Source organism: Mesorhizobium sp. CA12, from assembly GCF_020165255.1.
In the GTDB taxonomy this organism is placed as follows: domain Bacteria; phylum Pseudomonadota; class Alphaproteobacteria; order Rhizobiales; family Rhizobiaceae; genus Mesorhizobium.
On the sequence record NZ_JAIUHT010000019.1, the window covers coordinates 1 to 113,956 of the forward strand.

Here is a 113,956-nt window from a genome sequence, read left to right on the forward strand (position 1 = left end):
GATGCCGACGGCGACAGCGCCTCGACCGGCGCCATCGACATCGGCGGCGCGGTCACCTTCCTCGATGACGGCCCGACAGCAGTCTCGCCGGACTACGCGGTGCTGTCGAATAGCGCGGGCGCTCCGGTTACGTTTGCTCTGGATGTAGACCACTCGCTGTCCAACAACTACGGAGCGGATGGTGCCGGCACGGCGATTTTCGCGGCGTCTCTCGATGGCGCGGACAGCGGCCTGACTTCGGGCGGCGCCCACATCATCTACGATGTATCTGCGGACGGTCATACCCTGTACGGAAATGCTAACGGCCTGGCGGTGTTCACCGTCACCCTCGACCCCCAGAGTGCCAGCTATTCCGTTGACATGAATGGAACGGTCGACAGCCTGACGCAAGTGACGTTCTCTAACGGGACGTATGATTTCGACGGCGGTAACGGCGCCTGGGCCGGCTTCGTGCCCAATGGTCAGAAGAACTCCGGTGCCCCGGTCGACGATAATTCGCAGGACGTGCTTTTCACGCCTTTCGGCACCGGCACGACCATCAACGGGAACGCGAACTCCTTCGGCGTCGGCGGCGGCGCCGGCGGGCAGAACATCGGTGCGGGCGAAGGCATCCGGGTGGACTTTGTCCAGGATTTGACCGGCAACACGATGGGAGCCGGCGGATATGGCGTCCTCGCCAACCGCGACCACGTGTTCGATAACCACTATACCGCCAACGGCGCCACTTTCACCTTTGGCGACGGAAACACCAACACCGTTCTTCAAATCACGGCGAAGGACGACAACGCCACGACGGGTACCGACAACAACAAGGTCGTTGGGGATGGTGCGCTCGATTCGGTCACGTCGGTCGCGATCGCGTATGACGGGCAGACGCAGATCGTCGATTTCGCGACCATCGGCACCAACGCAACGACATACACGGTTGGCAGTCCGGGTGGGCTGACGGACAGAACCTACACGGTTCACTTCGTCGATGTGGATCCCACCGCCGCAGTTCATTATGCCGCTCAGATAACAGGTATAATGGACGACCATGTTTCCGTCTCAACGTTCACGGCCGACGGCTACAACAGTCTGGAATTGTTGAACACGAGCGGCGACGACTTCGCCATCACCGGGTTCGGCGCAGCCGTTCAGAGCACCAACCCCGTCAACTTCAATCTGCCGATCCAGATCGTGGACGCGGACGGTGACCTGGCGACAAGTCTGATCGGCGTGACGCTGAGCGGGAACCCGATTGCGGATCACTCGGCGGACGCCGCCGGCGCTTCGCATATCTACACGTCGACGGCGGCGGCGCCCGATATCATCGGGTCTGCTTTCGACGACACCATCACCGGCAACGATGTCGGGAACATGCTGTATGGTGGAGCCGGAGTCGACAATTTGAGTGGAGCGGGCGGCAACGACACGCTCGTCGGCGGCGCCGGCAACGATACGCTCAATGGCGGGTCCGGCAACGATCTCCTCGTCGGCGGCGCTGGCCAGGACGCGCTGACAGGCGGCACCGGCGCCGATACGTTCAGGCTCGACCACCTCGACATCAAGGATCTCATCACCGATTACAGTGGCGCCGAAGGCGACAAGATCGACTTGTCTTCGCTGTTCGAGACAGCACCGGGAGGCAACATCGCCGACTACGTGCATTATGACGCTGGCACAAAGACGCTGAGTGTCGACACCAACGGCACGGCCGGCGGCACCAACTTCGTAGATGTGGCCCAGCTGACGAACGGACCTGCCGCCGGAACGATCAACATCCTTTACGACGACACGAACCACGCACAGCACACGGCCACCATTTAGCACTTATGCGCTACCACGCTTCCATGTTAAGCATAAGCAAAGCATGAATTCGCAATTCGGAGAGGGGTTTACATGAAACATTCCGTAAGATTGCTGGCTTCGGCCGCGGCGCTGTTGTTGGCCGGGTCGACGGGGTTCGCCGCCGATATCATCGGCGAGCCGGCGGTGAATTATTGCCGCACTGTGGGCACGTCGGACTTGGTGCTGACCGACAACATGGTCGAGCTCAAGGAGCATGTGGTGAAGCTGATGGACGAATCGGTCGCCGTCGCCAACAGCCCGGAATGGATCAACTCGTCGCGTCCCGCCTTCGTCTGGGCTTCGGAAGCCAAGGTCGCCTGCGGCATGGCCTATGGCTACCTCAAGACGAACTACAAGGACGAAGACACGCTCAACAAATGCGAGTGCTTCCACGACCGCATGGTCGAGTACATGCACTGAGCTGACGGGCAAGCGGACGCCGGCTGGCTGCAATGGTGGCCGACGGAGAACCGGCGAAGGCGATCGCGCTGGACCGGTCCGCCGTTTCACCGAAACGGCGAAACGGTCCATCTCTTTGTCTTGACGCAAGTGCGAGCGGAAAACCGCTGCGCAGTGTTCTTGGAGTTGCCCTGGCGGTCGCCTTGCTCGGCCTGGGGCAAACACCTGTCCACGCCAACTGGCTGGAACGACCGCAACCGTCGGGGACGCAGCCTGTGCGCTGCGACGCGGCGCCCGAGCGGACGCGCGCGACATTCAAGGCATTCGCCACCTGCCATGCGTCGCTCTACGGCCTCGAGCCGGTGCTGGCGCATGCGGTGATGGAGATCGAAAGCGGCTTCGATCCCGGCGTGCGCGGCGCCGACGGCGAGGTCGGGCTGATGCAGGTCATGCCGACAACGGCGCGGATGCTCGGCTTTCGCGGCTCGCTCGACGAGCTTGGCGAGCCGGCCATCAACATCGCGCTCGGCGTCAGATATCTGGCGCAGGCAAACAGGCTCGCCGCGGGCGATCTTTGCACCACTGTGATGAAATACCGCGCCGGGCATGGGGAAACCCGCTTCTCGGTCCGCTCTGTCGACTACTGCCGGCGCGCACGCGCGATCCTGGCGCGGGAGGGGCTCGACGCGGCCGGGCCGCTGCCGGTGGCAACGATCGGATTTTCCGACGTCTCGACGATCGGCTTGTCCGCCGCCGGCGAGGAGAAACGCGTCTGCGTGCGACGATCGTTCGTGCCGGGGCCGCGCTACATGAAATGCGCCGACTATCGCAGCCCGGCGCAAGCAAGGACGATACAGGCGCTGAGAGCGCGGCTGTTCGACGGCTGAAGCCATGATGCAAGAATCGCGGGACGGCCGGGCAGGCAAACGTTAAGAGAAGTGAAGGCGGACCGGGGCGAATACTGGCGGCAGATGGATGGAAGCATCAAATGAAATGTGAGCGGCACGATCCGGACCTGAAGCGCGCCGCGCCGAAACGAATCGTTGCGGCGCGCTTCAGGTCTTTGTCAGATGCATGTCGTCTCCCCAAAACCGGGACCACTTTTGGGCGACATGCATTGGGGGCTCTCGCTCTCGGCCTCGTCGCGACGCTGTGCGCATGCCAGTCCAAGAGCGGCGCGTCGGACGTGCTCGATCCGTCAGCGATAGCGGCACCCGCCGGCCAGGCGGGCGCGCCCGCGGCGCCCGCCCAGCAGGCAAGCGGCCAGGCCTTAGGCAGTGCGGCCTTGGCCAGCGTGACCTCGGCCGGCCCGGCCTCGGCCGCCGCCGCCAAGGCCCAGCTGACGCTCGGCACGGGGCCGACCAAGGTGGCCATGTTGCTGCCGCTTTCGGCGCCCGGGAGCGCGGGCGAGAACGGCCGGAAAATGTATGACGGCGCGCGCCTCGCAATGGCCGATCTCGGCGACAAGCTGCTGACGCTGACGATCGAGGATACGCGCGGCGACAGCTCCTACGCCAAGGACCTCGCGGTGAAGGCGATCACCTCGGGCACGGCGAAGGCGATCATCGGGCCGGCCGAGCTTGCGGCCGCGCAGCACCTTGCCAAGCTCTCCGGCTCCAAGCGGCCGCCGGTGCTGGCGCTGGCCGACAATTTCGCCGGCGGCCCCGGCGTCTATTCCGTGCGGCTGGGCGAAGCCGACAGTGCTGCGGCGGGCGCGGCGGCGGTCGCCGCCAAGGGCGCCAGGAAATTCGTGCTGCTGGTGCCTTCGGGCGCGGACTCGAGCCCGATTGAATCCCGAGTGGCCAACGCGCTCAGCATCTATGGCGCCACGCTTGCCGTGACGCTGCCCTATTCGGCGAGCGACGGCGGCACCAAGGTGGTGTCGGACATGGGCTCGCTGGTCGAGGCGCCCGACGCCGTGGTCGTCGCCTGCGGCGACGGCAGCCCTGTCGCCGTGCTCGCGGCGCTGAAGGCCAAAGGCATTCCAGGCAAGGCGGTGACGCTGATCGGCACCGACCGCTGGCTCGAGCGCCCGATGGATCCGCTCTACGAAGGCGCCTATATCGCGACGCTCGACCAGAGCGAGACCGGCCCGATCGCCGACCGCTTCAAGGCGACCTACAACTACCAGCCGGACGTCAACGTGGCCTATGCCTACGACGTGGTGGCGCTGAGCGCGGGCATCGCGAGCTCCGCCGGCCCCGACGGCTTCAGCAAGCAGGTGCTGGAAAACGCCAGCGGCTTCCGCGGCTCAACCGGCCTGTTCCGCTTCCGCGCCGACGGCTCGAGCCAAAGGTCGATGCCGTTCTTCAAGGTGGAGAAGGGTAAGCTTAAGCTGGTGGAGAAGTCGACGTCGGGGTTTTGAATTTCACTGAGTGAGGGCCGTTGGATCTTCTTAGAAAGCTTCTTATCCTAGCCGTCGCTGGCGCCGTGGCAGCGGGTGCCGTCGCGCTCATCGAACAGCTGATATTTGAGGCGCCAAGACCGGCCGTGTCCGACGAGCCGTCGTCTGTGCCTGTCATCAAGAAGAAGCCGGTGCGGCAATGGAACCGGCACCTGACATAGCTGCCAAATGAGCCGGCAGTCAGCCGTCGAAGCTTTTTGCCTTTCCGCCGCAGGAGCGCAGATCGTCAACCTTTGGTTAGTGGAAAAACTGCCGGAGCGGCAAGGGCCTCCCCACGATCATAAGAGGCGATCGTCCTGACGACAACAATGGAAGCAACGGCAACCACTGCACCGGCAATCACATCGATTAGGTGATGTCCGCCTTCCGGAAGTGTGCTGACAATCATTACGGCATTCAGGCACCCTACAGACCAGAATAACCAGCGGTAGTCTCGAAGCGCGTAGACGACCATGATGCCGAGTGCGGTGTGATAAGACGGGAAAGTGACGAGACCTTCGGACCTCGTCACGAGTAGATTAAATGGCTCTCCCGATCGTAGCCTCATTAGCTCGGTGAAGTGCCACATTCCCGCTCGTACCGTGAAATTGCTGAAGTCGATTGGTCTCGGTTGGAAATACGCATAGGCTCCGGCCGCCGGCACAAGCGACATCAAGATAGCGGTTACCGCCGATGAAACCGCCAGCAGGGCGATGAACTCAGTAAGACGAAGACGCTTTGCAAAGGCCAGCAAAAGGAACAGAAGCGGTAGCTGCCGCGCGAGCGCGTGGTAAGCGAAAACAAGCATTCCTGCCACCAACGGCTGCTTGTTCGTGAGATCGAGAAAGGCGCGCCAGTCGAACCCTATCGCTGCATCTAGCGCTGCCAATGTTTGGTCCATCAGCGGCCTGTCAGTAGCGGAAGCTAGATACATGAACCAGACCGACGCAAAGCTCATTGGGACGAAAAGGCAGGCATTTTTGGCAAGCGAGCGGACGGCAATGGCACTGGCCGCGATTAATCGCCCCGTCCGCGACCTGTCTTTATCAATTCGCCATTCCACGAGCATCATCGCGACAATGATTGCCGCGAGCACCATCATAACATTGGCCACTTCGAACCAATTGTCCGAATCGAGAATGACGCTGGAGCGTCGGAAAAAGAAAAAGTCCACAACAAAGAAGGCCAGCGTAACAGTTGCTATCGTTGCAGCCAGTCTGAACTCGCTACTGCGCACCGCGACGCCTCAGCCTTGTCAGTTGAGTTGCTCAAGTATTCCGGAACTGGTTGCAACCACCACAGCGTGATACATCTGCAAAACCATCGCACAGATCGCCGCCATCGAAATTGGCACGCCGAACGGCACGACGCCCTTGCGGTCCATATGCTGCACGTAGTGGCGAAACATCCCCGCCGGCAATAGGAAAGGATTCTTGACCAAAGCAGCCGTGGCGACCGCGAACACCAGCAGGAACACGGAAAACACCGCGAGATTGCTCCCGCCCACCAAAAACGGAGTTACACTCATCAGCTTGACGTCGCCGGCGCCAATCTTGCGCAAAAGCCAGAACGGAAAAAGCGCAAGAAATAGCGCGGCGCCGCCGAAGGCGCTAATTCCCATTTCCAGCCATGAATGAGTTTGCAACGCCTGGAATTGCAAAGCTCCTAGGCCGAGGCAAAGCAGCAGCAGCACGTCACGGTTGGATATCCGCTGCGTGGTGAAATCCGTCCAGGCAATTCTTGCCAGCAGCAGGATCGCCAACGCCTTGAACACAAGTGACGCGGTCAGCAAAACGGTCATGACCGCTCTATGTTCCTGACGCTGGATGACAGCAGCTTGAGATTGTTGGCCACGGTCGGATCGTTCGGCGCCAGTTCATAGGCTTTGAGGAAGTTGCTGCGCGCGTCCTGCAGCTTGCCGCGCAGCAGATAGGAATAGCCGAGATTGTTGTAATATTCCGGCGTCGCGCCGAGCAGCCGGTAGGCTCGTCCATAGGCCATGTCGGCCAGGTCGAAACGGCGGATGCGATCGCAGGAGGCGGCGAGGCCAAGCCAGGCGACGCCATCGTTGGGGGCCAGCCTGGTTGCCTTGTAGAACAGAGCGCCGGCATTGCCGTAGTTCTCGGAACGGAACTGGGTCTTGGCCTCGGTGACCGCCTGGTCGGAGGCGTAGTAGTCAACATCGCTTATCGTCTTCAGCCCGTCGAAGGTATCGCCGAAGGCCGTGTAGTCGCCTTTGGCCGGCTCGTTGGTGCGGACCACCCCGCCGGTGGTGTCGTGCGTCTGGCATCCGGCCAGGAAGATCAGCAGCAGGCTGGTCGCGACTGCGAGGCGCTTTGTCATTGAGTGTCCCACGAGTCCCCGACTCTGTTTTAGAATCTAATCATATGACGCACTAGAAGAAAATGCCCTTCATGCGAATGATAACCGGCAGCATAATGATCATCAGCACCACGGGGAAGATGCAGAGGCCAAGCGGGATCGTCATCTTGACGGGCAAGGAGTTGGCACGTTCTTCCGCTTGCAGGATCCGCTGATCGCGCATCTCGGCGCTGTAAACGCGCAGGGCGTCGGTGAGACTGGTGCCGAGCTCTTCCGATTGCCGGAACAGCACAGCCAGCGCCTTCGCTTCATCCAGCCCGATACGATCGGCGAGCTCACGCAATGCCTCGCGCAACGGCTTACCCGCCCGCAATTGGAGATTCATGATCGTAAGTTGGATGCCCAGCCATTTGTGCGTGCCCGCCAGTTCCTGGCTCACCCGTTCGACCGCGGCCTCCAGGCTCATGCCGGCATCGGCACAGGTGATCATCATATCCATAAAATCGGGAAAGGCGCGGCGATAGATTTGCTTCTGCTTTCTCTCGAAGCGATCGAGCATGATGCTCGGGATGACGATGCAGCCGAGGCCGATCAGACCCGCGCCCGCAAAGGCGAAGATGCCGGGCAAACGCGCCGGAAGTACCTTCGACAGAAGGGCATACATAAGCAGAAAACCTATGGCGACCGCCCCCAGCCGGCAAAGCGTGTAGATAAGCGGTGCGCTCGCGCCATAAAAACCGGCGCGAAAAAGCTTGGCTTCGAGAGCATCGGGCTCATTGCGCTCCTTCTCCATGGATCTGAAGTAGGCATCGACCGGTTTTTGCGCCGCGGCCCGGACGAGATGGTCCTGTCCCAGGATCGAGCGGCGATCCACGGACCCCTCACCGACGAGACTGTCCGTCACCAGCCTGCGCGTCTGCATCGCGGGCAGGAAAACCAGCGCGGCAAACAGGAACAAGGTCACCGCCGCCACGAAGACGGCGAGGGACACCAGAAAGGTCAGGTCGTTCGTGTTCGAAAGCAGGTTCATGGCCGTTCCTAGAAATCGAAAGTGACCATGCGATACATGATGTACGTGCCAAGCAGCGCCCAGCTCCCGAATGACAAGAATACCGGCAGGATCATCGGGTTACCCCAGATCTTGCCATAATAGGACGGCGCCACGAGCATCAGAATCAGGAACATAAAGGGAGGAAACAGCGAGATGATCCATGCCGATACCCTCCCCTCGGCCGAGAGCGCTCTGATCTTCAATCCAAGTTTCCGCCTTTCGCGCAGGACGGATGACAGGTTCGCGAGGATCTCGGTGAGATTACCGCCCGTCTTGGCCTGAATCGAAAGCGACACCGACAGCAGGTGCAAACCCTCGAAGCCGACTCGCTCCGATAGTTTCCGCACCGCCTGCTCCATGCTAAGTCCGAAGGTGATTTCGTCGGCGACGATGCCGAATTCCGTCCCAAGCGGATCGGGCATTTCGCGTGCGACGAGACCGATTGCGACCGAAGCGGGGTGGCCGGCGCGGAGCGAACGAACGATCATGTCAAGCGCATCGGGCAATTGCCCGGCGAACTTCAGGATCCGCTTTTTGCAGGCTCGCCGCAGGAAAAGCAGCGGCAATGCGAATCCCACCCCCAAGAAGATGAGGAAAGCTGCCGGCGCCGAGACACCAAACAGAAACCAGACAAGCAGTGCCAGCCCTAAACCGGCGAGAAGGAACGACACCGCGAAAGTCATCGGGTTTCCGGTTATGCCGGACCGGGTGTACAGCCGGTTCAACCAGATAAAGCTGGACGCGAAGTCTCCCGAACCAGTCAGGCCGCGTTCGCGCAGCAGGCTTTGCAGAGTCTGCTCCGCGGGCGCCTCGTCGGCGAGGCGGCGAAGCCGGTGATTGACGGCGAACCGCTGTGAGCGCCGGCGTGTGAGAGAGAGGTAGAATGCCTCGCCGGCTAGGATGACGGAGGCGGCCGCGACCACATAGATGAAATAGAGAAGCGTCTGTCCCGTTAGCATCACATCGCCACCTGCGGATTGAAGGCATCCTTGGCGAAATGAAGGCCAAGCGTAGCTGCCTCAGTGGCGAAGCGCGGGCGAACACCGGTGGCGCGGAACTCACCGACGATCGTGCCATCGGCAGCAACGTCGCGCCTGATAAAATGATAGATTTCCTGTAACTGGACGACATTTCCCTCCATGCCCGTGATCTCCGAGATCGAAATCACGCGCCGGCCGCCATCGGAAAGACGCTGCGTCTGCACGATGATGTCGAGGGCAGAGGCGATCTGCGCGCGGATGGAGTCGTGCGACATCGGCATTCCCGCCATGCCGACCATCTGCTCCAGGCGCGATATGGCGTCGCGCGGCGTGTTGGCGTGGATGGTAGTCATCGAGCCTTCGTGGCCGGTGTTCATGGCCTGCAGCATGTCGAAGGCCTCTTCGCCGCGAACCTCGCCGACGATGATGCGGTCGGGGCGCATGCGCAGCGCATTCTTCACCAGCTCGCGCTGACGGATCTCCCCCTTGCCCTCGACATTGGGAGGACGCGTTTCCAGCCGGCCGACATGCGGCTGCTGCAGTTGCAGTTCCGCCGCGTCCTCGATAGTGACCAGACGCTCCTTCGATGGGATGTAGCTCGACAGCGCGTTGAGCAGCGTCGTCTTGCCGCTACCGGTGCCGCCTGAAACCAGGATCGACTTTCGCGCCTGCACCGCGATCCGCAGAATATCGATCATGGGCTGGCGGATCGAGTTGAACGCCATCAGGCGTTCCAGCGAATAAGGATTCTTCGAGAATTTGCGGATCGAGACCAGCGGGCCGTCGATCGAAACGGGCCGCACGGCGATGTTGACGCGCGAGCCGTCGTCGAGGCGCGCGTCCGCCATCGGCGAGGATTCATCGACCCGACGGCCGATATTAGAGACGATCTTGTTGATGATCCGCAGCAGATGCGCCTCGTCGCGAAAGCGGATCGCAGTTTGCTCGATCATGCCGCGACGCTCTATGAACACGCGCTCATGGGTGTTGATCATGATATCGGTGATCGAGTCGTCCTTGAGCAGAGGCTCGATCGGACCGAGCCCCAGCATCTCGTCGGCGGTGTCGCCGGTCAGCTGATCCAGCTCGCGGGCATTCAAAGGGACGTTCCGGCCCCGCACGAATTCGCGCACGATCGGCCGAATCTCATTCAGGATCTCGTCCTTTGACGCGCTTTCCAACGCCGTCAAGTTGAAACGGTCAATGAGATGACGATGGAGCTCGACCTTGAGGGTCAGGAAATCGTTGCCCTGTGGCTCGGCTTCTACCGCGGGAGCAGCGGCCGTTCCATTCGGCGCAACGACGACCGGCGCCAGTATCTTCTGTTCGCTCGGCCCTTTGATGAAGCGACCCAACATGCCGCTTACCCCCCTTATATTTTCCCCAAATGGAAACTAAGCGTTAACCACGAGCGGCACAAGCGGCCTGCAGGCTACACAACGTATAATACTTGCGACATAGTTAAGAGATGGATATTCGGAAAATCGTTTTATTTTCTCCTGCGTTCCGTGCACCGACTAACGTCCTACGACCTTTGGCGGCACACGGCCGACATTGGTCGATAAACCGTTAGATATACTGAGATATGCATTATTTCTAATGTGGCAGCCGAGAGGTATGGCTGCGGCGGAATTGTGAACGAATGGTTAAGATCACTTGAAAAATGAGGCGAATCAAGCTGTTGTCAAAATTCAGAAAGCGTTTGAACGAGTATTGAAAGGTTAAGGGACTGTTAATCCGTTTGACTCGGCTTTTTTACGAGACCTAGGATTGAACGTGACGGGGGATGCTTGGGTATGGGGTTCATCCTTGGCTCTGTCTCGTCGGGTTCAAACCTCTCAAAGGGAGAAATTGGCGTGAAGAAGCTCATGACGATGGCCCGGCAGTTCCGCGACGACGATAACGGCGCTGCCATGGTCGAATATTCGATTCTGATCGGTATCATCACCGCAGCGGTGATCACGTTCATCATCGCCGTCGGCGTCTATGTCACCAATGCGTGGAGCACACTGTGCACCAATCTGGCGACCGACCCGAACAACGGCGTAGGCATGACCTGCTAACTGGAAATGGCCAAGCCCGGGGACGACCCTGAGGCCTGGCCAAACTGACATTGCAAACTCGGGCTTAGCCCGAGTTTGCAAGCGCCAAGGCGGGTCCAAGGGGTTTGGGAAATGCGCGCCAATACACTCATCATGGTTGTGCTTGCCGGTATATTCGGCGTTCTGGCGGTCGTGCTTGTCAACATCTGGCTAGCGGGGCAACGCAACGCTATGGCCAACGGCGTGCAGGCCAGCACGGTCGTGGTCGCGGCGGTGCCGCTGAAATTCGGGGACGCGCTGAGCGCCGACAAATTACGCGAAATTGCATGGCCGGCCGGAGCGATGCCGGCAGGCGCCTTCAAGACAGTCAAAGAAGCTATGGCCGGCAACGGTGCACGCCAGGCGCTGCAGTCCATCAGCGCCAATGAACCTGTTCTCGCTGCGAAGATCACTGGCCCGGGACAGCGGGCCACGCTTTCGGCGGTTCTAGACGAGGGCATGAAAGCCGTTTCCATCAGGGTCAATGACGTGCTCGGCGTCGCCGGTTTCGTCTTCCCCGGTGACCGCGTCGATGTCCTGCTGAGCCGAACGGTCCGCGACAATGACGGCGCCGATAAGAGTTTCGTTGATGTGTTGCTGCAGAGCGTCAAGGTGCTTGCCGTGGACCAGGTCGCCGATGCGACCAAGGACAATCCGACTGTCGTCAAAGCGGTAACTGTGGAAGTGAGCACGAAGGACGCCCAGAAGCTCACCTTGGCCGCGGGCGCCGGGCAGTTGTCCCTGGCCCTGCGCCAGGCTGCCGGCAGCAAGGGTGAGGCGAATCAAAGGATCACCCTGGCGGATCTAACCGCCGACACGCCTGAGGATGTCGCCAAGCGCCAGGCCGAGCTGGACAGGCAGGCTGCGGAGGAAGCGGCGCGCAAACAGGCCGACCAAAGGATTGACGGCCTCGCCAAGGCGGTGGAACGGGTCGGCAGTCAACTCGACCAGATGAGCAAGGCAAAGCCCGCGCCGGCGGTCGCCACGCCGCAACCGGTGAAGGAAGTAGTCAAATACGTGCAGCCGGAGCCGCCGAAGCTGGCGACGATCGGAGTGTTCCGGGGCGTCAAGCTCGAATCATACGAAGTGCCGCGACAAGACTGACGAGGGTCAGCGCGGCGGAGGCTGCCCTTGGGCAGCAAGCGGGGAGACGGGGAATGAAGGGGTTTTGGGTCAGGATAGCGGCGGCCGCGCTATCCGTGTTGGGCGTATCGGCGATCTCCGGCCATCCGGCTGCGGCGGCCGACCGCTTCATCGACGTGTCGAGCCCGTCGCTGCATCGCGTGTTCGTGCCCATTTCCCAATCCGCCACGATCCAGGTGAACGCTACCTTGGGCGACATCGTGGTTGGCGACGAGAAGATCGCCGATGCGCAACCGATGACGGACAAGACGCTCTACATCATCGGCAAGAGTGTCGGCACCACTACCGTCAATCTGTTTTCCGAGGACAAGCGCTCGCTGGGCGCCATCCAGATCGAGGTCGGCCAAGATGTCAGCGACATGGCGGTAGCCATTCGCCAGGTGGCACCGAAGGCCCGCATCGAGATCGGTTCGATCAACGGCAAAGTGCGCCTGAGCGGCCATGTCAAGGACGCCGCGACGCTGGCATCCATTGTGGAAGTCACGCAGCAATATGGCCCGGACTCCATAATCAACGCCGTGACGATCGACGACAGCGAACAGGTTAACCTGTCGGTGCGCATCCTGGAGGCCAAGCGCAACGCCGGCCGCGACCTCGGCGTGTCCTTCAGAAGTAGGAATAGCAGGGGCACTACGCGGGTCGGGACGGGCATTGGCACGGTAGATAAGGACGGAGCCGAACTGGGCGCGGGCGACCTGGTCTCGGGCCTTCTGTCCAATACCAACCCGTTCGCGGCACTGATCACACGCATCATCGACAGCAACATCAAAGTCGACCTGATTATCGAGGCGCTCGAGGCGAAGGGAGTGGTCCGCACGCTGGCCGAGCCCAACCTCACCACGGTTTCCGGCGAAACCGCCAGTTTCAATGCTGGCGGCGAAGTGCCGGTGCGCAGCGTCAATGCGCAAGGCGAAGTCGAGATCGTGTTCAAGCAATTCGGCGTCAATTTGAACTTCACACCGGTGGTGCTGGACGACGGCAAGATCCACATCAAGCTTGCGCCAGAAGTCAGCGACCTGACCGGCTTCACCGCTGCCGGCGATCCGATCTTCACCAACCGCAAGCTATCGACAGTGGTCGACCTGCGCGACGGCCAGAGCTTCGCGGTCGGCGGCCTGCTTTCCAGCAAGAACACCATACAGCAAGACCAGGTGCCGTGGCTCGGCCAGGTGCCGATCATCGGCGCGCTGTTCCACAATTCGAGCACGCAGAAGGAAGAGACGGAGCTGGTCGTCATCGTGACGCCGCATCTCGTGCGCCCCGTGAGGCCCGGCGAGCAACTGGCGACGCCTTTCGACAAGACCAAGCCGGCCAACGATCCGGAGCTCATGCTGCTCGGTCAGCTCGAAGTCAACAAGGACATGATCCGCATGTATGAGCACGGCGAAGGCGTCACCGGGCCCTATGGCCACATGCTGGATGTGAAATCGAAGGACAAGCTGGTCTATGTCAAGAAGTAAGCTCCTACTCGCGCTTCTCTGCACCGGCCTGCTCGCGGGCTGCGCGGCCGATTATCTGCACAATTACGACACGATGACGCTGGCTTCCGGCGACTCGCAGAAAGCCAATCAGCTGCTGCAGACGGTCGACCCGTACAACCCGGCTTCAAACAACACGAAGATCGAGGGCAACGGGGCGCGGTCCGTTGGGGTGGTTCAGAAATACAAGCTTCCGCCAGGTGGGTCCGCGCCGGCAACCAACATGACAGTCAATGTCGGCCCGTCGAGCGAGACCAGCGCAGCGAAGTAGAGGGATGCGGTTCGTCAGGCGAGCGAGGACGTCTGGCACGAATGGAACAGAGAGTAAGATCATGTTGAGGACCATTCGTGAATTCTGGAACGATCAGCGCGGCATAGCGATGATCCTCGTTTCCATCATGCTGCCGGTTCTGATCGGCTTTGCATTGCTGGCCATCGACATGAGCCGCGCCAACGGGCTGCACAGCGATCTGCAAAAAGGCGTCGACGCGCTTGCGCTGGCTGGCGCGGCGGAACTCGATGGCAGGGCGGATAGCATCACGCGCGCCAACAACGCCATCAACAATCTGGTCGCCAACACAACGCTCTTTTCAACGGCTGGCAGCCACCAGATAGCGCGCGCCGACATCAGTGTGGCGTATCTAACCGGGATACCCACCAGCGATAGCACGGCGCTTGGCGCCAACGGTGTCGACGCGAACGGCGTCAACTGGGCGAGCACCGATCCGACGGCTGTCAGTTTGGTCGTGGTGACGCTTAATGCCGCGGGTGCCGGGACCTTCGAAAGCGTCTTTCCTGTAAGCATGTCCAGCCGCAGCACGATGGATATCCGGCCGCAGGCCGTCGCGGGCTTCAAACAGTCGATATGTGAAACCGTGCCGCTCTTCATGTGCAACCCGTTCGAAACGACAACGCCGGGGACCAGCAAGACGATCCAGCAGGCCTTTGCCTCTGGCGATACCTATGGCCGCGAATTTCGCGTACTCAAGGTCGATTCTAACCCTGGCCCCGGCAATTTCGGCTTGATCGACAACAACCTGACATCCTTGCGCGATGCCATTGCAATGGGCACGGCTGGCACCTGCTATAGCCGGGACGCGCTGACCACGAAGACCGGCGTCACCCTCGGCCAGGTGAATACCGGGCTGAACACCCGGTTCGATCTCTACAGCGGCTCACTGAACAAGAACAACAAGGACTTCAACTATCGTCCAGCGAGCAATGTCCGCAAAGGCCAGAAGACCGGCTGCAGCAAATACGACCCGGTAGCCGACGGCACGGCGCTGCCTCTTCCTCCTGGAACGAACTACAACGATACAAAGGGCATGTCTGACCCAATCACAGCCCAAAGCTTCTGGAGCACCTACTGGTCTGTCAATCACGGAACGACCTATCCAAATGTCCCAAGCGCCACCAATCCGACCGGCTCCAAGACTGCTCCAGCATCGCGATATGACGTCTATAAATATGAGATAGCGCACGGACTCGTCGGTGATAAGTCGAAGGCGCCGACAAAGGAAAGCGGAACACCATCCTGCTTTAAGGGCAGCACACCGACGCCCGACCCTGATCGCCGTCTGCTAAACATGGCAATCGTGAACTGCATAGCGAACCAGGCAAAGATCAATGGCCATATCCAGTTAAGACCAGACGGCTACGTCAGCGTGTTCGTCAACACTCCGGTTCAGAAGCAGGACAATACGAAGGATCCCGAAGACCCATCAGCCGGCGAGAAACCGATCAGCCTGGAGATCGTCGATGTCGACGGCGCATTTGCCAACAACACTCTTGTTGACAAGGCGTTTCGGAACGAAGCGCAGCTTTACCGGTAGAGCCATGCTGACCGCGCTCAAACAAATCCTCCAGCGATTCAAGCGCGACGACGACGGGGCTGTCCTGGTCGAAATGACTCTTGTGACGCCTTTCGTGTTGCTGTTGTCGGCCGGCGTCTTCGAATTCGGGAACATCCTGAACACTCGTATGCTCCTCGATGCCGGCGTCAGGGACGCGGCTCGCTATATGGCGCGCTGCAGCAGCGATTGGGATACTTGCTCGGGATTGGCAAAAAACCTTGCCGTGAACGGCGCTGTGACCGGCGGCAGCGCAAGGGTTACCGGATGGACCGTAGGCGAGGTCACCATCATCAAGTCATTCTCCACTCAAGCGGTCGATCCCACAACCGGCACCGAATTCTATCTCAGCACCACGGCCAACGTCGATGTAGTGCAGGTCAGCACGACATTTCCGTACGCAAATCTCGGGCTGTGGTCCTATCTCGGCTTTCCTCAACTCAACCTGACCGTATTCCATCAGGAGCGCGTCCTCGGATGGTGATGCTGCGAAGCAGGTTCTGGCCAAGCGAATGCGGCGCGACGATGGTCGAAGCGGCCATAGCCATGCCGCTGCTGTTAACGCTTCTGCTTGGCTTCGTCGATTTCGGCTACGCCTTTTACCAATGGAATGCAGGGAACAAAGCGGTGCAAGCCGGCGCAAGGCTGGCGCAGATTTCTACACCTGTAGCACTCGGCCTTCCATCTGAGACGCTAACGCAGAGCGATGTAACCAAAGTCGGAACCGCAGTGCCAGCCGGCACGTATGATTATGTCTGCACTGCAAGCGCAGCAGGTGTCGCTTGCTGCAGTATCGGAGGAGGCGCGTGCCTACCCGCGAATGCCAGCCAAACCTCGTTCGACGCGATCTATGACGGCACCGCCAACCGTGCTGGAATGCATGACTTCCTGCCGATGCTGGAAAAGTCAGAGGTGCGGATCGAATACGCCGCCTCCGGCCTCGGTTACTGGACGCGGCCCAACGGTCCCGTCCCGACCATCACGGTCAGCATCGTCAATCATCAATTCCAGTTCTTCTTCCTGGCCGGTCTGCTCGGGTTCAACAACATCACCATGCCCTCGATGTTGAGCACGGTCACGGGCGAAGATTTGAAGAGTACCTTCCCATGAACGCCATCGACACCAGAGTCCTGCCCACCAAACGCAAGCAGGTGGCGCTGTTTTCGGGCGATGCGAATTTCAAACGCGACGTCACCACGCGGCTCGACGCGCTGGCGATCTATGACGTCAATGTCTCGGACGCGGCCGATTTCCTCAAAGGGCCGCCTGTCGACAGCCGGCCCGGCATCATCATTCTCGATCTGGCCAATGGCGAGCTGCTCGGCAATCCGGCAATCGTCGAGGCGCGCGCGGCCTGGGCGTCGGTGCCGCTGATCGCGATCTCCGACGAGCTCACCTCCGAGCAGACGCGCGTCCTGGTGCGAATGAACGCGTCCGACTGGCTGCACAAGCCGCTCGACGCCAAGGAGCTGCTCAACGCCGTCACCTTCCACGACACCGGCAGCCAGGGCACCAAGAGCCGCATCATCACCTTCATTGCCGCCAGCGGCGGCGCGGGCGCCACCACGCTGGCGATCTCGGCGGCCGAGTATCTCGCTTCGAAATCGGCTGAGCGCGCGGCCTCGACCTGCCTCGTCGATCTCGACTTCCAGAGCGCCAATTGCGGCGCCTATCTCAACCAGTTCAACCAGTTCGACCTCTCCGGCATCATCGGCCAGCCGGACCGGCTCGACGTCGAGCTGATGGACGTCATCAAATTGTCGCGGCCCTCCGGCCTCACGCTCTATTCCTTCGAGCGGCCGCAACTGCCGTTCGAGCCGCGCGGTTCCGACTTCGTCTTCAGGCTGCTCGATCTCGTCGCCTACCGCTTCGACGACATCGTCATCGACCTGCCCAACATCGAGACGCCGTGGCACGATTCGGTGCTGCGCACGAGCGACGAAATCTTCATCGTCTTCGAGCTCAACGTCGCTTCGCTGAGACAAGGCAAGCGGCTCTACAAGAAGATCCGCGAGTTGCGCGGCAACAAGGTCAGCATCACGCTGGTCGCCAACAAGCACAAGCGCAAATGGTTCGGCAACCACTTCTCGCGCAGCGAGCTGGAGAAGATCTTCAAGGCGCCGCATATCAAGTCGCTGGCGCTGGACAACGCGCTTCTGGCCGACGCGCTGAACCGCGCCATCCTGCCTTCCGAGGTGGACGGACGCGCGCGCTTCAACAAGGACCTCAAGCGCATGTTCAAGGAACGGCTGGACAATGCCCAGCGCTAGACTTCGCATCGTCGGGCGTCTTGCCGCGGCCGGCCTGATCGGCATCGCGCTGGCGTCGGCCTGCGGTTTGGCGCAAGCCGGATCGGGCCTGCCGCCGCTGCCGGCCATGGGCCCCAGCCTGCGCAAGGCGGTCGCCTTCGAGACCCGTGAGCAGCCCGGCACGATCGTCATCCGCAAAAACGAGAAGGCGCTCTATCTGGTGACCGCAGCGGGGCATGCGCTGCGCTACCAGATCAGCGTCGGCCGCGACGGCTTCGGCTGGACCGGAACGGTCAAGGTCGCTTCCAAGACCGAATGGCCGGAATGGCGCCCGCCCAGGGAAATGCGCGCGCGCCGGCCGGAGCTGCCGGCGATGGTGCCGGCCGGTCCCTACAATCCGCTCGGCGCCCGGGCGCTTTATCTGTCGCGCGACGGGCGCGACACGCTCTATCGCATTCATGGCACCAACGATCCCAAGGGCGTCGGTTTCGACGGCACGTCCGGATGCTTCCGGCTGACGAACACCGATGTGATCGATCTTTTCAAACGCGTCGCGGTGGGCGCAAAGGTGGTGGTTGAATGACGATGATCAGCGAGCCGGACGTCCCGGCAATCGAACTCGGTCACAGGGAAGCCGCTCCGGGAAAGCCCAGCCGGGCCAGGCTGATCGGCGTCGTGGCGGTGGGTGCGTTGCTCGTCACCGTCGTCAATGTGACGGCCGCGGTCTATCTCTATCGCGGCGTCAACGACCTCAAGACGATGGAGGCGCGGCTGGAACAGCTCGGCCAGTTCGAGCAGCGGATCGGCGCGCGCATCGACACCGTCAATAACGGTTTCCAGAGCCGGTTCGAGACGCTGGACCATCAGTTGCAGGCGAATTTCGGCCGGATCAACGGCAATATCGCCAAGCTTGAGCAAGGCCAGCCCGTCGCCGCCAGCGAGCCGGCGCCCGGCGCGGCCGAGCCGGCCCTGCTCGACAACACCACGGTGGCGGATGCGTCCGCGGCCGACGGAGACGCTGGCGCCGGAGACGGACAGCCCGCGTTCAAGCGCAAGGTCGCGCCTCCGGGGCCCAACCCGTCCTACCAGCGCATCCAGCAGCCCGACGGCAAGGTCTATTACAAGAAGATCAATTGAGCAGGCGGGTCTTCGCCGCCCGGACCGGCAGGTTACAGATCGCGCTGCAGCGCAAGCATGCGGACAGCGCGGGCTTCGGCACGCAACTTTGCCTCGCGCAGAAACGCGACATGGCAGTAGGCGCATGCCGCGAGACCAAGGCACAGCACCAGGCTGTTCTTCAAGCTGAAGTCGAGCATAAGCGAAAAGCGCCAGCCGTTCGGCACGGTGAAGGCGGCGATCGTGCTTGCCGTCTCGGCCTGGCTGCTCAGCGCCATCATCTTGCCTGCAAAGATCAGCGCGGCGTGATTGGCGAGGAAGAAGCCGGCAGACCTTTTTGCCTGGCAAATCATCCAGCAGGCGCCTGCCGCCAGGACGATAACGGCCGCATCGAGCGCCATCGATCCGCCGAGATAGACGTGCACCTGCTGCCAGAACATGGTCGAGAACGGCCGCAGCTCGAGCCAGGCGTGCCACGCAGCGGGGCTCGCCGGATAGAAGCCGAGAAGCAGCGCCGCCGCTCGCTCCGCCGCCAGCAAAATGAGCACCAGGGCCGGAAAGGCAAAAAGCAGTATCGGCTTGCGCATCATGTCATCCCCTCGACATCCGATGGCCGATTCTAGGCCGCATTGGTTGCGCGAGACTTAACGCAACGCCTTGCTTTTCAAGGAATGTCGCTCACATCTAATGTATGGTCCGATTCAGCGGTCGGGGTGGCGCCATGTCGACAGGAGCTAACGGGTCGGGCTCGGGCCGCACCGCCGGCTATCGGCACGATCCCGCGAGGGTCCACGCGTGAACCAGGTGAGCCCGTCCGGCCGCCCGCTGCTGGCATCTGCGCTCGGCGGTCTCGGCCTGATCGCAGGCATGGTGCTGATCGTCGAGGGTGGCCGCCTGCTGCCGCCCACTTCGATCGCACCGGCTCAGGACCCCGGCGACCTGAAGCCGGCCTTCCATGGCCCGATCCATGACGCGCGGCCAGGCCGGCCGGCGCGCAAGATCGCCGAGGACCTCATCGCGCCGCCGCCGCTCGACCCATCCGGGATCGAGCGCATCGAACCGCGTCCTCCGCTTAGCGAGCTCGGACTTGCGCAGCGGCCGCAGACGCCTATGCCGCAGGATTGGCGCGAGACGCTGCTTTTCCGTCCCGTCGCGACCTCCTCGGCGGTCGTCGAAGCCATGGGACGCACCGTCGCCATCAGCGGGACGGTCGACATAAGCCCCGACAGGACCTGCATATTCGACGGCACCGCCTGGCCCTGCGGCCAGCGGGCGCAGGCCGCCTTCAACGCCTGGCTGCGCGGGCGGGCGCTGAAATGCCTCCTGCCGCCGGACGTCGACCGTTTTGCCATCGCCGCGCCCTGCGCGCTCGGCACGCAGGATGTCGGCGCCTGGCTGGTTTCGAACGGCTGGGCGATGGCCGCTCGCAGCGGCATTTACGGCAAGGCGGAGGTGGTGGCGAGGACCGCCCGGATGGGCATTTTCGGCCCACCGCAATAGTGCTGCCGCGGGAAAGCCGGTGGCCGCTCCCCTCGCGCACTTGCGTGAAAGCAGAATGGTCAGGGCGGTTCAGCACTTCTAAAACCGGGACTGGGCCGACGACCTGGCAGGTCGTCAGCCACCGACCGCGGCCGCCGGTGTGCCGGATCCGGCGCTTGCCATGGAGAACATGCCGACTTGCATCAAATTGTACGTTTCCCTGACACCGAAATCGTAACGGACCTCCTGTATGCCATGCGTCGAACAGGAGATTGGCCCTTGACTGCGAAAACACCGACCGCGCCGGTTCAAACGTGGAAGCACCTCATCTTGCTGGCCGCGCTTGGCACCGCCGCCTGCGTCGCGCTTTCGCTCGGGTTGAACTACCTGCTGCTTTTCAGCGACAGCCTCACGCCATTCGGCCGCGGGGCAATTACGGCAATCATCGTGCCGATCGTCATCGGTCTGCCGTTGTTTGCCCTGCTCGGCTGGCAACAGGTGGAGATCCGCCGCTACCGGCAGGAACTCACCAGATCCGGCACCTACGACCAGCTGACCGGCTGCCTGAACGGCAAGGTGTTCACCTCGATGGTCGACCGGAGGGCGCAGAGACCGGCCGGTCCGCGCTCCGGCGCCTTTCTGGTCATCCATCCGGAACATCTGGCATCGATCAACCTGCGTTTCGGTCTCGAATGGGGCGACGAGGCCTTGCGGCTGATCGCATCGGCCATCCGATCCGCGGTGCGCAAGGACGATCTGATTGGCCGGATCGGAACCTCGATGTTCGGCGTCTTCCTGCCGGGCGCGAGCGAAGAGGACGCCAAGGACGTCGGCGAGCGCATTCGCGGCACAGTCGGCGAGATCTACTTCGCGCCGAAAGGCGACAAGGACGTGCTTGCGATCAAAGTCGGCGGCGTCATTTTCGAGCGGGAGCTGGATTTCGAGGACATGTTCCGCTTCGCGGAGGAAGGCATGGCCGAGATCCCGGACGAAGCCGGCCTGCGGCTGTCGCATGTCACCAACTGAGCCGGCGCGATCGCCCGACACGCCCACCAGATGTTTCGGAAAGCCGGTGCTGCGTGAGGATTGAACTTCCGCTAATTCAATAAAAACAATACTTTACACTATATTTTCTAGCATTGTGACGACCGACCAAGGTGACCCTGCTGGACAATTGTCTTGCGGGCAAACCCCAGCAAATCACCCCTCGACCTTGCTTGGATTTCCGCTAGCATGGCCGCGAATTAGCTGTTCCTGAAGAAATCGAATTTCGCTGAAGGGGGCGAAAATTCATGGAGATGCAGCAGGTCCGCTATTTCTTGGCCCTGTCCAACACGTTGAACTTCACCAGAGCGGCCGAGGAATGCAACGTCACTCAGCCGGCGCTTACGCGCGCGATCAAGACGCTTGAAGAAGAACTCGGTGGCGAGCTCCTCCGGCGAGAGCGTCAGCACTCGCACCTGACGGAACTTGGACGGCGGATGCTGCCCTTGCTGCAACAATGCTATGACGCGGCCACTTCCGCCAAGTCATTGGCCAAGGCTGTGCAAAGCAGCGATGTTGCGCCGCTCAATGTGACCATTTCGAACAGCATCAACATTGCGCTGCTGGTTTCGCCGTTCACCGAGCTCTTTCGGGCCTATCCCGGTGTGCATCTCAAAATCCACCGTGGCTCGCCGGCGGCTGTGATCGAGGCGCTAAAGGGCGGTGAAGTAGAGTTGGCGATTGCCGGCCCCCTTGGACAGGCTTGGGACCGCCTGGACGTATGGCCTCTGTTCCAGGAAGGGATCGAACTCGCGGTAAATTCAGATCACCCGCTCGCCCGGCGAAATGAGGCTGATGTCGCGCTGGCTCAGCTCGCCGCCGAACCTGTGCTCAGCCGGATCGATTGGGAGACGAGCGAGGAACTAGCGCGTTGTCTTTCCGCTAAAGGGTATACTCCCCGGACCGCGCATGAAGTCGAGACCGATCAGGATCTCCTTGCGCTGCTTGAGGCCAATGCCGGAGTTGGCTTTGTCTCGCTTACTGCACCGCGATCCTCGAACATCCGCCGGCTCAAGCTTCGCGATCTGGACGTCTCGCGGATCGTTTCGGTTTATGCGGTCGCCGGCAGGCAGCGCGCACCTGTCGCGACGACGCTGCTCAATCTCTTGCGAGCGGCCGACTGGTCATCCTTTGGCGTCAGCGAGCCCGCCTGAGCGCCGCGATCAGGTCGTCGATGTCCATGCGACGGCGGTAGTCCGGATCGACGAAGCGGTCGGTGATGATCCCGTCAGTTCCGACGACGAATGTGGCCGGGATCGGCAGGAACCAGCTGGAGTTGCCCTGGTAGCTTGGGAGGTCATAGGCAACGCCCATCAACCGCTCCATCTCGGTTCCGATCCATATTGCCAGGTTAAGAGACAGGGCGTAGCCATTGTCCATATCGGTCAGGAAGGGGAAGCTTGCGCCAACCGCGGCCTTCATCGCCCTGGCGAATTTGCCTCGCTCGGGCATGATCGCCACGATTTGCCCGGCCAATGCCGCGATCTCCTGCTGCGCTTCGACGATGCCGATCGCGTTCAAACGGCAGTAAGGGCACCAATGCCCGCGCTGGAAGGTGATCACAGCGGGCCCTTGGAGCAGGATGTCGGCCAGGCCAACCAGCCTGCCTTCGTCGTCAGGCAGCAGGAATGGCGGCATGACATCGCCGGGCTTTGGCGCCGCCGCTCCGGCACCCTGCTTCTCCAGGCGTTCCACCAGTCGATCTACAGCGTCCGCAAACTCCGAGTTTAGGCGGCGGACCGCCGCGGCAACCACCGCCAGCCGTTCATTGAGAGGCGCATCAAGCTCGATGGCTGCCTGCACGGACTGCTCGAATGTCATTCCCTGGTCGTCGGCGGCCATGTCTGCACTTTCATACCTCGCACACAGCCTATCACCGTAACCCCTCGGCAGTTGCCATGTTTTTCCTGCATGGATTTGATGCCCCACCTGCATCGACACATGCCAGATCTGTGTCTTCTTCGCTGACCCGAGGCGACGCGTTACATCATGTTCCTGATATCCGCCGTGAAGGTCGGGAAAGCGCAGACCATCTCAGACAGCTCTCGTGCCGTGATGCCGTGCCTCGTCGCGAGCGCAAATATGTGGATCAGCTCTTCGCCGGCATGGCCGACCAGGTGAGCCCCAAGGATCCTGTCTGTCGTTTCCTCGACGATGATCTTCGACCATGCTACCGGCTCGGCGTAAGTCCTGGCCGAAAGCCAGCCTTGCATGTCGTTCGAGCGGACTTTGATGATGAAGCCGCGTTCCCTCGCCTTGGCCTCGGTCAAACCGACGGTTGCCACGGCCGGAATGCTGTAGAGCGAGGCAGGTATGTGACTGTAGTCGGGCCGATGTTTCGGGCCGTCGACGATATTGCGGCCGACGATGCCGCCCTCGTAGGTCGCTATCGGCGAAAGCTGCGGAGAATTCCAGACCGCGTCGCCGCAGACATAGACGTCCGGGTTGGAACGGGACCTCAGATGATCGTCGATCTCGATGCGGCCTTCGCGATGCACGGTGACGCCGGCGCCGAGATCGAGGCCCTCGACATTGGCAACGCGCCCGGCGCAATTGACGGCCCGATCTGCGTCCACCCGGTATTCGGCGCCATCCTTCGCGAAGCTCACCCGCAGTCGCCCGTCGACCTCCTCGATCTTCTTGACCCAGGCCTTGGTATGGATGCTGATACCCAGGCGCTCGCTCTCGCCAAGGAGCTGAGCAACGGCATCCACGTCGAAGCTTCCCAGAAGCTGCGGCAGCGCCTCTAGGATCGTGACTTCGACGCCGGCGCGCGCATAGACGTGACCCAGCTCGAAAGCGATAACGCCACCGCCAATGAACACCATGGCGCGAGGCAGCGTCGGATCGCTCAGCACATCGTCGGATGTCGTCAAGAATTCCGAGCCCGGAATCGGCATAGGGCGCGGCTTCGAGCCGGTGGCGATGACGATGTTCCTGGCCTCGAATTCTCGACTGCCGACGCGGATGACGTTGCTGGCGACAAATGCGGCCTCGCCGTAGATGACGTCGACGCCTCGCTTGGCCATCAAACCGGACAATCGGGACGGGATATCCCTGATGATGTCCTTTTCCCGCTCGATCAAGCCTCGCCAATCCAGCCGCGGCGGTTCGATCCTTATTGCATGATCGCCGGCCCTCGCGATCTCGTCGAGCGCGTGGGCTGCCGCGACCAGCACCTTCTTCGGAGTGCAGCCGCGATTGGACAGGTGCCGCCAAGATCGCGAGCCTCTACCATGGCGACGGAAAGTCCGGCGGCGCGCGTCGCCACCGTCACGCCCATTCCGGCATTGCCGCCGCCCGGGATCACGACATCATACTTTTCCATCGCATCGCCTCCGCCGCTCTAATGAAGCTTGATGCGCGGTCTGGCGCGCCTGACGATCATCTCGCCGATCGAAGCCAGCGTTGTCTGCGCCAGGCCGTGCACCGCCTTGAGATGCATCTTGTGCAGCGTGCGGTAGACGAGCCTTGCAATGAGACCTTCGATCTTCAGTCCCCCGATCAGGCTGCCGAACGCACCGTAGTCGGCGAGTGAGACGAGGGAACCATAGTCGCGGTAGCGATACGCCGGCGGGGCCCGCCCCGCGAGACGCGCCGCAATCACCTTGGCCATGTAGTGAGCCTGCTGATGGGCTGTCTGGGCGCGCGGCGGCAAGGCGTTTTCTTCGCCCGGGAGAACGCAGTTCGCGCAGTCGCCAATCGCGAACACATTCTCGTCTGCGACCGTGCGCAAGGTTTCATCGACGATCAGGCGGTTGATGCGATCGGTTTCGAGACCTTCGAGACCCTTCAGGAAATCCGGCGCCTTGATACCGGCGGCCCAGACGACCAGTTCGGCAGGCACAAAGAGCTTGTCGCCGAGCCGTATACCGTCTTCGGTCACTTCAGTGACCTTGATCCCGCAGCGTATCTGCACACCCAACTTGATCAGCAAGCGTGCCGTGGCGCGCGCCATCTGCTCAGGCAGCGCAGGCAGGATCCTCGGTCCGGCTTCGACGATGGTGATGCGGATCAGCCTTTCGAAATCGATGTTGTCGAGATTATGCGACGCAATCTCGCGCATCGACTTGTGAAGTTCCGCTGCCAGCTCGACGCCGGTGGCGCCGGCACCGACAATGACGCAATGGAGCTGACCGGGTGAAAGCTGCTCATACTGCGCATTGGCGCGCAGGCAGGCATCGATCATGCGCTTGTTGAAGCGGGCCGCCTGTTCCGCGGTATCGAGCGAAATGGCATGGCGCGCGGCGCCCGGCGTGCCGAAGTCATTGGTCACGCTGCCAACGGCCATGACCAGCGTGTCGTAGCCCAGAACGCGCGGCGGGATGATCTGGCGACCGTCATCGTCGAAGCTGGGCGCAACGAAAACCTGGCGTTTGGCACGATCGATGCCGACGACCTCGCCAATGCGGTATCGGTAGCCGTGGCGGCTGGCATGGGCGATGTATTCGACCGCATCGTGTGATGCGCTCAAGGCGCCGGATGCCACCTCATGCAACAGCGGCTTCCAGATATGGGTGCGGTTTCGGTCGACAAGCGTGACGGAAAGCCGCCGGTTGCCGAACTTGCGGCCGAGGCGCGTCGCCAGTTCCAGGCCGCCCGCGCCACCGCCTACAATGATCACGCGGTGCAATGACTTGTCCGCGTGCGAGGGAGTCTCCGGGATCGTGCGGAACAGCGCAGCATTGTTGGCGAGCACGGCTTCCGGGATCAACCGCATGCCGGGGGTGACAATCTGCATCGGTGGTCTCCGTATCTTGCTCGGCGCGGCACGTCACTCTTGGGATTCGTGGATCACGATGCCTTGCAGCATGTCGACCTCGCATTCCCAGGGCTTGTCAGCGAGGACGCGCTGCCCATGCTCGTATCCTGCCTGCCAGCGCGTGCGTATGCCCGAGCGGGTGAAGTCGATGTCCTTGGTGTGGTCCTCGCCGTCCAGTCGCGGCGAAAGCAGGCGAACGAGATGCATGACCGACGGGCAGCCATAGGAGGCGAGCTCCTTGAACATCGGATCCTCGCGACGCTCCTCCGGCACGAGCCTTCCCAGTTCGCGCACGACATGCCGCAACCGATGCAGTTGCTCCTGCCGTGCAACGTGGCTCCGGCCGCGGCTGGCATATTGAAGGTCCTTCTGTCGCCCCATGACCTGCCAGATCGATTTCGGCTCGTTGGCGCGGGGCTGCCACATGTTGACGGCAAAGATCAGCGCGTCGCGCCGAGGGCGCTCATCCAGCACGACCTCGATGGGCGTGTTCGAATAAATGCCGCCGTCCCAATAGGGCTCGCCGTCGATGCAGACTGCTGGAAACGCCGGCGGCAAGGCGCCCGACGCCATGACATGCGCCGCCGACAGGATCATCTCGCGCGTGTCGAAATATTTGAGCTCGCTGGTGTTGACGTTGACCGCGCCGACCGTCAGCCGCGTGTGGCGCCCGTTGAGATAGTCGAAGTCGATCAGATTGCTGAGCGTCCTCTTGAGCGGATCCGTGGTGTAATAGGATGCGTTCTCGACACCGACCTCGCGGTTGACTCCGAACATGGCGCTTGGATTCGGCTCGAAGAACCCCGGGATGCCGCGCATCACCGTGCCCATATTGGCAAAGATGTTGCTTGGAACCATCATCCGGAAAAACTCGTCGAACGGACTGCTGCGGCTGACGCTGTCCCAGAATTCCTGCAGCCTGGCGAGACGCTCGCCGGGCTGGTTTCCAGCAATCAGCGCGGCGTTGATGGCGCCGATGGACGTGCCGATGACCCAGTCCGGTTCGATGCCGCCCTCGACCAGCGCCTGGTAGACGCCGGCCTGGTAGGCGCCGAGCGCGCCGCCGCCTTGAAGGACAAGAACGGTCTGACGCTTGACTTCGCCCTGGTGGCCTATCGCCGGTCCTGCTTGCGGGGCGGACAGGTTTTGCGTGATCTTGTTCATCGCCTTCGCTCCTCGTGCGGGTCTAGTGAGCGGTCCAGCCGCCTTCGATCGGCATCACGGCGCCGGTGATCGAAGCCGCGTCGTCCGACGCCAGGAACAGGCAAAGCGCGGCAACCTGCTCGACCGTGACGAACTGCTTGGTCGGCTGCGCTGCCAGCAGAACATCCTTGATCACCTGCTGCTCGGTGATGCCGCGCGCCTTGGCGGTATCCGGTATCTGCTTCTCGACCAGCGGCGTGAGCACGTAGCCGGGGCAAACGGCGTTGACCGTGATGCCCTGTTCGGCAACCTCCAACGCGACGGCCTTGGTCAGGCCGGCGACACCGTGCTTGGCAGCGACATAGGCGGATTTATAGGGCGATGCGACGAGCGCGTGCGCCGAGGCCACGTTGATGATGCGGCCCCATTTGCGCGCCTTCATCGCCTGCAAGGCGCGCCGGATCGTATAGAATGAAGACATGAGATCGATCGCCACCACCGCTTCCCATTTCTCGATCGGGAAGTCGTCGATCGGCGCGACATGCTGAATGCCGGCGTTGTTGACCAGTATGTCGACGGCGCCGAACTCGGCGATGGCTTTGTCCATCATCGCCGTGATGGCGTCGCCTTTGCTCATGTCGGCATTGTCGTATCGAACGGCGGCCTGATGATCGGCCGCAAGCTTGGCCCGCAGGCGTTCGATCTCGGCGGCGTCGCCAAAGCCGTTCAGAACGATGTTGCAGCCCTTGGCCGCGAAGGCTTCGGCAATGCCTTGCCCGATGCCGCTGGTCGAACCGGTGATGAGCGCTGTCTTGCCTTTGAGCATCGTCTTGTCCTTCCGATTGCGCTACGAGCGACGGGGTGCGGCCGGCTCTGGATCTGACGATGAGTATGGTGAACCGCCGCAAGCTGCGGAAATGCCGTTGAGACATGGATTCGATAGCTGACGGTCAGATCGTCGGCTGTGGAGGTCGATCGACCGCTCGGGTTGTTTGACGTCAGGGCAGCTAGTAAGATTGCATGGCACCCGGGCCGTGCCGTATGCACGTCCAGTGAGGGAGCGTGCAGTGGAGATCAGCCAGGTCCGATACTTCTTGGCCGTTGCCAAGGAACTGAATTTCACGCGGGCGGCCGAGCAGTGCAATGTCACGCAGCCGGCGCTGTCGCGCGCCATCAAACTCCTGGAAGATGAATTCGGCGGGCCGCTTTTCCACCGCGAGCGCCGTTTCACTCACCTCACCGAGCTCGGCCGCATGGTTGAGACCTATCTCGAGGGAGTCTTCGAGAACTCTCGCCAGGCAAAGCAGATTGCCGAGCAATATGTGAGCCTGAAGAAGATGCCGCTCAAGGTCGGCATCATGAGCACCATCGCTCCGGACGAGATCATCGAGCTCATCGCGGCCGTGCGCGCGCACCACCCGGGCGTCGAGCTGCATCTTTGCGATGCGGACGCGGCAAGCCTCAGGAGAAGGCTGATCGAGGGTGAGCTCGAGGCTGCCATCTATGCGTTGCCTTCAGACGCCCCCGACGAAGAAGTGCACGCCCTGCCGCTTTTCCAGGAGCAGATGGTGATGGCTGTTCACCTGACCCATCGCCTTGCCAATCAGCGCGCGGTGCGGGTGAAGGATATGAGCAACGAAAGCTACATCCATCGCAACAATTGCGAGTTCGCCGGCTACGCGGATGCCATCCTTGCCCAGCAAGGCGTCACGGTCAGTCCGGTTTACTGGAGCGATCGTGACGACTGGACATTGGCGATGATCGCTGCCGGGCTTGGCTTCGGCTTCATGCCCGAGCATACCGCCAGACATCCTGGCGTGGTGCCTCTGCCGATCACGGAGCCAGAATTCTGGCGGGAGGTCAATCTCGTCACGGTGCGCGGCCGCAGGCATTCGCCCGCGGTCGGCGCATTGGTGCGAGAGGCCACGCAGAAGAAATGGTTCGGCGAGCGGGCTAAAGCGTTGTCCGCCGCCGAATAGGGTCGCCGGGCAAGGCAGCGTGCCTTGCGTGTCCGGGCAATGCTTTTGCGCATTCAGTTCTTCTTGACGGTTGAGGTCACCGACTGGATGACTTCCGTCGCCATCTTGAACTGCGCGGTGCGGTCGGTGATGCCGTGCCGCTTGGCGATCCAGTCGAAATCGCTGTAGGCGGCGTAAACCGAGCCGTCGGCGCTCTGGTAAACCAACACTCTCACAGGCCAGTCGAGCCCGGCTTCGGGATTGGAGGTGATGAAGGTGGTGCCGAGCGCCGGATTGCCGAACATGACGAGCCGCGACGGCCTGACATCGTTGCCCGCATTCTTGCCAAGCTGTGCCTGGTCGATGACGCCGAAGAACTTGATGCCTTTCTTGAGCACGTCCTTCTTGATGCGGGCGACGGTTTCAGCGACGGAATAGTCGCTCTTGACGGTGACGACGCCGTCCGAAGCCGCAGCCGGGAGGGCAGCAAACATCAGCATGGCTGCGCCTGCAAACAGAGCTTTGAGATGATTGGTCATGTCGGTCTCCTTGGTTGGACAACTAAGTTTTGATTTCAGGTCTCAGGCCTTCGGCGTTTGCAGCACGCGCGCGATCGCGATCGCACTGGCGAGAACCGCGACCAGCACGATCACGCATGCGGTCCAACCGACACGGTCGTAGATCTGTCCGATGAGGAAGCTGCCGGCGAGCCCGCCCGCGTAGTAGGACGCGAGATAGATGCCGCTCGCGGCGGCGCGATCGCGCGACGCGGTCCGGCTGACATGTCCCGTGGCTATCGCTTGAGCCAGGAAGGTGCCGACGGCGACCAGCGCCATTCCGGCGAGGACGACCGGAAGGCTGGGTGCGAGCAGCAGAAGCAAACCGATGATCGCCAGCCCAAGCGTCGCGCCCACCCCCATTTTCGGGCCAAGGCCTGAGGCCACGCGCCCGGCGAGCGGAGTGGTCAGCATTGATGGCAAGAAGACGAAATAGACTGCGCCAAGCGCCATGGGGGTCAGCGAAAGCGGCACCGCGACAAGCTGAAAATTCACATAGGTGAACGTGCCGATAAAGACGAACAGGATCAAAAAGCCGATCGCAAAGCAGGCACGCAGCTCGGCGTTCCGCAACGGGGCTTTCCAGGCGGCGCGGGCGAGCCCCTCTCCCGCGTCCGCGCGCATCATGGATGAGGTCTTTTGCAACGTGAACCAGACAAGGGTGGCGCCGAGCAGATTAAGCGCGGCGAAGGTCAGAAAGTTGGTGGAGATGCCGAACGTGTCGGCGACGGCCGCCGACATCAACCGGCCGAAAAAGTTGCTGGCAACATTCCCCGTCACATAGGCCGCAAGCGCGCTCGTCGTCTGCCGCGCCGAAAAATGCTCCGCCAGATAGGCCATGGTGAGCGTGAACGCAGTCGACATGCAAAGGCCTTGCACCACGCGCAGCAGTGTGAAGACCGCAATATTGTCCGTCTGCGACAGCAGCGTCGTCGGGATCGCCAGGATGGCCAGGCTGATCCAGATGCCGTTGCGGCGGTCGATGCCGCGCCCAAAGAGAGCGACGGCAATCCCGGCCACCGCCATGCCGAAGGTGCTGGCGTTGACGGCAAAGCCCATGGTGGCGCGGCTGACGCCGAATTTCACCACCAGCGACGGCAGGATGGCTTGGGTGGCGAACAGATCGACGAGCGTCAGGAACGCAATCAGCGCGATCAGGCCGAAGCGCCAGCTATCCGCGGCCGCCATGCGAAGCCGCGTCGGTTCGGAATGCTCACTGGTCGTCATGACGGGCTCCGTTGCCACGTCCTCAGGCAATCGCCCGAGGACGGGCTGTTGGTTTCTGATGCCGGGATATCTTCACCGCAACGAGCGGCTTACATCATGTGATCGTTGTGCATCGCCGGCGGCAGGACGTCGGCGGAATAGAGGACGGCCGGGACCTTGCCGTTGTTCTTCCACCAGTGGGCGAGCTGGCCGAACTCGGCGGTCGCGTCGCCGGCCGGATGCTCGATGCCGACCTTGCAGGTGCTGGCGTATTCAGTGATCGAGCCTTCGACGACTATAATGTTGGCAGGGCGGACATTGTGCTCATGCCACGGCACGACGCCGCCGGGCTGAACGACGAGCTTGCGAAGGCGCAGCATGTTGCCTTTCCAGGCCTCGCCCTTGCTGCTCAGATCGATTGCAGAAAGCACCGTGTCGGTCACGCCGACCGGCTTGCTTGGATGTTCCTGGACATCGGTGGTGGCGGCCTGGCCGGCAGGGCAGTCGCCGGCGAAAGCCGGGGCCGCGGAAAGTGCAACGGTCGCGGACAGCATGCCCAGCGCGAACGCAAGGTTGAGTTTCTTGGTAGCCATCTCGTGTTTCTCCTTTGTCGGTGCCCAATCGCGGGAGGCGGGGCATGACGAGGAGAGTGACCGGAGCCTCCTCGAAAGAGAAATGCTGACTGGCTCTTAAATCGATACCTGAAAACTATCGTGGTTCATCATACCGGCGCAGCAATCCGCGCCACGACAGAGACCATGGCGTCGGTTCTTTTCTTCGACTTGCTATGCAGCCGTTTTCCTAACCGATAGATCGATGCCGCTTTCCGGCCAGCTATGCGCCTTGACGCTGTTGACGAAAGTCGATGTGGCCGGCGAGAACCGGCGCCCGGCTACGACGACAAGCGATACCTCTCGCCAAACCTCCGGATCTATGACGGGCCTGACCTGCAATCCCGGGATGACGGCGCTGAACTCCGGGATGAAGCAGATGCCCAGCCCGCCGGAGACCATGTTTTGAATCCAGTCTTCGCGTTCGCTGGCGTAGGAGATCCTGAGCTTGACGCCACGTTCATTGCAAAGGCCCGCAAGATAGTCGCGATACTCGCAGTTCAGGCGTCTGAGATAGTTCTCGCCGTCGAGTTCCGAGATGGCGACATTGTCGTTTCGGGCCAGCCGGTGCCCGTTGGGAAACGCGAGCACGAACCGCTCGCGGTAGAGAGGCGTGACATCGAACCTCTCCGGAAAGCTGTTGCTCGACGCCATGATGGCGACATCGATCTCACCCGCTTCCAGCAACTGCGACAGGGATGCCGGGACCCCCTCGACAAGCTGCAGCTGGATGCCCTGCTGGCGTCGGTTGAAGTCCGTCAGCAGCCCAGTGAATCGCCGCGGACCGATCGTGCACATCACCCCAACCTTGAGATTTGCATTCTCCAGGCAAAGAAACCTCGACGCCTCCTGGCGAACGCCGGTCACCTCATCGAGAATCTGCTGAAATCTGGGGCGGAGCAAAGCGCCCAAATCGGTGAGGTGCGTCAGATTCCGCTCGCGGCGAAACAACAGTCCGCCGACCTCATCCTCGAGCTGCTGGATGGCGCGCGAGAGCGCCGGCTGGGTAACGTTGCACTTCTCGCCTGCGCGCGTGAAATTCCGGGTTTCGCAGACGGCCAGGAAATAGCGGATGTGATGAATGTCCATGCGGGTCGTCCCTCAACTGCATCTGCAGGCTCGAACCCTGCCGCAATGCATTCCATCACGCCAATGCACGGGGGGTATAAAGTCGATAGCAATCGGTCATGATGAGCTTCCGGCGAATGCTCTCGCTTTCTCAAAAGCATGATGGCGAGCAAGCTGCTCGCCATCATGCCGCCGTCCGATGTTGCCCGAAACGGTTGTCGAGCGCTCAGTTGGCGCCGCCGAGCGCCTGGAGGTTGGCGCAGAATTCGGCGTGCGGCTTGCTCATCGCCGCATCCTGGCACTCCTTCATCATCGCACCCTGCTTGTCCTTCGACATCGCGTCCCAGGCGGCCTTGAATTCAGCCTTGGGCTTCATCGTCTTCATGCTGGCGTCGGTGAAGAAGGGCTGCATGTTGGACGGCTCGTCGAGCGCGCCGGCGAACGCAGCGCTGCCGAGCATGGAAAGTGCAAATGCGCCGATGCAGATGGCTTTGATATTCATGGTGGGATCCTTCTCCGGAGTTGTGCAATCGCCCCTTTGACGACTGCGTTGATGACCGGCAGCATTTTGGAACTCTATTGTTCCCGCTTGCCGAGGTGGACCTTGCTTCATCCGGCGCTCAATTCGCCAATGCCATCTGCGAATGGGGTTTATGCCGGTTCTGCATTCCGGGCGTGCGCCGCTAATTGGCTCCGTCCAAAACAAGCACGTTGGCGCAGTATTGTGCGTGGGGTTTGCGTTGCACGCCTTCGTCATCTTGACCCGGTCATGCTTTGACAGAGCGAACCAGGCCTTCTTGAACCCGGCCATCGGTTTCATCGTCTTCATTGTGGAGTCTGCATAGAAGGTCGGGAATGCAGCGAGGTCGCTGAACGGGTCGGCGGACGCCGGGCTCACGCCAAGACAAACTGCAAGCACAGCCACACAGGCAAGTTGTCTTCTCATCATTCATCTCCCTTCCAGGCGCGGCTCCGGCAACGGCGCCAGCCTGATCGGGATGAAGATTGTCGCGCGCGAGGGCCGGCAGCCGATGCAATCTGCCTATGGACTTCATGCCACCTTGGCATTTCGGCTGAACAAGAAGATGCGGCAGTCTCTCTCCAATCGCCCTTGCTGGCGACCTTGGGATGGAGACCAGGCCATGCTTGCCCAGTCCGCAGTGAGCACAGTCCAATCGATGACGTCAGCGACGGATCTTATCACGTCAGTGACGGATCCTAATGTCGAGGGCCGGACGATCGACATCGTGCTGGCAAACGACGCGCATGCCGCTTTCGTCTGGGGTGTGCTCGATCGGCTACTGGACGAGCCGAACTGCAGCGTGAGCGGCGTTACCGCGTCGGGCTTTGCAGCGATGCAGGCGGCGGTCTTTGCTTATGGGCTGAGCGTCGGCGGAAGGCGCGGCGCGCGGACGGCACTCGCCAATTTCTGGCGGCGCGTCAGCCATGCCTCGATGTTCGCCATCGACAGAACGAGCCTGCTTAGATCGATACTGGAACAGTCGATCGAGCTTCAGCCTATCCGCGACGAAGACTGCCCGGTGAAGCTGCGCGTCGTGGCCGTCAACGCCCGCACAGATGCGGTGAAGATATTCTCGGACGAACAGTTGTCGATAAACGCGATCGTGGCGGCAGCGGCTGTTCCGTTCCTTTCGCCGGCCATTGAGATCGATGGCGATCTCTATTGGGGCGACGGCGACATCTCGCAATTGCCGCCTGCGGCATCAATCGGAGCCTGCCATCGTGTGGTGGTCAGCGGCAAGCCGTCGATATTCATGGCGCGCTGTCCGGATCGCAGCCCCGGCGCCACCCAATGCGTGACCGGATGCGCCCCGGTTCACAGCATCTTCGACAGCCACTATCGAGCTGGAGCTCCGCTGCTTGTGAGGCCCTGGATCGATTGGGGCGAGCTGACTGACATTCGTGACAGGGGACGGCAATGTGCCGAAGACTGGCTTGCCGCTGATCTTTCCAGCACCGACGAGCGCCCGCCCAGCGACTGCAAAACCCAATACATCTAGGCGCTTTCCTCCCGCCTAGCCGCGCCTGCTTCGCATACTCCCGAATGCAGGCGCCAGGCCCTCCGGTTCCCGGCCGGAGGGCCTTTTCGCGCCGCCCTCGGCACATCGTGGCCCGCTTATCAATTCCATGCCGAGACAGCATTTCAGCTCGGCATGGCGATCGTGGAAACTGATCTGCAGACGGGCCTCAGGGCCGGTCTTTCCGTCGAAACGCCAACCAGGAGACAAGCCTGTGATCAACACCAAGACCCTTATCGGCTCGGCCGTCGCGGCCGCCACCTCGCTCGCCGCCACGGCGGCATATAGCGGTCCCGCCGCCAAGCCCGGCTTCGCCTTCGAGAAGTGCTACGGCGTCGTCAAGGCCGGCCAGAACGACTGCCAGACCGCGACGCATTCATGCGCCGGCACTTCCACCGCCGACAACCAGCCTGACTCCTGGCTCTACGTGCCGGCCGGCAGCTGCGCGAAGATTTCCGGGGGCAGCGACAAGCCCAAGGCCTAACCGACTTTCCACCTCGAGCAATCTGACCAGAAGGAGGAGACCGATGTCCAATATGTTTTCGCCACTCGCAATCCCCGCATCGGCGGGCATCGGTCTTCGCTCGCCCCACATCGCGGAGATGCTGACGCGGCGCCCGTCCGCAGGCTGGCTCGAGGTCCATGCAGAGAACTACATGGGCGACGGCGCGCGCGTCCAGGCGCTGGAAAGACTGCGCCAGACCTACCCGCTGTCCGTGCATGGCGTCGGTCTATCGCTGGGCAGCGCGCAAGGCCTGGATCGCGACCATCTCGAAAGGCTGCGCAAGGTCTGCGAGCGCTTTGAGCCCGATCTGGTTTCCGAGCACCTCGCCTGGAGCGTCGCCGACGGGGCCTATCTCAACGATCTCTTGCCGTTGCGCTATGACGAAGAGGCGCTGGCGATCGTTGCCCGCAACGTCGAGACGGTTCAGGAAACGCTGAAGCGACGCGTGCTGATCGAGAACCTGTCGGCCTACCTGGCATTCGCGGACTCCTCGATGAACGAGGCCGAGTTCCTCGCGACGCTCGTGGCGCGGACCGGCTGCGGCCTGCTGCTCGACGTCAACAATGTCCAGGTCTCCGCGCACAACCTGCAATATGACGCCAAGGCATTCATCGACGCGCTGCCTGAAGAGGCTATCGGCGAGATCCATCTCGCCGGCCATGCGACCAACAAGGTCGGAACCGACACCGTGCTGATCGACGATCATGGCTCGCGCGTGCCGCCGGTCGTCTGGGCGCTCTACCGGCATGCAGTGGATCGGCTTGGGCCGCGCCCGACATTGATCGAGTGGGACACCGACGTTCCCGTTCTCGACGTGCTGCTGGGCGAAGCGATGTGGGCCGACATGCTGACCGCATCGATCATGTTCAGTCGCAAGCAGGCGGTGCGGCGCGAGCAAACGGCAGAAGCCCGAGCGACGCCGATCCGCCTGCCGATCGAAGCCGAAACGACGACCAGCATGCCCGTCCTTGCGGCGTTCGCGGCTGCCAAGACCGCGAGACCATCCATCTCCCTGGCGCTGCCTCCGCTCGAGGAGGAATACCATGCTGCCGCTTGAGCACCTGCAGACCACGATGGCGCGCTCGGTGCTGGCCATGGATCCAACGATCGGCGCGAGATTGCTGACCGCGGGCAAGGCCGATCCGCTAGCCCGCCTGCGCATCTACCAGAACAACACCCGCAGCTCGCTGACAGCGGTGCTGATGGCGGTTTTTCCGGTCACGGTTCGCCTGGTCGACGAACGTTTCTTCCGCTACGCGGCGAGCGAGTTCATTCGACGCCATCCGCCAACGGAATCGCGGCTGGCGCGCTATGGCGCCGGCTTCCCGCGCTTCCTCAAATCAACCGACACGCTGTCCGACATGCCGATCGTTGCCGAAACGGCACGGCTCGAATGGGCCATCGCCGAGGCGCTCGATGCACCTTCGTCGCAGCCCCGCAGCCTCGCCGAATACGACAACACCGAGCTCGGCCCGTCGCCAGATATCGTGTTGCAGCCTTCGCTGCGGCTGATCATTTCGCACTGGTCGATCCTTTCGGTATGGACTGCGCATCAGCAGGAAGGACCCGTCGACCAGAACAGCGCCTGGACAAGGCGCCCCGAACGCGTGGCGTTGTGGCGGTCAGGGGATAACGTGCGACTTGCTCTGCTCGATCGCGCGAGCCTCGCCTTCTGGCATTCACTGAAGCACGGTCTCGGCCTTGAGCATGCCACCGGCCGTGCGTTGGCCCTCGACCCTGCCTTCGATCTGGTTTCCGCCCTTATGCGTCTGTTCGGCGACGGTCTCGTCACCAACATGCGCGTCGCCGCGAATTCCCTCTCAAACACATGGAGACAGTCATGAGCGCAGCATCAGAACATTCCTCGTCCATGCCGGCCGGCCTTGTCGGCCTCTACAGGCGCGCCATCAAGCTGCCCGAACACATTCCATTTTCGCTGGTCCAACTCGCTGCGCGCGTGGCGGTGGCGCATGTCTTCTGGCAATCGGCCCAGAGCAAGCTCGCCTCGTGGCCAGTGACGCTGCAGTTGTTCGCAAACGAATACAACCTGCCGTTCATCGATCCCTCGATAGCGGCGCCATTGGCGACAACGGCCGAAATCACAGGCTCGGTGTTGATCTTTTTTGGACTGTTCTCGCGCCTGGCGGCCCTGATGCTGCTCGGCGTCGTCTCCGTCATCCAGATCTTCGTCTATCCGGAGAACTGGGCCGAGCACCTGTTGTGGGCCTCGTTGCTGCTTCTCGTCCTGACACGCGGCGCCGGCATTTTCTCGCTCGACTATGTGGCTGAACGAACCGTTTCGGCGTCCGGCAGATGAGCGTCCCGACGGGCGGGACTATCGCTTACCCCGTGCTCGCGGACTTTGACGATAGCCATGTCTTGAAATCGGAGCGAAAGACGGACGCAGACCTTTGGCGCTCAAGAGCTTCAGCAAATTCAACGGGATAGGCTGGTGCTGCGAGAGAGGATTGAACTCTCGACCTCTCCCTTACCAAGGGAGTGCTCTACCACTGAGCTACCGCAGCCTGCGATGGCGGCGCTTCTGCCATATCGAACCGGTAAGCGCAAGGCCAAGAAAAACCCAAAGCGTCGCATGTGATTCCCGCCGGCAATTATGCGGTTTGGGGCGGCATGGGCGGCTGATCCACAGGATGAACCCGACTTTCGGCCCGCTTTCATGACATGGCCGCGCGAAAATGCTAGCCATGCGGAATCGCGGCCGGCTGACCGCCGGTCAGGAATGGACGATGGACGACAAGGCAAATCCACCGATAAAAGGCGGCGGCGAGCGCAAGGACCGGCTGGCCGAGGCGCTGCGCGCCAATTTGCAGAAGCGCAAGATGCAGGCACGTTCGCGACGGGTTGGCGACCGTGACAAGCAGCGCGCTGGCGACGTTCACAAGCAACGCGCCGGCGACGCTGACGAACAGCGCGCTGCCGATCCCAACGATCGGCCGGAAGAGTTGCCGGCTGCAGGAAAAATGCACAAGGACTGACCAAATCAGCCATACTGGCCGGCCACAGTCGGTCCGGTTTTAGGAAAATCCTATTTCTTGAACCAAGCCGGCCAATAGTCTAAGCCGGGCACACTCAAACCGATTGAAGCGGCCTGTTCGGGCCGAGGGGACGTTTTCTCATGGATCGCATCAGAATTGTCGGCGGCAACGAGCTTGCCGGCACCATTCCGATCTCGGGCGCCAAGAACGCGGCATTGCCGCTGATGATCGCCTCACTGCTCACCGACGACACGCTGACGTTGGAAAACGTGCCGCATCTGGCCGATGTCGAACAACTGATCCGCATCCTCGGCAATCACGGCGTCGATTATTCCGTCAACGGCCGGCGCGAAAAGCAGCAGGAAGGCTATTCGCGCACCATCAATTTTTCCGCCCGCAATATCGTCGACACCACCGCGCCTTACGAGCTGGTGTCGAAGATGCGCGCTTCCTTCTGGGTAATCGGGCCGTTGCTTGCCCGCATGGGCGAGGCCAAGGTGTCGCTGCCCGGCGGCTGCGCCATCGGCACGCGCCCGGTCGACCTGTTCCTCGAGGGCCTGCAGGTTCTCGGCGCCGAGCTCGACGTCGACAATGGCTATGTCATCGCCAAGACCCGGAATGGCCGCCTCATCGGCAATCGCTACGTGTTCCCGAAGGTCTCGGTCGGCGCCACCCATGTGCTGATGATGGCGGCCTCGCTCGCCAAGGGCGAGACGGTGCTGGAGAACGCCGCCTGCGAGCCGGAAATCGTCAATCTCGCCGAATGCCTGATCGCCATGGGCGCCAAGATCCATGGCGCCGGCACCTCGACCATCACCATCCACGGCGTCGAGGCGCTGTCGGGGGCGCGCGTGCGCGTCATCCCCGACCGCATCGAGACCGGCACCTATGCCATGGCCGTCGCCATGACCGGCGGCGACGTGATGCTCGCCGGCGCCCGTCCAGACCTGTTGCAGACCGCGCTCGACGTGCTTGTCGAGACCGGGGCCGAGATCACGCCGACCAATGAGGGCATCCGCGTCAAGCGCAATGGCGCCGGCATTGCGCCGGTCGACGTGACCACCGCCCCCTTCCCCGCCTTCCCGACCGACCTGCAGGCGCAGTTCATGGGCCTAATGACCATGGCCAAGGGCAAATCGCGCATCACCGAGACGATCTTCGAAAACCGCTTCATGCATGTGCAGGAGCTCGCGCGCCTCGGCGCCCACATCACCCTTTCCGGCCAGACGGCGATCGTCGACGGCGTCGCCAGACTCAAGGGCGCTCCCGTCATGGCGACCGACCTGCGCGCCTCGGTGTCGCTGGTCATCGCCGGCCTTGCGGCCGAAGGCGAGACCACGGTCAACCGCGTTTATCACCTTGATCGCGGCTTCGAGAGGCTGGAAGAGAAGCTCTCCGGTTGCGGCGCGGTGATCGAGCGCATTTCGGGCTGACGCTTCGCAGCATTCTTTCCCAGCGGTTGCGCCGAGCGGAAAGACCGCATAACAGAACGTTGAATTGTCAACGTTCAGGGTGCGCATTCCGCATGGCAGCTCTCAAGCTCATCGCGCTCGACGACCAGGATCTGAGCATCGTCTCGGCGCATGTCCAGGACGCCGTGATGAAGGTCTCCGACCTCGAATATCTGCCGGCGGCCAAGCGCTTCGTGCTGACCATGAACCGCTTCGTCTGGGAAGCGAAATCCGGCTTGTTCCGCCAGCACAATGAACGGCGCCAGAGCGTCTTGCATTTCGATCGCGTGCTCGGCGCCAAGACCAACGGCATTGCGCGCGACAAGCCGGCCGAGGTGCTGTCGCTGCTGGCGGTCAGCTTCATCGCCATCAGCAAGCCGGCCGGCATCGTCGAGCTGATCTTTTCGGGCGGCGGCACCATTATGCTCGACGTCGAATGCATCGAGGCCAGGCTTGCCGACATCGGCGGCTCCTGGGAAGCCACCTCGCGCCCCCTGCACAGAGGCTGAAGCGCGATGGCGATAACGCTCCGACAGCAGGACGCCGATTTCGAACAGCGTTTTTCGGCCTTCCTCACCACCAAGCGCGAGGTGTCGGCCGATGTCGAGGCCGTGGTGCGCGACATCATCGCCCGCGTGCGCGCCGAAGGCGACAGGGCGCTTGTCGATTACACGCTGAAGTTCGACAAAGCCGATCTCAACACGCTCGGCATCGCGGTGTCGAAGGACGACATCGCCAAGGCCTATGAAGCGGCCGATCCGGCGACCGTCGAGGCGCTCAAATTCGCGCGCGACCGCATCCGCTCACATCACGAGCGGCAGAAGCCGAGGGACGATCGCTATACGGATGCCGCGGGCGTCGAGCTCGGCTCGCGCTGGACGGCGATCGAAGCCGTCGGCCTTTACGTGCCGGGCGGCACGGCGAGCTATCCAAGCTCGGTGCTGATGAACGCGGTGCCGGCCAGGGTCGCCGGCGTCGAGCGCATCGTCATCGTCGTGCCGGCCTCGGGCGGCGTCATCAATCCGCTGGTGCTGGTGGCAGCCGACCTTGCCGGCGTTTCGGAGATCTACCGCGTCGGCGGCGCGCAGGCCGTTGCAGCGCTTGCCTACGGCACCGAGACGATCAGGCCGGTCGCCAAGATCGTCGGTCCGGGCAACGCCTATGTCGCGGCGGCCAAGCGCCAGGTGTTCGGCACGGTCGGCATCGACATGATCGCCGGGCCGTCGGAAGTGCTGGTGGTGGCCGATGCCGACAACGATCCGGACTGGATCGCGGCCGACCTTTTGGCGCAAGCCGAGCATGATGTTTCGGCGCAGTCGATCCTGATCACCGACGAACCGGAATTCGGCAAGGCGGTCGAGCAGGCGGTCGAGCGCCAGCTCAAGCTGCTGCCGCGCGGCGAGACGGCCGGGGCCAGCTGGCGCGATTTCGGCGCGGTGATCCTGGTGCCGACGCTCGAGGCCTCTCTGCCGCTGGTCGACAGGATCGCGGCCGAGCATGTCGAGCTCGCCTTCGACGACGCCGAGGCATTCCTTTCCAGGATGCGCAACGCGGGCGCCGTGTTTATCGGCCGCCATACGCCGGAAGTCATCGGCGATTATGTCGGCGGCTCCAACCACGTCTTGCCGACGGCGCGGTCGGCGCGTTTCTCGTCGGGTCTGTCCGTGCTCGATTTCGTCAAGCGCAGCTCGATCCTGAAGCTCGGCCCGGAGCAGCTCAAGGCGCTGGCGCCCGCCGCGATCGCGCTCGCCAAGGCCGAAGGGCTCGATGCCCATGCCCGCTCCGTCGCGATCAGGTTGAACATGTAACGATGTCCGGCCGCGACCAGACCCGCGACAGGCTGATCGACGTCGAGCTCGACGAATCGATCGGACGTTCGACGCCCGACGTCGAGCACGAGCGGGCCGTGGCGATCTTCGACCTCATCGAGGAGAACCGTTTTCGGCCGGTCAATGATGACGGCGCGGGTCCTTACAAGCTTAAGCTTTCACTGGCCGAGTCCCGCCTGGTTTTCGGCGTCAGCCGCGAGAACGGCGCCGAGGTGGTCACCCACATTCTGTCGCTGACGCCGCTGAGGCGCATCGTCAAGGACTACTACCTGATCTGCGAAAGCTACTACGAAGCCATCCGGTCCTCGACGCCGAGCCATATCGAGGCGATCGACATGGGCCGGCGCGGCCTGCACAATGAAGGCTCGCAGACGCTGATGGACCGGCTTGCCGGCAAGATCGAGATCGACTTCGACACGGCGCGCCGGCTGTTCACGCTGGTCTGCGTGCTGCACTGGCGAGGCTAGATCCTGGTCGCCCTGCCCCATTCGATCCTGTTCCTATGCGGCATGAACGCCGTGCGCTCGCCGATCGCGGAACAAATGGCGCGCCGCATGCTTCCCGCCACCACCTTCGTCGCTTCGGCCGGTGTGCGCGCCGGCGAGCGCGACCCGTTCGTCGATGCGGTGCTCGCCGAAGAAGGCCTGTCGCTTGGCGAGCGCCAACCCAGGACGCTGGCGGATATGGAGGACGATTATTTCGACCTGATCGTGACGCTGGCGCCGGAGGCGCATCATGCGGCGCTCGAGCTGACGCGCTCGCTGGCCGTCGAGGTCGAATACTGGCCGATGCCCGACCCCACCGACACAGGCGGCACGCGAGAGCACATCATGGCCGCCTATCGCGATGTGCGCGAGCGGCTGAAAGCGCGCATAAGCCGACGTTTTCTGCTTCCCGAGGCAAAAAACGCGGCCGATTAAGCATGTTCACAAGCGGGCGATTATCATATAGGTTCCGCCGCAAATTCCGGCCGGAGTCGGATGATTTCCGGTCGGTTCGGCCGGAAATCATCCGACTCCGGATCAAAGAACTAGAGCACGATGTTGCCCGAAAACCGCTTGACACTTTTCGGCATCATGCTTTAGGCGCCGGAACCGCCATCCAAGCAAAGGTATCGAATGCCGAAGGAAGAAGTCCTCGAGTTTCCAGGTGTGGTCACCGAACTGCTGCCCAATGCGATGTTCCGGGTGAAGCTCGAAAACGAACACGAAATCATCGCCCACACGGCCGGCCGCATGCGCAAGAACCGCATTCGCGTGCTGACCGGCGACAAGGTCCTGGTCGAGATGACGCCCTACGACCTGACCAAGGGCCGCATCACCTATCGCTTCAAGTAATCATCTAGCGCGGACCCAGAGCCGGATGATTTCAGGTCTGTTCGACCCGAAATCATCCGGCTCCAAATCAGGGAGTGGAGCATGATGTCGTCCGAAAACCGCTTCACACTTTTCGGCATCATGCCCCCATGAGCATTCTGCAGAAGCTGGTGCTTGCCTCTGGTTCGCCGCGCCGCATCGAACTCTTGCAGCAGGCCGGCATCGAGCCCGACCGGGTGCTGCCCGCCGATGTCGACGAGACGCCGCTGCGCGCCGAGCATCCGCGCTCGCTAGCCAAGCGCCTTTGCAAGGACAAGGCCGAGAAGGCGCTGGCCTCGCTGAAGAGCGAGGAGGACTATGCGCCAGCCTTCATCCTCGCCGCCGACACGGTGGTGGCGGTCGGACGGCGCATCCTGCCCAAGGCCGAGACGATCGACGACGCCGTCAATTGCCTCGGCCTGCTTTCCGGCCGCTCGCACCGGGTCTATTCCGGCATCTGCCTGATCACGCCCGGCGGCAAGCTGCGCCAGCGGCTGGTTGAGACAAGGGTGCGCTTCAAGCGGCTGCCGCGCGAGGAGATCGACGCCTATGTCGCGTCGGGCGAGTGGCGGGGCAAGGCCGGCGGCTACGCCGTGCAGGGCCTGGCCGGCTCCTTCGTCGTCAAGCTGGTCGGCTCCTACACCAACGTGGTCGGCCTGCCGCTCTACGAGAGCGTGGCGCTGCTTTCCGGCGAAGGCTTCAAGGCGCACCAGCACTGGCACGCCGGGCGCTCATGAGCATAGTCCACACATGAGCTCGGGCGACAAGGTAACGCCGCTGAGGCCGAAACGGCCCTGCCCCGAATGCGGCAAACCGTCGGTGCGCGAGCATTATCCGTTCTGCTCGGCGCGCTGCAAGGACATCGACCTCAACCGCTGGCTGAAGGGCGCCTATGTCATTCCCGGCCGCGACGGCGAAGAGGAAGAAGACGACAGCCCGACGCCCAAGGACGAGCCGTAAGCGCAGCCGGCGACCGGTTGTTTTCCAGCGATTTTTCTTTCCTGACGAAATCAACACCTAGGCGCTGGACAGGCAAGATTCCCGTGCTATAACCCACGCGCTTTCAAGGGGCGCCGCCTGGCGCCTTCGTGAAACCCGGCGGGCGCATCCCGTTAGCCGGCACAGGCCCAGATAGCTCAGTTGGTAGAGCAGCGGACTGAAAATCCGCGTGTCGGTGGTTCGAATCCGCCTCTGGGCACCATTCCCTCTTCTCCCGACATTCCGTCTCGCCGAAGCTTTAACGCTCAAGTCTCCGCAAGCCACTGAATTTGCCCCTCTTTTCGGCACGAACAGTGTGCTTGAGCGAATTTCATCGCAGTTCGGCAGATTTCGTCCAACGGGGCGAGGTGTTGGTATTTTTGTTGGTATCTGAGACCCTGTTGGTATCGAAGCGCCAAAACAGGAGGTCCCACAATGGCTCTCTCCGACGTGAAATGCCGCAACGCCCGGCCCGCGTCCAAGCTCCAGAAACTGTCCGATGGCGGCGGGCTGCAGCTATGGATTCAGCCGTCGGGAACCAGGCTATGGCGCCTAGCCTATCGATTTGACGGAAAGCAGAAGCTGCTGTCTCTCGGCACCTACCCGGTCATCTCTCTCGCCGATGCCCGCGAAGCACGCGATGAAGCCAAACGTCTCCTTAAGGCTGGTGCCGACCCAGCTCAGGAGCGAAGATTCCATAAGGCCACTTCGCAAAAAGACACCTTCCGTTCAATCGCGGACGAATATGTTGACAAGCTGAAAAAGGAGGGACGTGCCGACCGGACGATTAGCAAGGTCAAATGGCTGCTCGACTTTGCCTATCCGACAATTGGTGACAAGTGCATTCGGGAGATCGATCCGGCCACCGTCCTTACTGCCCTTCGCCGCGTGGAAGTTCGTGGTCGATATGAGTCGGCGAGGCGACTGCGCTCCACCATCGGCACCGTGTTTCGATATGCAATTGCGACCGCACGCGCCGAGGCTGATCCGACGATCGCGTTAAGGGGCGCACTAATCACTCCAACGGTCACGCCGCGTGCCGCGATCATCGATCCTAAGGCCTTCGGCGGCTTGGTGAGGGCGGTCGATGCGTTTGACGGACAGCCTACAACCCGAGCTGCCCTGAAGCTCATGGCATTGATGTTTCCCCGCCCCGGCGAACTTCGCGCGGCAGAATGGGAAGAGTTCGATTTCGAAAGCTCGATGTGGATCATTCCTGAAGCACGCATGAAAATGCGCCGGCCGCACCGCGTACCCCTTTCAAGGCAGGCCATAAGCGTCTTGACTTCGCTTAAAGAAATCTCTGGTGGTGGATCGCTGCTCTTTCCTGGCGTTCGATCGGTTTCGCGTCCGATTTCCGACAACACGCTTAACGCCGCCCTTCGCCGCATGGGCTACGGCAAGGAGGAAGCGCCGCGCATGGTTTTCGAGCAACAGCATCAACTCTGCCAAACGAATGCGGAAAATGGCATCCGGATGCGATAGAGCGCCAACTGGCCCACATTGAGAACAACGACGTTCGTCGAGCCTACGCCCGGGCTGAGCACTGGGAAGAGCGCGTCAAGATGATGCAATGGTGGGCCGACTATCTGGATGAACTCGAGAGCAACAGCGGACGGGTGATCTCAATCGGAGGACGTGGCAAGCCAGCTGTCTATACGCCACCGGCAGGGTCGACTTTGAACCCAATGTCGAGAATTCACCAAACGGTGAGACGAATATCCCACGCCCGAAAAACCTACTGATCGAACACCGGCAATTCTGAAAGCGAAATGGTGGGCCCGGAGGACGTATCCAGAATATTGATTCAATTGGATTTTTCGCGGGCCAAAATCAGAAATCTTCCCGTATGGTCCCGCACGATTTCGCAGCTGATTTAAAGATCGTTGGCTACCATCGTTGGCGCGACTAATGACGGTTTTAGGCCAACAAGCAGTCTAACCGCTTCCGGAGCGACCGGCCAAAGCCAAGCTTTGCATTGCGTCTCAGAACGGACATTCTGCCCAGTTGCAAGGAACGTCGGTCGCGCAACCGGGTCACTTCAACAGCGCCATGGTCCTGTCCACTGCGCTGGGAAAGCCGTTCAGCGAGAGCGCCAGGTTGGTCTCCTTGCCGCCGTCGGCGACCACCTTGATCTTGAGGCTTTTGCCGTCGCGCAGGGAAGCTAAGGTCTCGGAGTCGAAGCTGATGTCCACGAGACAGCCACCGGGAAGGCAGGTTCGGAAGCGCAGTGGCGGCAGGGCCGGGCCGTCATCGACCTGAAGGGTTACCCCTTGGTCCAGCGACAGTCCGAACGGCAGCACGAGCGTGCCCTGGACGACCTCGCCGGCCGGGCGCAGTTCCATCGCCAGCACGCGCTGGCGCGACTGGCTGTCGGTCTGCTCCTGCGACAGCGCGCAGACCTTAACGGCGGCGCCGTTCTGGCTGGCGAGATTGCAGGAGACGGTCCAGTCGCCATGCCCTTCCCTGAGCGAAGTCGCACCGCCAGGGAGAGCTGCGGTGTCTTGCGCGAATGCGGCCGCAAGGGAGAGCAGGCTTGCGGCGATCAGCGTGGCATATCCAATTCGTTTCATCTCGTTTCCATCTCGTTTCCATCTTCAAGAAATTCATCACGCCCAAGAGGCGAACGGAGAGAGTGCGCACATCTGCCCGCATTCCGATTGTCCAGCCTCGTTGACGCCGCTACCAGTGCACGCTGAAGCCGAGCTTGCCGCTGACGACATTGCTGTCGCCGAAGCTCGCCAGGCTGGTCTTGGCCAGCGCCTCGCCATAGACCGAGTATTTGCCGTCGCCGAAGTCGAGCGAGCCGCCGAGGCCGACGCCGCCCCAGACCTTCTGGTTCTGGCTGGAAAGCTTCACGCCCGAGACATCGATATCGGTTCCGTCGAGGAAGTCGTAATAGAGGTTGGCGATGCCGTAGACATGCGCCCGGCTCACCTGGCCGGCGCTGTCGGCCCACTGATCCTCGTAGTCGGCCGAGATACCGAGGCGGCCGATCAGGTTGTCGCCGCTTCCGGGCGACACGATCGCGCCGAACCGATCGGTGAACTTGTCGAAGTCGACGGCCGAGTAGGACAGCTGCGCCTGTGGGGTCAGCGACCAGTTGGAGCGTAGCGCGATCTTCTGCCCGCTCTCGATGCTCAGCGCATAGCCAAAGCCGTTATTGCCGTCGGCAAGCTTGCCCAGCACGGCCGAGTTGATGTCGCTGTCATACCAGGTCGCCTGGGCCTGCGTATCGACGTAGAAGCCGCTGTTGCCGAACCAGGTCAGCGTGCCGCCGACGCCGTAGCCGGTGGCCGAGATCGAGCCGGTGCCGAAGGTCGACGAGACATCCGACGAGACGGTGCCGTAGTGGACCGTGATGCCGCCCAAAAGGATGCCGGCCTCGCTCTCATGCAGCAGGCCGTCGACACCGGCGTTGAGCTTCCACGTTGTCACGTCGTAGTCGGTGCCGGTGGTCGAGGTCTTCGGCTCGAACTTGCCATGGGCGGCATCGATACGCGCCCAGATGGCCTTGCCGTCGACCGGACCCTGGCTGGGCAGGTCCGCGCCTTGCGGTGTGGCGCCCTCGCCCCATGTCCGGTTGCCGACGCGCTGCTGCAGCGTGCCCAGTTCGTTGAAGCTCTGCAGCACGCCTTCATAGGCCTCGTAGAGCGGCGTGCTCGGTGCATAGAGCGGGCCCGTCTGGTTGATCAGGGTGGAGCGCAGATACCAGTCGCCGTCGCTGGGCGTGCTGACGCCGTTCTTGTAGAGCCGGTAGGCGTAAGCGCCGCCGACCACCGCCTGGTCGCCCTCAAAGACGTAATCGCCCTGCAAGGTAAAGGTGCCGGCCGAGCTGCCGTCGATGTCGACGATCTTGATGCCCTCGCTGGTCTGCGCGCCCGCGCCGCCGACATTGCTGACCGCCAGGATGCCGGTGCCCGACGTGTTGCCATGCACGACCAGCCTGTCGGTCGCAGAGGCATCGCCGTCCAGCGCAGCATTGATGAGGATTTTGCCGCCATTGCCGACATAGTCGCCGCTCAGCGTGAGCACCGTGCCGGGTGCCGCAGCACCAAGCCGCACCGCGCCGCTGTTGTTGAGCGAGGCCACCGTCTGGTCGAAGCCGGCAAGGTCAAGCGTGCCACTGGAGGCGACGGTGAAGGCGGACAAGGGGCTCAGCACGTCCGCAGCGCCCGCCGCGAGCGTGCCCTGCTGGACGGAGGTGGATCCCGAGAAGGTCGAGCCAGCGGACGTCAGGACAAGCGTTCCATCTCCCGCTTTGTTGAATGCGCCCGATCCGGTCAATGCCCCGTTCAGGGTCAAGGTGGTACCGGCGTCGGTCGAGATAGTGCCTTGGCCGAGAACGTCGATGGCGCGATCGCTGGCGAAGCTGGCGGTGGAGTTGAGCGTGCCGCCGTTGAAGGAGAGCCCGCGCGCCGCATCGCCGAGGTTGGCATTGGCCGAGATCCGCAGCGTGCCGCCATTGATCGCGGTGCCGGCGGTGTAGCTGTTGGTGCCGGTCAGCACCAGCGTTCCGGCATCCGTCTTGACGAGTTGGGCATTACCGGTGAGCGCGGAGGCGATCGTTGCCGTATAGCCTGCGCCGGCACTGGTGCCGTCACCGACCCGGATCGTCGACTGCGGGCCGACCAGGCCGATGTCGCCGCCCTGAATGACATAGCCGTCGGTCGAGAACTGCATGCCGGCCGCCGTCACCTGGCCGAGCCCGTTGTCCACCGTCACCGTGCCGGCCTGTCCGGCGAAGATGGCGAAGGCGCTGTCCGAATAGGCTGCGTTGATCGACCCGGTGTCCTCGGTCCAGTTGTCGTTGCCCGAAGAGCTCTGCCAGGTGCCGTTGCCGCCATTGATCGTGCCGTCGAACTTCGGACCGGCATCGCCGTCCCAATAGTTCAGGTTCAGTCCGTTTGCGTTGACCAGGTTCACCTGATGATCGACGGACGTCTGCACGAAATAGTTCGAGGACGGGATGGAGCCGACGGACAGCCCGTTATTGGTCAAGGTCCCGCTGTAATCGAACACGCGGTAGATACCGGGGCCGAAGGTTCCACCCGGCGAGACAGTGACATTGAGCGTGCCGTCGAGCACGAGATTGCCGCCGACGGTGGTCAGATCGTTGAGAGCCCCGCCGGCGACATTCGCCTGGCCGAAGCTGTAGTTGAGGACCGAGCCGCCGGAGAGCGTCAGATCGCCGGCGATCGCCAGCGTTCCCGGCGTGCCATCGGCCGACCCTGGCGAGAGCGTCGCGCCGTTGGCGACCATCACATTGCCGCCGATGGTGCCCTTGCCGCCCAGCGTGGCGCCGAACTCAACCGAAGTAATCCCTGTGGCCAGGCTGTTGTCGCCGTCGATATAGAGCCCGCCTGCCGTCACCGTGGTCGGCCCGGCATAGGCGCTGGCGCCGGTCAGCGTCAGCGCCGCCCCGCCCCGCTTGGTGAAGCCGCCCGTGCCGCCGACCACGCCGGAAAGCGTGAGATCGGCATCGGTCTGGAACGTGCCGCCGCCGGCATTGAGCGTGACGTTACGCGCCGAGCCGAACGCGGCGGTGTTTCGCAGGGTCGCGCCATTGTCGAATGACAATACGCCCGCCGCATCGCCGAGATTGGCGTCAGCCGAAACCTGCAACGTGCCGCTATGGATGGCGGTGCCGCCGCTGTAGCTGTTGGTGCCGCCAAGCACCAGCGTGCCGAGATCGGTTTTCACCAGTTGGCTCACACCGGTGAGGTTCGAATTGATAGTTGCCGTGTAGTCTGCACCCGGCAGGGTGCCGTCGCCGACGCGCATCGTCGCCTGCGATCCAACCAGCTCGATGTCCTGTCCCTGGACGAGATAGCCGTCGGTGGCGAACTGCATGCCCGCGGCCTGCACCTGGCCGTTGGTGTTGTCGACCGTCACCGTGCCAGCGGCACCTGCGAAGATTGCGAAGCTGCCGTTCGAGAAGGCGGCGTTTATGTCGCCGTCGGAGCCGGTCCAATTGTCGTCGCCGGCCGCCCGCCATGTGCCATTGCCGCCGTCAACGCCATCATTGGCCTTCGGCCCGGCATCGCCGTCCCAGAAGTTGAGGGTCATCGCGCTGATGTCGACCAGGTTCACCTGGCCTGCGACCGAGGTCTGCACGATACGGCTGGGCGAGTTGCTGTTCAGCCCATTGTCGACGAAAGCGCCGTCGTAGCTGATCACGCGATAGATACCCGGGCCGAAATTGCCGCCGGGCGCTTCCGTCACGTTGATCGTGCCGTCGAGCGTCAGATTGCCGTGGACGACCGTGAGGTCGTTGTAGGCGCCGCCGACGACGCCGGCCTGGCCGAACGAGTAATCAAGATTCGAGCCGTCGGCCAGTTCGAGGTTGCCGTTGATAGTGAGGGTGCCAGGCGTGGAGCCCAGGCCGCCGGGGGCCAGCCTGCCCGCGACATCGACGAACACATCGCCGCCGATGGTGCCGTTGCCGCCCAGCGTGCCGTTGTTGACGTTGGCCAGCCCGGTCGCTGCGCTCTGGTCGCCATCGATGTAGAGCCCGCCGCCGCCGACAATCAGCGTGGTGCCGGTGTACGTGTTGTCGGCCGTGAGCACGGTATCGCCGGTTCCGTCCTGGGTGACGCCGCCGCTGCCGGAGATCGTGCCGCCGAATGTATAGAGGTCGGAGCGGTTGAAGCTGAGGGTACCGTTATCGACCACGTCGCCCAAGATGGAGCCCGTGGTGCCGCCGGTGCCCAGCATGAGGATGCCGCTTGAGATTGTCGTGCCGCCGGCATAGCTGTTGTCGGCGCCGAGGATCAGCGCCCCGGTTCCCGTTTTGGTGAGCGCCCCCGTGCCGTCGATAGCGCCTTCCCACTGCACTGTGCTGTCGATCTGGAACGTTCCGCCGCCCGCCTGAAGCGTCGCAGTGCGGCCTGTGACGATGCTGGCCGGGCCCTGCTGGTAGAGCGTGCCGCCGTCGAAGGTGACCTTGCCGGCCGCATCGCCGAGATTGGCATCGGCAGTGATCTGGACGGTGCCGCCATAGATGACGGTACCCCCCTGGTAGCTGTTGGCGCCTCTGAGCACGAGCGTGCCGCCGCCTTCCTTGGTCAAGGTCCCGGCGCCGCTCACGGTGTTGGTCAGCGTCAGGCTGGTCGCGCTATCGGTGTCGAAGGTGTCGCCGCCGGCATTGAGGGTCACGGCGCGGGCAGAAGTGATATCCGCCGTCGTGTGCAGCGTGCCGCCGTTCAGCGAAAGACCGCCGGCAGCCGCGCCGAGATTGCCGTCCGACGCGACCTGAACCGTGCCGCCATTGATCGCGGTGCCGCCGCTGTAGCTGTTGGTGCCGGACAGCACCAGCGTGCCGAGCTCCGTCTTCAGCAGCTGGCTGCTTCCGGTGAGGTTCGAGGTGATCGTCGCCACATAGGCCGCACCGGCTGCAGTGCCGTCGCCGAGGCGGATGGTCGATTGCGGCCCGACCAAAGCGACGTCGCCGCCCTGGATGAGATAGCCGCCGGTGGCGAACTGCATGCCCGCCGCCTGCACCTGGCCGTTGGTGTTGTCGACCGTGACGGTCCCGGCAGCACCCTGGAAGATGGCGAAGCTGGCGTTGGCGAAAGGTGCAGCGAAGGTGCCGGTAGCGTCGGTCCAGTTCTGGTCGCCGGCCGCCCGCCAAGTGCCGCTGCCGCCATCCACCGCATCATTGGAGTGGGGGCCGGCATTGCCGTCCCAAAAGCTGAGCGTCAGCCCCGCGGAATTGACGAGGTTGACCTGGTTGGCGACCGCGGTCTGCACGAAATAATCGGGTGACGTGACGTTCAGTCCGTTATTCGCCAGCGAACCGCCATAGTTGAGGATGCGATAGACGCCTGGCCCGAAGGTGCCGCCCGGCGTCTGCGTGATGTTGAGCGTGCCGTCGAGCGTCAGGTTGCCGCCGACATTGATGATATCGTTGAGCGGTCCGCCCGGCACGTTCGCCTGGCCGAAATTGACGTTGACGGCCGACGTGTTGTTGAGCGTCAGGTTGCCGCCGATGGTGAGCGTGCCGGGCGCATTGCCCGCGCCGCCGGGAGCGAGCGTGCCGCCGTCGGCCACGGTGACGCTGCCGCCGATCGTGCCGATGCCGCCGAGCGTCGCCCCGCTCGCGACAGTAGTCTGGCCGATAGCACCCGACTGGTTGCCGTTGATAAGCAATGTCCCGGCATTGACGTTCGTCGCGCCGATATAGGTGTTGGTTCCGGTTAGCGTGGTGGTGCCGGTGCCGAGCTTGTTGACCACGCCACTGCCGGAGATGGCGCTGTCGAATGTATAATTGTTATTCAGATTGAAGGCGAGCGTGCCGTTGTTGGTCACATTCGGCGTCGCCAGCGCGCCGGCCACCCCGCCATTGCCGATCTGCAGCGTGCCGGCCGAAATCGTCGTACCGGACGTGTAGCTGTGATCGCCCGTCAGCGTGAGGGTGGCGGCGCCTTGCTTGTTCAAGCTTTCGAAACCGGTAATCTGAGCGCCATTGAGCGTACGGCTGAAGGTTGTGGTCACCTGCAGCGTGTCGGAGCCGCCGCCGCCGTCCACCCCGACTCCGGCGATCGTCGCAAGACCGCTCAACAGGAAAGTGTCGTTGCCGCTGCCGAGATTCAATGCGGCTGCGCCGGTATTGAGCGAACCGGCGGCGAGATTGACAATGTTGCCGCCTCCGCCCAGCGTGCCGTTGCCGAGCAACGTGCCGCCAGTGAAGTTGATCGTGGCGCCGCCGGTCCCGCCCGTGAACAGCGTCTGCGTGCCACCGGCTGCCTGGACCGTGCCGCCGCCGACGTTGAGCTTCGAGCCGGAGTTCATCGTGATCGTCGGCGTGGTTATGGAGGCGCCCCCTCCGTTGCTCTGCAGCGTGCCAGCGTTGATCGTAATCCCCCCGCTGCTCGTCAGGCTGCCGTTCACCTGCAATGTGCCGGCGTCGATCCGTGTGCTGCCGCCGATCGCGTTTGTTGCCGAAGTGAGGATTGTCGTGCCGGTGCCGATTTGGGCGATGTTGCCGGCACCGCTCAGCGTGCCCGTGAAGCTGAAGCTGTCGGAGCGGTTGAAGGACAGCGTGGAGGTCGCGTTGGCGACGATGACGTTGCCTGCGCCGGCATTGCCGCTGGTGCCACCATTGCCGATGATCAGATTACCGTCATTGACGACCGTGTTGCCGGTGAAGGTGTTGTTGCCGGTGAGGACCCAGGTGCCGCTGTCGTTCTTGGCGAGTGTGGTCGTGCCGCCGGGGCCATCGATGATGGTGCCGCCCATCGTGTTGAGCCCGGTATTGGTGCCGCCCAGCGCCAGCGTGCGGTTGCCGCTGCCGGTATAGGCGGCCGAACCGGTGTTCTTGAAGACGATCGCGCCGGTGCCCGAGGACTCGATGAAGCTGATGCCGGTCTGCAATGTGAACAGGCGATCCGTCTCGTCGCCAGCGCCCGTATAGCGTAGCGTCGAGCCGCTGCCGATCACGAGGTTGGATGCCAGGTTCGACGACTGCCCGATCGAGCTCGCCTGGCCGCCGTTGGCCAGCTTGCTCACCGCAAGCACGCCGCCGCTGATCGTGGTGACGCCGGTATAGGTGCTGGTCGTGTTGTTCAAGACCCACGTGCCGGCACCGGACTTCGTCAGCGACGTGACGCCCCCGGATGGATCGTCGATGCGGGCAGAAAGCGAGTTGTTGGCCGTGTTGCTGCCGGCGAGCGTGAGCGTGCGGTTGCCCGTTCCCGACAATGTGACCGGCGTCGTGCTGGTGAAATTGATCGCACCTGTGCCGGAGGCATCGAGAGTGCCGCCGCTGGCCCCAAGCGTGAACTGGCGGTCCGTGCTGCCGGCGGCGCCGATATATTGCAGCGTGCCGCCATCGAGCACCAGGTTGGTTGCCGCAGCGCTGGAATCGCCTATCGAGCTTGCGACGCCCCCATTGTTCAGGCAGGTGACCGCAAGAACGCCCCCATTGATCGTTGTGCTGCCGTCGTAGCTGCTGCTGCAGCCGGAGAGCGTCTGCGTGCGCGTGCCGCTCTTCACGAGCCCGCCGGCGCCGCTCATCGCGCCGCTGAAAGTGAGGTTGAACCCGTCACTTAGGGTCAGCATGCCCGACCCGAGAGTCACGCTGCCGCCGCCGTTGAGCCCGAGCACCGTGTTGTTGTTGCCGGCGAGATCGAGCGTCGCGCCACTGTTCACCGTCATGGCGCCCGTGCCGAAGGCGCTGGTCGAACCGGCTCTCAAGATGCCGCCGGTAATCGTCGTTCCGCCGCTGTAGTCGTTAGTGCCGGACAACATCAGCGTACCGGGACCGTCCTTACGGAGCGTACCGAGACCTGTGGCCTGACCGCTGAAGGTAAGCGTCGTGGCGGCGTTGGCCACACCAATGGCGCCCGTTCCTCCCTGGAGCGTGAAGCCACGATTGGTCGATACCGTCCCGCCGGTATAGTTCAGGGCGCCATTGCTAAAGACGAGATTGGTCGAGGCACTGCCGGACATGCCAATGTCGCTCAGCTCGCCGCCATTCGCCAGGCAGCCGACGTTCAGAACGCTGTTGCCGCTCAGCGTGGTGGCCCCGGCATAGGTGTTGCCGCAGCCGCTGAAGGTCTGTGTTCCGCCGGTTATGCTGACCCCGCCCGTGCCGCCGATCGTGCCGGTGAAATTGCCGTTGCTGTTGATCTTGAGGGTCCCCGAGCCCAGGGTGACATTGCCCGCGCCATTGAGCCCACCGACGAAGACGCTGTTGCCGGCGAGGTCCACTGTCGCACCGCTGGCCACAGTCATGGCGCCAGCGCCCGTTCCGGCGGCGTCGCCGCCGAAGGTCTGGGCCGATCCGGCGCGCAAGATGCCGGCGCTCACCGTGGTGCCGCCGGTATAGGTGTTCGTGCCCGACAGCACCAAGGTGCCGGAGCCCGTTTTGGTGAGGCTGCCCGCGCCAGTGGCCACCCCGCTCACAGTCAGGGTCGTGGTCGCCTGCGCGACATCGATGCCGCCGCCGCCCGTACCAAGTGTGAAGCCGCGGTCGCTGCTGGCGATGGTGCCGATATAACCCAGCTTCCCGCCGTTCTGCAGGACCAGGTTGGACGAGGCGTTGCTGGACGCGCCGATGGAGCTGTTGGTGCCGCCATTGGCGAGGGTGGTCACCGCAAGCGTGCCACTGTTGACGGTCGTGGTGCCGGTATAGCTGTTGTTGCTCCCGGCAAGCGTCAGCGTGCCGGGACCGTCTTTGATGAAATCCGCACCGTCGGGGCTCACCACCTGCCCGGAGAAGGTCAGGTTGGCGGCGGCATTCGTGACCTTGATCGTGCTCGATGTGATGGCGCCGGCGCGTGCGATGGTGAAGCCGCGATCGGTGGAGGCGCCCGTCCCGGTATATTCCAGTGTGGCGCCCTGGATCATCAGGTTCGATGAAGCGGACGTCGAAGCACCGATGGCGCTGGCGAGACCGCCATTGGCGACCGAGTTGATCGAGAGGGTACCCTGGCTCACGGTGGTGGCGCCGGTATAGGTATTGCTACCGGACAGCACCACCTTGCCCGTCCCGGCCTTGCTGAAGCCTACCGCGCCCGTGTTGTCTACGATCGTCGACGCAATGGTAAAGGTGCCGGTACCGTTCTGCTGGACGCCCAGCACGCCGCCGCCGAGCGTGCCCGTCATCGAGCCGCCGGTGATGGTCTGGTTAGCCGCGCCCACCGAGGGCGCGACAATGATGGTGCCGTCAATGCCGAGGGTCTGGCCGCTCGCCACGATTACCGTGGAGTTCGCGGCGGCCGTATATTGGAGCCCGCCGATCTGAACGCTGGCGCCGACCGTGTTGAAGAAGGGCGTGTTCGCCGCTCCGCCGGCATCGCTCAGGATCTGGTTGGCCTGCCACAGGCTGGCGTTGTCCTGGTTGACGTAGTCGGCCGCGGTGAAAGCAACGATGTTGCCCCCCACCACCTTGGCATAGTCCGAGCCGTTGACGGTCGCCCAGCCGCCGAGCGCGCCGTCGGCATTGCTGGTCGCAATCGCTCCAGCCGTGGGCAGAACAAAATTGGCGAGGCCTCCGGTGCGGGTGATGGCGCCGAGACTTACGGTGGTGCTGCCCCCAGCCCCGGAGGTGGCGCTCACCGTGTTGTTGCCCGTGGTGATCGTGAGCCCGCCGAAGCTCTGCAGATTGGTCTCGCCTGCCGCACCCTTGACGGTCAATGTCCCGCCATTCATGACGAGCGGCGACGAGGCAGAGATAATGCCGCTGGTCGGCCCTCCGGCCGGCGAGAAGTCGAGCGCCAGCGTGCCGCCGCCGATCGTCGTTGCGCCTGTATAGGTGCTGGCACCCGTCAACGTCAGCGTGCCCGCGCCGAGTTTGGTCAGGCTGCCGGTGCCGGTAATGCTGCCGCCATAGGTGTTGGTGACGCCGGTGCCCAGATTGAGCGTAAGGTTGCCGCTCCCCATCGCGACCGCGCCGCCCGTGCCCACAAGCGAGGTCGTGGACATGTTGAACCCGTTTAGGTCCAGCGTGCCGCCATTGGTCGTTATGCCGGTTATCGTACCGAAGGCTGAGGCGCTGCCCGCACGCAGCGTTCCTCCGTTGACGGTGATGGCGCCCGTGCGGGTATTGGCGCCCGTGAGCACCCAAGCCGCGTTGCCAATGCTGGCGAGACCGCCTGAGCCGGAGATCACCCCGGAGACCGTATTGTCGGATCCGGTGTAGCTGCCCCCAAGCGTGAAGGTGGAGCCGGCGGCGAGCGTCGTCGCGCCATTGAGAGTCAGCGCTCCCGTACCGTCGCTCTGCAGTGTCGCCGTGCCCGACACGGACCACGTCCGGTCAAGACCAACTGCACCGCCGGTATAACTGAGAACACTGCCGTTGCCCAAGCTTATCGAGGCACCCGCCCCGAGCGAGCTGTTTACGCCCGCATTCGCCAGCGTACCGGCCTTAACTGTGACGGCACCGATTCCGGCCGTGCCCCCGAAAGTATTGGCGTCACCCAGTGTGATGGTCCTGGCATTGCTGGTGCCAGTGAAGTTAACGAATCGACCACTGCTGCTGCTGATCACCCCGAGGAGCTGGAGATCGGCAGAATCGGCGGAGAAGCTAACCGAGTTGCTGCCGCTGTTGCTGCCGGCGCTGGTGAGCGCAATGCCGCCGTTAATGGTCAGCATTCCGCTGCCCGAATTGCGGAAGGTAAGGGTTGCGCCACTGATCGGACCAGGCCGCAGCTCGAAGCCGCGGTCGGTGCTGGCCGCTCCGCCAGTATAGCTGGCGCTGTCCCCGTACTGGTCACCGCCCGAGCCGGTCATGATGAGCACGGTTCCATTCGCGGCGGTCGTGGGTGCGCCCAATGCGCTTGCTTGGCCTAGATTGCCAATCGAAGAAAAGGAGACGCTGCTGCTGCTCCTCAGCGTCGTGGGGCCGGTATAGTCATTGGCGGCATTCGTCAGCGTTGCTGCGACGATCCCGCCGCTGCCGGTATAACGAGCCGCCGCCGCACCCGCCCCTGTCACGGTCACTTGACCGCCCGCTCCCAGCGTGACGACGCGGCTTGCGTTGAGACTGCCATTGAAGGTCAGGGAAGTGCCCGCTGCCGCGGATATACCATTGGCGGCCGCGCCGAGCGCTGCATCGGCATTGATGGCAAATCCGCCAGCGCTGACTGTGATGCCGCCCGTGAAGGTGTTCACGCCAGTCAGGCTCAAAGTGCCGCCACCCGCCTTGGTCAGGCCCCCCGACCCGGCGATAATGGAGCTTATGGTGGCGTTGCCCGTTGCCGTGATTGTCGGCGTCCCGCCGCCGAGGGTCAGCGTGCCGCCTGCAATGGTATAGCCGCTGACGTTGAAGGTGAAGCTGCCAGCCGTTATCGGCGCGCCGAGCGTGACCGTCCCCGCCGTGCCGGCAAAGATGGCGTTGTCCGGAGTGCCATTGTTCCAGATGACGAACGGGCCGGCCGTGGCATTGCCGGTCGTGTTCCAGAGCGGCGGCGCCGCGGTGTTCCAGGTTCCGGTGCCGCCAAGCTGGAGCCCAGAGCCATCCGCATCCCAGTAGAGATCCGCGGCGCCGGCCGGGTTGGCCGCAAGGCCTGTGAGGAACGTGAGCAGGACGGCGGCGCTGCGCGGACGAGGAGCAGATGCGATCATGTGGGCAAGATTCGGCGCATAGCTCGCCGCCTCGCCTTTCCATTTGGTCATGCGGCCGCCGCGCAGGAACTGCGTGAACAGAGGTTCGCGATTCCGCCCTTCCGACCGCCCCTGCGAGCCCGAACGCGCCTGGGAGGATGCGCGTTCGGGGTGTCGGGTATCGGCTTTCAACTTTCGGTCGCCGGCGCCATCGCCGGATTCTACGCGGCCGTGGATCGTCCCAGCGCAGGCCAACCCAGCCATATATCCCCCCTTGCATTAGCAAACCATAATATTCCCTGACGGACTCAGGGTACAACGCAAGAGGAATGCATGAACTGTACGTTGCGTATTTCAGAAAATCCCGGTGTTTTGTAAAAACTTCCGGATGATCGGTGCGTGAAGCGCAACTTAGACAAAAGTGTTACTCGAATAGCACAAGTTGTTATTCCGTAAGGCTAATATAGCTTTAATGAACGACCCTCGGTTCGACGATTTCAGATCGAGGAGCGGAAGCGCGTCGGGGTTGTCCCCCGATATTTCTTCATCGCAGCCGTCAAATGGCTCTGACTGGAGAACCCGCTGAGATAGGCGACGTCCGTTATGGTCGCGTCTCCCTCAGAAAGCAGCCGCGTTGCGTGATCCAGCCGCAGATCCAAAAGATAGCGATGCGGCGACTTCCCAAAGGTTCGGCTGAAGGCCTGGATGAAATGATTTGGCGAAAGATTGGCAAGCGTCGCCAACTCGCCCACGGAGATTTTCCGGGCAAGGTTAGCCCTCAGGAAGTGCTCCAGATTGCGCGCCGCTTTTCGCGTCAGCCCGCCTTTGAGCTGCTGGGGTTCCCTGTCCCGCGATGTGTAGGCATGAAGGATATGAACTCCGAGGATATCTATGAGGCGCTCGACGTAAAACTCGGCCGCGCCCTGCTTTTTGGTAAGTTCGGCTTTGAGCAACTGCCCAATGCGCAGGGCGGTGTGATCGAGCGTGCCGAGGGGCGGAGGCTTCAACTCGACCTGTTCAGTGCCGAACTGTTGTCTCGCAAGTTCCTTCAGGCTGTTGTCAGGGTAGACGATAATCGAACTTTCGCGCGCCTCCGACAAATGCAGGCGAGCTTTAAGACGTGCCGGCTTCACGATGATGGCTCCTGCCGGCGCGTCATAGCGCTCGGTCTTGCCGTCACCCAGTCTCGCGCAGGTGCCCGGCGCGAAGTCGAGGCCGACATATACAACATGGTGACTGGCCGGAAAGGTGTATGGTCCTGGCGGCGAGAGTGAATACGCGGCTGTTCCCCGCCTGGTCGCGATCGCCAAGCCGTCGGTCCTCGAAAGTACGGATTCCAGATCAGCATCGGCGGAAGGAGGACCAGCATCTAGACCGCATTCCGAAGAAGTCATGCCATTTTAGCCTGTAACACAAGTCATCCTTTAGCTTCACCTAAAATGTATTCGCCTAATCCCATGTCAAAACCCAACGTTAGTTGCGAGTGCCCGGTTCCCATCCAATTCACATTTGTGAAATCCCAGCAAGCCGCGTGACATTGAGCCAGCCGCGGGTCGAGTGGCGGATTTTCGATTTTGGAACGAGCAATATTCGGAAGAGCAGGCGGCCTCGATCCTCTATCCTCTATCCATGATAGATGCACGTCAGTACGTCAAAATTGCCAATCTGCCGTGTTGCCAAACGATCATCGCTGCACCAGTTTCCCGCCGCCAAATCCCTGACTCTCGGCAGCGTCGAGGACGGTAAGCTGAGCTCTTAATCGACAACAGATCGCATCATCGAACCCTCCGTTCGGGATTTTGAACATGGAAGCCAATCCGTCTTATGAACTGAAGGACATACGCTGCTTTGTTCAGATCGCCCGCGCTGGAAGCATATCGAGAGCGGCGGACACCTATAGCGTTCCCAAGTCGACGCTCAGCCATTATTTGCAGACATTGGAGGATGCGCTTCAGGTAGAGCTGTTCGTACGCAGGCGCAGAGGGCTGGAACTTACGGACGCCGGGAGGGAGTATCTCGACAATTGTACGGCCATTTTCGACAGCTGCGATAACGCGGCCAGCGCTGCACAGCGCGCTCACTCGTCCATCAGCGGGAGTGTCCGTGTTATTGCCAGTTCCGAATTTGGGACGGCAATCATCGGCGCTGCGGCGCACTTCCTCCTGCGCGATAACCCGAACATCGATATAGACGTGAAGATCATCCCGAACGGCAAGCTTGTCGTGGGGGACTTCGATTTCGACTGCATGATCTATGTTGGCGAGCCTCCAAACTCGGCCCTGATGCGTCGAACCCTGGGCGCCATCTCCTACGCATTGTATGCCAGCCCCGACTTTCTGGCCCGGCACGGAACGCCGGAAACCATTGCCGACATCGAGCGGCTGAACGGCGTGGTTTACATGCGCAACAGCGTGGTCGAACGATGGCGGCTTCGCAAAGACAAGGCCATTGCCGAGGCGAAGCCGATCGGCAAGTTCAAGGTCAACGACTATTGGATGACGAAGTACTTCACGGCGATAGGATCGGCGATCAGCTACCTGCCGGATTTCTTCGTTGAGTACGAAGTGGCGGCAGGCGCGCTGGTGCCCGTCTTGCCCGACTGGCGTTCCGAGAAGCGATCCATCTATGCGCTCTACCCAGCGCAAAGACACCGCAGTCCCCGGGTGATGAAGTTCGTGGAAAACCGTTTCTCGAGAGTTCGATCGGATCATCCGCTAATCCCGGCTACCTGCTGGTGAAGCTGCAGGAGAGCTCTAACGATGAGACTCACCGCGGTGCGCCTCCGCCGACGGACGGCAACGACATTGCGAGGCTCCACACCGCACCCGATCCATTTCCAACAGGTCACGGCAAGTAGTCTCTAGTGGCCTGGATTCGGGGCGTTGAGGGTGCCCTCCGGGCATGGCGGCGAGGCCTGGTCGTTTTGGACAGCGCTCGGCATCGGCGCCGAATTGGCATTCACATTGTTCCAGGCTCGCTGACGATATCGCCCGTGCGCAAAATGCCGGGCAGATTATCGGCGCATCGAAAGTCGCCCGGGATATCACGGCAACGAAGGAGCACGAGCATCGCATTCGAATGTTGATGCGCGAAGTCAACCACCGGGTCAAAAAACCAATATTGCGTCATTCCTCGATGATCAACAAGCGGCGCACAATCCCACAGCTTTCGAGCGGCAGGTTCGTGAGCGGATCATGGCTCTGTCACGCTCGCATGATCTCCTTGTTAGCGGCGACCGGAAGGGAGTGACGGTTTTCGAACTTCTGCTGTCGCAGGCCGAGCTGTTTGGGAGTGAGGGACGAATCTCCATGTACGGACAGTCGGGCGCTGATCGCCGGCGCCTGAGGTTGATCATCGATTTCAAAGACGTTCGTCGACCCAACCTTTGATGTCGGCCATGACCACCTCTTTATCCTTGTCATTGAGGAGGTCATGGAATGGCCGTCATACAGCTTCAGCGTCCTGTCGACGGCGCCGGCGGTGTCATAGAAGAGTTGGCTGCCGCTCGGTTTCGTCGCCTTGTCGGCCGTGCCGTGGAGGATGAGCAAGGGCAGCTTAATCAGTGGGAACTGCCCTTGAGCTTCTCATCGGCGCGAACCATCTCGGCAATTGTTTTGGTCGGCTGGGTTTCATGGGCGATGAGTGGATCGGCATTCATAGCCTCGACGACGGCCGGATCGCGAGAAAAATCCTCGGTCTTGAGGTGCAAGACATGCGCGTGTGGCGCGATGTGGCTAAGCCCCTTGAGCACCGCAAGGGCGAAGTCGGGCGCCGGCACCTGGAACGCGAAGCTCTCGCAGATCAGCCCCGCCAGCCCAGCTTGGTTTTTTAGCGCGTAGAGGCAGGCGACCACACCGCCTGCACTGTGTCCGAGCAGAAACACGGGCAGACCGGGCTCCCGCGACTTCGCGATCTCCACGACACCCGCGACGTCGCTCACATAGTCGTCGAAACTGTCGACATAGAAGCGCTCGCCATCCGACCTGCCGCGTCCGCGCAGGTCAACGGCATAGACGGCCAGCCCGCCGCCTATGAACTGCTCGGCCACCCAACCATAGTAGCCGCTGTGCGAATTGAACCCGGGGACGATAACGACGACGCCGTTCGGATTGGCGAATGGGCGCCACGACCGAAAAGCTATCTTCAAACCGCCGCGGCTCTCGAAGCGATCATCGACGGGGTTGAGGACTTCCTGGTTCATTTTCTTCTCCCGTCGAGCGCGAAGCTGAGGCTTTCGGAGATATCGGCTCAATGTCCTTCGACCGCGAAGACGATTTCCGCGAAGGCCGGAACCGTCTTTTCGCGGAGCCAGTCGCGCTGCAGTTCGCAGGCGAACTGAACCCAGCTGACGGGCACCGCCCCTGCTTGCAGAATGCGTTCGAGCCCGGCCCGGTGTGCCTCCATGGAGGTGCCCCCGACGGCATCGACCACTGCATAAACCTCGAAACCGTCGCGCAATGCATCGAGCGCGGGAAAGGCCAGGCAGACCTCGGTCCAGAGAGCGGCCATAACGAGCTTCTTTCGGCCGGTTGCCCTGACAGCGTCGGCAAAGTCCTTGTCTTCCCATGCATTAATCGCGGTGCGGTCGATCGCTTCAACGGCCGGGAAGATGTCGCGCAGTTGGTGAATGAGAGGCTGGTTGCGACCGGTATTGACGTTCACTGTCGTCAACACGACAGGTACATCATAGAGTTTCGCCGTCTTCGCCAGCGCTACAATGTTGCTGACAAGGGTCCGCCGGTCCATTGACACTACGGAGGTTACCTGGACCGGTTGATAGTCGATGATCACGACGGCGCAGTTGCTGGGTGTTAAGAGGTGGTCCTCGACTGGATTGCGCGTGGGTCGGCTTGCCATGGGTCTGTGCCTTCAGGTGCTGTACTTGGCCATGTTGCCGGGCAGCTATCTGGCGAGAAAATCCGTGACCAGCTTTATCGTGGCGTCGGGATTCTCCTCCATGATCCAATGTCCGGAGCCGGGTATGATCCCGGCGGTCACATCGGTTGCGACAAAGCGAAGAACATCCGCCTGACCCGCGCCGAAGGATTTTTCTGCACCCAGCGCCAGCACCGGCATGGCAACCTTGCCGCCCTTTTCAACGAATTCCTTGTTGTCGGCCGCATCCTGGTTGAACGCGGCGAACTGCTCGAAGGCATCGTGCATGGCACGCGGTCGGGCGTAGAGCTTCGAATAATGCTTACGGGTCGCTTCATCGATGGCCTTGGGGTTCGCCGACAGCTCATTCCAGAAGCGATCGAGATAGATGCGCTCTCTGCCCGCAACCAATCGCTCCATGTCGGGGCCACGGAAGTTGAAGTGCCACAAGAGCGGCAAGCGGATGATGTTTTCCCAATCGCCGATGCCCGGCAGCGGCGCATCGATGACGGCCCAGCGTGTGACGCGGTCGCGATACTGGGCGACGAAGGCATAGCCGACCATGTTGCCGATGTCGTGGGTGACGAGATCCACCTTGTCGATCTTCAGATGATCCAGGATGCCGGCAATGTCGAGCGCCTGGTTTTTCTTGGTGTAGCCGGTATCTGGATGGGCCGAGAGCCCCATGCCGCGCAGGTCCGGCACGATTACGGTATGGTCCTTCATCAGCCTGGCGGCGAGCGGCGCCCACATGTCGCCGCTGTCGCCAAAGCCGTGCAGCAAGAGCACCGCAGGCCCCTTGCCGCCAACTCGGACGTAAAGGCTGGTGCCGTTGGTGTCGATCGACTGCGCCTTAAATTCAGACGGAAAGGGGACAATCCGAGCCGACGCCGGCAACGTAAGAAGCATCACGCCTAACGCCGCTATCACTATCTTGAGCATGTTGTTCTCCCGAAGCTTTGAGCATGTGAACCGAGCTGTGTCGGCCCGGCTGACGACCTGGCCTCGGGAACAATAGGTTTCGTGCTCCTATTGGATTGCTCGAATCTGACCTGGATTGAAGGAAGCAGCCCTTTTCTCGCGCCGCCCTTGCGCGCGGACGATTTTTTCGTTCCGAGCGAAACCAAGGGTGATAGGCTGTTGTCCCACGGTCGAGGGCGCGTCATGGACAGAAGTGGGGGAATGGTTGACGATGCTGGCGCGAAGCTGAAACTGCTCGAGCAAGAACCCGATGATCGCCTCTATGGAGATAGCCTCGCCCTGGCGATATCGTACAATCTGTTCGGCTTGAGAGGGCAGGAGGAAAAACGGGGTGGACTTGCCCCCGCACGGCTCCGCCGAGTGACCGTGCTCATGGAGCAGAGTCTACCCAGAGCCATCCCTTTAAAGGACTTGGCCGATATGATCGGACTTTCCGAGGGCTATTTTGCTCGTGCTTTCAAGGCTTCTACAGGAATGTCGCCGCATCGCTGGTATCTTGCCGCGAAGATTCGAGAAGCACAAAAAGCGCTGCTTCAAACAAGCGACGCGCTGGCTCAAGTGGCACTTGCCAACGGATTTGCCGATCAGAGCCATTTTACGCGTGCCTTCAGAACGATCACTGGCTACTCACCCGGGGCTTGGCGCAGGAGCCATCCGACACAGGAATCCGATTTTGCCGCTGCCTAAGGCGCGATACATCGCGCCTGGGCGTCCTAACTTGCTCGATCGCGTATCGATCAAACAATAAGGCCGCCCCGGTTAGACCGGGACGGTTATTGATTTATGATGAAAGTGTTTGCGGGGACGGCCAGCCACTGAAACCGACATTCGCTGGTCGTCAGGTTTTGATCGTGGCTGTGAAGTCTGAAATGGCGCAGATATTCGGAAGAAGTCACCGCTTCCTTGTTTGTCATTTCGGCAGACCAAAACGAGTGCTTACCGCGTTATCGCCGCATTCCGAGCTTCACCAATCGTCGTCCGCTAGCCTCAAGGGACTGCCCTCCCAATGAATGTTCGAGATGACCGAATTGAAGCCCGAAGAACGAACCCGCTGCGCGGGATGGGCGCGTGGGGTGAGGTAGAGATCACGAGCCGGACGTCGCGCTCGCATTGAGGGTGGTTCGGCAGCGGCAGAGCATCACGGGCTTCTTCAACAAGGAGCCTGACCATGCCCTATCCTGTTCTTGATGCACCTATCAGTCCACTTCGTCAGCGGCTGATCGACGACATGAACATGCGGCGTTTCTCACGGGAGACGCAGCGCAACTATCTGGGTGACATCGGACGCCTGGCGACGTTCCTCGGGCGTTCACCAGACACAGCGACCACCGACGACCTGCGCCGGTTCCAGATCGAGCAGCAGGACGACGGTGTTCCCGTGCCGAGGATGAACAGCATCGTGTCGGCGCTGCGCTTCTTCTTCACACATACGGTCGATCGTCCCGATCTGGCGACGGGCCTGCGCAAGAGCTACGAGCAGATGGAAGTGTTGAAAGGCATCGACTTCGAGATGGCCGCCGGCCAGAGATCGCGCTGATCGGCCCCTCGGGCTCGGGCAAGGCCACCTGCCTGCGCTGCCTGAGGAGCCGAGCGCCGGGAAATCCATCTCGATGGCGAACGGATCGGCGTCAACCGCGGCCGGCCGATGAACGATCGCCGTTCGCCCCGCAACGCGCCGAAATGGGAATGGTCTTCCAGCTGTCCAATCTCTGGCCGCATCTTTCGGTGACGGAGAACGTCGCGATCGCCGTGCGCAAGGTGCGCGGGCTTCCCGCCAGGGAAGCGAAGGAGCTGGCGCTGGAGATGCTCGCCAAGGTCCACATGACCCACCGCGTCCACGACGAACCAACCTCGGCGCTCGATCCGGAACTGGGTGCATGAGGTGCTGAAGCGGCCGGCAGGACGAACTTGCCGTCGACCTGCTTGAACTGGGCTCATTTCTCCTCCAGCCTCTTTCGAAACATCACCGAATGCGGCAATGATCGGTCCGAGGGACACGGAAAGAAAGAGTATCCCTGCCACGGGCGATACGCGGAAAGCTGTACTGTGACTCGCAGGTGTCACAGCTTTCCTACTCCGTTGTGCTGGCTTTTTTTCTGCGCCGATTGGTGTGCGACTGCGCGACGGCCACTTTCAACTCGGGTGTGATCTCCAACGGCGCGTTCCCATGTGGGTTCTGCAGCCCCTCGACGTGGACGGTCGGGAATGGGAGTTCGATGCCCTGCTCCTTGAAGACCTGGCGGAGACGTACATAGAATTTGCGTTTCATGTTGAAGGCGCCTCCCGGTCTGGTTGTGGCCTTGACCCTCAATACGATGCCGTACTCGCCGAACTCCTGTACGCCCTGCATTTTGATCGGTTCGAGCACCCAGTGTTTGAACTCGGGATCTTCCGCCAGTTCGAGCCCGATCCGCTTGATTAGCTTGCGGGCGAAGTCGATATCCGTGTCATAGCCGACGGTGATATTGAATTTGTCGATAACCCAGTCACGGCTCTGGTTCTGAACTGCCCCGAGTTCACCGAAAGGTATCGTGAACAGCGGACCACGATGGTGGCGCAACTTCACCGAGCGCAGCGAAAAGCTTTCCACAGTACCCTTGTAATTGCCCGAGGAAATATATTCGCCGACACGAAACGCATCATCGAGCAGAAAAAACACGCCCGAAATGATGTCCTTGACGATGGTTTGTGCCCCAAAGCCCACCGCGACGCCGACGACGCCAGCGCCAGCGATCAGCGGGCCAATCTGGATACCCAGCGAGGCGAGCATCATAAGCACCGCCATCACTATGATCGATGCGAGCAGAATGTTCTGGAGGATAGGCAAGAGCGTGTGCAGCCGCGCCTGCTGCGGATCGAGGATCGGGACGTCCTCGTCGCCGATCACAGGGTGCGGTGTTTCGATGCCCAGCTTTCGTTCGATCAAAGCTTTGATGATCGACCAGCCGAAATCGGCTGCGAGGGCAATGACCACGACATTGATCAGGCCGCGCAATACGACCGTGGTCGTCGTATCGCTGTCCCGCATCGACTGCATGTCCAGGCCCCAGACACGCGCGAGAAAATAAGCCGCCGCCAGGATCAAGATCATCCGGACTCCGCGGTCGATGACAGCGATCGTCACCGCCGGGATCGTAGGCCGGCCAGCATCCTCCGAACCCGGCCGCAGGACGAAATTGACCCCGCGCTGCGTCAGCACGACCGCCAAAGGCAGGAAGAATGCGGCGAAGGTAAACCAGAATAATATATTGAGGCCGGCGATGCGCAGCAGGAACAGAACGACGAAATAAGCAGTCAATAGCCATGTCGCTGCCGTGTGGCCGCTTTGGTGCGCACCGTCTCGCTGTGTTCTTGGTCGACGCCAAACCGCAAGCAGCAAGAGCAACAGCAGTACGAAATCGGCGCCCGTTGACAGGACCAGCATTCCGTCCCGATCGATGCCGAGACCCGGCAAGAGGATAAACGCCGCGCCGAAGAAGGCGAAGACGCCGACGATCCGGGGTAGCCAATAGAACCAATGGTCGGCCGTTTCGTTGGTGATCGGCAAAGCACGAACCTCGACGGCGTTCTCGACTTTCATGAAGGAAGGGACGAGCATGGCTGCGAGGTACATGCGCACACCCGCCGTAACGACCGCAGCCATCAGAAATGTCAGCACGATCTCGCGGATAAGCATTGGCCAGTCGAACAACATGAACGCGCCGGCGCTGCCCAGCGCGAACGATACGATCAGCAGGCTGGAATAAAGCGTGCGGCCGCCAATCTTCTTGGCTCGCCCAATCGGCGTATCCTTCGACTGCGCGATGATCCAAAGACGAAACGGACGGGTGAGCCTGTACATTGCCCAGGTGAGCGCCACGCCGGCGGCGATGAAGATCGCAATCAGCATGAATACGCCGGCAGAGCCCTTGCTTGACATATCGTCCATGGTCTCCGTGCGAACGCGCGCGAACTGACCTGGCAGCAAAGGCACGGTTCGCGCAATTCTTTCGATATGATGCTTGATCCGATCGAGCGTCGAGGATGCCATCGTATTCATCTGGCCCGGTGCGGCCGCGGGGTCAGACGATATGTCGGCCGGCGAAGCTCCCGCCTCGGCAGGCGCTCCCGTCGGCCCGGAGCCCTGCTTTCGCTGTTCGGCCACCCAGGCCTTCACTGACGGATCGTCGAGAAGCTCGAACAGCTGTTTGACCTTTTCAGGCGGGACGGCCGCCGGCGCCTGTGCCTGTACCGGACCGGCCAACAAGAGGGCGATCCCAAGGACGAGCGACCCGGCAATCACCGCCAGCAGTGCCGTCAGATCTCCGAAATGTCGTGCCGGGCGCGCCAGATACCCGGCTCCCAATCGTCGATTCATGAGTGGCATCGTGGTTTAACCTTCCCTCAAATCGGCAGGCAACGACGTCTATGTCCCCCATTACTCCTACCTTGAAGAAGCCGAAGTTGTGGTGCAAGACTTCATCGTTCCGAGCTAGACCGTTGCGCCGGGCACGTTTTTGACATTCGCCGACTCTTGCCGAAGAAAACGAAAGCTCGATGATCCAGGACAATGCTACCGCAGGCGGTGTGATACCGATGTTCGATGCCAAGAAAACCATCGGCGCAACGCTTGCCGGCATCCGCCGGAAGACCTACCAGGTACTGGATATAGTCGTGATGGATGATGGGTCGACGGACGGATCGGCGTCGATTGTGACGGCCTGCGCCGAGAAAGACCAACGCATCCTGTTCCACCTTCGAACTAGGCGCGGGTAGGACGGCGTGGCGTCTAATCCTTTGGTTTCAATCGTGGTTCCTGCGCACAACGCGGAGGTAACGCTGGCGCGCGCGCTCGATTGCCTTCTCGATCAGGAAATAGTGGATTGGGAGGCGATCATCGTCGACGACGCCTCCACGGACCGCACCCCCGCTATCATTGCCGGTTATGTGGAGCACGATGCCCGATTTCGGGCGTTGAGGTCTTGCGCGTATAGCGCCGCCGGCGCGCGCAATAGCGGGATTTCGACAGCGCGCGGCCAATGGCTCATGTTTCTGGACGCGGACGATTGGGTGGATGCCAGCTTCCTTGCGAAAATGCTGGCCGCATTGAAAACCACGCCCGATGCAGTGGCCGCCTATTGCGGTTCTCGGCGCGTGATGCCCGATGGCGAACTCACCCCGTCGAGCATCTCAACTGAGGTTGCGATCCAGCCCTTCGAAACTTTCGCCCGCCGGTGTGCCATTCGCACTCACGCGCTGCTGGTCGACCGGGAGACAATTGTCGAGTTGGGCGGTTTCGATGTGTCGCTGCGCACCTGCGAGGACTGGGATCTGTGGCAGCGCCTCGCACGTCTAGGCAAACGTTGGGTGATGGTCGACGAGCCGCTCGCTTTCTATAGCGTCAGCCCCAACTCGCTCTCCCGCAATTCGACGCAGATGCTGGCAGATGCGGAAATCGTGATCGCCCGCGGCTTTTCTCCTGATCCCAGGGTCAAACACCCAGCATCGGCTCACGCCAATGGAGCGATCGAGGCGAACGGCCGCACCGCTTCCCAGGCACTCGCGTGGTTCGCACTGTGGAACGCCGCGTCGGATTGCGGCGGCGGCTCGCACTCGATCAACCCGCAGTCCCTGCGCGCGCTCCCGGCAGGACGTAAGTGGGCGCGTGAGGTCGCCAAGGTGGTCTTCGATGGCCTTTTGGTAGGAAGCCTATCGGTGCCAACGCAACTGGCTGCCAGATGGGAGAGGTTCGGCGGCTCTCTCACCGATCTGATCATCGAACTCGGCAAGATCTGGGACGATCCCGCTGCGGGTCGCCGCGTCCAGTATCACCTTGAGCAAATGCTTCTCGACTTCGACGATCTCGCCGCGCCGCGCAGGCTGGCACGGACACTGGGAATTCGCGTCGACGCTCGAAATCCGATCTCGATAGAATTGCCGGAAGGAATCGACCAAATTTATGCCTATCTGATGGTGGACGGCCGGATCGGGGCCCGCGTGCAGTTCGGCGCGCTCGGGAAAGTGACAAGGAGCCATTGGATTAAGCTGGCCTCGCAGAGCGGCGTTGCCGACGATTCAAACCTGTCTGCAGCCGAGGCGTCGTTGCCCATGGCGGAGCATCCGTCTGATCCGGACAGCCACTTCGGCGAACTCGCCCGATTGGTCGCTGAAGCGCAGGGGCTGGTTCGGTCGAGCGCCGAAATTACAGAGCCTCTTGCAGTGCCGCGCCGTCCACGGGCCGCGGATGACCACGACAATGATCGCACGTCTTTCTGGAATCGTTATTTCGCGACGGAGGACCCCTGGAACTACAGTTCACCCTATGAGCAGGAAAAATATGAGCGGCAGCTCGAAATTCTGCCTGCCGGTCCTATCGGACGGGCGCTTGAGCTGGCCTGCGCGGAGGGCCACTTCACGCGGCAGCTGGCGCCGCGAGTGGGCCATTTGACCGCAACTGACATCTCCGCCATAGCCATCGGGCGGGCGCGCGCGCGATGCAGCGATCAGCCGAATGTTGAATTCGGTGTGCTGGATTTCTCGGCGGACACGCTGCCAGGTGGGATGGATCTGATCGTCTGTTCGGAAGTGCTCTACTACCTGGATGATCTCGCCGAGTTGCGGCGTATCGCCAAGAAATTTGTTGAGGCGTTGGCGCCTGGCGGCAGTTTCATCAGCGCACACGCATTCGTACTCCGTGACAATGTTGAAAGGACGGGCTTCGACTGGAACACTTTCGGCGCACAAGCGATCTCAGAGACGCTGGCAGCGACTGAAGGCCTCGTCCTCGAGCAATCGATCCAGACCGAGCTCTATCGCATAGACCGCTTCCACCGCCTGTCACCAGACGACGTGGCGACGGAACCGATGATTGATCATGTGCCGATCCGCGCACCCATCGGTATTGGGGTCGCGCGAAATATCGTTTGGGGCGGGGCACGGGCCTTGCGCCGCGACGTCGCACGTAGCGAGCGGCGGCAGCGTATCCCTGTCCTTATGTATCACAGCGTCGCCGATGATGGTCCGGCCGCGCTCGCCCGTTTTCGGTGCACGCCCGCCGCATTCGAAGGCCAGATGGCATGGCTGCGTTCCAATGGCTTTCACGCGATTATGTCCGAGCAGCTGGAATGGTCCATTGCCAACCGCCACCCTTTCGTTGGCCGCCCAGTGCTCATCACTTTCGATGACGGCTTCCAGAACTTTGCCGACCATGCCTGGCCGACCTTGCGCAAGAACGACCTGACCGCGGAAGTATTCCTGGTGACGGACTTGGTGGGCAAAAGTGCCCAGTGGGACGCCCACAGTGGTCCGCCGACGCAGCTTATGGACGCCGGGATGGTGCGACGCCTCGCCGGCGAAGGTGCGTTCTTCGGAAGCCATCTGGCGACGCATCGCGCGATCGATGGTCTGTCGAGTTCTGACTTGGCCGCCGAGCTCCTGCGTTCTCGTATGTTCATCGAACGGTGGACCGGTCGTCCAACCACGACGTTCGCGGCACCCTTCTCTGTCACCGACCGACGGCTTGGCCGGCTGGCCAAAGAGTGCGGCTATCGGATCGGCTTCGGCGGCAAACACGGGCCGGCGGACCTCGATTGCGACCCCATCGACCTTCCGCGCATCGAGGTTCGCGGGGATCGCTCGCTCGACGACTTTGTTGCCACTGTCGAGGCCGTACTCGAATGAACGGTGAACAAACCTCTTCTGCTTTTTTGTCGGTGTCCGCCGACTACCTTGGTCGCAAGCCTATTGGGCGACCTGGGACACGGCTGACATCAGCTCCTGCGGGTTCGGCGCCCCAAACATGTATCGCCCACCCTCTGGGACTTCAGTGAAGCTCCAGCGGACGACCCCCTGACGGTCCAGCAGGAACTGACCGATCAGTTGTCCGCGACCCGTTGCCATCATCTGCTCGTCGGCCTCGGTCACTTCGTAATGGTCCTTCTTGTCGAGGAATTCGCTGGCCGCAAAAGGATCCATGGGAGCGGGCAACTCGCCTGGTATGTCGACCCGCATATCCTTTGCCGCTGTCATCGAGACCTTGTACGGCCAGTTCGTTTCGTCTTGGGTGAATTCGAGGTTGGGCAGTCCAAAGGCACGATGTGAAGCGCGTTCGGGGTCGGAAGCCGCAAGCAGATTCGGCATCGGGTGGTAGCGGAAATAGAGACGCGCCCGCTCAATCGGAGTATTGACCACCGTCAGGCTTTCCACCCCCTTTTCGCGCAGCTCCGGGTCAAGCCGCGCCTGGGCGGCGATATGGCGCCGGCAGAACGCACAGTGCAGACCTCGAAATAGGCCGACCAGCACCGGTTTTTGTCCGCGAAAGTCGTCAAGCGCGATCTTGCCATCCTGGGTAATGGCGTCGAGCACCACATTCGGCGCACGGTCGCCCGGTTGAAGCGGTACCAAGTCAATACGCGCGGACATTTTCAACCTCCCACCCGGCTAGTCGAGAAAAGGCAGCACCACAAGCGCTTCCGGGTCGAGCCCGTGCTGGGCGCATATACCCTGCGCCAGGGAAAAGTAGCGCTCAGCCTCGGCCAGGTTGTCGAGGTCGAGATTAAGCGTTGCAAGGCCATCATAGCACGGAAACAGCAGTTGGGGCTCACTCGTTTCGCGCGCTACGTCCAGTGCTTCTTGGAACAAGCCAACCGCCAGTTCCGGACGACCGTTGCACTGGTGGATCTGCCCAAGCACGATCAACGGCACCGGCAGGTGCTCGCGCTGGTCGAGCGCCCGGTCGATCTCGATGGCCTTCTCGGCAGCAGGCACGCCCTCCGTTGGGCAGCGATCCGTGAAAGTGCAACAAGCAACCGCCAAGTTGGCGAGGAGGCGCGCCTGGAAGCCCAAATCACCAATATGGCGCGCCACTTCAAGACCGCGGCGACAGACCTTTATGGCCTGTGCCGGATCGATGGTCGTGTAGAGCACGCCGAGATTGGTGTAGCCGCGGCAGGCCGCGCCCAGCAGACCGGCGGCTTCGGCCAATTCGATGCTGCGCTCAATCTGACGCACGGCTTCATGGTCTCGCCCAAGGCGAGCCAGCGCAACAGCCTTGGTATTGAGTGCCTCGGCGGTCACAAGAGTGGCATCACGCCCCATCTCTGAGGCATGCTCGGCTGTCAGAGTGCGTACGCAATCCAGCGCCGCGTCTGCCCATTTTGCCGCGAGAGCGTGATCTCCGCCACGAAACGCCTGTCGGCCACGTTCTTGCCAGAGATGCGCCTGCTCGACCGGGGCATCCGCGCCATCGAGAAGCGCTGCTGCTTCGGCATAACTGGATTCTGCGTTGTCCCGCTTGCCGACGTCCCAGAACAGCCGACCGATCTTGCGCAAAACTCGCGCCGAAGCGACGCGATCGCCCGACTCGCGATATGCCTGCAAGACCGTCTCGTAGTGCTGGTGCGCGATCTCGCGGCGGCCTAGCGGACCGCTCAAATCGGCAATGCGCTCTGCAATTGCCAGTTTGAGCGGTGTTTGCCCGACCGCGCCCAACGCAGTCATGGCTCGCTCGTAGAAACGAAGGGCGTCGTCGTTGGCATATATCATGCGAGCGCGATCGCCCGCCGCCTGCAGGTATTGCGCGCCCCTTTCCCGCTCGGCGCTCTGTGCGAAATGATGACCGAGCACGGTCAAATCCTCGAGCCGTTCCGGCTTGTCGCCGCACAGTTGCTCCAAGGCGGCACCGATCCGCCCGTGGATGTCGGTCCGGCGTTGCAGGAGCAGATTCTGATAGATCACGTCCTGCAGCAATGTTTGCGTAAAGCGGTAGCTTTGCGATGAGACCGAACCTGATCCGGCAACTTCCTCGATGATTTCCGCATCGCAAAGCAGTTCGCAGCCGGCTTCCAGGCGGCCTGGGTCGGCTGTCACGGCTTTTAGAAGTGTGGCATCGAAGCGCGGGCCGATTACCGCGGCTTCCTGGGCCAACCGTCGCACCTCTTGGGGCAGTCGGTCGACGCGGGCAAGCAACATTGCCTGGATAGTGGCGGGAATGCCGGTTGCGACTTCGCCTGCCACAGTCCGCCATCGCTGGCCCTCGCGCACCAGAATACCGCGATCGATAAGGCCACGAACAATCTCCTCTATGAAAAGCGGGTTGCCGCCCGCGCGCTCGAGGATCTGGTCGGGAAGCCCTCCTGCGGTGTTTACCCAGCTCTCGCCGAAAAGCGCCGCCAGCAGGCTACGACCGTCATCACCGTTGAGCGGCGAAAGCCTGAGCGCCGTGTGACTGACTCGACTTGAGTCGAGCTGGTCGTTGTGCGGCGCCGGACGATGCGTGACCAGCAACATCAACCGCGTGCGTTCCAACCTGTCCATCACGAAACGCAGTGCCTCGAGCGACACGGCGTCGGCCCAGTGGAGGTCTTCGACGACAATCAACAGCGGCGACAACGCAAGCCGCCGTTCGATGATCGTGCGGACCGCGTAGAGAATTTGCCGCCGCAGTTGCTCGGGCTCGACATACTGCAAGGTGGCGTCGGGGTCGCCAAGCCCAAGCACATGGTAGAGCAAAGGCATCAGCCGCTTCACCTCCTCGCCCTGCAGGCCGAGATCGGTAAGCAAGTCTGCGAGCTTGCCCCGCATTTCCTCCCCACTGTCGTTTTGCATCATCCCGGCAGCGCTGCGCACCACTGCACCCAAAGCGCCGAATGATTGTTCGCCAAGCGGCGAGCACGTGGCCTGCCGCACGGCGACGTTGCGAAAACAATCCTCGTCGCCGACGCGGGCGACGAACTCCCTCACCAGCCGCGATTTCCCGATACCGGCTTCTCCGACGAGGCGGACAAGCTGGGCCGAGCCGCCGCACGCCTGATCAAGGCTGGCCAGCATTCTATTGAGCTCCGCACCGCGGCCTATTATCGGCGCGCTGAGGCCGAGCGCCTCGAGCCCGCGCGCTGCACGCGGCGTCGCAAGCGGTCCATCCAGTCGGTGGACGAGCACGCTGCCAGCCTTGCCGCGAAGCACGACATCACCCAGCGACTCGTAAGCAAAGGCATGCCGGGTCAGCCTGTGAGTGAGCTCGCCAACCAGCACCTCACCCGGTGCGGCCAGCGATTGCAGGCGTTGCGCCGTATTCACCGTATCGCCGGTTACCGAATAGGATTTGGCGGTACCGATGCCCAATCCCCCAGTAACGACCGGACCAGTGTTTATGCCGATGTGAAGCAACAGAGGCGAGCCGGAGTGGAAGGTGCTTTCGCCGAGCCGTGCCGTCCGGGCCATCATGTCGAGAGCGGCGCGAAGCGCGCGTTCCGGATCGTCCTCATGCGCGACCGGTGCACCGAACAAGGCAAGCAGTGCATCGCCGATGAACTTGTCGACAAAACCACCAAAGTTTCGCACTGCCGCTGTCAATTCCTTGAACAGTTCGTTCTGCAGCGTTTGCATGACCTCTGGGTCGAGCTGCTCGCTGAGTGTGGTGAAGCCGCAAAGGTCGGCGAACAAGACCGTTACCGTCCTGCGATCGGCGTCAGAGACGGGATGCAGCCCGTCTTCGCTTTCGATGTTTGCAAGCAGCGACGGAGTTCGAGAAGGCGGCACAATGGTCCGGCTTGGTGTCGGATCAGGCCGTTCGACGGCTTTTGCCGGCGCACCGACGCTTGTCCCACATTTCGGACAGAACTCGAAATCAGGTGCGCAGACGTAGCCACAACTGGAGCATGGCACGGGCTGGCGCCTGCCACACCTCGGACAGAAAGCGTAACCGTCCTCAACCTCGAAACCGCAGCCCGCGCAGTCCATCGAACAAGACCTCACCAGGGGCCGTGACGGCGTGATCTAGCTACGCACTTCACGGCCGGGTATTCACACAAGGATGAACCGATAGCCGTCGACCAGCAAGCGGCAACGCAAATGGGCATCGAGCGATTAGTGTGGGTTCTGTGGCAGAGCGCTGTCGATTCGGGCGGCTGCCTGGCCGTCCCTTGCGAAAGTTCCCTCTTACCCTCCGTCTTCCTGCTATCCTGGAGATGAGGAGACGACCCATGAGCGAGAATCGTAAGCTAGCGGCAATCCTGGCTGCCGATGTGGTCGGATACAGCCGGCTCGCGAGCGCGGACGAAGATCGTACTTTGGCGAGGTTGCGGGCGCTGCGCAGCGACCTGATCGATCCGACCATCGAAGTGCACCACGGGCGGGTGATCAAACGCACCGGGGATGGGGCGCTGGTTGAGTTCCGCAGTGTGGTGGATGCCGTGCGCTGCGCCGTTGAGGTTCAGAATGGTATGGTCGAGCGCAATGCCGGCGTGCCGCAGGACCGCCGCATCGAGTTCAGGATCGGCATCCATCTGGGCGATGTGGTCGAAGAGAGCGACGGCGACCTGATGGGCGACGGCGTCAACATCGCCTCGCGTTTGGAGGGCGTCGCGGCGCCCGGTGCCATCTGCCTGTCCGAGGATGCCTATCGCCAGGTCAAGGCGAGGCTCGACCTCTCGGTCAGCGATCTCGGCAGCACACAGCTCAAGAACATCGCCGAGCCGATCCGGGTCTATTCGCTGCAAGTCGGCGCCGGGACCAAGGCGGCCGCGACCCCGGAAACCGCGCCGAGCCGGCCCGCGACGGCAGCGCCGCCGAAATTGTCGATCGCCGTCCTGCCGTTCGCCAACATGAGCGGTGACGCCGAACAGGATTACTTCGCCGACGGCATCTCTGAAGACATCATCACGGCGCTGTCCAAACTGTCGCAGCTCTTCGTCATCGCACGCAATTCGTCGTTCACCTTCAAGGGCCAGAACGTCCAGGTGCAGGAGGTGGGCTCGAAGCTCGGCGTGCGGCATGTACTTGAGGGCAGCGTACGCAAGTCGGGGAACAGGGTGCGCATTACCGCGCAGCTCATCGATGCAGCCTCCGGCGGCCATCTTTGGGCCGAGCGGTTCGATCGCGACCTGACCGACATATTCGCCGTGCAGGACGACGTGACGCAGCAGATCGTCGGTGCGTTGGCGCTCAATCTGACTGAGGGCGACCGTCAGCGGCTGGCGCCCGAGTATGCGCGCAACACGGAGGCGTATGACTATTTCCTACGGGGCCGAGAGCTGTGGCACCGCCTGACGAAGGAGACGAACGTCGCAGCCCGCGACCTTTTGCAACGTGCCATCGAACTTGATCCGAAATTTGCCTCTGCCCACGCCTTCCTCGCCCTCACGCACGGGCTCGATTACCTGAACAGGTGGAGTGGGTCGCCGCCGGAATCGATGGCGCAAGCGGAAGAGGCTGCGACGCGAGCGGTAACGCTGGATGAGAGCGATCCCTGGGCGCACTGGGCGTTGGCTATCGTCAAGCTGTATACACGACGGCACGATAAGGCCATCAACGAGGCCGAGCACGCGATAGCCCTCAATCCGAACTTCGCCGAAGGGCACGTGATCCTCGGCGAGGCGCTGCACTATTCGGGCAGGTCCGAAGAGGCGCTCGAGAGTTTCGCCCGGGGCAAGACCTTGAATCCATACTTTCCGGATGTGCTTCTGCATTTCCAGGCTTTGGCATCGTTTCAACTCGGAAGATACGAAGAGGCCGTTGACCTCTTGCTGCAACGGCTGGCTCGCAACGCTGCCACCGATGTCTCGCGCGCGCTTCTGGCCGCCAGCTACGGCCATCTGGGCCGTTTCGACGAGGCCCGTGGGGCATGGCAGGAGGTGCTGCGCGTCAATCCGGACTATTCGCTGGACTACCGACGCAAAGTCTTGCCCTACAAGAACCCTGCCGATTTCGAACTCGTCGTGGACGGGCTCCGCAAGGCCGGTATCGTGCAATGACAGGTGAGGCCAAGTCAGGTCTGGCCTTGAACTGCAGCCGATCGCGATGGAGCCTCCGTAACCGTTTTGTTTCCGTTTGACTGCTGCTAACCCTCAAGGAAGCGGCCGGATCAGACGCCAGAGGCTCACCGATAAATTGCCGTCGCTTGCGGTTGCACCCTAGAAAAACAGCCTGAGATAAGGGCTGAAGTGAGGCTCAGGTCGCCTTGATCTCTGCCTGGCCGACCTTGCGCCACCGGGCGTCTTCGCGAACCAGTTTCAGGTCGTCGGTCGTCTCGGCAAATGTCCGCAAACGATATTGCCGGAGCAGTTCCGGGAAGAGCGCCCCCTCGGGTAGGCCGGCAAGCTGCTCGCGGACAGAGATCCTTTCATCGATGACCCGCACGCCCCACGCATTTTCCTGAACCTGCAGCTCCGCGGCCAGATCGCGCTCTTCCTGCGCGTTTTCGTCCAGCGCGGCCAGCAGGATCGAGTGGAAAAGCGCCACATAGCCAATCTGTCTCAGGCCGCCCACAACCCGCACGCGGGGCAATATGGCAAGAACGAGGAACGCCAGGAACAAGTTCGGCAGCAGCATGCCGTCCAGCAGCGCCTGCCTGAGATGCGGTCGCTCGAACGGGATGGAAAGACCATGCGGCCTGTCAGGCTCGATCAGGTGCCCGCCCTCGAGGACGAGCTTGCGCACGCGCTCCTCGCGGATGCCCCAGAAATAGGCCGTGGCATTGGGCAGGAATCTGCCAAATGGGCCCGATGCGGTCTCTTGCAAGGCACGTTCGAGACGCTGGCGCCTTGCGGGCTCAACGAGCAGCCTGGACAGAAGGCTGTCGTCATGTTCCAGATGCCGAGCCATGGCAGCCGCGGCGAGCCGATCATCGATGAAAACCGGCAGGGCCATGCCGGATCGATCCCAATTAGCGACCAGATCCTGGTTGAAGGCTGTCAGCGCATCGGCAGCGGTTCCAAACACCTTGTCTTGACTGCCAAGCAGTGTGCCCAGCCAGCGGCTGGCATCCGTTTCATCGCCCACCGCTTCGAGCGCGCGCTTGTTGAGGGAGACGGGACCGGCCACGCAGACACTTTTGCGGCACAGTTTGTGGCGCCCCATGCCGAACAGGTTGATCTTGTCGTCGCCGACATCGAGCCATCCCGGCCCCTCCCGGCCAATTGTTTCCATGGTCATCGTCGTTCCCATGAAGCCGAAGAAGGCCGACAGCCCGTTTTCGACCGCGCCGAGCCAAGCAAGCAGGAGGGCATCGAAGGTGATCCGGTCCATCAGAAGCAGGCAGTGCAGGCCGGACTGAATCACCGGTCTGTGCTCGAACTCTTCGAGGGCCTTGCCGATCTCCTCAGGCTGCATAATCACACCGAGGCGCTGATGCAGGACTTCGCGCAGGATCGAGCGGGCAGCGATCGCGGGGCCGGATGTAGGCCTTGCCACCGGCCGCCACAGATGGCGGGCGTAGTCGGAAACCGGTGCATTCCAGTTCTGCTCGATGTCACGCACGACTTCCGGGCAGAGTGGCGACAGCAAAGCCAGAATTTCCACCGGAGGCGTAGGGGTCGGGTCAAAGACGGCGGTCATTGGTTCCCGTCAGCCGCTTGCGGTGCAGAGGCCAAGGGAACCAGACTTGCTGGACGCGCTCGGCCCACGCAACGCGATCAAATGGTGTAAGACGAAATTGACCGTATCCCACGGAGTTCTCCATCAGCAATCACCCGTTCGCCGACTCGGCACAAAATGTCAGATCGGCTGCACGGCCAAGGCCAACAGCGGATCTCAGAACCGCAGCCGGGCCATGCTCAGGAGGTCGTGGTACCGCCCGTCGGTAAAACCGGCCTTCACATGCCGACCTTCGATCTCGAAGCCGTGGCTCGTGTAAAGACGGATAGCCGGTTCGTTGTCGGCATAGACGGTCAATTCGACCCGCTTCAGGGCCCGCCAGTTGTCGGCCACGTCAAGCAGCGCGCCAAGTATGGCGGAGCCGATGCCCTTGCCGACAAAGGCGTCGTGAAGGCCGATGTTGATCTCGCCGATATGCGAACGGCGCGGCGAGCCCTGTACGATCAGGCTGCCATGGCCGACGATCTTGCCGTCCACCTCCGCAACGATCCAGGTGGTTTCCTGGCCGGACTTGGCGATACGCCGCTCCACCTGCTCCACCCTCTCGAAAGGCATCCTGAACGTGCCCCAGCGGAAACCCGGCATGTTGAAGATAGCGCAAAGCGCCTCCGCATCGCTTGACCGGATGGGTCGGAGCTGTGGCCGGATCTTCTCGGACGATGGCGAGGTCGTGCTGGTCATGGCGTTCCCGGCGAAGGCAATCGGTCCGGCACGATGCACCGGACCTCACCTGGAAATCCAGCCGTGTCTGCAAGCTATGATGCCGATTGCGAGCTAAAATACCGGGAGGCGGCGTGGAGTTTGAAGACGCCGCTGATGCCGATCCAGCCGAAAAGAGCGAGCCAGCACAACGTCCCGGTCGCCGCCCAGTCGATCCGGTGCACCGCAGCGTCGGTGATGACGAGGCCAAGGACGGCAAGCAGGCCAACCAAAAACTGCGCCAGGCCGAGCACCACCAGCTCCTCGCGCGGCGCGCTTCTCCAGGCGAGAAATATGCCCCCCGCGCCGGCGAGGAAGATGGCGCTGTAGACCTGCGCGTGGAAGGCATCGATCGGCCATGGCCAGAAGCTACTGAATGTCAGGGGAAACACCAACAGGCCGATGCCATAGAATCCGAGGATCGCCAATTCCACCGGCATGTAGCCGCGCCATGCCGGGTTTAAGGTGACGCCCTTTGCAGAAGGACGATCCCAGGCCTGCCACAGGAACAGCCCGGATACCGCGGCCGAGGCAAGATAGACCAAAAACCACAGCCACGGCGCTTTGCGCTCGAAGTTGAAATAGCCGAGATTGATGAACGAAGCCGCCGAGACGATGACCGTGAAGATGAAGGCCATGACCAGCACGAGCCTGCCGGGCGACCAGCGGTTCCAGAACAGCAGCGCCGCCATCACGACCATTTCGGCGGTGTAGAAGCCTCCGAGGAAGCGGGCATTGAACGGGGTGACGGCCCAAGGCCACCTCGGCTTGACCAGCACAGGCGCGAAAAACAGGCCCGCGCCCACGATCAGGACGATGATGACCGCCACCGAAAAAAGGCGCAGGGCCGCGGGAAATGGCGGATTGTCGGATGTCGGCATGGGAGAGAGTCCCCAAGGTGAATGCCCGTGGACCATCATAGTGCCGCTTGCGGCCGGTGAAAATCTGCCGAATGGAATTGAACCGTCATCAGGTTTGTCTATTCGAATGGTCGCACGGTCCGTTTCGAAGTAAAATGCAGCGGCCGGACCAAGGAGCGGTCCGGTCAACATGGCTTGGGCGCATTTTCGGAGCCTGCACGATGAACGAAGCTCAGGATCTGTTCTCGCTTTTGCGGCAATCACCAGATGTCGATCCACTGGCAATCGACGCGATCCAGCGAACCATCGCGGAAGGCGGGGACCGTGAGCTTTGCCGCATCAATGCGCCGGCCTTCGCCAGCAAGCATGGCCTCGACGAGGAGCGCACCATAGGCGCCTTTCTCCATGCGGCGCGGGTCGGCATCTTCGACATTTCGTGGAATGTTCTGTGCCCCGGCTGTGGCGGCGTGCTCGACACCAACGCCACGCTGAAAACGGTGCAAAAGGACGAATACACCTGCACGCTGTGCGCCGAGGGTTATTCACCGACCCTCGACGAGATGGTCGAGGTGACGTTCACCGTCAGTCCCCGCATACGCAGGATCGCCGCCCACAATCCGCATGAGCTGCCGTTGATGGAGTATTTCCGGCAGATCTACTGGGCGTCCGGCGTCGATCTGCCGGATGAAGACTTCGCGAAAAGGATGGAAGAGATCTCGCTGGAGGACATCGAGCTTGCGCCCGGTGAAAAGGCGGTTCTGACCGTACAGCTTCCGTCCGATTTCATCATCGTCTTCGAGCCGGTTACCCATTCGGTGCAGTTCATCGACGTGAAGGGTGAGCCGACAAAGGAGCGCCGAAGCCTTTCGTTGGTCTTCGACCGCGACCATGTCCAGAGCCAGACGCTGGAGATGCAACCCGGGCCGTTGCGCATTTCGCTGGAGAACAGGACCGACACACGCGTGCTGCCGACGGTCTTCATCGCCAGTCAGGGCTTGCACGATCTGCTGGGCAGGCGCCGGCCCTTCCTCACAGCCAAGCGCCTGCTCACCAATCAGACGTTCCGCGATCTCTATCGCACGGATACGCTCGACATCAACCAGCGCCTGAAGATCACCAGCCTGACCTTCCTGTTCACCGACCTGCGCGGATCGACCGCGCTTTACGAGCGGGTGGGCGATCTTTCGGCCTTCGATCTCGTGCGCGCGCATTTTCAGGTTCTGCACGAGATCGTCGCGGCGGAGGCTGGCGCGGTGGTGAAGACGATCGGCGATGCGGTGATGGCGACCTTCGCGACGCCTGATCGTGCGATTGCCGCGGCCCTCAGGATGCGCGATGCCATGCGTGCGCTCAACGACGAGAGCGGGCGCGAGGATCTGCTGCTCAAGATCGGAATCCATTCCGGCCCCTGCATCGCCGTGTCTATGAACGAGCGACAGGACTATTTCGGCCAGACGGTCAACATTGCATCGCGGGTCCAGAATCTTGCCAATGCACAGGCGATCTTCGCCACTCGTGCGGTGGTCGACGACAATCTCACCGCCGATCTGTTGCAAAGGAAGGCGCTGACGCCCGTGCCTCATGAGGTCTCGCTGCGCGGCATTGAGCGGGAGATAGCAGTCTATACGATCCCTTGAAGACTTGGTCCCTAAAGACCCGTCTCCACCCTCACACGCGCTTGCAGAGAAAATAACGATCGGCGGGCTCCGGAGTCGGCGCCGGCAGGCGTTGCAGCTGCGGGTGATCGAGCGGCGTGCCGCTCACCGCGAAGCCGCCGACGCGAAGCATGCGCGCAATCAGATCGGGAAGCCAGGTGGCAGTCACTGCATCGCGATCGTCATAGCCGGTGCCTATGTCGGCATGGACGAGAGCGGCGTCGATGCCGATGAACCTCCTCGCCGTCTCGCGTATATCGCCGAGCACGAGATTTTCAGCTTCGGGAATTGAGCTGGCGTGTGCGCCAACTTCGCGGTCGAACACCACGATCCGGCGTCCGGGCAGGCGCTCGCGCAGATGGTGGAACGTCCGGCCATTGCCGAGGCCAAGTTCGAGCACAAGCCCCTCCATCTTCGCCACCTCGGGGCAGATTTGATTGAGAATGTCGCGCTGTGCGGTCATCCGGCTGATGAAATTGTCGAGGCGACTCATATGCGATTGTATGTCCTGAACCAGCAGCCCCGATCGAGGCTTGCCGCATATAGAGGCGAATGACGAACCCTGCAATAACGCACCGGCCGCCGACAAGCGTCATTCCGGGTGGAGCCGTCGGCAGGCCGCGCGGCGGAATACAACGATGTCACTTGTAGGGGTCTGCGGCGTCCCGCAGGCCGTCGCCGAGGAAGTTGAACGCCAGGATGACGAGAATGACGGGGAGGATCGGCAAAAGCAGCCATGGATAGAACGCGATCACGCTAACGCTGCGCGCCTCGGTGAGCAGGATGCCCCAGCTGGTTATCGGCGCCCTCAGGCCGAGCCCGAGGAAGCTCAGCGCCGTCTCGCCCAGGATCATGCCGGGTATGGAGATCGTCGCCGTCGCGATCAGATGCGACATGAAGCCGGGAATGAGGTGCCGCCGGATAATGCGGCTGCTGCTGGCGCCCATCAATTGCGCGGCCAGAACGTAATCCTCCTCGCGCAAGGCTAGAAGCTTTGAACGCACGGCCCGCGCCAGCCCGGTCCAGTGGAGCAGCCCGAGGATGACGGTGATGCCGAAATAGATCAGGATCGGACTCCAGGTTATCGGCATGATCGCCGCCAGAGCCAGCCATAACGGAATGCTGGGGATAGATTGCAGAACTTCGATTATCCGTTGAACGATCAGGTCGAACATACCGCCATGATAGCCGGCCAGCCCGCCAATGACGATGCCGAGCAGGAAGCTGAAACCGATGCCGACAAGGCCGATCGTCAGTGAAATGCGCGCGCCATAGATGATGCGCGAGAGCACATCGCGCCCCAGCCTGTCGGTGCCGGCCAGAAAGAGCTGGCCGTTTTCGGCAGGGCAGACAAGATGCCTGTCACCTTCGATCAGACCCCAGAATAGGTAGCTGTCGCCCTTGCAGAAGAAACGGATCCGCTGAACATCATCCTGCTTGTCCATATAGTTCCGCTTGAGCGTGTCCATATCCAGCGTCATCTCGCGGCCATACACGAACGGCCCGACAAACTGGCCGTTGTGGAACAGGTGCACCCACTGCGGCGGCGAATAGATGTAGTCCATGTTGCGCGTGTGCAGATTGTAGGGCGCCAGGAACTCGCAGATCAGTATCCCAAGATAAAGCGCTGCCAGGAATATGCCGGATATGAGGGCAAGCCGGTGCCGTCGGAATTTCCACCACATCAGCCGCAACTGCGACGCCTGGAAGACTTTCGACTGCTCAGGCGTCATCGCCTCGACCGACTGCAGGTCAAAGGGCGCAATGGAAACGTAGTGTTGTAGTGGAGCACCCGGAGCGGGCAGCGGCGATTGCGTATTCATTTGGTGCTCCCGCCCTGCAAACGAATTCGCGGATCAAGCAGCGCCAGCGCGAGGTCGGAAATCAGGACGCCGATGACTGTAAGGAAGGCGAGGAACATCAGGAACGACCCTGCCAGATACATGTCCTGGCTTTGCAGCGCCTTGATCAGCATCGGCCCGGTCGTTTCCAAAGACAGCACGATCGCCGTGATTTCGGCGCCGGAAATGATGGCCGGCAGAATAGAGCCGATGTCTGAAATGAAGAAATTGAGCGCCATGCGCAGCGGATATTTGACCAGCGCCTTGAAGGGATGAAGGCCTTTGGCGCGCGCGGTCACGACATATTGCTTGTGTAGCTCATCGAGCAGATTGGCGCGCAGCCGCCGGATCATGCTTGCCGTGCCACCGGTGCCGATGATCAAGACCGGGATCCAGAGATGGGCGAGGATCGACTTCGCCTTGGCCCAGCTCATCGGCTCGCCGAGATATTGCTGGTCCATGAGATGGCCGATGGACGTGCCGAACCAGATGTTGGCGAAATACATCAGGATCAGCGCCAGCATGAAATTCGGAATGGCAAGGCCGAGAAGGCCGAAGAAAGTCAGGCCGTAGTCGCCCCAGCTGTATTGATGGGTGGCTGAGTACATGCCGATCGGAAAGGCGATGAGCCAGGTGAAGATGATCGTGACGAAGGAAACCAGCACGGTCAGCCACATTCGGTCCCCGATGACGTCGCGAACCGGCAGCTCATATTCGAAGGAATAGCCGAAATCGCCGTGCAGCATTCCGCCGACCCAGTAGAAGTAGCGAATGACCGGCGGCTTGTCGAAACCATACTCCTTGCGCATCATCTGGATGCGATCGGAATCCACCGCTTCGCCCTGAGCCCGAAGCTCGGAAACATAGCTGTCGAAATAGTCGCCCGGGGGAAGTTCGATGATCGTGAACACCAGCGCCGATATGATCAGCAGCGTCGGAACCATCACAGCAATGCGCCAGACAATATATCGAAGCACGCTCAGGACTCTCCAAGCCAGAATGTGTCCATCATATAGACACCGAAATAGGCGGTCGGGTCGTAGCTGTAGAGCGCCTTGTCAGGCAGATTGCGCAGCCGCGAGGACGCCAGAATCGGCTGATGCGTTCCGTTCACCGTGCCGATCGAAAACACCTGATCGGTGTAGATCGACAGCATTGAATTCCAGATTTCGGCGCGCTCAGCGGCTCCGGTCGAAGCGTTCCAGCGCTTGAGCAAAGCCATCAACTCGACGACAGACGGAAGATCGGGCGCCTCACCGAGCGTGCCATGGGACAGGTAGTGAGCACCCCAGAGCGGCCATTGCAGCTGGTCGTCCATGGTGGGAGCCAACTGGTACGGATTCATATCGGCGGTCGGCACGCCATTGTCGATGCCCGACCATATCGACATCATGATCTCGCCGCCAAGCGCGCGGCTGCGGAAGATGTCGCGCTGCGAAGTCCGGACGAACAGGGCGAGGCCGATCTCGCGCCAGTGATCGGTGATGAGTTCGAGCGCGTCGGTTTCCAGTGTGCTTTCGCCGGCCGTTTCCACGATGATTTGCGCCGGGCGTCCGTCGGGGAGTATCCGCAAGCCGTCACCGTCACGCGTCTGAAGCCCGACCTCATCGAGCAGCGCATTGGCCTGATCGGGATCATGGGCTACCCAGGCTTTCGCGAATTCCGGCCGGTAGAGCGGGCTCTCTGGCAGGACCGTATCGGCACTTTCCTGCGCCAATCCGTAGAACACCGCCAAATTGATCTCGCGCCTGTCCACAGCAAGCGAAAGTGCGCGACGCATGCGCACGTCACGAAAAAGGCCACGCCACACTTGGTCGGCACAATTCAGATTGGGCAGCAGCGCCAGCCGCGAACCCTGTGTGCGTTTCCACAGATGCATCTTCACCGGGTAGCGCTTCTCCGCATCCTTCAGGAAGGAGTAATCGGCAAAGTCAATTCCCATACATTGCAGGTCGCTCTCGCCGGCACCGGTCTTGGCGGAGATGATCGCCGACGAGCTCACATTCATGATTACCCGGTCAACATAGGGCAGTTGCCGGCCATTCTCGTCTATTCGATGAAAGAACGGGTTTCGCTCGAAGACAAACTGCTCGGCCGGCGGCTTGGTCCGGTTCTGCCAGGGATCGAGCGTCGGCAGTTCCGGGTTCTCCGGGCGATACTGCCGAGACATGCGGATATGCAGGAGCGTCCATTTCTTGGCCCTGTTCTCCTCCATCAGGCCGGCGAGCCGGAATGGATCCTGGTATTTCTTGTGGAACTGCTTGAGATAGGCGGCCGGCAGAACAAGCGATAGCGGCGAAGCGGCAGCGAGCTTGGGCAGGAAGTCGGGATTTGGCGCATCCCAGCTATAGCGGACCGTCAGCGGATCAACGATCTCGAAGCGTGGCGGCTTGCCGTCCGCCAGCAGCGTCGGGGGGAGCCCGCCTTGCGTAAGCTCATCGTTCAGCCAGACATCTTCCCAGCAATAGCGAAAATCCTCCGGCGTCAGCAGGCTGCCGTTAGACCATTTATGTCCTTCCCGTATCTTGAAAGTGAAGACGCGATCGTCCGCCACGTCGAAACTTTCGAGAATGTCGGGTTGCAGGTTGAGCTTTTCGTCATAGCCGACCAGGCGAGCATATCCGTAGATGGTCATCAACCGGATATCTTTCTGGCTGCCGATGATCGTGCGCAGCGTGCCGCCATACTGGCCGGGCTGCCGGCCCATTGCAGCGAGGTTCACCACGCGCGGGCTCTTGGGCAGGCGTTTGGCGAGTGCCGGCAGCGCCAAGGCCTTCAGCAGCGGCTGAAGAAATTCTGGCTCCAGATCGCCGGCGTGCAACGTGCTCGGCACAAATGCCGAAGCCAAGAGTCCGAGGACGGTGCGCCGGCTGATCAATGGCGCAGCTCGCTGACATCGGCCGAACGCCGGGCCAGCACGAGGTGGCCGCCGCCAAGATCGAGCGGCGATAGCATATCGTCGCTGCCCTCGTCGCGGAATTGCGGTCCCCAGGCGCTACTGTCGGAAGCGCCGCTGAGCTTCAGCGTCTTGAAATCCATCGGCCTGTCGAGATCGGGGAAAGGCACTGCGGCGACCAGTGAGCGCGTGTAGGGGTGGATCGGTTTCCTGAGCAGGATTTCGCGCGGCGCAAGCTCGACGATACGCCCGCCGCACATCACGGCGATGCGGTCTGCCATGTAGTCCACCACCGCCAGGTTGTGGGATATGAACAGGTAGGTCAGTCCCAGTTCCTTCTGCAGATCCTTCAGAAGGTTCAGGATCTGCGCCTGGACGGAGACGTCGAGCGCCGAAACCGGCTCGTCGCAGATTAGCAGTTCAGGCCCCAGCGCTAGCGCGCGCGCGATGCCGATACGCTGACGCTGCCCGCCGGAGAAACTGTGCGGGTAACGTTTGATAAAGCGCGGATCGAGCCCGATTGCCTGCATCAGGTTCTTGACCATGGCTAACCGGGACGCGGCATTGCCGCGCTGATGGATTTCCAGCGGCTCGCTCAAGATGTTCTCCACCGTCATGCGAGGTGAAAGCGACGAAACCGGATCCTGAAAGACCATCTGGATTTTCGCGCGCAGCATGTGCAAGGCCTCTCCCTCGCCTGCCAGGACGTCGATCGGTCCCTCGCGGCTGTTGAAGATCACAGAACCACCGCTGGGAGTGACGGCCCGCATGAGGATCTTGCTGACGGTGGTTTTGCCGGAACCGCTTTCGCCGACCAGACCCAGGCATTCACCTCGCCTGATGTCGAAGCTCACACCGTCGACGGCGCGAACAGAGGTTTGATGATCCCCGCCGAACCATCCGGACTTGCGGATGGTGAAGGTCTTTGTCAGATCCCTGACCGACAGCAGGATGTCGTCCGGCCCCTCCGATGCCGGCGCGGTCTGCTTGCCGAGCAGGTTTCCGACATTCACCGGCACCTCGCGTAGCGCCTTTAGCCTTTCGCCAGGCTTCAGGTCGAAATGCGGAACGGCTGCCATCAGGCCCTTAAGGTAAGGATGGCCTGGCCGGCGGAATATCGCCTCGACAGGTCCCGCCTCCATGATCTCGCCATGGTACATGACCACCACCTCGTCGGCGACATTGGCGACCACGCCGAGGTCGTGCGTGATCAGCAGCATCGCCATGTTCAGCTTGGTCTGAAGCCCACGCAGCAATTGCAGGATTTGCGCCTGGATGGTGACGTCTAACGCCGTCGTCGGCTCATCGGCGATCAACAGGGCGGGCCGGCAGATAAGCGCCATGGCGATCATGGCGCGCTGACGCAATCCTCCAGAAAGTTCGAAGGGATACATGTCATAGGCGCGCTTGGGATTGGGAAAGCCGACGAGGCTGAGCATTTCCTCGGTCCGCGCCTTGCGCTCCGCCCGAGCCATGGGCGTATGAATCTGCAGGGATTCGCTGACTTGGTTGCCGATCGTGTGGAGCGGCGACAGCGATGTCATCGGCTCCTGAAAGATCTTGCCGATGCGGCTGCCTCTCAACGCCCGGATTTCGGGCCCATCACGCGACATCTTGAGAATATCCTGCGTCGTGCCGGGCTTTTCAGGATCGGAGAACAGGATCCGGCCGCGAACATGGGCTGTGTTCGGCAAAATGCCCATCACGGCTTGGCTGAGAACCGATTTACCGGAACCTGACTCGCCCACAAGCGCGGTAACCTTACCGGGCAGGACGCGAAGATTTGCGCGCCTGACGGCATGCAACGGCCCCCCCATGATGGCAAAAGAGATGCCAACGTCTTCGATCCGCAGCAGATCGACACTCGAATTCATTCTCACACCAGCCCCACTCTGGCAGCTCCCCAGAAAGCGAGACTAGCGCATTGTCAGCGCAGAGCAACTTGGATTCGAAGCGGTCGCCAGTGGCGGAACCGACGACCAAACTGGCTACCAAAGGCGATCGGGCCAGATCGCGGCGGTTTACTGGAGCTTACTCGGGTCGCCCGCCGCCATCCGCGCGGCATCGCGATGAAGCAGCATGACCTGCTCGGCGTCCGATCTTCGGTCGTGAATCGGCTCCGGCGCACCGTCTTCATCGGGTACGAGGGCTCCCGACAGATCGGGTGAAAGCACCATCAGCTTCTGCTGGATGCCAGCCAGTTCCTCGTGGCCGAGCGTCAGCCAGCTGTTGGCGCCGCAATAGCCGGCGAAGTCTTTGCTGGCCAGAACGCTGTGCGGATATTTCTTGGTCAGGGTCTGCAGGCGCTGGACCTCGTTCACAGCCGAGCCGAAGACAGAGAATGTGAGCCGGTCTTTAAGCCCGACATTGCCAAACATCACATTGCCGACATGCAGGCCGATACCGAATTTGATGTCTGACAACCCCTGCTCCTTTCGGCGCAGGTTGAGATCCATCATGCGCGCGCTGGCCTTGTGCGCGGCCGCAAGCGCAGCCTGGCAGGCGATCTCGGACTGCGAACGGTGCCTTTCGCAAGGGTAGACGGCAATGAAGCCATCACCGATGAAACTCATGATCTGCCCGCCGTTGCGATTGAAAGGTGCGGCAACGGCGTCGAAAAACTGGTTCAGCGTATCGATATAGACTTCGCGGCCGGAGGTTTCGGCGAGCCTCGACGACCCGCGCATATCTCCCATTACCAGTGCGGCCCGGATTGTATCGCCCTCGCCGCGCTTGATCTGGCCGTCAAGAACGCGCCTGCCAGCGTCGCCGCCGAGATAGGTGGTCATCATGTTGTCGGCGAGCTTGGTGAGCACCGCCATCTTGGTGGCGATAGCGAGATGGCTCTGGATGCGCAGCAGCGCCGAAATCATGCTGTCGCTGAAGCCCGCGGCGCTGTCGGTCGACCAAGATCCCATCATGCCCTGACTGGCGTTGCCGCTGAAGGGATGGACGAAAGCCATGTAATCGGTGATGCCCATAAGCCGGAGGTCATCGAAAACAGGAAACTCCGACACCACCGACGGGTCGAGCCGGCGTCGCAGATGGTCGAGCTTATTGCTGAGCAGATGGTAGTATGGGCTGGTCAGGAATCTCTCAGACGGCACACCGGCCTCCTTGCGGAAGCCTTCCACTTCCATGCCCTGGCCGCGAACCCAGGTGAAGCCAAGCGCGTCATAGAGCGGGTGAAGCATCGAGAAGCTCAAATGCACCCGCTTCAGCGGCAGGCCGGCAGCAGCCAGCCGTTCGCAAAAGCCATTTACCAATGTTTCCAGGTCGTTGCCCGCCAGCGCCGATTCGTTCAGCCAATCGGCAACCTTATCCATGAGAATGGTGGAAATTTCTGCGTACGATGTGCTCATGCTATCTCGAAACCCGTCGGAAGACGGAACCATTATCCTCTGATCTGCCATAACACAGTCCGTCAACGACCCAACGATAAGACACCCGAAGTCAACAAGGCCGGCCTCGGCGGCAAAAGCGGCGAAGAATATCCCGGATGACTATCCTTGCGGCCAAGGGGAAGGCATAAATGCATCTGTATTCGGTGGCGTTATGTGGCGAGTCAGCCGACGGAGTGCAACCACGATCCTGACACCGCACAAGAAATTCGCCGGCTCAGATGCCGTCAGGCCTTTAGCACTGTCTCTCGGTCCAGCCCGAGGCGGCCAAAAACATTGCGTGTGTCGACGATCAGAGGGGCGTGATCGGCGATCGTCTGATAGTCGATCGCGTCGTGGTCGGTTGCAACGACGACAGCATCGAAATCCTTCAGAGCCGCCTCGGTCAATTCGACCGAGCGGCGCCCCTTGATCGCCATATGCTCCCGCGTGGTCGGTATCTCGGTAACATGCGGATCGTGGAACTCCGCCTTGCCGCCCCATTCCTCGATGAGTTCAATGAGCCGCAATGAGGGGCTTTCGCGGATATCGGGCACATTCTTCTTATAGGCGAGCCCGACGATGAGAATGCGCGAGCGGCTGAGCGCCTTACCACAGCGCCGGTCCAGCGCCTTCGCCAGTTCATCGACCACATGACGTGGCATGGCCGTGTTGATCTCTGCCGCCAGCTCGATGAAGCGGGTCGGCAGTTCGTATTCGCGCGCCTTCCACGTCAGGTAGAAGGGATCGATCGGAACGCAGTGCCCGCCAAGTCCGGGGCCAGGATAGAACGGCATGTAGCCGAAGGGCTTGCTCTTTGCCGCCTCGATCACCTCCCAGATGTCGATGTCCATCGCACCGAGCACGACCTTCAACTCGTTGACGAGTGCTATGTTGACCGAGCGGAAGATGTTTTCCGTCAGCTTGACCGCCTCGGCGGTCGCCGTGGTGGAAACCGGAACGACGGTCTTGACCACGCCCTGGTAGAAAGCCTGCACGAGCGTCGCCGCTTCAATGCCGTCGCCTGCCACGACCTTAGGGATCGTCGCGACTTCGAAGCTGCGGTTGCCGGGATCCTCGCGTTCGGGCGAGAAGCCGAGGAAGAAGTCTATCTTCGACCGCAAGCCGGTTTCTTCCAGTATGGGCTTGATCACGTCATCGGTGGTGCCGGGATAGGTGGTCGATTCCAGCACGACCAGCTGGCCGGGACGCAGATGCTTCGCAATGGTGCCTGCCGTTTTCCTAACAAAGGAGAGATCCGGCTCACGGTTTTTCGTCAGCGGTGTCGGAACGCAGATGATGATGACCTCGCAGACGGCCAGTTCCGCAAAATCCGCAGTGGCGCGGAACCGTCCGCTCGCCACCTGGCCGGCAAGGGCTGTCGACGCCACCGCCTCGATGTAGGATTGGCCGTTGTTCAGGCTCTCGACCTTGTGGGCTTCGATGTCGAAGCCCGAAATCGGGAAGCCGGCGCGTGCGACCGCAACCGCCAGCGGCAATCCGACATAGCCCAGTCCGATCACGCCGACTTGTGCAGCGCGCGTCGAAATCCGGTTTAGAAGATGGTCATATATCGATCGTGAGGCGTCCAAAAATCTGCTTTCCCGTCAATTCGGACAGGCTGTCCGTTCCCGTGGCGAGGCTCACTTGGTCTCAAGGACCATGGCCGAGGCATATTGCGGAAGATCGGTTTCCGCAAGCCGTCATCAAACCGGCACCTTCGCCTTCAGGCTTGCAGCAGCCCTCGCATAGCCGCCGGCCGCGCCATCGATGAAATGAAGGTGGTCGCGCTGCAGCGGCGAAGCGACGAGGCATGTCATCAAGGCCGATTTCTGGCGGTGCAGGCCATAGGTGCAGATGCCCGCCTCTTCCGCCTGTTTCAGCCGGTTCTCGATCCGTTGCAAGACGTCCGAGTCAACGTCGATGGTCATCTTCAAGCCGTCGTCGAACTTCCGGAAATCCGAATTGCTGGCCACGTCGCGTTTGTAGACCTTCGGATCGAAACGACCGATCGTCCACCCGAATCGATCGGCAACGGCCGCTAGCGTCAGCAGGAACAATATCCACAGCTTCGACAACCACCGCCGTCCTGCCGGCGCCACGGCCCTCGCCTCGAGATCGAAGCCGGCGGGCGAAAAACTGTAGGCCGGCCCGTTCACCGGCACTGGATGGCCATCGCGTTCCTGCCTGCCGGCAAGGGCAATGATGTCGGAAACCAGAGACTGAAAACCGCGCAAGTCGCGCGACGGACCCGGTATGGCTATGATCGAGACGATGTCGCCATGCCGTGCTTCGATCGGGTTCCAGCGGCAGGAGAGGCCGGTCAGATCCGGCCGCGCGCCGGCCGGCGCAGGATCGACGCGGTAGCGCCCGGCTTTCATCTCGGTTTCCGCCCAACTGCCACCACCGCCGGCGAACATGGCATAGAAGACCGCTTCGGAGGCTTGGAACCTCGCCACGCGAACGTCGAGACCTTGCGCTCTTATATCCTTTATCGGCACGATTGCGGCACGCAAGGTCAGGTCCAGTTCGTCCGCCACCCATCTCTGGACAGCCGCCAGCGCATTGCGGGTGATCTCCAGCGCCGAGCCGGGAAACGCCACGAGCGCGCCGTCGCCGCCGAAAACAAAGGGAAAATCTTGCCGACCCAGCGCATTGAGCAGCGCCGAAATGACACTGGCCCCGGCCATATTGACGGTTTTATAGCGCCCAGCCTCGATCGCCTTGGTCGAGCCGACGATGTCGGCGGTGGCCAGCGCCCAGCCATCGGGGAGAGGCCGATAGTTGTCGATATCGGCAACGCTTTCGAACTTTGCGAAAACCGGCAGAGAAGCCACAAACGGGTCGGACGCGGCAGCTGTTTCCATGGGCATCAGATAGCACATTCCACTGCTTGAAGGGTGAAGTCGATCATGCTGCGAAATTGACTTGCGCCGGCTTTCCGATGATAGGGTCCGGCAATGCGAATTGCCTTCTACGCGCCGCTGAAGTCACCCAATGATCCCGTTGCCTCAGGCGATCGCCAGATGGCACGGACGCTGATCAAGGCGCTGGAGCATGGAGGGCATAGCGTCGAACTGGCATCCGAATTGCGCTTCTACCTACGCGAACCGGAGCCGAAAAGTTTCGATGCGCTCAAGATCGAGGCCCGAGAGGAAGCCGCGAGGCTGACAAGGCTTTGGGATCGTGACGGCAAGCCCGATCTCTGGTTCTCCTATCATCCCTATTACAAGGCGCCCGACCTGATCGGGCCCGAGCTGGCGTCGGCCTTCGCTGTCCCCTATGTGACGGCGGAAGCCTCCTATTCGAGACGGCGCAACGCCGGTTTGTGGGCCGATACGCAAGCGTTGGTAACGCGAGCCGTCGAACAGGCGGCACTGAACATCTGCTTCACGCAAAGGGACCGCCAGGGACTGGCGGATGCGGTACCCGGCGCCACTTTCGGCACGCTTTCGCCCTTCATCGACACATCGGCATTCCGTGAAATGCCGGCACGGGGTTGTCCGACGCGCCTTGTTACCATCGCCATGATGCGCCGGGGCGACAAACTCGAAAGCTATCGCATGCTGGCGCAAGCGCTCGGTTCGATCGGTCACCTGCGCTGGACCATGTCGGTCGTCGGGGACGGGCCTGCCCGCGAACAGGTCAAAGCGCAATTCGCCGGCTTGCCCGCCGACCGTATCGAATGGCTCGGCGCGATTGAGCCGGCCGCCGTGCCGGATGTCCTCTACAGTGGGGGAATTTACGTCTGGCCGGGTTTCGGCGAGGCCTATGGCGTTGCCTATCTTGAAGCACAGGCCGCCGGCCTTCCGGTGGTGGCTCAGGACATCGCCGGCGTGCCGGAGGTCGTGCGGGATGGCCAGGCCGGGTTCCTCACCCCGCCGGGCGATGTGACGGCGTTCGCTTCTGCCATTGAAAGGCTTCTGGCCCGTAACGACGAAAGAACCATCATGGCCGCAGAAGCCAGACGTTTCATCCTCGAGGAGCGCTCGCTCGATACGGCGGCGGCGCGTCTGGCCGAACTTCTTGCGAAGATCCCGGTCTCATGACATCCGATCCGATCTGGCAACCTTTGTTGGAAGAACTGGCGCGCTGGCAACGGGCGGACCGTAAGGCAGAGTTCTGGCTGCGCGATGATGACGCCGTGGATCCAACGCCTGCGCTTGATCGGCTGCTCGACCTCACCGGTGAATTCGGGGTTCTGGTCACCCTGGCCGTCATTCCAGCCCTGACTGATGAGAAGCTTGTCGTCCGGCTTGACGAGGCGCCGCATGCCACGGTCGCCATCCATGGCTGGGCGCACCGAAATCATGCGCCCGAGGACCAGAAAAAGCAGGAACTCGGCCCGCATCGGCCACCCGAGGCGGTGCTCGATGATCTGGCTCGCGGGCTCTCTCGCATAACCGGCTTGCACGGCGCACGTGCCGTTCCGATGCTGGTGCCACCCTGGAACAGGATCGACGCCGGCTTGGTATCCGACCTTGGGTCGATAGGATTTGCGGCACTGTCGGTCTTTGGGCCGCCGAGGCCGGCTTCGCTGGCGGTCATCAACAGCAATGTCGACATCATGGATTGGCATGGCACGCGCGGCTGCCGCGATCATGGCCTATTGGTTCAGGCCGTCGCCGCGCAATTGCGGCATGCATTCGACGGCGGCGAACCGGTCGGCCTGCTCACCCATCATCTCGTGCATGATGAATCGGCCTGGCTTTTCCTCGAACGGCTCTTCGCCGTCACCGCACGCAATGCAGCCTGTGCATGGCATCCGATCAGGACATTGATCGGGCGCAGCGCCGGCAGAGGAAAATAGCTCAGCCCGCTTTGTGCGATAAGACTGGAAATTCGAGCGTCTGACCATCCCGCGCGGCAAAAGAGCCGGCAAACCTGTTCTTGGCCAGTTTCTCGATCTCGTCCAGTTCCTCGTCGGTGCGCGCCGGATCGTGGTGAACCAGCGCAAGCTCCCGCGCACGGGCCGCCTCGCAGAGCTTGACCCCCTGTTGCCATGTCGAGTGCCCGTTCCCGCGGTAGCGTTCCATTTCCTCCTCGGTGTAGGCGCAATCGTAAATGACGAGGTCGGCATCTTCGATTAGGCCGAGCACCGCCTGATCGAGTTTACCCGACTCATGTTCGGTGTCTGTGATCACCGCCACGACGCGGCCACCCCATTCGACCCGATAGCCTATACAGCCACCGGGATGGGTGAGACTGCCGGTTCGGATCACCACCCCTTCACGCGGCCGAAGCACGTCTCCTGACACGAAATCGCAATAGTCGAGGCTTGCCTTGCAGACGTCCAGTCTCACCGGAAACCAAGGCGGCCGCATGAACTCATCGACCATCTGTCGGGTCGTCATGCGTCCTGCAAGATGCCCGGACCAAAGCCTGACTTTGACGCTGCGGTCATAGATCGGCTTAAATGCCGGCAGCCCGATGATGTGGTCATAATGGCAGTGGGTGAAAAACAGGTCGAAATCGGTCACGCCCGACGCCCGAAGCGCCCAGCCGGCAGGCCGCAAGCCGGAGCCGGCGTCGAACAGAAGCGTATGCTTGCCGCATCGCATCTCAATGCAGATCGTGTTGCCGCCATAGCGGGAGAAGTCTGGCCCCGATACCGAAATGCTGCCGCGGACGCCCCAAAACCTGACCAGGAAAACGTCGTCGTCCATGCAAGCCCTTCATAGTCCCCTAGGCCATCGTAGCCAAACAACTGCTGCTAGGCGAGACAGGTTTTCCTCCTGATGACCTTGTCCATGAGAGGTCAGTGCCATCACGACGGCAAGGATCGGCGCAAATCATTCGTTATTTGGCGCTTCGTGCGTCGATCAGATCCGCGGTCGTATGGCTTAGGCGATCGGCGAGAACCCGAACCATCTCGACGGTCATTTCCGGGAACTCCTTCATAAGCCTCAGGAAATGATCCTTGCGAATTCTCAAGGCTTCCACCGGACTTGCGGCTCTGACGGTGGCCGTGCGGGAGCTGTTGCACAATATGGCGATCTCGCCAACGATCGAATTTGGCAGCAGTTCGGCAACTTTTATCGGTCCGCTCTCGGAATCGACCAGAATATCGGCCTTGCCTGAAAGGATGACATAGGCGGCGTCTCCCTCGTCGCCCTGCCGGAAAAGGATCTGGCCGGCGCTGTAGCTTACGCGATCAGATGTGAACGCAAGCAGCTTGAGCTTTGCCGGCTCGATGCCAGAGAACAAGGGAACGCGTTGCAGCATTCCGACCTCATCCTTGAGCAGCATTGTCGCAAACCTCCCAAAATTCACGTCTGCCAGACTAGAACAACCGACATCCAGATGGAATCAATTCTGCTTGCGGATAGCGGGACGAACCGCGCGAACGTGGCGGCCTGATCAGTTGGAAACCTTAATCTCTTGAGCTTGCAGCAAGTTCCCATCGGCGGAACGATCCCATCTGAATGTCCGTGCTCTATGACAGCAGTTCCTTGAAAATACCGCTCCCCGCCAAAAGCGTCTCGTGTGGTCCGTCTTCCACCAAACGACCCGAGTCGAAGACGACAACGCGATCGAACATCATCGCCATTGCCGGATTCGTCACGACCCACACAATTGCCGGCGAACGGCCGTCGCGTCTGGCTTCCTCGAGCACGTTTTGCAGCACCTTTTCTTGTACGCGCTGGTCGAGCGCCGACAGCGGCCGGTTGAAAATGAGAAAATCGGGACGCTTGAGCAGGGCCCGGGCAACATCGAGCTTCTGTCGCTGTCCAGCGGTCAACCGCCTGCCGCCGGCGCCGACGTTGAAGTCCAAGCCGACATCCAGCAGTTCGGCATAAAGCCCCAGTTCATCAAGAATATCATAGACGATGGAGCGTATGCGGTCCGGCGCATCGGGATGGTTGCTGCCCAGACGCCCGAACAGGACATTGTCCATGACAGTAGCCGCAGCAATGTATTTGGCAGGATCGTAGCGTTCGACGGCGTTTTGCAGCTCGGGAGGCAGGCCTTCATAGAACTGGTTGCGTGCGGCGACGATCTTGTTCATCAATTCGTCGCTGAGCAGGCCGAAGCGATGCCGGGGCTCGATATAGGCAAAGCTCAGGGTGACGATCATGGCGCGGTCGTTCTCCGAGACCGTCTCGTAGGGACGGTTCTTGAGCCGTTGCAGCAAGGTTTCGTAGGCGGGTATCTCCTCGGCGCTCATGAAGGCGAGCTGCTGGAAGAACTGGTGATCGGGCGGCAGGTCGGCAAACAGCTCGATCGCTTGTTTGGCGATATCCATGCCCATTTCGTAGAGCATGCGATCGAGGCCGGCTTGCATCAGCACCGACGCGAAATAAGGATTGGCCGCCAGAGCCCTGTCGGCCAGCTCCGGGCCGGCGGCAGCGCCGAAGAGCAGGTTCTGGCCGATCGTTGCTTCCTTATTGTAGGCGCCCGGTTCGAAAGGAACCACCAGTCCGCTCAATCCTTCGTGTTCCAGCCGGGTTCGCAGCGCCGCACGCAGTTCGACGATCCGCCCAGCAAGCTCCGTGTGACGCGTGAGGTCGGCCGAAGAACGCAAGCCTAGATCCAAAATGTCGCGCGACAGAAGAACCGCGTCGAGCACCTGGCGCACGGCTTCAAAGAGGTCGTGCGGGCCGGTAGCGCCGACGGAAGCATAGTCGATCCAGTCGCTGTGGATATCAAGGTCCGGGTTGCCTGATCGGCGCGCCTCGTGGATGTTCCAGCGGTGCTGGTCCGCCGCGGCACCGTCATAAGTCACCGATGTCAGCGGCGCATGCTTCAACCCGTAGAGCAGATTGTCGCGGAGGCTTGCCTGGAACAGGAAAACGTCCGACGAGGCATAGGACATGCGCCGGCCGGTCACTGCTTCGGGGAGTTCAAGCAGGTCGTCGGCACCCGAAGCGACCTTTCCGCTTTCCGGCCAGTTCAGCCGCGCGAAGGCCTCTGCAAGCGCCTCCGCTCCACCTGTTGAGGTGCTGACCAGCGCCACCGTCTCACCGGGCTTGACCTGGAGAGAGATACGGTCGAGGAGCATTGCACCGCCATCGTCTGCCATTGACAGGCCGATCGCCGACAGGGGGTTGGTCATCGGACCGGGATCGTCGATCGTCAGTGCCCCGATTCGCGGCGCAATGAGACCCTCAACGGTGAATTGTTCGACGACCTGCTGGTATTTGACCTGGACATCCTGCCGGTCCTGATCCCAGTCGATCAGTTCCTTCATCGGTCCGGGCAGGTCCTTGTAGGCGCCGATCACGGCCACGAGCTGACCGACGTCCAGCCGCCCCTGAATGACCAGATACCCGCCGACCATGTAGAACAGAAAGGGCGTGATCTGCGCGAGAAAATTGTTGAGGAACTTCACCATGAATTTCCATTGGTAAAGATCGAAGCGGATCTTGAAGATGAGCCCGAGCCGGGCAGCTATGTCGGCGCGCTCGTAGTTTGACGTATCATGGACGTGAACCGCGCCGATGCCGTCGACGATTTCGCCGACGCGGCCCGATAGCGCGCGCGCCGTCAACTGCCGTTTGCGCCCGAGCACGATCAGCCGCCGCCGCATTCGCGGGATCAGCACGATCTGGATCAAGACGATCACGGCGGCGATCATTCCGAGCCAGAAGTTCTGGACCACGATGAACAGCATGGCCGTCACCGCCTGGCCGCCGAGCAGCACCGGCTGCAGGAAAGCATCGCCGATGAAACCGCCCAGCGGCTCCACCTCGTCCTTCACCATGGTTGCCACCTCGGCGGATTTCACGCGCTTGAAATAACGCGGCGGAAACCGCAGCACACGATCGACCAGTTCGAAGCGGATACGGCGCAGCATCCGTTCACCGAGGCGGCCCTTGTAGGTGTTGATGTAGAATTTGAACAGGCCGTTGATGATGACCAGCAGGAGGAACACAAGGCTCAGGGCAAGCAGCGTCGTCGTGCGGTCGAGCTGAAAGCCAGGAAAGAACTGGACCTCTCCGATGAACGGCAGGTTATAGTGTAGCCTCATGAATGGCTGGGTCGCGCCCGGCTGCTCGAAGCCGCGACCTTGGATCGGGCCGTTGACAATCAACTTCGGCAGGTCAAAGGACATGAAATACGGGATCATCGAAAGCAAGACGATAACCAATATCCAGAGCTGCTGCTTCTTGGTGTGCGTCCAGATATAGCGAGCCAGGCTGGGTTCCATATGCGACTGTGGACCTTCAGTTTAAAGAACAAAGTAAAAGCATCAGCTGGTGGACGGCGCATCGGCAATCATCACCGGCGACATGTTCGAAGCCTGCGAGGCGGCTTGGCGGGGCAAGATTGCGTTGTGTCGCCCGAAATCCCAACGTACAAGGCGAATATGATGGATGTCACGCAACCGCGCAATGCCGGCATGGACGGGCACGAGCAGGCCTTGGACCTCACGCGGGGAATTGCTGCCTATGTCAACCACCCTCTCGTGGCAGGGCTGGCGCGCGTCATCGCCAAACATCCGAAGGCCGACATCGCCAACGCCTTCAACCACAAGCAGGTGGCCTGCAAGATGTGGGCGCTTGACAGGCTGTTCGAAAGCTGCGGCGGGCGCTTCGGGCGCATATGGGTTCTGGGCGGATGGTACGGCATATTGCCGGCAATGCTTTTCAACGACCCCCGCTTCGATATTGCGGCAGTCGATAGCATCGACATCGATCCCGAAGTCGCGCCAGTTGCCCGGACCCTCAACCGGGAAGCCGGCGGCCGGTTCCGGGCGCTAACAGCAGATATGTACGCACTCGACTATGCGGCCGGGCCGTCCGATCTGATAGTCAATACGAGCTGCGAGCACATAGCCGATCTGCGTGCCTGGCTTGCCCTGCTTCCGCGGGGCACGAATGTACTGCTGCAATCAAATGACTATTTCAGCGAGCCGACGCACATCAACTGCGTGGCTTCACTTGCAGCTCTCGAAGCAATGGCGGCGCTGCGGAAGATACGATTCTCTGGCGAACTGCCGACAAAAAATTATTCGCGCTTCATGCTAATTGGAACTGTTTGATGCATTTCGCCCAAAAGCGCGTAGCGGTTTTAGGACAACGACATGCATCAAAACAAAGACTTAAAGCGCGGCGCCTGAATCCGGTTCAGCGCGACGCGCTTTAGGCCCCGCCATCTGCTTGATCATGTCCTATTCCGAGACCGGGCCTCATTTTAGGGACCGTGTTCGATGCCGCTCGCACAGGATTTGCGCCGAGTGACGTGCCCCTTCCAGATCGAGACAATGCGCGGACGGCCTCGGTGCCACAAGCGCCTGTTCGATCGCCTGCGCCAAACCTTCAGGCGTCAGGTCCTTTTCCATCAGCACCGTTGCAAGCCCGAGTTCTTCGAGCATCAGGGCGCGAACTGTTTGTTCGGTTTCCCCGCCGGCTGCAAACGGCACGAGCAGGGAGCGACAACCCGCACGCAGGACATCGCAGACCGTGTTGTAACCCGCTTGCGAGACCGACAGGCGGGCGCCGGTCAGCAAGCTGGCAAAATCCTCGCGGAAGCGGAAGATGGACAGGCCCGGCGGGGCATCGCGTGCGATCGCGTCAAACTCGTCTTTCGGCAGGTTGGGGCCGGTGATCAAACACCATTTCCAGCCATTGTTGGCATTCCGCGCCGCTGCGATGGTGGAACCGACAAGGCCCCTTCCGGCAGCCCCGCCGCCAACCGACACCAGAATGTCGAAGCGCTCGGTGGCCGCGGGCGATGGCGGCGCGGCAACGAGCCCTGTGTAGGTGACCTCGGCCCTGATTGCCCCAGCCAGCGGAAATGTCTTGTCGATGGTTGCGAAAGCCGGATCGCCGTGGACCATGACAAGGTCGAAATGCCTGTTGATGAGATCAACCGTTTCCTCATTTCGGCCCGGCTTGACGCGCTCCTGAAGGATATCACGGACGGACGTCACCAGCAGCGGCCTGGGCGACGTCGCGTCGATGGCCTCGATCAGCGGCAAGAGTTCGAAACGCATCTGCCGGCGTCCAAATGGAAACGCCTCGACAATGACGATATCAGGCCTGCAATCCAGGAATGCCTGCAGCAGCATTCCTGAACGCCGTTTCTTGAAATCATCGTCGATGGGTTTGCCCTGCAGGTCGACAAGTCCGGAAAATCCTTCATCACCGGAGGTGACGGGTGGCAGGGACACAGATTTTACACCCAGTCCTGGAAACCCCGCGATCGACGCTCCGCCAGTCACCACGGTTACGTCAAACCCGTCATCGACCAGCGCCGCCGCAATGCGGCTGGCGCGCGCGAGATGGCCGATACCGAGGAGGTGCTGGACATAGAAGAAAGCGCGCAGTCGCTTCATTCGGCGGCCCGCCACTCCCGCTCGAACAGTTCCTTGAGCTGTCCAATGCTAGCCATATGGTCGAAATTGCAGCGCACGCACTGCTCCGCGGCGTCGCCGAGGCGGGCGCGCAGCACGGGATCACGGATCAGGCGCTCCAGCGCCTCTGCCAGGGCAATTGGGTTTTCCGTCGGAACCAGCAGCCCGGTTTCATCCGGCGATAAAAGCTCCGGCACGCCGGAAATATCGGTCGACACGCAGGCAAGCCGCTGGCTGGCCGCCTCCACCAGGACATTCGGCAGACCGTCCCGGTCGCCATTTGCGGTGATCCTGCAGGCCAGGGCGAAGATGTCGGCGAACCGGTAGTGCTCAAGCACCTCCTCTTGCGCAAGCGCGCCCTTCCAGGAGACGCGTCCATCCAGTCCGAGCTTTTGCGCCAGCGCCTTGAGCCGTTCCAGTTCCTCGCCGCCGCCGATATGCTCGAAACGCCACGCCAAATCGCCAGGCAAGAGGGCAAGGGCCTCCAGCAAGGTATCGTAACCTTTCTTTGCAACGGCGCGCCCGACGCTCAGAATGATGACCGGTTCGTCCGGCGCCGAGCCGTCACGCTGTTTTCGCGCCTCGCCGAAACTGCCGAAGCGATCAAGGTCGAGCCCATGGTAGCTCAGATGCACGGACGAGTTGCCGTTGGCGAGTTCGTTCAGACGGTCGAAGCCGGTTTTCGTGCAAGTGACCGTCCAGCGCGCCGAGGAAAGCTTGCCGGCCAGATCCCAGTCCGCCGAAGTCCAGATGTCCTTGGCATGGGCTGAGCAGCTCCAGGGCAGACTACGAAGCAGGCTGGCATAGCGCGTCACCGAGGCCGGCGTGTGCGCGAAATGTGCATGCAGCCATCCCGCGTCTTGTGGCCATTCGGCCGCCAGCACGAGCGCTTGCCCGAAGCGGCGCACGCGATTGCGCGTAAAGTCGCGGGGGATATCGGCAGCCAGCGATCCGAGCGCGCGCCAGAACCCCGGCCGCAGCAGATAGGCAAACAGCGAGCGAACCACGCGCAGCGGCTCGTGATGCAGATATTCCGGCAGATAATGGACGGGCGCTTTGATCTCGTCATGCACGGGGTGGCGTTTTGCGTCGGTCGGCCGCCTGAGCGCGACGAGTATCAGGTCGAATCCCGCGCGCTCCAGACCGAGCAGTTCCTGCGCGATGAAGGTTTCCGACAGCCGCGGATAGCCCTTCAGAACCACGACGATCTTGCGACGTTGCAACTCAGCTCATTCCCTCAATGACCGAAAGGTGAGGGCTGGCCCGCCGATCGAGCAGTTCTGCAACGATTTCGGAAATATGAGGCAGCCCTTCCAGCCTCAGATGCGGATTGCTCTGGGATGGGCGGGGCCGGTCCGGTAGCGCCACCAGTGCATCGGCAAACCGCTGGGAATCCTTGGCTTCGTCCGGCAAAAGCATCTCGATGAGGCCGAGTTCGGCTGCGCGCCGAGCTCGGATCAGTTGTTCCTGGCGGGGCTCGACGCGCGGCACGATCAGCGCCGGCTTGTCGAAAGACAGTATCTCGCAATAGGTGTTGTAACCACCCATTGCCACTACCGCCTTGGCGCCGGCAATCAGGTCTTCCATGCGGTTGTCGAACTCGATCATCTTGACGCAGGGGATCTTGGACCCCTTCTTGAGCAGCTTGTTGCGCTTGCGCGCCGGCATGTAAGGCCCAAGCACGATCAGCGCCCTATGCTGCAATTGCGGGTCCTGCTGATAGGCATCGATGACGTCGTGGATCAGTTCCGCGCCGTCACCGCCGCCCCCCGTGGTAACGAGGATATACTCGCCCTCGGGCCGGTGGCCGGGTAACTCGTTCCGCTGCAGGCTCCGTTGCAGGAAGCCGACGAACCGCATCTTTGCCCTGACAGCCGGCGGCACATCCAAGCCGGTCAACGGATCGTAGAAATCCGGCGGGCCATAGGCCCAGACCTTGTCGTAGAACAGGCCTATCTTGCGCATCACATCCCTGCGTGCCCACTCTGCTTCGAGCAGATGCGGCGCATCCATCACCTCGCGCAGGCCAAGCACGAGCGTGGTACCTCGCGTCTTGAGGTAGGACAGCGTGTCCTCGATCTCACCGCGCAGGCCGAGCGGTTCCTTGTCGACGATGAAGATTTCCGGCCGGAAGGTCTCGGCTGTGTGGCGGATAATCGACTGCCGCATCCTGAGCGTCTCATGCAGATCGATATCCTTTTCCAGCGAGGTGTATTCGCCGTTGCGCAACTTGATGACGCTGGGGATCTTCACGAAGTCGACACGGGCGCGATAGTCGAAGGCGCCGGCGATAGGCGCGCCTGAAATGATCAGCACCTGAAGTCCGCGGAAATCCTCGACCAGCGAATGCGCGATCGTCCGGCAGCGCTGCAAGTGGCCGAGCCCGAACGTGTCGTGGCTATACATGAGAATTCGAGCGTCTTGTACGTGCTGCGTCATTATTGAACGTCTTTCAGAATTCTCGCGTTGAGAACCGGGGACGACCCGCTGGATTCGAAACCACCCTCGCGAGCCCACCGACCTGTTGTGAAACATGAGGGCAAAATTTTCAATTTGTATTCCTCAAGGGGTCCATATGCTGAAGCGGGAGCCGCACCCGCTCAGTTGCCCGCTTGCCACGGATCATGAAGAACCTGCACCATTCGCTGGTATTGATCATCCCCGATTTTCCATCTTTGGCTGCCGGCCCTGAGCGCTGCCGCCGTCGTTACGCGGTTGATCGCCTTGCGGTTGAACGCCCGTGAGCGCAGAGATTGCGGACCGTCACACTGCTTCGACGACCCCGCGCCTGCCGGTTTGATCGCTGATAAGTCGCGGCCGCTTTTAAGATGGAATCGCTCCAACTTCCATTGCCACGTCGGTGACGTGGCGTTCGGCTGGGTCAAACCAACGGATTCCGTCTTGCGGGCTTGGTATTTGTCTGACATAGTTTACCATCTCCTAATGTTGCAGTGGGTAATTGGGGCACAGAAATGGCGAAGGAATCTTCGAGTGCCGCTTCTTCGGCAAGTAAAGCGGACGCAAATCTGATAGGTAATGCAGAGGGAAACGGGCTGAACTTCATGGCCTCCCAGGCTCGCGAGGGCGGGGCCGGCGGTGATGCTCCAGGTGTCGACAAGATACGCGATCTTTTGTTCGGCAATCAGATGCAGGACTACGACCGCCGTTTCTCCAAGCTTGAAGAGCGGTTCCTGCAACGCTTCAAGGATGTCGAGTCCGAAACCAAGCGCAATCTTGAAACCTACGAGTCGAATGCCAAGAAGCAGGTCGACTCGCTGGCGACGCAGTTGCGCAACGAAAAGGATGCGCGCGCCGAGGCCGACAAGGAGATCGACCGCAATCTTCGCGATCAAAACCAGGCGCTCGAAAAGCAGGTGCGCGCCTTGTCGGACCAATTGAGCGAGCTCGAGCGCGAATTCGCGGATCGCATGAGCAGAAGCGACCATTTGCTGCGCGAGGAAATCAAGCAGAAGAACGAAAGCGCTCAAATGCTGATGGAGAAGATCTTTTCCGATCTAAGCAACGTCAAGACTGACCGGAATCTTCTGGCCGGCCTGTTCGTCGAGGTCGCGAAATGTCTCAACCAGGATCCCGTCGGCAGCAAGGGCAATTCGGAGCGTGGCTGGAAAGTGAGTTGATCGGAACTTGACGTCGAGCGTCGAACCAATCAGCCTATCTCAAAGACAAGCTTCGAACGATACCGGTATTGATCGCGAGGCTTTGGCCCGCCTTTTGGTGGAAATTGCCCGGAACGTCGATCCTGACAACCGTGCCCTTTACGAAGGCGTTCCGGCCGCCGATCATCGGCTTGAAAGGCTCCGCCAACTGCTCGTCGGCGGCGAGATCTCGGAGCTGTCACGCGTTACGCACCTGCTCGACGAACCCGAGCAGCTTGCCGCCGCGGTGGGAAACGTTCTGCCCGAAGCAACGGCGCGCGCGTCCCATGCGCAACTCGGCGAGGCCCTTGCCCCGGCCGTCGAGAGAGCCGCGCAGCGGTCCATCCAAAAGAACCCGAACACGCTGACCGATATATTGTATCCGGTTTTTCTGCCGGCCATTCGCAAGTCGATCGGCGAAAAGATCGACCAGACCTTCCAGTCGTTGAATGAGTCTCTGAGGCATATATTCACTTGGCATGGGTTGAAGTGGAGGTTTGAAGCCTGGCGAACGGGGACAAGCTTCTCGGCAGTTGTTCTCAAGCATTCTCTTATCTATCGCGTGGAACATGTCTTTCTCATCAGTCGCGCTTCTGGGCTCCTGATTGCGCATGTAACATCCCAAGACGCAACCAGCGAAGACCCTCAACTGATTTCCTCGATGCTGAGCGCCATCCAGGATTTTGTGAAGGACTCTTTCAAAGAGAAGGAAAACAGCGGCCTCGACACCATCCGGTTTGGGGAACTTCGCCTCTGGTCGGAAGTCGGACAGTTTGCGACCCTGGTTGCGGTGATCCGGGGAAATCCTCCGGAGGAACTGCATGAAGTCATCCGCGACGTACTGCTTCGCATCCATCAAGAATCCTCGCGAGCCCTGGAGCGGTTCGACGGGGATAGTTCCCAGTTGCCCGGCGTGGAGACGCAGTTGCAGACCTGCGTCGAGCTGCAGCACATGGATACGAAAGAGGGATTTCCGTGGCTGGTGGTGACGGCGGTCCTGCTCGCATTGATCGTGGGGGGCGGCTGGTTCTTTCTGTCCTGGCAATCCGCACACCGCTGGCAGACCTACCTGTCGCGGCTGGCAGCCCAACCGGGCATCGTCGTTTCGGACCAAAAAATCCGTGGCGGCGAGTTCTATGTCGCCGGCCTGAGAGACCCGCTCGCCGCGGACCCACAGTCGCTGCTGCCGGGAACGGAGGTCGATCCCGCCCGCGTTCATTCAAACTGGCACTTCTATCAGAGCCTCGAGCCGGAATTCGTGCTGAAGCGGCTGTCGGCGTCGCTGGCGCCGCCGGATTCGGTACGACTCTCGGTCGTCGATGGTCGCATCGTCGCCGAGGGCGAGGCGACCACCACGTGGATCGACCGGGCGCGGGCCGCTGCCCAGCAGCTTTCGGCAGGCGGCCCGGTCTTCGACATTTCCGGGGTCAGCGATGTGAGCGCCGAGGAGCGCTGGCAGGCCTACGTGTCGCAACTGGAGACCCAGCCTGGCATCATCGTCGCCGATCACAACGTGCGCGACGGCCAATTCTACATTACAGGTCTGAGAGACCCGCTTGCCGCCGACCCAAGGTCGCTGTTGGCGGGAACGCAGGTCGATCCCGCGCGTGTTCATGCAAGCTGGCAATTCTACCAGAGCCTTGAGCCGCAGTTCGTGCTTAAACGGCTGACGGCCTCGCTTGCTCCGCCGGATTCGGTGCGGCTTTCAGTCGTCAATGATCGCATCGTTGCCGCGGGTGTAGCCACCACCGCGTGGATCAACCGGGCGCGCGCGGCCGCCCAGCAGCTTTCAGCCGGCGGCCCGGTCTTCGACATTTCCGGGGTCCGTGATGTGAGCCCCGAGGAGCGCTGGCAGGCCTATGTGTCGCGCCTGGAGGCGCAGCCCGGCATCATCGTCGCCCAACAGAATGTGCGCGATGGCCAATTCTATATTGCCGGCCTGAGAGACCCGCTTGCCGTCGACCCGCAGTCGCTGCTGTCCGGGACGCAGGTCGATCCCGCGCGCGTTCATGCCAGCTGGCAATTCTATCAGAGCCTTGAGCCGCAGTTCGTCTTGAAGCGGCTAACGGCGTCGCTGTATCCGATGGATAAAGTGCGACTTTCAATCGTCAAAGGTCGCATTGTTGCCGAGGGTGAGGCTCCCGACACCTGGATAGATCGGGCGCGCGCAGCGGCAAGACAGCTTTCAGAAGGCGGGCCGGAGTTCGACATCTCCAAGGTTCGTGATGTGAGCCCCGATGCACGCGCGGCGGAGCATTGGCAGTATTATGTGTCGCGACTTGAGGCCGAACCGGGAATCATCGTCGCTCAGCAATCGGCGAGGGGCGGAGATTTCTACATTTCCGGTCTGAGAGATCCTCTTGCCGTCGACCCAAAAGCTCTGCTGTCCGGAACAAAGGTCGATCCCGCTCGCGTTCATTCACAGTGGCAATTCTATCAGAGTCTTGATCCGAAGTTCGTGGTGAAGCGGCTGACGGCGTCGCTGTCCCCGCCGAAATCGGTTCGGCTTTCGATCGTCCAGGGTCGCATCGTCGTTGTGGGCGAGGCACCTGCCGGCTGGATCAGCCGAGCGCGGGCCGCCGCCGACCAACTTTCGGCGGACGGAGTGGTTCTGGATGTCTCGCAGCTGAGCGAGCTAAACCTTGCAGAGCTTAATCAGTTGAGAGAGGCCATCCAGACGACCGATATTTTCTTCTCTTCCGGTAGAGTTGTCCCGGGACCGGAGCAGACGCCGGTGCTCGACAGACTGGCTGATCAGCTGAAGGAATTCGCAGAAAATGCCCACAAGGCAGGCGTGACGGCGCGGTTCATGTTGACCGGCCATTCGGACATAACGGGTCGCGAGACGGCCAACGCGTCGATCAGCGCCGCCCGCGCCGAGACAGTTCGCGCGCTTCTCAACAAGCGCGGCGTCGCTCCGGAACTCCTGCAGGTTCGGGGCGCCGGCACCTTCGAGCCGGCGGTGCCCGAAAATGAAAATAGCCGAACTGGGAACTCCACCAATCGCCGGGTTTCGGTTACGGTGAACCTAGAGTAGCGCGGAGCCCAGGATGCTGCAAAAAAAGATCTGCATGTTGGGCGGGTTCGCCGTCGGCAAGACCAGCTTGGTGCGCAGGTTCGTCCAAAGCATCTTCTCGGAAAACTACCTGACCACGGTCGGCGTCAAGATCGACAAGAAGAGCGTCGCGTTTCCGGACAAGACAGTGGACCTGATCTTGTGGGATCTGGCCGGCGAAGACGATATCGGCTCGTTCCGCGTCAGCTATGTGCGAGGCGCGACCGGGCTCGTGCTGGTCGCCGATGGAACCCGGCCAGCCACTCTTGCGGTGGCGCTCACGCTGCGCGAACGGTGCGAGGCCGAATTCGGCGCCATGCCGTTCATATTGCTGTTCAACAAGTCCGACCTGACTGATCGGTGGGCGGTACCGGAGGGCGAGATCGACGAACTCAAGCAACGTGGATGGCAGATCTATCTGACGAGCGCGCTTTCGGGCGAACATGTCGACGATGCGTTTCGTCAGCTTGCTTCGATGGTCGCCAACTAGACCATGTCCAGTTTGCCGAAAGAAGTCAGAAGCTGGATATACGACTTCTTCTCGAATGAGCGCTTCGCAGCTTATCTGATGATCGATACCCGGCAATGCATAGAAGCCAAGGGCGGCAATCTCGACTTTTACGGGCTCTCGTCGCTTCGCCTCGGCGAGCCCGTTGCCCAGCAGCTTGAATTCATGGAAGGGCTGCTGCCTTGCCCCGAGCTTCCATTCCATATGCCCATGATGGAACTGCCCGGCGGGCATGTCGCGGACCTTCACTTCTTTGGCGATGGCGACTCGGTGTGGCTGGTCTTTCTCGACGCCACGCCCGAACGCGACCACCAGCAGCGGCTTCAGCAGAAGGCATACGAAATGACGCTTCTGCAGGAGAGGGAGCGTCAACTCAATGCGAAGCTGCAATCGACGAATGAGGCATTGAGGGAGAGCCAGGAGGGTTTGTCGCGCGAGTACCGGCGCGCCGAATCCCTGCTCCTTAACATTCTTCCGGCCTCGATCGCGGAGCGGCTGAAGGCTGACGAGCAAATTGCAGACAACCACGCGGAGGTCAGTGTGCTCTTTGCCGACATCGTCGGTTTTACGGAAAGAGCGCGGAGCGTCGGAGCCACGACGACGCTCGCTATCTTGAATTACTTCTTCAGGGCTGCGGATCTGCTCTCGGAACAGCATGGCTGCGAAAAGATCAAGACCATCGGCGATTGCGTCATGGCGGTCGCTGGCCTGCCCGTCGCGCGACCAGATCACGCGCACGCCCTTGCACATTATGCGCTCGAGCTGCGGGAGGCGGCCAGGTGCGAGCGCTTCGCAGGAGAACCGCTAAGCCTTAGAATTGGAATTCACTCAGGGCCAATCGTCGCGGGCGTCATCGGCAAAAGGCGGTTCGTCTATGACCTGTGGGGCGACACCGTCAATCTCGCCGCGCGCATTCAAAAAGCCGCAGAGCCCGATGAAATCCGTATTTCGGATGCGACTCATCAATTGCTTGGGCCGGAATTTGCTTGCGAGCCGCTCGGGGAAACGGAATTGCGTGGCACAGGTCGCGTGCGAATGTGGCGGCTCTAGGCACCTTTACGCTTGCCTCGAAGGCATCCTATTTTGGAGGGCAGCAGCCACTCGCGGGCATAGAAATGTCGGTACTGCCTTTTGTAAGAATTTACGCGCCGCTCAACGCGGTGCTGGCTGCGCCTGGGCTTCTGGCCGTGGCTGGGCTCACGATACCGGACATGTCCGGACGAAGCAGGCTGGCTCTGGCTGTGGTGCTCGCTGTCATTTGGGGCGCCTATCTCCTGCAAATGGCCGCGACGCTGCTCAAGCGCCAGGCGGTAGACGCTAGGGACAGGACGCCGGCAATCGCCATCGATGTGCTCGCGGTCTTGGTTCCACTCGCCGCATTTCTGCTCGTTGGCACGCCCGACCGGAGCCTCTACTGTGCTGTCTGGCTCCTGAAACCGCTGCGCGACTCGACTTTCTTCCCGGTGCTGGGCAGGGTACTGGCCAACGAAGCGCGCAACCTGATCGGCGTTACCACGCTCTTCGGCGTCGTTCTGTTCGGTGTCGCTCTCGCGGGCTATGTCATCGAGCGCGATATCCAACCGGAAAAGTTCGGCAGCATCCCTCAGGCAATGTGGTGGGCGGTGGTCACGCTGTCCACCACCGGCTATGGCGACGCTATTCCGCAAAGCTTCGCTGGCCGTGTCCTTGCTGGGGCTGTCATGATGAGTGGCATCGGCATCTTCGCCCTCTGGGCAGGCATTCTTGCCACCGGCTTCTATCAAGAAGTCCGTCGCGGGGACTTTGTCCGTAATTGGCAATTGGTCGCCGCCGTGCCGTTGTTTCAGAAGCTCGGACCGGCCGTGCTGGTCGAGATCGTGCGCGCGTTAAGACCTCGCACCGTGCCGGCGGGCGCCGTGATCTGCCGCAATGGCGAGAGCGGTGACCAGATGTTCTTCGTCGTGGAGGGGCGCGTCAGCGTCGCAACACCGAATCCGGTGGAGCTTGGCCCTGGCGCCTTCTTCGGCGAGATGGCGCTGATCAGCGGCGAACCGCGTATGGCGACCGTCAGCGCCGCAACGGCGGTCTCACTGCTATCGCTGCACTCGTCGGATTTCCAGATGCTATGCGGCAGCAGCCCGGAGATCGCGGAAATCATCCGCAAGACCGCGCTCGAGCGGCGCGGCGCGGCGCCGATGCCTTGACGGTACTACGAGGTGCAACTGCGGGACATGTCCATTCCGGCCCCGAATTTCGACCTGGGTAAGGGCGCCGGTTTTTTCGCCATGAGCGTAGACCTCGGTGCGTGTCGGGAAGAAGCTGGTCGGCTGCGTTGTCTCCCTGTTAAAGATTGCCGCCCTGGATCAGAGCTGGAGGGCTCAAATGAGTTCGCCCCTGGTGGCTATGGGTATTGCCTTGCCGATTACCCAAAAAAGGCGAGTTTCGACCGATGGCGATGTATCAAGTTTCTGGCGCAACGGGATGTCTTCAGGACACCGCGACGCGGGTGGTCTTTTCAGTATAGCGAGGCGGTACTCGGCCGTGGAGGGCGTACGACAGCGACATGACCCCGTCCACCCGAACAATTGAGGTAGCAATGGAGCCGGCCAGATCCTCGATCTTGGGCATTAACACTACAGTTGCGGATATCCGCGCCGTTTGTAGTGACAGAATGGATGCCGCGGCCTGATGTCGTCGTCGCCACAGCGACCAGGCGATGATGAAGGGCTTTTGTGTCGGTGGGAAGATGAGGATCCGGGCGAGGAGATAGCGGATCTCGGGGACGCTCGGAACGAGCGCAGTCATCCGAATCAGGCGGCGATTGACCCTTTGACTCGTTTCGTTCGGTTTGCTCCATGCGCTGCGGCGAAGATCGGCCGATAGTTTGGACAGGAACGCCAGGGCGGTCATGCATAGGCTCATGTGGCGATGCCATCCGTGCCAGGACCGAGCCTCGCAATGATCAAGTCCGAGATCATCCTTGGCGCGCTCAAAGCACTCCTCGACCGCCCAGCGCAGGCCGGCCACTGCCGCCAATTCGGCCAAGGAGGAACCGGGCGGGGCGAAGACCAGGTAGTAGGCTTTTTCTCCGGATGTCGATCGCTTGCGGCGGACGAGAAGCCAATGCTCGAAGCCGCCTTTTGACGTCCAGGGGCGGCGGATGCGTGCCCAGTCGCAGCCGGTCAATCTCGAGTTGCTCCGGCTTCATCTGCCCGTGGCGGGGAAACGCATGCTGCGGATCCGTCGACAGATCGCGCACCCATTTGCGCAGCACGTTCTCGTGGACATCGAGGTCGCGGGCAGCCTGGGCCACCGCAACGCCCCGATCCTTGATCAATCTCACCGCCTCAAGTTTGAACTCGTGGCTGAACTTTCTTCTTTGCATTCCCACTCTCCAGTTCCGTCAAACACCTTATCTCGGTGTCCACGAAACCGGCAGCAGGCCAGACAGACTTTCCCGCAACGAGAGCAGCTTGCCTTAAGGCCGGATTCTGTGGGCCGCATTTGCTAGCGAAGCGCCATGAGCAACCGATTGCCGCCCGCCTGGGCAAAGCACCTGAAAACCAAACCCACGGCTAAGACACCGCCGCCGAAAGCTCTGCCGCCAGCAGCCCAGCGAAAGTCTGGCCCGCCCCAGAACCAGGCCGACGACATGCTGTTGAGGCAGGCGCTCGAACTACAGAAGGCTGAGCGACTGCCGGGGGCCGAGGAACTGTGTCTGCGCGTTCTGGCGCGGACCCCAAACCATCCGCTGGCATTCTATATACTGGGAACGCTCGGGCTCGGACACGACGCCGAGAAGGCCCTGCGGTATTTCGCTCGGGCGGTTGGAGAGGAGCCGCAGAACCCCTATTACCACCTCAGCCTCGGCGAAGCGTATTTGAAGGTCAGCGAATTTACGCCTGCGATCAGGCACATTCAGTACGCCCTCGATTTGAAGCCGGATCTGGTGGAGGCGCTTTGCACCTTGGGGGACGCATACACAAAGTCAACGCTTCCCGCCACCAAAGCTCCAAAGGCCGTTCAGCGGAGCAGACAAGAAGGGCTCTCCCCTGAGTACTCAGATGGCTGACTTGCCTGGGCCCAAAGAAGGCGCAAAACTGACATTCCTTGCGGCGTGACTCTCGAATGCCGCGCAAAAATGGGTGGACGAACTCAGAGCAGCGAGCTTATGGAAATCGTGGCTTGTCGCCCCGGCTGTGTAACAAGCTGCGTAACAAAGCAGATAAAAAAGCTACGTATTTTCAAGTTGTAGGCCCAAGATCGACAGACGCTCTCTCCGCCATAACCTTTTATTTCACAGATCTAAAGTGACTTCTCGCAATGCCGACAAGATGATGTGTAACAACCGCCAGAATTCGATCGCACACCATGCGTGCCGGGTTGCGTGAGATAGGGCGCGCCGTCCGCCAGCGGGCCGCTTCTTAATTGGAATTTGCGGCGGCTCAAGACACCCGGCGAGGACCCTAACGAATGCGATTACCCTCCAGGTCGAAGATACGCGCGCGGACAGGCTGAAAGCGCAATGTGATCGTCTCGCCGAAGCGCGGCTGGTCCTCGCGGCGCTCGGCGACCACGGTCTCGCCGCTCGCCAGCGCGCCGTGGACGTAGGAGGTCGAGCCGAGGCGCTCGGTGACGTCGACGGCAAGCGAAAGTGTCACGCCCTGCTTCTCGTCGAGATGCTCCGGCCTGATGCCCAGCGTCACCGTCTTGCCGTTCTCCAGCTTCGTCTTGAGATGCGTGATGTCCACCCTCGCCTCGCCGGCCGTCAGCGCCTTGCCATCGTCCACGACGGTCGCCTTGAGGAAGTTCATGCGCGGCGTTCCGATGAAGCCGGCGACGAAAGCGTTGTCGGGATCGTCATAGAGTGAGAGCGGCGTGCCGGTCTGCTCAATGCGGCCAGATTTCAGCACCACGATCTTGTCGGCCAGCGTCAGCGCCTCTGTCTGGTCATGCGTGACATAGACCATGGTTCGGCGGATCGACTGGTGCAAGCGCTTGATCTCGGC

Annotated in this window: 95 protein-coding genes, 2 tRNA genes and 4 pseudogenes; 52 read left to right on the forward strand and 49 right to left on the reverse strand. The window is 61.7% G+C overall.

Annotated features, from left to right (window positions below):
* The 4 genes from LB520_RS24780 to LB520_RS24795 form a co-directional block, all read left to right on the forward strand.
* Window positions 1–1,809, forward strand: a 1,809-nt coding sequence (locus LB520_RS24780; protein ID WP_224639704.1) for a type I secretion C-terminal target domain-containing protein, incomplete at its 5' end; no start/stop codon positions are given.
* Between the two features lie 72 nt (window positions 1,810–1,881).
* Window positions 1,882–2,250, forward strand: coding sequence for a hypothetical protein (locus LB520_RS24785; RefSeq protein WP_224639705.1), 369 nt, complete (start codon window positions 1,882–1,884; stop codon window positions 2,248–2,250).
* A 254-nt stretch (window positions 2,251–2,504) separates the two neighbouring features.
* Window positions 2,505–3,116 carry a lytic transglycosylase domain-containing protein gene (locus LB520_RS24790; RefSeq protein WP_318012136.1) on the forward strand — a complete coding sequence of 204 codons (612 nt, stop codon included), beginning with the start codon at window positions 2,505–2,507 and terminating at the stop codon, window positions 3,114–3,116.
* Between the two features lie 230 nt (window positions 3,117–3,346).
* The gene (locus LB520_RS24795; protein WP_224639706.1) at window positions 3,347–4,594 is read left to right on the forward strand and encodes an ABC transporter substrate-binding protein; all 1,248 of its coding nucleotides are present in this window, start codon (window positions 3,347–3,349) and stop codon (window positions 4,592–4,594) included.
* A 265-nt stretch (window positions 4,595–4,859) separates the two neighbouring features.
* On the opposite strand, the gene LB520_RS24800 is transcribed toward LB520_RS24795, so the two are convergent.
* The 6 genes from LB520_RS24800 to LB520_RS24825 are packed head-to-tail and all read right to left on the reverse strand — an operon-like array spanning window position 4,860 to window position 10,323.
* Window positions 4,860–5,849, reverse strand: coding sequence for a phosphatase PAP2 family protein (locus LB520_RS24800; RefSeq protein WP_224639707.1), 990 nt, complete (start codon window positions 5,847–5,849; stop codon window positions 4,860–4,862).
* Window positions 5,850–5,867: 18 nt separating this feature from the next.
* A complete protein-coding gene (locus LB520_RS24805; protein ID WP_224639708.1) occupies window positions 5,868–6,413 on the reverse strand; it encodes a prepilin peptidase in 546 nt (181 codons plus the stop codon).
* Window positions 6,410–6,955 (reverse strand): tetratricopeptide repeat protein, encoded by a 546-nt coding sequence (locus LB520_RS24810; protein WP_224639709.1) that lies wholly within the window; start codon window positions 6,953–6,955, stop codon window positions 6,410–6,412. The genes LB520_RS24805 and LB520_RS24810 overlap by 4 nt, the downstream gene beginning before the upstream one ends.
* A 52-nt stretch (window positions 6,956–7,007) precedes the next feature.
* Window positions 7,008–7,964, reverse strand: coding sequence for a type II secretion system F family protein (locus LB520_RS24815; RefSeq protein WP_224639710.1), 957 nt, complete (start codon window positions 7,962–7,964; stop codon window positions 7,008–7,010).
* 8 nt (window positions 7,965–7,972) lie between these two features.
* Window positions 7,973–8,944, reverse strand: coding sequence for a type II secretion system F family protein (locus tag LB520_RS24820; RefSeq protein WP_224639711.1), 972 nt, complete (start codon window positions 8,942–8,944; stop codon window positions 7,973–7,975).
* Entirely contained in the window at window positions 8,944–10,323 is a 1,380-nt protein-coding gene (locus LB520_RS24825; RefSeq protein ID WP_224639712.1) for a CpaF family protein, read from the reverse strand. The genes LB520_RS24820 and LB520_RS24825 overlap by 1 nt, the downstream gene beginning before the upstream one ends.
* A 498-nt stretch (window positions 10,324–10,821) precedes the next feature.
* On the opposite strand from LB520_RS24825, the gene LB520_RS24830 reads away from it, so the two are divergent.
* The 10 genes from LB520_RS24830 to LB520_RS24875 all read left to right on the forward strand — a co-directional run bounded on the left by LB520_RS24830 (window position 10,822) and on the right by LB520_RS24875 (window position 18,903).
* Window positions 10,822–11,028, forward strand: coding sequence for a Flp family type IVb pilin (locus LB520_RS24830; RefSeq protein WP_224609043.1), 207 nt, complete (start codon window positions 10,822–10,824; stop codon window positions 11,026–11,028).
* Window positions 11,029–11,139: 111 nt separating this feature from the next.
* Window positions 11,140–12,150, forward strand: coding sequence for a Flp pilus assembly protein CpaB (gene cpaB / locus LB520_RS24835; protein ID WP_224639713.1), 1,011 nt, complete (start codon window positions 11,140–11,142; stop codon window positions 12,148–12,150).
* Between the two features lie 53 nt (window positions 12,151–12,203).
* On the forward strand, window positions 12,204–13,649 hold the full coding sequence (locus tag LB520_RS24840; protein WP_224639714.1) for a type II and III secretion system protein family protein: 1,446 nt from the start codon (window positions 12,204–12,206) through the stop codon (window positions 13,647–13,649).
* A complete protein-coding gene (locus tag LB520_RS24845; protein WP_224639715.1) occupies window positions 13,636–13,938 on the forward strand; it encodes a hypothetical protein in 303 nt (100 codons plus the stop codon). The genes LB520_RS24840 and LB520_RS24845 overlap by 14 nt, the downstream gene beginning before the upstream one ends.
* 61 nt (window positions 13,939–13,999) lie before the next feature.
* Window positions 14,000–15,499 (forward strand): TadE/TadG family type IV pilus assembly protein, encoded by a 1,500-nt coding sequence (locus LB520_RS24850; protein WP_224639716.1) that lies wholly within the window; start codon window positions 14,000–14,002, stop codon window positions 15,497–15,499.
* A gap of 4 nt (window positions 15,500–15,503) precedes the next feature.
* A complete protein-coding gene (locus LB520_RS24855; RefSeq protein WP_224639717.1) occupies window positions 15,504–16,001 on the forward strand; it encodes a TadE/TadG family type IV pilus assembly protein in 498 nt (165 codons plus the stop codon).
* Window positions 15,995–16,627, forward strand: a complete 633-nt coding sequence (locus tag LB520_RS24860) for a TadE/TadG family type IV pilus assembly protein (protein WP_224639718.1) — start codon at window positions 15,995–15,997, stop codon at window positions 16,625–16,627. The genes LB520_RS24855 and LB520_RS24860 overlap by 7 nt, the downstream gene beginning before the upstream one ends.
* On the forward strand, window positions 16,624–17,787 hold the full coding sequence (locus LB520_RS24865; RefSeq protein WP_224639719.1) for a CpaE family protein: 1,164 nt from the start codon (window positions 16,624–16,626) through the stop codon (window positions 17,785–17,787). Before LB520_RS24860 ends, LB520_RS24865 begins: the two co-directional genes overlap by 4 nt.
* Window positions 17,774–18,349, forward strand: a complete 576-nt coding sequence (locus LB520_RS24870) for a L,D-transpeptidase (RefSeq protein ID WP_224639720.1) — start codon at window positions 17,774–17,776, stop codon at window positions 18,347–18,349. The genes LB520_RS24865 and LB520_RS24870 overlap by 14 nt, the downstream gene beginning before the upstream one ends.
* A complete protein-coding gene (locus tag LB520_RS24875; protein WP_140636269.1) occupies window positions 18,346–18,903 on the forward strand; it encodes a hypothetical protein in 558 nt (185 codons plus the stop codon). Before LB520_RS24870 ends, LB520_RS24875 begins: the two co-directional genes overlap by 4 nt.
* A 32-nt stretch (window positions 18,904–18,935) precedes the next feature.
* On the opposite strand, the gene LB520_RS24880 is transcribed toward LB520_RS24875, so the two are convergent.
* Window positions 18,936–19,469 carry a hypothetical protein gene (locus LB520_RS24880; RefSeq protein WP_224639721.1) on the reverse strand — a complete coding sequence of 178 codons (534 nt, stop codon included), beginning with the start codon at window positions 19,467–19,469 and terminating at the stop codon, window positions 18,936–18,938.
* Window positions 19,470–19,677: 208 nt separating this feature from the next.
* Here LB520_RS24880 and LB520_RS24885 point away from each other — a divergent pair, with 208 nt between their 5' ends.
* From LB520_RS24885 to LB520_RS24895, 3 genes are all read left to right on the forward strand, one after another.
* Entirely contained in the window at window positions 19,678–20,382 is a 705-nt protein-coding gene (locus tag LB520_RS24885; RefSeq protein ID WP_224639722.1) for a thermonuclease family protein, read from the forward strand.
* Between the two features lie 258 nt (window positions 20,383–20,640).
* A complete protein-coding gene (locus LB520_RS24890; protein ID WP_224549181.1) occupies window positions 20,641–21,387 on the forward strand; it encodes a GGDEF domain-containing protein in 747 nt (248 codons plus the stop codon).
* Window positions 21,388–21,653: 266 nt separating this feature from the next.
* The gene (locus LB520_RS24895) at window positions 21,654–22,559 is read left to right on the forward strand and encodes a LysR family transcriptional regulator (RefSeq protein ID WP_140847209.1); all 906 of its coding nucleotides are present in this window, start codon (window positions 21,654–21,656) and stop codon (window positions 22,557–22,559) included.
* Here LB520_RS24895 and LB520_RS24900 read toward each other — a convergent pair.
* The 5 genes from LB520_RS24900 to LB520_RS24920 form a co-directional block, all read right to left on the reverse strand.
* A complete protein-coding gene (locus tag LB520_RS24900) occupies window positions 22,543–23,340 on the reverse strand; it encodes a peroxiredoxin-like family protein (protein WP_411969946.1) in 798 nt (265 codons plus the stop codon). The genes LB520_RS24895 and LB520_RS24900 overlap by 17 nt on opposite strands.
* Before the next feature lie 47 nt (window positions 23,341–23,387).
* Window positions 23,388–24,584, reverse strand: a complete 1,197-nt coding sequence (locus LB520_RS24905) for an NAD(P)/FAD-dependent oxidoreductase (RefSeq protein WP_318012137.1) — start codon at window positions 24,582–24,584, stop codon at window positions 23,388–23,390.
* A gap of 167 nt (window positions 24,585–24,751) precedes the next feature.
* On the reverse strand, window positions 24,752–26,146 hold the full coding sequence (locus tag LB520_RS24910; protein ID WP_224639723.1) for an NAD(P)/FAD-dependent oxidoreductase: 1,395 nt from the start codon (window positions 26,144–26,146) through the stop codon (window positions 24,752–24,754).
* Window positions 26,147–26,179: 33 nt separating this feature from the next.
* Window positions 26,180–27,331, reverse strand: a complete 1,152-nt coding sequence (locus LB520_RS24915; protein WP_224632693.1) for a patatin-like phospholipase family protein — start codon at window positions 27,329–27,331, stop codon at window positions 26,180–26,182.
* 22 nt (window positions 27,332–27,353) lie between these two features.
* Window positions 27,354–28,136, reverse strand: coding sequence for a 3-hydroxybutyrate dehydrogenase (locus LB520_RS24920; protein WP_224523808.1), 783 nt, complete (start codon window positions 28,134–28,136; stop codon window positions 27,354–27,356).
* A 241-nt stretch (window positions 28,137–28,377) separates the two neighbouring features.
* On the opposite strand from LB520_RS24920, the gene LB520_RS24925 reads away from it, so the two are divergent.
* Window positions 28,378–29,289 carry a LysR family transcriptional regulator gene (locus LB520_RS24925; RefSeq protein ID WP_224639724.1) on the forward strand — a complete coding sequence of 304 codons (912 nt, stop codon included), beginning with the start codon at window positions 28,378–28,380 and terminating at the stop codon, window positions 29,287–29,289.
* 53 nt (window positions 29,290–29,342) lie between these two features.
* On the opposite strand, the gene LB520_RS24930 is transcribed toward LB520_RS24925, so the two are convergent.
* The 5 genes from LB520_RS24930 to LB520_RS24950 all read right to left on the reverse strand — a co-directional run bounded on the left by LB520_RS24930 (window position 29,343) and on the right by LB520_RS24950 (window position 33,212).
* Entirely contained in the window at window positions 29,343–29,807 is a 465-nt protein-coding gene (locus LB520_RS24930; RefSeq protein WP_411966504.1) for a DUF302 domain-containing protein, read from the reverse strand.
* Window positions 29,808–29,849: 42 nt separating this feature from the next.
* On the reverse strand, window positions 29,850–31,052 hold the full coding sequence (locus LB520_RS24935) for an MFS transporter (RefSeq protein WP_224639725.1): 1,203 nt from the start codon (window positions 31,050–31,052) through the stop codon (window positions 29,850–29,852).
* 89 nt (window positions 31,053–31,141) lie between these two features.
* Entirely contained in the window at window positions 31,142–31,624 is a 483-nt protein-coding gene (locus LB520_RS24940; protein ID WP_224639726.1) for a cupin, read from the reverse strand.
* Window positions 31,625–31,816: 192 nt separating this feature from the next.
* Window positions 31,817–32,731 (reverse strand): LysR family transcriptional regulator, encoded by a 915-nt coding sequence (locus LB520_RS24945; protein WP_224639727.1) that lies wholly within the window; start codon window positions 32,729–32,731, stop codon window positions 31,817–31,819.
* Between the two features lie 205 nt (window positions 32,732–32,936).
* The gene (locus LB520_RS24950; RefSeq protein WP_140847187.1) at window positions 32,937–33,212 is read right to left on the reverse strand and encodes a hypothetical protein; all 276 of its coding nucleotides are present in this window, start codon (window positions 33,210–33,212) and stop codon (window positions 32,937–32,939) included.
* 496 nt (window positions 33,213–33,708) lie between these two features.
* On the opposite strand from LB520_RS24950, the gene LB520_RS24955 reads away from it, so the two are divergent.
* From LB520_RS24955 to LB520_RS24975, 5 genes are all read left to right on the forward strand, one after another.
* On the forward strand, window positions 33,709–34,731 hold the full coding sequence (locus LB520_RS24955; RefSeq protein WP_224639728.1) for a patatin-like phospholipase family protein: 1,023 nt from the start codon (window positions 33,709–33,711) through the stop codon (window positions 34,729–34,731).
* Between the two features lie 232 nt (window positions 34,732–34,963).
* Complete coding sequence (locus LB520_RS24960; protein ID WP_224639729.1) at window positions 34,964–35,233, forward strand: DUF2282 domain-containing protein; 270 nt, start codon at window positions 34,964–34,966, stop codon at window positions 35,231–35,233.
* Window positions 35,234–35,276: 43 nt separating this feature from the next.
* Window positions 35,277–36,311 (forward strand): DUF692 domain-containing protein, encoded by a 1,035-nt coding sequence (locus LB520_RS24965; RefSeq protein ID WP_224639730.1) that lies wholly within the window; start codon window positions 35,277–35,279, stop codon window positions 36,309–36,311.
* Complete coding sequence (locus tag LB520_RS24970) at window positions 36,298–37,098, forward strand: DNA-binding domain-containing protein (protein WP_224639731.1); 801 nt, start codon at window positions 36,298–36,300, stop codon at window positions 37,096–37,098. Before LB520_RS24965 ends, LB520_RS24970 begins: the two co-directional genes overlap by 14 nt.
* Window positions 37,095–37,571, forward strand: coding sequence for a DoxX family protein (locus LB520_RS24975; protein WP_411969944.1), 477 nt, complete (start codon window positions 37,095–37,097; stop codon window positions 37,569–37,571). The genes LB520_RS24970 and LB520_RS24975 overlap by 4 nt, the downstream gene beginning before the upstream one ends.
* A gap of 133 nt (window positions 37,572–37,704) precedes the next feature.
* On the opposite strand, the gene LB520_RS24980 is transcribed toward LB520_RS24975, so the two are convergent.
* Window positions 37,705–37,779: transfer RNA gene (locus LB520_RS24980), tRNA-Thr, on the reverse strand.
* 222 nt (window positions 37,780–38,001) lie between these two features.
* Between LB520_RS24980 and LB520_RS24985 the strand changes: the two genes are divergently transcribed.
* The 11 genes and pseudogenes from LB520_RS24985 (at window position 38,002) to LB520_RS25035 (ending at window position 45,608) form a co-directional block, all read left to right on the forward strand.
* Window positions 38,002–38,250, forward strand: a complete 249-nt coding sequence (locus LB520_RS24985; RefSeq protein WP_224639732.1) for a hypothetical protein — start codon at window positions 38,002–38,004, stop codon at window positions 38,248–38,250.
* Window positions 38,251–38,390: 140 nt separating this feature from the next.
* Window positions 38,391–39,683: a UDP-N-acetylglucosamine 1-carboxyvinyltransferase gene (murA, locus tag LB520_RS24990; protein ID WP_095765703.1), complete on the forward strand. Its 1,293-nt coding sequence runs from the start codon at window positions 38,391–38,393 to the stop codon at window positions 39,681–39,683.
* A gap of 92 nt (window positions 39,684–39,775) precedes the next feature.
* Window positions 39,776–40,210, forward strand: a complete 435-nt coding sequence (locus LB520_RS24995; protein ID WP_095765704.1) for a DUF2948 family protein — start codon at window positions 39,776–39,778, stop codon at window positions 40,208–40,210.
* Window positions 40,211–40,216: 6 nt separating this feature from the next.
* Window positions 40,217–41,509 (forward strand): histidinol dehydrogenase, encoded by a 1,293-nt coding sequence (hisD, locus tag LB520_RS25000; RefSeq protein WP_224639733.1) that lies wholly within the window; start codon window positions 40,217–40,219, stop codon window positions 41,507–41,509.
* Window positions 41,510–41,511: 2 nt separating this feature from the next.
* Window positions 41,512–41,997: a UPF0262 family protein gene (locus LB520_RS25005; RefSeq protein ID WP_095765706.1), complete on the forward strand. Its 486-nt coding sequence runs from the start codon at window positions 41,512–41,514 to the stop codon at window positions 41,995–41,997.
* Between the two features lie 42 nt (window positions 41,998–42,039).
* Window positions 42,040–42,450: a low molecular weight phosphatase family protein gene (locus LB520_RS25010; RefSeq protein ID WP_095765707.1), complete on the forward strand. Its 411-nt coding sequence runs from the start codon at window positions 42,040–42,042 to the stop codon at window positions 42,448–42,450.
* 198 nt (window positions 42,451–42,648) lie between these two features.
* The gene (infA, locus tag LB520_RS25015) at window positions 42,649–42,867 is read left to right on the forward strand and encodes a translation initiation factor IF-1 (protein WP_006200926.1); all 219 of its coding nucleotides are present in this window, start codon (window positions 42,649–42,651) and stop codon (window positions 42,865–42,867) included.
* Window positions 42,868–42,995: 128 nt separating this feature from the next.
* Window positions 42,996–43,622 carry a Maf-like protein gene (locus tag LB520_RS25020; RefSeq protein ID WP_224639734.1) on the forward strand — a complete coding sequence of 209 codons (627 nt, stop codon included), beginning with the start codon at window positions 42,996–42,998 and terminating at the stop codon, window positions 43,620–43,622.
* A 13-nt stretch (window positions 43,623–43,635) separates the two neighbouring features.
* Window positions 43,636–43,845, forward strand: a complete 210-nt coding sequence (gene yacG, locus LB520_RS25025) for a DNA gyrase inhibitor YacG (protein ID WP_140847161.1) — start codon at window positions 43,636–43,638, stop codon at window positions 43,843–43,845.
* Between the two features lie 165 nt (window positions 43,846–44,010).
* Window positions 44,011–44,086: transfer RNA gene (locus LB520_RS25030), tRNA-Phe, on the forward strand.
* Window positions 44,087–44,298: 212 nt separating this feature from the next.
* Window positions 44,299–45,608 (forward strand): annotated as a pseudogene (locus LB520_RS25035) (tyrosine-type recombinase/integrase).
* Window positions 45,609–45,899: 291 nt separating this feature from the next.
* Here LB520_RS25035 and LB520_RS25040 read toward each other — a convergent pair.
* The 3 genes from LB520_RS25040 to LB520_RS25050 all read right to left on the reverse strand — a co-directional run bounded on the left by LB520_RS25040 (window position 45,900) and on the right by LB520_RS25050 (window position 59,222).
* On the reverse strand, window positions 45,900–46,436 hold the full coding sequence (locus tag LB520_RS25040) for an invasion associated locus B family protein (protein ID WP_224639735.1): 537 nt from the start codon (window positions 46,434–46,436) through the stop codon (window positions 45,900–45,902).
* Window positions 46,437–46,545: 109 nt separating this feature from the next.
* Window positions 46,546–57,984 carry an autotransporter-associated beta strand repeat-containing protein gene (locus LB520_RS25045; RefSeq protein WP_224639736.1) on the reverse strand — a complete coding sequence of 3,813 codons (11,439 nt, stop codon included), beginning with the start codon at window positions 57,982–57,984 and terminating at the stop codon, window positions 46,546–46,548.
* Between the two features lie 425 nt (window positions 57,985–58,409).
* Entirely contained in the window at window positions 58,410–59,222 is an 813-nt protein-coding gene (locus LB520_RS25050; protein ID WP_224639737.1) for a helix-turn-helix domain-containing protein, read from the reverse strand.
* A 495-nt stretch (window positions 59,223–59,717) separates the two neighbouring features.
* Here LB520_RS25050 and LB520_RS25055 point away from each other — a divergent pair, with 495 nt between their 5' ends.
* Both LB520_RS25055 and LB520_RS25060 read left to right on the forward strand, forming a co-directional pair.
* Window positions 59,718–60,650 carry a LysR family transcriptional regulator gene (locus LB520_RS25055; RefSeq protein ID WP_224639738.1) on the forward strand — a complete coding sequence of 311 codons (933 nt, stop codon included), beginning with the start codon at window positions 59,718–59,720 and terminating at the stop codon, window positions 60,648–60,650.
* Window positions 60,651–61,106: 456 nt separating this feature from the next.
* Window positions 61,107–61,301 (forward strand): hypothetical protein, encoded by a 195-nt coding sequence (locus tag LB520_RS25060; RefSeq protein ID WP_263483825.1) that lies wholly within the window; start codon window positions 61,107–61,109, stop codon window positions 61,299–61,301.
* Window positions 61,302–61,412: 111 nt separating this feature from the next.
* On the opposite strand, the pseudogene LB520_RS25065 reads toward LB520_RS25060, so the two are convergent.
* The 3 genes and pseudogenes from LB520_RS25065 to LB520_RS25075 form a co-directional block, all read right to left on the reverse strand.
* Window positions 61,413–62,113 (reverse strand): annotated as a pseudogene (locus tag LB520_RS25065) (alpha/beta fold hydrolase); the annotation flags it as partial.
* Between the two features lie 47 nt (window positions 62,114–62,160).
* Window positions 62,161–62,703, reverse strand: coding sequence for a hydrolase (locus tag LB520_RS25070; RefSeq protein WP_318012139.1), 543 nt, complete (start codon window positions 62,701–62,703; stop codon window positions 62,161–62,163).
* 111 nt (window positions 62,704–62,814) lie between these two features.
* Window positions 62,815–63,729 carry an alpha/beta fold hydrolase gene (locus LB520_RS25075; RefSeq protein WP_224545075.1) on the reverse strand — a complete coding sequence of 305 codons (915 nt, stop codon included), beginning with the start codon at window positions 63,727–63,729 and terminating at the stop codon, window positions 62,815–62,817.
* Window positions 63,730–63,969: 240 nt separating this feature from the next.
* Here LB520_RS25075 and LB520_RS25080 point away from each other — a divergent pair, with 240 nt between their 5' ends.
* The 3 genes from LB520_RS25080 (at window position 63,970) to LB520_RS25090 (ending at window position 65,649) form a co-directional block, all read left to right on the forward strand.
* Window positions 63,970–64,455, forward strand: coding sequence for a helix-turn-helix domain-containing protein (locus tag LB520_RS25080; protein ID WP_224639739.1), 486 nt, complete (start codon window positions 63,970–63,972; stop codon window positions 64,453–64,455).
* Window positions 64,456–64,936: 481 nt separating this feature from the next.
* Window positions 64,937–65,305 (forward strand): phage integrase N-terminal SAM-like domain-containing protein, encoded by a 369-nt coding sequence (locus tag LB520_RS25085; RefSeq protein ID WP_224523679.1) that lies wholly within the window; start codon window positions 64,937–64,939, stop codon window positions 65,303–65,305.
* 41 nt (window positions 65,306–65,346) lie between these two features.
* A complete protein-coding gene (locus LB520_RS25090) occupies window positions 65,347–65,649 on the forward strand; it encodes a hypothetical protein (RefSeq protein ID WP_245340419.1) in 303 nt (100 codons plus the stop codon).
* A gap of 190 nt (window positions 65,650–65,839) precedes the next feature.
* Here the strand turns inward: LB520_RS25090 and LB520_RS25095 are convergent, their stop codons facing one another.
* The gene (locus tag LB520_RS25095; RefSeq protein ID WP_224639740.1) at window positions 65,840–68,125 is read right to left on the reverse strand and encodes a mechanosensitive ion channel family protein; all 2,286 of its coding nucleotides are present in this window, start codon (window positions 68,123–68,125) and stop codon (window positions 65,840–65,842) included.
* 179 nt (window positions 68,126–68,304) lie between these two features.
* On the opposite strand from LB520_RS25095, the gene LB520_RS25100 reads away from it, so the two are divergent.
* Entirely contained in the window at window positions 68,305–68,523 is a 219-nt protein-coding gene (locus tag LB520_RS25100) for a glycosyltransferase family 2 protein (RefSeq protein WP_140846269.1), read from the forward strand.
* Between the two features lie 6 nt (window positions 68,524–68,529).
* Window positions 68,530–71,427, forward strand: coding sequence for a glycosyltransferase (locus LB520_RS25105; RefSeq protein ID WP_411969945.1), 2,898 nt, complete (start codon window positions 68,530–68,532; stop codon window positions 71,425–71,427).
* A 60-nt stretch (window positions 71,428–71,487) separates the two neighbouring features.
* On the opposite strand, the gene LB520_RS25110 is transcribed toward LB520_RS25105, so the two are convergent.
* Together LB520_RS25110 and LB520_RS25115 are read right to left on the reverse strand one after the other, a co-directional pair.
* The gene (locus LB520_RS25110; protein WP_224639742.1) at window positions 71,488–72,168 is read right to left on the reverse strand and encodes a redoxin domain-containing protein; all 681 of its coding nucleotides are present in this window, start codon (window positions 72,166–72,168) and stop codon (window positions 71,488–71,490) included.
* Between the two features lie 18 nt (window positions 72,169–72,186).
* Window positions 72,187–75,486: an adenylate/guanylate cyclase domain-containing protein gene (locus LB520_RS25115; protein ID WP_224639743.1), complete on the reverse strand. Its 3,300-nt coding sequence runs from the start codon at window positions 75,484–75,486 to the stop codon at window positions 72,187–72,189.
* 242 nt (window positions 75,487–75,728) lie between these two features.
* Here LB520_RS25115 and LB520_RS25120 point away from each other — a divergent pair, with 242 nt between their 5' ends.
* The gene (locus LB520_RS25120) at window positions 75,729–77,498 is read left to right on the forward strand and encodes an adenylate/guanylate cyclase domain-containing protein (RefSeq protein ID WP_224639744.1); all 1,770 of its coding nucleotides are present in this window, start codon (window positions 75,729–75,731) and stop codon (window positions 77,496–77,498) included.
* A gap of 196 nt (window positions 77,499–77,694) precedes the next feature.
* Here LB520_RS25120 and LB520_RS25125 read toward each other — a convergent pair whose 3' ends face one another.
* The 3 genes from LB520_RS25125 to LB520_RS25135 all read right to left on the reverse strand — a co-directional run bounded on the left by LB520_RS25125 (window position 77,695) and on the right by LB520_RS25135 (window position 80,699).
* Window positions 77,695–79,080, reverse strand: a complete 1,386-nt coding sequence (locus tag LB520_RS25125; protein ID WP_224639745.1) for a hypothetical protein — start codon at window positions 79,078–79,080, stop codon at window positions 77,695–77,697.
* 195 nt (window positions 79,081–79,275) lie between these two features.
* Window positions 79,276–79,800 carry a GNAT family N-acetyltransferase gene (locus LB520_RS25130; protein ID WP_140846263.1) on the reverse strand — a complete coding sequence of 175 codons (525 nt, stop codon included), beginning with the start codon at window positions 79,798–79,800 and terminating at the stop codon, window positions 79,276–79,278.
* A 74-nt stretch (window positions 79,801–79,874) separates the two neighbouring features.
* A complete protein-coding gene (locus tag LB520_RS25135) occupies window positions 79,875–80,699 on the reverse strand; it encodes a hypothetical protein (protein ID WP_224639746.1) in 825 nt (274 codons plus the stop codon).
* 200 nt (window positions 80,700–80,899) lie between these two features.
* Between LB520_RS25135 and LB520_RS25140 the strand changes: the two genes are divergently transcribed.
* On the forward strand, window positions 80,900–82,315 hold the full coding sequence (locus LB520_RS25140) for an adenylate/guanylate cyclase domain-containing protein (RefSeq protein ID WP_224639747.1): 1,416 nt from the start codon (window positions 80,900–80,902) through the stop codon (window positions 82,313–82,315).
* A gap of 31 nt (window positions 82,316–82,346) precedes the next feature.
* Here the strand turns inward: LB520_RS25140 and LB520_RS25145 are convergent, their stop codons facing one another.
* The 8 genes from LB520_RS25145 to LB520_RS25180 form a co-directional block, all read right to left on the reverse strand.
* The gene (locus LB520_RS25145) at window positions 82,347–82,826 is read right to left on the reverse strand and encodes a class I SAM-dependent methyltransferase (RefSeq protein ID WP_140846271.1); all 480 of its coding nucleotides are present in this window, start codon (window positions 82,824–82,826) and stop codon (window positions 82,347–82,349) included.
* Between the two features lie 148 nt (window positions 82,827–82,974).
* A complete protein-coding gene (locus LB520_RS25150; RefSeq protein WP_140846261.1) occupies window positions 82,975–84,156 on the reverse strand; it encodes an ABC transporter permease in 1,182 nt (393 codons plus the stop codon).
* On the reverse strand, window positions 84,153–85,151 hold the full coding sequence (locus LB520_RS25155; RefSeq protein ID WP_095765758.1) for an ABC transporter permease: 999 nt from the start codon (window positions 85,149–85,151) through the stop codon (window positions 84,153–84,155). The genes LB520_RS25150 and LB520_RS25155 overlap by 4 nt, the downstream gene beginning before the upstream one ends.
* A gap of 2 nt (window positions 85,152–85,153) precedes the next feature.
* On the reverse strand, window positions 85,154–87,052 hold the full coding sequence (locus tag LB520_RS25160) for an ABC transporter substrate-binding protein (RefSeq protein WP_095765759.1): 1,899 nt from the start codon (window positions 87,050–87,052) through the stop codon (window positions 85,154–85,156).
* Complete coding sequence (locus LB520_RS25165) at window positions 87,049–88,944, reverse strand: ABC transporter ATP-binding protein (protein ID WP_095765760.1); 1,896 nt, start codon at window positions 88,942–88,944, stop codon at window positions 87,049–87,051. Before LB520_RS25165 ends, LB520_RS25160 begins: the two co-directional genes overlap by 4 nt.
* A gap of 147 nt (window positions 88,945–89,091) precedes the next feature.
* Window positions 89,092–90,432, reverse strand: a complete 1,341-nt coding sequence (locus LB520_RS25170; protein WP_224639761.1) for an adenylate/guanylate cyclase domain-containing protein — start codon at window positions 90,430–90,432, stop codon at window positions 89,092–89,094.
* Window positions 90,433–90,698: 266 nt separating this feature from the next.
* Window positions 90,699–92,042, reverse strand: coding sequence for a nucleotide sugar dehydrogenase (locus LB520_RS25175; protein ID WP_140846259.1), 1,344 nt, complete (start codon window positions 92,040–92,042; stop codon window positions 90,699–90,701).
* Window positions 92,043–92,156: 114 nt separating this feature from the next.
* On the reverse strand, window positions 92,157–93,335 hold the full coding sequence (locus LB520_RS25180) for a DUF3095 domain-containing protein (protein WP_224639748.1): 1,179 nt from the start codon (window positions 93,333–93,335) through the stop codon (window positions 92,157–92,159).
* Window positions 93,336–93,410: 75 nt separating this feature from the next.
* Here LB520_RS25180 and LB520_RS25185 point away from each other — a divergent pair, with 75 nt between their 5' ends.
* On the forward strand, window positions 93,411–94,499 hold the full coding sequence (locus LB520_RS25185) for a glycosyltransferase family 4 protein (protein ID WP_224639749.1): 1,089 nt from the start codon (window positions 93,411–93,413) through the stop codon (window positions 94,497–94,499).
* Window positions 94,496–95,260 (forward strand): polysaccharide deacetylase family protein, encoded by a 765-nt coding sequence (locus LB520_RS25190; protein WP_224639750.1) that lies wholly within the window; start codon window positions 94,496–94,498, stop codon window positions 95,258–95,260. Before LB520_RS25185 ends, LB520_RS25190 begins: the two co-directional genes overlap by 4 nt.
* 1 nt (window position 95,261) lies before the next feature.
* On the opposite strand, the gene LB520_RS25195 is transcribed toward LB520_RS25190, so the two are convergent.
* From LB520_RS25195 to LB520_RS25205, 3 genes are all read right to left on the reverse strand, one after another.
* Window positions 95,262–96,116, reverse strand: coding sequence for an MBL fold metallo-hydrolase (locus LB520_RS25195; RefSeq protein ID WP_140846255.1), 855 nt, complete (start codon window positions 96,114–96,116; stop codon window positions 95,262–95,264).
* A 133-nt stretch (window positions 96,117–96,249) separates the two neighbouring features.
* A complete protein-coding gene (locus LB520_RS25200) occupies window positions 96,250–96,699 on the reverse strand; it encodes a cyclic nucleotide-binding domain-containing protein (protein WP_095765767.1) in 450 nt (149 codons plus the stop codon).
* A 187-nt stretch (window positions 96,700–96,886) separates the two neighbouring features.
* Window positions 96,887–99,601 carry an ABC transporter transmembrane domain-containing protein gene (locus tag LB520_RS25205; RefSeq protein ID WP_224639751.1) on the reverse strand — a complete coding sequence of 905 codons (2,715 nt, stop codon included), beginning with the start codon at window positions 99,599–99,601 and terminating at the stop codon, window positions 96,887–96,889.
* A gap of 159 nt (window positions 99,602–99,760) precedes the next feature.
* Between LB520_RS25205 and LB520_RS25210 the strand changes: the two genes are divergently transcribed.
* On the forward strand, window positions 99,761–100,435 hold the full coding sequence (locus tag LB520_RS25210; RefSeq protein ID WP_411969947.1) for a class I SAM-dependent methyltransferase: 675 nt from the start codon (window positions 99,761–99,763) through the stop codon (window positions 100,433–100,435).
* Between the two features lie 147 nt (window positions 100,436–100,582).
* Here LB520_RS25210 and LB520_RS25215 read toward each other — a convergent pair whose 3' ends face one another.
* The 4 genes from LB520_RS25215 to LB520_RS25230 form a co-directional block, all read right to left on the reverse strand.
* Window positions 100,583–101,731, reverse strand: a complete 1,149-nt coding sequence (locus LB520_RS25215) for a glycosyltransferase family protein (protein WP_224639752.1) — start codon at window positions 101,729–101,731, stop codon at window positions 100,583–100,585.
* Window positions 101,728–102,972 carry a glycosyltransferase gene (locus LB520_RS25220; protein WP_224523651.1) on the reverse strand — a complete coding sequence of 415 codons (1,245 nt, stop codon included), beginning with the start codon at window positions 102,970–102,972 and terminating at the stop codon, window positions 101,728–101,730. Before LB520_RS25220 ends, LB520_RS25215 begins: the two co-directional genes overlap by 4 nt.
* Window position 102,973: 1 nt before the next feature.
* On the reverse strand, window positions 102,974–104,188 hold the full coding sequence (locus LB520_RS25225) for a glycosyltransferase family protein (RefSeq protein WP_095765770.1): 1,215 nt from the start codon (window positions 104,186–104,188) through the stop codon (window positions 102,974–102,976).
* A 161-nt stretch (window positions 104,189–104,349) separates the two neighbouring features.
* Window positions 104,350–104,676, reverse strand: coding sequence for a hypothetical protein (locus LB520_RS25230; protein WP_224523648.1), 327 nt, complete (start codon window positions 104,674–104,676; stop codon window positions 104,350–104,352).
* Window positions 104,677–104,700: 24 nt separating this feature from the next.
* Here LB520_RS25230 and LB520_RS25235 point away from each other — a divergent pair, with 24 nt between their 5' ends.
* The 5 genes from LB520_RS25235 (at window position 104,701) to LB520_RS25255 (ending at window position 111,151) form a co-directional block, all read left to right on the forward strand.
* Window positions 104,701–105,387: a hypothetical protein gene (locus LB520_RS25235; protein ID WP_224545057.1), complete on the forward strand. Its 687-nt coding sequence runs from the start codon at window positions 104,701–104,703 to the stop codon at window positions 105,385–105,387.
* A 7-nt stretch (window positions 105,388–105,394) separates the two neighbouring features.
* The gene (locus LB520_RS25240; RefSeq protein WP_224639753.1) at window positions 105,395–108,442 is read left to right on the forward strand and encodes an OmpA family protein; all 3,048 of its coding nucleotides are present in this window, start codon (window positions 105,395–105,397) and stop codon (window positions 108,440–108,442) included.
* Window positions 108,443–108,455: 13 nt separating this feature from the next.
* Window positions 108,456–108,950 (forward strand): Rab family GTPase, encoded by a 495-nt coding sequence (locus LB520_RS25245; RefSeq protein WP_095765774.1) that lies wholly within the window; start codon window positions 108,456–108,458, stop codon window positions 108,948–108,950.
* Window positions 108,951–108,953: 3 nt separating this feature from the next.
* A complete protein-coding gene (locus LB520_RS25250) occupies window positions 108,954–110,018 on the forward strand; it encodes an adenylate/guanylate cyclase domain-containing protein (protein ID WP_224545054.1) in 1,065 nt (354 codons plus the stop codon).
* A 65-nt stretch (window positions 110,019–110,083) separates the two neighbouring features.
* The gene (locus LB520_RS25255; RefSeq protein ID WP_224523919.1) at window positions 110,084–111,151 is read left to right on the forward strand and encodes a cyclic nucleotide-gated potassium channel; all 1,068 of its coding nucleotides are present in this window, start codon (window positions 110,084–110,086) and stop codon (window positions 111,149–111,151) included.
* 283 nt (window positions 111,152–111,434) lie between these two features.
* On the opposite strand, the gene LB520_RS29215 is transcribed toward LB520_RS25255, so the two are convergent.
* The 3 genes and pseudogenes from LB520_RS29215 to LB520_RS25265 all read right to left on the reverse strand — a co-directional run.
* Window positions 111,435–111,857, reverse strand: coding sequence for a hypothetical protein (locus LB520_RS29215; protein WP_263483826.1), 423 nt, complete (start codon window positions 111,855–111,857; stop codon window positions 111,435–111,437).
* A gap of 48 nt (window positions 111,858–111,905) precedes the next feature.
* A pseudogene (locus LB520_RS29220) lies at window positions 111,906–111,974 on the reverse strand (hypothetical protein); the annotation flags it as partial.
* A 145-nt stretch (window positions 111,975–112,119) separates the two neighbouring features.
* Window positions 112,120–112,332 (reverse strand): annotated as a pseudogene (locus LB520_RS25265) (transposase); the annotation flags it as partial.
* Between the two features lie 135 nt (window positions 112,333–112,467).
* Here LB520_RS25265 and LB520_RS25270 point away from each other — a divergent pair.
* Window positions 112,468–113,019 carry a tetratricopeptide repeat protein gene (locus tag LB520_RS25270; protein WP_318012140.1) on the forward strand — a complete coding sequence of 184 codons (552 nt, stop codon included), beginning with the start codon at window positions 112,468–112,470 and terminating at the stop codon, window positions 113,017–113,019.
* A gap of 394 nt (window positions 113,020–113,413) precedes the next feature.
* On the opposite strand, the gene LB520_RS25275 is transcribed toward LB520_RS25270, so the two are convergent.
* The coding region (locus LB520_RS25275) for a TOBE domain-containing protein (protein WP_224639755.1) at window positions 113,414–113,956 on the reverse strand (543 nt) is incomplete at its 5' end.

Bases quoted from the DNA above. Each gene is read 5' to 3' on its own strand.
- LB520_RS24900 (WP_411969946.1), bottom strand. From the start codon at position 23,340: ATGCAGGTGGGGCATCAAATCCATGCAGGAAAAACATGGCAACTGCCG.
- LB520_RS24875 (WP_140636269.1), top strand. From the start codon at position 18,346: ATGACGATGATCAGCGAGCCGGACGTCCCGGCAATCGAACTCGGTCAC.
- LB520_RS24955 (WP_224639728.1), top strand. From the start codon at position 33,709: ATGAAGATTGTCGCGCGCGAGGGCCGGCAGCCGATGCAATCTGCCTAT.
- LB520_RS24910 (WP_224639723.1), bottom strand. From the start codon at position 26,146: ATGCAGATTGTCACCCCCGGCATGCGGTTGATCCCGGAAGCCGTGCTC.
- LB520_RS25125 (WP_224639745.1), bottom strand. From the start codon at position 79,080: ATGACCGCCGTCTTTGACCCGACCCCTACGCCTCCGGTGGAAATTCTG.
- LB520_RS25270 (WP_318012140.1), top strand. From the start codon at position 112,468: ATGAGCAACCGATTGCCGCCCGCCTGGGCAAAGCACCTGAAAACCAAA.
- LB520_RS25040 (WP_224639735.1), bottom strand. From the start codon at position 46,436: ATGAAACGAATTGGATATGCCACGCTGATCGCCGCAAGCCTGCTCTCC.
- LB520_RS24970 (WP_224639731.1), top strand. From the start codon at position 36,298: ATGCTGCCGCTTGAGCACCTGCAGACCACGATGGCGCGCTCGGTGCTG.
- LB520_RS25140 (WP_224639747.1), top strand. From the start codon at position 80,900: ATGAACGAAGCTCAGGATCTGTTCTCGCTTTTGCGGCAATCACCAGAT.
- LB520_RS24850 (WP_224639716.1), top strand. From the start codon at position 14,000: ATGTTGAGGACCATTCGTGAATTCTGGAACGATCAGCGCGGCATAGCG.
- LB520_RS24915 (WP_224632693.1), bottom strand. From the start codon at position 27,331: ATGAACAAGATCACGCAAAACCTGTCCGCCCCGCAAGCAGGACCGGCG.
- infA (WP_006200926.1), top strand. From the start codon at position 42,649: ATGCCGAAGGAAGAAGTCCTCGAGTTTCCAGGTGTGGTCACCGAACTG.
- LB520_RS25165 (WP_095765760.1), bottom strand. From the start codon at position 88,944: ATGAATTCGAGTGTCGATCTGCTGCGGATCGAAGACGTTGGCATCTCT.
- LB520_RS24865 (WP_224639719.1), top strand. From the start codon at position 16,624: ATGAACGCCATCGACACCAGAGTCCTGCCCACCAAACGCAAGCAGGTG.
- LB520_RS25100 (WP_140846269.1), top strand. From the start codon at position 68,305: ATGATCCAGGACAATGCTACCGCAGGCGGTGTGATACCGATGTTCGAT.
- LB520_RS24940 (WP_224639726.1), bottom strand. From the start codon at position 31,624: ATGGCTACCAAGAAACTCAACCTTGCGTTCGCGCTGGGCATGCTGTCC.
- LB520_RS25230 (WP_224523648.1), bottom strand. From the start codon at position 104,676: ATGTCAGACAAATACCAAGCCCGCAAGACGGAATCCGTTGGTTTGACC.
- LB520_RS25120 (WP_224639744.1), top strand. From the start codon at position 75,729: ATGAGCGAGAATCGTAAGCTAGCGGCAATCCTGGCTGCCGATGTGGTC.
- LB520_RS24810 (WP_224639709.1), bottom strand. From the start codon at position 6,955: ATGACAAAGCGCCTCGCAGTCGCGACCAGCCTGCTGCTGATCTTCCTG.
- LB520_RS24995 (WP_095765704.1), top strand. From the start codon at position 39,776: ATGGCAGCTCTCAAGCTCATCGCGCTCGACGACCAGGATCTGAGCATC.
- LB520_RS24930 (WP_411966504.1), bottom strand. From the start codon at position 29,807: ATGACCAATCATCTCAAAGCTCTGTTTGCAGGCGCAGCCATGCTGATG.
- LB520_RS25010 (WP_095765707.1), top strand. From the start codon at position 42,040: ATGAACGCCGTGCGCTCGCCGATCGCGGAACAAATGGCGCGCCGCATG.
- LB520_RS29215 (WP_263483826.1), bottom strand. From the start codon at position 111,857: ATGACCGCCCTGGCGTTCCTGTCCAAACTATCGGCCGATCTTCGCCGC.
- LB520_RS24945 (WP_224639727.1), bottom strand. From the start codon at position 32,731: ATGGACATTCATCACATCCGCTATTTCCTGGCCGTCTGCGAAACCCGG.
- LB520_RS25080 (WP_224639739.1), top strand. From the start codon at position 63,970: ATGGTTGACGATGCTGGCGCGAAGCTGAAACTGCTCGAGCAAGAACCC.
- LB520_RS25020 (WP_224639734.1), top strand. From the start codon at position 42,996: ATGAGCATTCTGCAGAAGCTGGTGCTTGCCTCTGGTTCGCCGCGCCGC.
- LB520_RS25075 (WP_224545075.1), bottom strand. From the start codon at position 63,729: ATGCTCAAGATAGTGATAGCGGCGTTAGGCGTGATGCTTCTTACGTTG.
- LB520_RS25045 (WP_224639736.1), bottom strand. From the start codon at position 57,984: ATGACCAAATGGAAAGGCGAGGCGGCGAGCTATGCGCCGAATCTTGCC.
- LB520_RS25055 (WP_224639738.1), top strand. From the start codon at position 59,718: ATGGAAGCCAATCCGTCTTATGAACTGAAGGACATACGCTGCTTTGTT.
- cpaB (WP_224639713.1), top strand. From the start codon at position 11,140: ATGCGCGCCAATACACTCATCATGGTTGTGCTTGCCGGTATATTCGGC.
- LB520_RS24785 (WP_224639705.1), top strand. From the start codon at position 1,882: ATGAAACATTCCGTAAGATTGCTGGCTTCGGCCGCGGCGCTGTTGTTG.
- LB520_RS24855 (WP_224639717.1), top strand. From the start codon at position 15,504: ATGCTGACCGCGCTCAAACAAATCCTCCAGCGATTCAAGCGCGACGAC.
- LB520_RS24870 (WP_224639720.1), top strand. From the start codon at position 17,774: ATGCCCAGCGCTAGACTTCGCATCGTCGGGCGTCTTGCCGCGGCCGGC.
- LB520_RS24975 (WP_411969944.1), top strand. From the start codon at position 37,095: ATGAGCGCAGCATCAGAACATTCCTCGTCCATGCCGGCCGGCCTTGTC.
- LB520_RS25250 (WP_224545054.1), top strand. From the start codon at position 108,954: ATGTCCAGTTTGCCGAAAGAAGTCAGAAGCTGGATATACGACTTCTTC.
- LB520_RS24920 (WP_224523808.1), bottom strand. From the start codon at position 28,136: ATGCTCAAAGGCAAGACAGCGCTCATCACCGGTTCGACCAGCGGCATC.
- LB520_RS25205 (WP_224639751.1), bottom strand. From the start codon at position 99,601: ATGGAACCCAGCCTGGCTCGCTATATCTGGACGCACACCAAGAAGCAG.
- LB520_RS24935 (WP_224639725.1), bottom strand. From the start codon at position 31,052: ATGACGACCAGTGAGCATTCCGAACCGACGCGGCTTCGCATGGCGGCC.
- LB520_RS25255 (WP_224523919.1), top strand. From the start codon at position 110,084: ATGTCGGTACTGCCTTTTGTAAGAATTTACGCGCCGCTCAACGCGGTG.
- hisD (WP_224639733.1), top strand. From the start codon at position 40,217: ATGGCGATAACGCTCCGACAGCAGGACGCCGATTTCGAACAGCGTTTT.
- LB520_RS25215 (WP_224639752.1), bottom strand. From the start codon at position 101,731: ATGAAGCGACTGCGCGCTTTCTTCTATGTCCAGCACCTCCTCGGTATC.
- LB520_RS24965 (WP_224639730.1), top strand. From the start codon at position 35,277: ATGTCCAATATGTTTTCGCCACTCGCAATCCCCGCATCGGCGGGCATC.
- LB520_RS25185 (WP_224639749.1), top strand. From the start codon at position 93,411: ATGCGAATTGCCTTCTACGCGCCGCTGAAGTCACCCAATGATCCCGTT.
- LB520_RS25170 (WP_224639761.1), bottom strand. From the start codon at position 90,432: ATGAGCACATCGTACGCAGAAATTTCCACCATTCTCATGGATAAGGTT.
- LB520_RS24985 (WP_224639732.1), top strand. From the start codon at position 38,002: ATGGACGACAAGGCAAATCCACCGATAAAAGGCGGCGGCGAGCGCAAG.
- LB520_RS25005 (WP_095765706.1), top strand. From the start codon at position 41,512: ATGTCCGGCCGCGACCAGACCCGCGACAGGCTGATCGACGTCGAGCTC.
- LB520_RS25210 (WP_411969947.1), top strand. From the start codon at position 99,761: ATGATGGATGTCACGCAACCGCGCAATGCCGGCATGGACGGGCACGAG.
- murA (WP_095765703.1), top strand. From the start codon at position 38,391: ATGGATCGCATCAGAATTGTCGGCGGCAACGAGCTTGCCGGCACCATT.
- LB520_RS25145 (WP_140846271.1), bottom strand. From the start codon at position 82,826: ATGAGTCGCCTCGACAATTTCATCAGCCGGATGACCGCACAGCGCGAC.
- LB520_RS24950 (WP_140847187.1), bottom strand. From the start codon at position 33,212: ATGAATATCAAAGCCATCTGCATCGGCGCATTTGCACTTTCCATGCTC.
- LB520_RS25150 (WP_140846261.1), bottom strand. From the start codon at position 84,156: ATGAATACGCAATCGCCGCTGCCCGCTCCGGGTGCTCCACTACAACAC.
- LB520_RS24840 (WP_224639714.1), top strand. From the start codon at position 12,204: ATGAAGGGGTTTTGGGTCAGGATAGCGGCGGCCGCGCTATCCGTGTTG.
- LB520_RS25225 (WP_095765770.1), bottom strand. From the start codon at position 104,188: ATGACGCAGCACGTACAAGACGCTCGAATTCTCATGTATAGCCACGAC.
- LB520_RS25200 (WP_095765767.1), bottom strand. From the start codon at position 96,699: ATGCTGCTCAAGGATGAGGTCGGAATGCTGCAACGCGTTCCCTTGTTC.
- LB520_RS24845 (WP_224639715.1), top strand. From the start codon at position 13,636: ATGTCAAGAAGTAAGCTCCTACTCGCGCTTCTCTGCACCGGCCTGCTC.
- LB520_RS25130 (WP_140846263.1), bottom strand. From the start codon at position 79,800: ATGACCAGCACGACCTCGCCATCGTCCGAGAAGATCCGGCCACAGCTC.
- yacG (WP_140847161.1), top strand. From the start codon at position 43,636: ATGAGCTCGGGCGACAAGGTAACGCCGCTGAGGCCGAAACGGCCCTGC.
- LB520_RS24860 (WP_224639718.1), top strand. From the start codon at position 15,995: ATGGTGATGCTGCGAAGCAGGTTCTGGCCAAGCGAATGCGGCGCGACG.
- LB520_RS24815 (WP_224639710.1), bottom strand. From the start codon at position 7,964: ATGAACCTGCTTTCGAACACGAACGACCTGACCTTTCTGGTGTCCCTC.
- LB520_RS25190 (WP_224639750.1), top strand. From the start codon at position 94,496: ATGACATCCGATCCGATCTGGCAACCTTTGTTGGAAGAACTGGCGCGC.
- LB520_RS24820 (WP_224639711.1), bottom strand. From the start codon at position 8,944: ATGCTAACGGGACAGACGCTTCTCTATTTCATCTATGTGGTCGCGGCC.
- LB520_RS24825 (WP_224639712.1), bottom strand. From the start codon at position 10,323: ATGTTGGGTCGCTTCATCAAAGGGCCGAGCGAACAGAAGATACTGGCG.
- LB520_RS25115 (WP_224639743.1), bottom strand. From the start codon at position 75,486: ATGGACTGCGCGGGCTGCGGTTTCGAGGTTGAGGACGGTTACGCTTTC.
- LB520_RS25085 (WP_224523679.1), top strand. From the start codon at position 64,937: ATGCCCTATCCTGTTCTTGATGCACCTATCAGTCCACTTCGTCAGCGG.
- LB520_RS25135 (WP_224639746.1), bottom strand. From the start codon at position 80,699: ATGCCGACATCCGACAATCCGCCATTTCCCGCGGCCCTGCGCCTTTTT.
- LB520_RS25180 (WP_224639748.1), bottom strand. From the start codon at position 93,335: ATGTGCTATCTGATGCCCATGGAAACAGCTGCCGCGTCCGACCCGTTT.
- LB520_RS24880 (WP_224639721.1), bottom strand. From the start codon at position 19,469: ATGCGCAAGCCGATACTGCTTTTTGCCTTTCCGGCCCTGGTGCTCATT.
- LB520_RS25060 (WP_263483825.1), top strand. From the start codon at position 61,107: ATGGCTCTGTCACGCTCGCATGATCTCCTTGTTAGCGGCGACCGGAAG.
- LB520_RS25095 (WP_224639740.1), bottom strand. From the start codon at position 68,125: ATGAATCGACGATTGGGAGCCGGGTATCTGGCGCGCCCGGCACGACAT.
- LB520_RS24805 (WP_224639708.1), bottom strand. From the start codon at position 6,413: ATGACCGTTTTGCTGACCGCGTCACTTGTGTTCAAGGCGTTGGCGATC.
- LB520_RS25195 (WP_140846255.1), bottom strand. From the start codon at position 96,116: ATGGACGACGACGTTTTCCTGGTCAGGTTTTGGGGCGTCCGCGGCAGC.
- LB520_RS25110 (WP_224639742.1), bottom strand. From the start codon at position 72,168: ATGTCCGCGCGTATTGACTTGGTACCGCTTCAACCGGGCGACCGTGCG.
- LB520_RS24895 (WP_140847209.1), top strand. From the start codon at position 21,654: ATGGAGATGCAGCAGGTCCGCTATTTCTTGGCCCTGTCCAACACGTTG.
- LB520_RS25245 (WP_095765774.1), top strand. From the start codon at position 108,456: ATGCTGCAAAAAAAGATCTGCATGTTGGGCGGGTTCGCCGTCGGCAAG.